This is a genomic window from Mesorhizobium sp. WSM4849 (assembly GCF_055811385.1).
This window is the reverse complement of record NZ_JBVVPW010000017.1, coordinates 54685-149047: the sequence shown is the minus strand read 5'-3', so window position 1 is coordinate 149047 and position 94363 is coordinate 54685. Positions and strand designations below refer to the sequence as shown.

The 94363-nt window shown below is 62.4% G+C and carries 91 protein-coding genes, 1 tRNA gene and 2 pseudogenes (1 of these 94 cut by a window edge); 54 read left to right on the top strand and 40 right to left on the bottom strand.

What is annotated here, in order from left to right; all coding sequences use genetic code 11:
- The first annotated feature begins 899 nt into the window (after positions 1 to 899).
- Positions 900 to 1193 (top strand): GYD domain-containing protein, encoded by a 294-nt coding sequence (locus tag AC0L3L_RS20640; protein ID WP_065012366.1) that lies wholly within the window; start codon positions 900 to 902, stop codon positions 1191 to 1193.
- A gap of 92 nt (positions 1194 to 1285) precedes the next feature.
- Positions 1286 to 1552 carry a VOC family protein gene (locus AC0L3L_RS20635; RefSeq protein ID WP_473638925.1) on the top strand — a complete coding sequence of 89 codons (267 nt, stop codon included), beginning with the start codon at positions 1286 to 1288 and terminating at the stop codon, positions 1550 to 1552.
- Here AC0L3L_RS20635 and AC0L3L_RS20630 read toward each other — a convergent pair.
- The 7 genes and pseudogenes from AC0L3L_RS20630 to AC0L3L_RS20600 all read right to left on the bottom strand — a co-directional run bounded on the left by AC0L3L_RS20630 (position 1533) and on the right by AC0L3L_RS20600 (position 7552).
- Positions 1533 to 1979, bottom strand: a complete 447-nt coding sequence (locus AC0L3L_RS20630) for a hypothetical protein (protein ID WP_473638924.1) — start codon at positions 1977 to 1979, stop codon at positions 1533 to 1535. The two genes, AC0L3L_RS20635 and AC0L3L_RS20630, sit on opposite strands and share 20 nt — an antisense overlap.
- A 73-nt stretch (positions 1980 to 2052) precedes the next feature.
- Positions 2053 to 2703, bottom strand: coding sequence for a DUF1579 family protein (locus tag AC0L3L_RS20625; RefSeq protein WP_473638923.1), 651 nt, complete (start codon positions 2701 to 2703; stop codon positions 2053 to 2055).
- A 108-nt stretch (positions 2704 to 2811) separates the two neighbouring features.
- A complete protein-coding gene (locus tag AC0L3L_RS20620; protein ID WP_473638922.1) occupies positions 2812 to 4524 on the bottom strand; it encodes an FAD-binding oxidoreductase in 1713 nt (570 codons plus the stop codon).
- Between the two features lie 230 nt (positions 4525 to 4754).
- On the bottom strand, positions 4755 to 5039 hold the full coding sequence (locus AC0L3L_RS20615) for a transposase (RefSeq protein WP_473527129.1): 285 nt from the start codon (positions 5037 to 5039) through the stop codon (positions 4755 to 4757).
- A 64-nt stretch (positions 5040 to 5103) separates the two neighbouring features.
- A pseudogene (locus AC0L3L_RS20610) lies at positions 5104 to 5256 on the bottom strand (IS6 family transposase); the annotation flags it as partial.
- Between the two features lie 181 nt (positions 5257 to 5437).
- Positions 5438 to 7192, bottom strand: coding sequence for an adenylate/guanylate cyclase domain-containing protein (locus tag AC0L3L_RS20605; RefSeq protein ID WP_473638921.1), 1755 nt, complete (start codon positions 7190 to 7192; stop codon positions 5438 to 5440).
- Positions 7193 to 7318: 126 nt separating this feature from the next.
- On the bottom strand, positions 7319 to 7552 hold the full coding sequence (locus AC0L3L_RS20600; protein ID WP_473638920.1) for a hypothetical protein: 234 nt from the start codon (positions 7550 to 7552) through the stop codon (positions 7319 to 7321).
- A gap of 319 nt (positions 7553 to 7871) precedes the next feature.
- On the opposite strand from AC0L3L_RS20600, the gene AC0L3L_RS20595 reads away from it, so the two are divergent.
- The 4 genes from AC0L3L_RS20595 (at position 7872) to AC0L3L_RS20580 (ending at position 16177) form a co-directional block, all read left to right on the top strand.
- Complete coding sequence (locus AC0L3L_RS20595) at positions 7872 to 11003, top strand: helicase-related protein (RefSeq protein WP_473638919.1); 3132 nt, start codon at positions 7872 to 7874, stop codon at positions 11001 to 11003.
- 19 nt (positions 11004 to 11022) lie between these two features.
- Entirely contained in the window at positions 11023 to 15126 is a 4104-nt protein-coding gene (locus AC0L3L_RS20590; protein ID WP_473638918.1) for a type ISP restriction/modification enzyme, read from the top strand.
- 193 nt (positions 15127 to 15319) lie between these two features.
- Positions 15320 to 15700, top strand: a complete 381-nt coding sequence (locus tag AC0L3L_RS20585; protein WP_473638917.1) for a hypothetical protein — start codon at positions 15320 to 15322, stop codon at positions 15698 to 15700.
- A 30-nt stretch (positions 15701 to 15730) separates the two neighbouring features.
- Positions 15731 to 16177, top strand: a complete 447-nt coding sequence (locus AC0L3L_RS20580; protein ID WP_473638916.1) for a hypothetical protein — start codon at positions 15731 to 15733, stop codon at positions 16175 to 16177.
- 494 nt (positions 16178 to 16671) lie between these two features.
- Here AC0L3L_RS20580 and AC0L3L_RS20575 read toward each other — a convergent pair whose 3' ends face one another.
- The 3 genes from AC0L3L_RS20575 to AC0L3L_RS20565 form a co-directional block, all read right to left on the bottom strand.
- Positions 16672 to 18192, bottom strand: a complete 1521-nt coding sequence (locus AC0L3L_RS20575) for an alpha/beta hydrolase (protein WP_473638915.1) — start codon at positions 18190 to 18192, stop codon at positions 16672 to 16674.
- Between the two features lie 1089 nt (positions 18193 to 19281).
- Positions 19282 to 19358 (bottom strand) — tRNA-Arg (locus tag AC0L3L_RS20570).
- Positions 19359 to 19743: 385 nt separating this feature from the next.
- Positions 19744 to 20628 carry a D-alanyl-D-alanine carboxypeptidase family protein gene (locus AC0L3L_RS20565; protein WP_473638914.1) on the bottom strand — a complete coding sequence of 295 codons (885 nt, stop codon included), beginning with the start codon at positions 20626 to 20628 and terminating at the stop codon, positions 19744 to 19746.
- Positions 20629 to 21197: 569 nt separating this feature from the next.
- Between AC0L3L_RS20565 and AC0L3L_RS20560 the strand changes: the two genes are divergently transcribed.
- Positions 21198 to 22304 carry a hypothetical protein gene (locus tag AC0L3L_RS20560; protein WP_473638913.1) on the top strand — a complete coding sequence of 369 codons (1107 nt, stop codon included), beginning with the start codon at positions 21198 to 21200 and terminating at the stop codon, positions 22302 to 22304.
- A gap of 356 nt (positions 22305 to 22660) precedes the next feature.
- Entirely contained in the window at positions 22661 to 23314 is a 654-nt protein-coding gene (locus AC0L3L_RS20555) for a nucleoside triphosphate hydrolase (RefSeq protein WP_473638912.1), read from the top strand.
- On the opposite strand, the gene AC0L3L_RS20550 is transcribed toward AC0L3L_RS20555, so the two are convergent.
- The 4 genes from AC0L3L_RS20550 to AC0L3L_RS20535 all read right to left on the bottom strand — a co-directional run bounded on the left by AC0L3L_RS20550 (position 23311) and on the right by AC0L3L_RS20535 (position 26066).
- Positions 23311 to 23688, bottom strand: a complete 378-nt coding sequence (locus tag AC0L3L_RS20550) for a hypothetical protein (RefSeq protein ID WP_473638911.1) — start codon at positions 23686 to 23688, stop codon at positions 23311 to 23313. The genes AC0L3L_RS20555 and AC0L3L_RS20550 overlap by 4 nt on opposite strands.
- 116 nt (positions 23689 to 23804) lie before the next feature.
- Complete coding sequence (locus AC0L3L_RS20545; RefSeq protein ID WP_473638910.1) at positions 23805 to 24509, bottom strand: glutathione S-transferase family protein; 705 nt, start codon at positions 24507 to 24509, stop codon at positions 23805 to 23807.
- Between the two features lie 89 nt (positions 24510 to 24598).
- The gene (locus AC0L3L_RS20540; protein WP_473638909.1) at positions 24599 to 25807 is read right to left on the bottom strand and encodes a beta-ketoacyl-[acyl-carrier-protein] synthase family protein; all 1209 of its coding nucleotides are present in this window, start codon (positions 25805 to 25807) and stop codon (positions 24599 to 24601) included.
- Between the two features lie 4 nt (positions 25808 to 25811).
- Positions 25812 to 26066, bottom strand: a complete 255-nt coding sequence (locus AC0L3L_RS20535) for an acyl carrier protein (protein ID WP_010912831.1) — start codon at positions 26064 to 26066, stop codon at positions 25812 to 25814.
- A 368-nt stretch (positions 26067 to 26434) separates the two neighbouring features.
- On the opposite strand from AC0L3L_RS20535, the gene AC0L3L_RS20530 reads away from it, so the two are divergent.
- The 4 genes from AC0L3L_RS20530 (at position 26435) to AC0L3L_RS20515 (ending at position 28302) form a co-directional block, all read left to right on the top strand.
- Entirely contained in the window at positions 26435 to 27277 is an 843-nt protein-coding gene (locus AC0L3L_RS20530; protein WP_473638908.1) for an urease accessory protein UreD, read from the top strand.
- A gap of 28 nt (positions 27278 to 27305) precedes the next feature.
- Positions 27306 to 27608: an urease subunit gamma gene (locus tag AC0L3L_RS20525; protein ID WP_023801505.1), complete on the top strand. Its 303-nt coding sequence runs from the start codon at positions 27306 to 27308 to the stop codon at positions 27606 to 27608.
- 10 nt (positions 27609 to 27618) lie between these two features.
- Positions 27619 to 27876: a DUF1272 domain-containing protein gene (locus AC0L3L_RS20520; RefSeq protein ID WP_473638907.1), complete on the top strand. Its 258-nt coding sequence runs from the start codon at positions 27619 to 27621 to the stop codon at positions 27874 to 27876.
- A 120-nt stretch (positions 27877 to 27996) separates the two neighbouring features.
- Entirely contained in the window at positions 27997 to 28302 is a 306-nt protein-coding gene (locus AC0L3L_RS20515; RefSeq protein WP_473489424.1) for an urease subunit beta, read from the top strand.
- A 26-nt stretch (positions 28303 to 28328) separates the two neighbouring features.
- Here AC0L3L_RS20515 and AC0L3L_RS20510 read toward each other — a convergent pair whose 3' ends face one another.
- Together AC0L3L_RS20510 and AC0L3L_RS20505 are read right to left on the bottom strand one after the other, a co-directional pair.
- The gene (locus AC0L3L_RS20510) at positions 28329 to 28823 is read right to left on the bottom strand and encodes a hypothetical protein (RefSeq protein WP_473638906.1); all 495 of its coding nucleotides are present in this window, start codon (positions 28821 to 28823) and stop codon (positions 28329 to 28331) included.
- Positions 28824 to 28949: 126 nt separating this feature from the next.
- Positions 28950 to 29342: a hypothetical protein gene (locus AC0L3L_RS20505; protein ID WP_473638905.1), complete on the bottom strand. Its 393-nt coding sequence runs from the start codon at positions 29340 to 29342 to the stop codon at positions 28950 to 28952.
- Positions 29343 to 29520: 178 nt separating this feature from the next.
- Here AC0L3L_RS20505 and ureC point away from each other — a divergent pair, with 178 nt between their 5' ends.
- The 8 genes from ureC to AC0L3L_RS20465 all read left to right on the top strand — a co-directional run bounded on the left by ureC (position 29521) and on the right by AC0L3L_RS20465 (position 35690).
- Positions 29521 to 31233, top strand: coding sequence for an urease subunit alpha (gene ureC / locus AC0L3L_RS20500; RefSeq protein ID WP_473638904.1), 1713 nt, complete (start codon positions 29521 to 29523; stop codon positions 31231 to 31233).
- A gap of 108 nt (positions 31234 to 31341) precedes the next feature.
- Positions 31342 to 31830: a DUF29 domain-containing protein gene (locus tag AC0L3L_RS20495; RefSeq protein WP_473638903.1), complete on the top strand. Its 489-nt coding sequence runs from the start codon at positions 31342 to 31344 to the stop codon at positions 31828 to 31830.
- A gap of 41 nt (positions 31831 to 31871) precedes the next feature.
- Positions 31872 to 32465, top strand: coding sequence for a hypothetical protein (locus AC0L3L_RS20490; protein WP_258121033.1), 594 nt, complete (start codon positions 31872 to 31874; stop codon positions 32463 to 32465).
- A 57-nt stretch (positions 32466 to 32522) separates the two neighbouring features.
- Positions 32523 to 33098, top strand: a complete 576-nt coding sequence (locus AC0L3L_RS20485) for an urease accessory protein UreE (protein ID WP_473638902.1) — start codon at positions 32523 to 32525, stop codon at positions 33096 to 33098.
- Complete coding sequence (locus AC0L3L_RS20480; RefSeq protein WP_473638901.1) at positions 33091 to 33762, top strand: urease accessory protein UreF; 672 nt, start codon at positions 33091 to 33093, stop codon at positions 33760 to 33762. The genes AC0L3L_RS20485 and AC0L3L_RS20480 overlap by 8 nt, the downstream gene beginning before the upstream one ends.
- Complete coding sequence (locus AC0L3L_RS20475; RefSeq protein ID WP_473638900.1) at positions 33759 to 34199, top strand: DUF3995 domain-containing protein; 441 nt, start codon at positions 33759 to 33761, stop codon at positions 34197 to 34199. The genes AC0L3L_RS20480 and AC0L3L_RS20475 overlap by 4 nt, the downstream gene beginning before the upstream one ends.
- Positions 34196 to 34837: an urease accessory protein UreG gene (gene ureG / locus AC0L3L_RS20470; RefSeq protein ID WP_473527023.1), complete on the top strand. Its 642-nt coding sequence runs from the start codon at positions 34196 to 34198 to the stop codon at positions 34835 to 34837. Before AC0L3L_RS20475 ends, ureG begins: the two co-directional genes overlap by 4 nt.
- Before the next feature lie 85 nt (positions 34838 to 34922).
- Positions 34923 to 35690, top strand: a complete 768-nt coding sequence (locus AC0L3L_RS20465; RefSeq protein WP_473638899.1) for a class II aldolase and adducin N-terminal domain-containing protein — start codon at positions 34923 to 34925, stop codon at positions 35688 to 35690.
- Between the two features lie 267 nt (positions 35691 to 35957).
- Here the strand turns inward: AC0L3L_RS20465 and AC0L3L_RS20460 are convergent, their stop codons facing one another.
- The gene (locus tag AC0L3L_RS20460) at positions 35958 to 36590 is read right to left on the bottom strand and encodes an HAD family hydrolase (RefSeq protein WP_473638898.1); all 633 of its coding nucleotides are present in this window, start codon (positions 36588 to 36590) and stop codon (positions 35958 to 35960) included.
- A 251-nt stretch (positions 36591 to 36841) separates the two neighbouring features.
- Between AC0L3L_RS20460 and AC0L3L_RS20455 the strand changes: the two genes are divergently transcribed.
- Positions 36842 to 37798, top strand: coding sequence for a sugar-binding transcriptional regulator (locus AC0L3L_RS20455; protein ID WP_473638897.1), 957 nt, complete (start codon positions 36842 to 36844; stop codon positions 37796 to 37798).
- Positions 37799 to 37819: 21 nt separating this feature from the next.
- Here the strand turns inward: AC0L3L_RS20455 and AC0L3L_RS20450 are convergent, their stop codons facing one another.
- Positions 37820 to 38005 carry a hypothetical protein gene (locus AC0L3L_RS20450; protein ID WP_473638896.1) on the bottom strand — a complete coding sequence of 62 codons (186 nt, stop codon included), beginning with the start codon at positions 38003 to 38005 and terminating at the stop codon, positions 37820 to 37822.
- 213 nt (positions 38006 to 38218) lie between these two features.
- Between AC0L3L_RS20450 and gcvA (AC0L3L_RS20445) the strand changes: the two genes are divergently transcribed.
- The 9 genes from gcvA (AC0L3L_RS20445) to AC0L3L_RS20405 all read left to right on the top strand — a co-directional run bounded on the left by gcvA (AC0L3L_RS20445) (position 38219) and on the right by AC0L3L_RS20405 (position 48219).
- The gene (gene gcvA / locus AC0L3L_RS20445; protein WP_123146124.1) at positions 38219 to 39127 is read left to right on the top strand and encodes a transcriptional regulator GcvA; all 909 of its coding nucleotides are present in this window, start codon (positions 38219 to 38221) and stop codon (positions 39125 to 39127) included.
- A gap of 189 nt (positions 39128 to 39316) precedes the next feature.
- On the top strand, positions 39317 to 40627 hold the full coding sequence (locus AC0L3L_RS20440; protein ID WP_473638895.1) for an ABC transporter substrate-binding protein: 1311 nt from the start codon (positions 39317 to 39319) through the stop codon (positions 40625 to 40627).
- 137 nt (positions 40628 to 40764) lie between these two features.
- Positions 40765 to 41637 (top strand): carbohydrate ABC transporter permease, encoded by an 873-nt coding sequence (locus tag AC0L3L_RS20435; RefSeq protein WP_123146126.1) that lies wholly within the window; start codon positions 40765 to 40767, stop codon positions 41635 to 41637.
- Between the two features lie 11 nt (positions 41638 to 41648).
- Positions 41649 to 42473: a carbohydrate ABC transporter permease gene (locus tag AC0L3L_RS20430; protein ID WP_473638894.1), complete on the top strand. Its 825-nt coding sequence runs from the start codon at positions 41649 to 41651 to the stop codon at positions 42471 to 42473.
- A gap of 50 nt (positions 42474 to 42523) precedes the next feature.
- On the top strand, positions 42524 to 43528 hold the full coding sequence (locus AC0L3L_RS20425) for an ABC transporter ATP-binding protein (protein WP_473638893.1): 1005 nt from the start codon (positions 42524 to 42526) through the stop codon (positions 43526 to 43528).
- A complete protein-coding gene (locus AC0L3L_RS20420; protein WP_473638892.1) occupies positions 43525 to 44295 on the top strand; it encodes an L-iditol 2-dehydrogenase in 771 nt (256 codons plus the stop codon). The genes AC0L3L_RS20425 and AC0L3L_RS20420 overlap by 4 nt, the downstream gene beginning before the upstream one ends.
- 178 nt (positions 44296 to 44473) lie before the next feature.
- Complete coding sequence (locus AC0L3L_RS20415) at positions 44474 to 45952, top strand: mannitol dehydrogenase family protein (protein WP_473638891.1); 1479 nt, start codon at positions 44474 to 44476, stop codon at positions 45950 to 45952.
- The gene (locus AC0L3L_RS20410; protein ID WP_473638890.1) at positions 45953 to 46636 is read left to right on the top strand and encodes an HAD-IA family hydrolase; all 684 of its coding nucleotides are present in this window, start codon (positions 45953 to 45955) and stop codon (positions 46634 to 46636) included.
- Positions 46633 to 48219 (top strand): FGGY-family carbohydrate kinase, encoded by a 1587-nt coding sequence (locus AC0L3L_RS20405; RefSeq protein ID WP_473638889.1) that lies wholly within the window; start codon positions 46633 to 46635, stop codon positions 48217 to 48219. Before AC0L3L_RS20410 ends, AC0L3L_RS20405 begins: the two co-directional genes overlap by 4 nt.
- Positions 48220 to 48250: 31 nt before the next feature.
- On the opposite strand, the gene AC0L3L_RS20400 is transcribed toward AC0L3L_RS20405, so the two are convergent.
- Positions 48251 to 48829 carry a histidine phosphatase family protein gene (locus tag AC0L3L_RS20400; RefSeq protein ID WP_473488394.1) on the bottom strand — a complete coding sequence of 193 codons (579 nt, stop codon included), beginning with the start codon at positions 48827 to 48829 and terminating at the stop codon, positions 48251 to 48253.
- Between the two features lie 302 nt (positions 48830 to 49131).
- On the opposite strand from AC0L3L_RS20400, the gene AC0L3L_RS20395 reads away from it, so the two are divergent.
- Positions 49132 to 50535, top strand: a complete 1404-nt coding sequence (locus AC0L3L_RS20395) for an MATE family efflux transporter (RefSeq protein WP_473527029.1) — start codon at positions 49132 to 49134, stop codon at positions 50533 to 50535.
- A 40-nt stretch (positions 50536 to 50575) separates the two neighbouring features.
- Here AC0L3L_RS20395 and AC0L3L_RS20390 read toward each other — a convergent pair whose 3' ends face one another.
- From AC0L3L_RS20390 to AC0L3L_RS20380, 3 genes and pseudogenes are all read right to left on the bottom strand, one after another.
- A complete protein-coding gene (locus AC0L3L_RS20390; RefSeq protein WP_473488456.1) occupies positions 50576 to 50941 on the bottom strand; it encodes a hypothetical protein in 366 nt (121 codons plus the stop codon).
- A gap of 192 nt (positions 50942 to 51133) precedes the next feature.
- Positions 51134 to 51271: pseudogene (locus tag AC0L3L_RS20385) on the bottom strand (amino acid ABC transporter permease); the annotation flags it as partial.
- Between the two features lie 602 nt (positions 51272 to 51873).
- Complete coding sequence (locus AC0L3L_RS20380; RefSeq protein ID WP_473638888.1) at positions 51874 to 52161, bottom strand: hypothetical protein; 288 nt, start codon at positions 52159 to 52161, stop codon at positions 51874 to 51876.
- A gap of 124 nt (positions 52162 to 52285) precedes the next feature.
- Here AC0L3L_RS20380 and AC0L3L_RS20375 point away from each other — a divergent pair, with 124 nt between their 5' ends.
- Complete coding sequence (locus AC0L3L_RS20375; protein WP_473527031.1) at positions 52286 to 53830, top strand: winged helix-turn-helix domain-containing protein; 1545 nt, start codon at positions 52286 to 52288, stop codon at positions 53828 to 53830.
- A gap of 159 nt (positions 53831 to 53989) precedes the next feature.
- Here the strand turns inward: AC0L3L_RS20375 and AC0L3L_RS20370 are convergent, their stop codons facing one another.
- From AC0L3L_RS20370 to speB, 4 genes are all read right to left on the bottom strand, one after another.
- Positions 53990 to 54637 (bottom strand): amino acid ABC transporter permease, encoded by a 648-nt coding sequence (locus AC0L3L_RS20370; RefSeq protein WP_473488396.1) that lies wholly within the window; start codon positions 54635 to 54637, stop codon positions 53990 to 53992.
- Positions 54634 to 55302: an amino acid ABC transporter permease gene (locus tag AC0L3L_RS20365; RefSeq protein WP_473638887.1), complete on the bottom strand. Its 669-nt coding sequence runs from the start codon at positions 55300 to 55302 to the stop codon at positions 54634 to 54636. The genes AC0L3L_RS20370 and AC0L3L_RS20365 overlap by 4 nt, the downstream gene beginning before the upstream one ends.
- A gap of 21 nt (positions 55303 to 55323) precedes the next feature.
- A complete protein-coding gene (locus tag AC0L3L_RS20360) occupies positions 55324 to 56127 on the bottom strand; it encodes a transporter substrate-binding domain-containing protein (protein ID WP_473638886.1) in 804 nt (267 codons plus the stop codon).
- 89 nt (positions 56128 to 56216) lie between these two features.
- A complete protein-coding gene (speB, locus tag AC0L3L_RS20355) occupies positions 56217 to 57278 on the bottom strand; it encodes an agmatinase (RefSeq protein WP_473638885.1) in 1062 nt (353 codons plus the stop codon).
- 235 nt (positions 57279 to 57513) lie between these two features.
- Between speB and gcvA (AC0L3L_RS20350) the strand changes: the two genes are divergently transcribed.
- From gcvA (AC0L3L_RS20350) to AC0L3L_RS20315, 8 genes are all read left to right on the top strand, one after another.
- Positions 57514 to 58488, top strand: coding sequence for a transcriptional regulator GcvA (gene gcvA / locus AC0L3L_RS20350; protein ID WP_473638884.1), 975 nt, complete (start codon positions 57514 to 57516; stop codon positions 58486 to 58488).
- A gap of 139 nt (positions 58489 to 58627) precedes the next feature.
- Complete coding sequence (pncB, locus tag AC0L3L_RS20345; RefSeq protein WP_473488399.1) at positions 58628 to 59932, top strand: nicotinate phosphoribosyltransferase; 1305 nt, start codon at positions 58628 to 58630, stop codon at positions 59930 to 59932.
- Positions 59933 to 60125: 193 nt separating this feature from the next.
- The gene (locus tag AC0L3L_RS20340; RefSeq protein WP_473638883.1) at positions 60126 to 61601 is read left to right on the top strand and encodes a hypothetical protein; all 1476 of its coding nucleotides are present in this window, start codon (positions 60126 to 60128) and stop codon (positions 61599 to 61601) included.
- Between the two features lie 169 nt (positions 61602 to 61770).
- Positions 61771 to 63075 (top strand): ABC transporter substrate-binding protein, encoded by a 1305-nt coding sequence (locus tag AC0L3L_RS20335; RefSeq protein ID WP_473638882.1) that lies wholly within the window; start codon positions 61771 to 61773, stop codon positions 63073 to 63075.
- A gap of 217 nt (positions 63076 to 63292) precedes the next feature.
- The gene (locus tag AC0L3L_RS20330) at positions 63293 to 64174 is read left to right on the top strand and encodes a branched-chain amino acid ABC transporter permease (protein ID WP_095491192.1); all 882 of its coding nucleotides are present in this window, start codon (positions 63293 to 63295) and stop codon (positions 64172 to 64174) included.
- Complete coding sequence (locus AC0L3L_RS20325) at positions 64171 to 65133, top strand: branched-chain amino acid ABC transporter permease (protein WP_473638881.1); 963 nt, start codon at positions 64171 to 64173, stop codon at positions 65131 to 65133. Before AC0L3L_RS20330 ends, AC0L3L_RS20325 begins: the two co-directional genes overlap by 4 nt.
- Entirely contained in the window at positions 65130 to 65855 is a 726-nt protein-coding gene (locus tag AC0L3L_RS20320; RefSeq protein WP_473638880.1) for an ABC transporter ATP-binding protein, read from the top strand. Before AC0L3L_RS20325 ends, AC0L3L_RS20320 begins: the two co-directional genes overlap by 4 nt.
- Complete coding sequence (locus tag AC0L3L_RS20315) at positions 65852 to 66571, top strand: ABC transporter ATP-binding protein (protein WP_473488404.1); 720 nt, start codon at positions 65852 to 65854, stop codon at positions 66569 to 66571. The genes AC0L3L_RS20320 and AC0L3L_RS20315 overlap by 4 nt, the downstream gene beginning before the upstream one ends.
- On the opposite strand, the gene AC0L3L_RS20310 is transcribed toward AC0L3L_RS20315, so the two are convergent.
- Both AC0L3L_RS20310 and pncA read right to left on the bottom strand, forming a co-directional pair.
- Positions 66572 to 68002, bottom strand: coding sequence for a sodium:proton antiporter (locus tag AC0L3L_RS20310; RefSeq protein WP_473638879.1), 1431 nt, complete (start codon positions 68000 to 68002; stop codon positions 66572 to 66574).
- Between the two features lie 41 nt (positions 68003 to 68043).
- Positions 68044 to 68643: a bifunctional nicotinamidase/pyrazinamidase gene (pncA, locus tag AC0L3L_RS20305; protein ID WP_473488406.1), complete on the bottom strand. Its 600-nt coding sequence runs from the start codon at positions 68641 to 68643 to the stop codon at positions 68044 to 68046.
- A 313-nt stretch (positions 68644 to 68956) separates the two neighbouring features.
- Between pncA and AC0L3L_RS20300 the strand changes: the two genes are divergently transcribed.
- Genes AC0L3L_RS20300 through AC0L3L_RS20275 form a run of 6 tightly spaced genes read left to right on the top strand, consistent with a single transcriptional unit; the run spans position 68957 to position 76087 of the window.
- Positions 68957 to 69820, top strand: a complete 864-nt coding sequence (locus AC0L3L_RS20300) for an FAD binding domain-containing protein (RefSeq protein ID WP_473527036.1) — start codon at positions 68957 to 68959, stop codon at positions 69818 to 69820.
- A gap of 38 nt (positions 69821 to 69858) precedes the next feature.
- Complete coding sequence (locus AC0L3L_RS20295) at positions 69859 to 72633, top strand: molybdopterin-dependent oxidoreductase (RefSeq protein WP_473638929.1); 2775 nt, start codon at positions 69859 to 69861, stop codon at positions 72631 to 72633.
- Entirely contained in the window at positions 72630 to 74171 is a 1542-nt protein-coding gene (locus AC0L3L_RS20290; RefSeq protein ID WP_473638878.1) for a 6-hydroxynicotinate reductase, read from the top strand. Before AC0L3L_RS20295 ends, AC0L3L_RS20290 begins: the two co-directional genes overlap by 4 nt.
- Positions 74171 to 75052: a UPF0280 family protein gene (locus AC0L3L_RS20285; RefSeq protein WP_473638877.1), complete on the top strand. Its 882-nt coding sequence runs from the start codon at positions 74171 to 74173 to the stop codon at positions 75050 to 75052. The genes AC0L3L_RS20290 and AC0L3L_RS20285 overlap by 1 nt, the downstream gene beginning before the upstream one ends.
- Positions 75045 to 75629: an amino acid synthesis family protein gene (locus AC0L3L_RS20280; protein WP_473638876.1), complete on the top strand. Its 585-nt coding sequence runs from the start codon at positions 75045 to 75047 to the stop codon at positions 75627 to 75629. Before AC0L3L_RS20285 ends, AC0L3L_RS20280 begins: the two co-directional genes overlap by 8 nt.
- Positions 75626 to 76087, top strand: a complete 462-nt coding sequence (locus tag AC0L3L_RS20275; RefSeq protein WP_095491183.1) for a MarR family winged helix-turn-helix transcriptional regulator — start codon at positions 75626 to 75628, stop codon at positions 76085 to 76087. Before AC0L3L_RS20280 ends, AC0L3L_RS20275 begins: the two co-directional genes overlap by 4 nt.
- Positions 76088 to 76180: 93 nt before the next feature.
- Here the strand turns inward: AC0L3L_RS20275 and AC0L3L_RS20270 are convergent, their stop codons facing one another.
- The 3 genes from AC0L3L_RS20270 to AC0L3L_RS20260 are packed head-to-tail and all read right to left on the bottom strand — an operon-like array spanning position 76181 to position 80057.
- Positions 76181 to 77149, bottom strand: a complete 969-nt coding sequence (locus AC0L3L_RS20270; protein ID WP_473527038.1) for a substrate-binding domain-containing protein — start codon at positions 77147 to 77149, stop codon at positions 76181 to 76183.
- Positions 77146 to 78474, bottom strand: a complete 1329-nt coding sequence (locus AC0L3L_RS20265) for an ABC transporter permease (protein ID WP_473638875.1) — start codon at positions 78472 to 78474, stop codon at positions 77146 to 77148. Before AC0L3L_RS20265 ends, AC0L3L_RS20270 begins: the two co-directional genes overlap by 4 nt.
- Positions 78471 to 80057 (bottom strand): sugar ABC transporter ATP-binding protein, encoded by a 1587-nt coding sequence (locus AC0L3L_RS20260; RefSeq protein WP_473638874.1) that lies wholly within the window; start codon positions 80055 to 80057, stop codon positions 78471 to 78473. Before AC0L3L_RS20260 ends, AC0L3L_RS20265 begins: the two co-directional genes overlap by 4 nt.
- Before the next feature lie 219 nt (positions 80058 to 80276).
- Between AC0L3L_RS20260 and AC0L3L_RS20255 the strand changes: the two genes are divergently transcribed.
- Positions 80277 to 81296: a LacI family DNA-binding transcriptional regulator gene (locus tag AC0L3L_RS20255; protein ID WP_473488413.1), complete on the top strand. Its 1020-nt coding sequence runs from the start codon at positions 80277 to 80279 to the stop codon at positions 81294 to 81296.
- Between the two features lie 89 nt (positions 81297 to 81385).
- Here the strand turns inward: AC0L3L_RS20255 and AC0L3L_RS20250 are convergent, their stop codons facing one another.
- From AC0L3L_RS20250 to AC0L3L_RS20235, 4 genes are all read right to left on the bottom strand, one after another.
- A complete protein-coding gene (locus tag AC0L3L_RS20250) occupies positions 81386 to 82387 on the bottom strand; it encodes an LLM class flavin-dependent oxidoreductase (RefSeq protein ID WP_473527042.1) in 1002 nt (333 codons plus the stop codon).
- Positions 82388 to 82393: 6 nt separating this feature from the next.
- On the bottom strand, positions 82394 to 83221 hold the full coding sequence (locus AC0L3L_RS20245) for an arylamine N-acetyltransferase family protein (RefSeq protein ID WP_473638873.1): 828 nt from the start codon (positions 83219 to 83221) through the stop codon (positions 82394 to 82396).
- A 38-nt stretch (positions 83222 to 83259) separates the two neighbouring features.
- Positions 83260 to 84456 (bottom strand): AI-2E family transporter, encoded by a 1197-nt coding sequence (locus tag AC0L3L_RS20240; RefSeq protein ID WP_473488416.1) that lies wholly within the window; start codon positions 84454 to 84456, stop codon positions 83260 to 83262.
- A gap of 222 nt (positions 84457 to 84678) precedes the next feature.
- Positions 84679 to 85740 (bottom strand): LLM class flavin-dependent oxidoreductase, encoded by a 1062-nt coding sequence (locus AC0L3L_RS20235; protein WP_473638928.1) that lies wholly within the window; start codon positions 85738 to 85740, stop codon positions 84679 to 84681.
- Positions 85741 to 85971: 231 nt separating this feature from the next.
- On the opposite strand from AC0L3L_RS20235, the gene AC0L3L_RS20230 reads away from it, so the two are divergent.
- Positions 85972 to 86400 carry a DUF6481 family protein gene (locus AC0L3L_RS20230; RefSeq protein WP_023801556.1) on the top strand — a complete coding sequence of 143 codons (429 nt, stop codon included), beginning with the start codon at positions 85972 to 85974 and terminating at the stop codon, positions 86398 to 86400.
- An 87-nt stretch (positions 86401 to 86487) separates the two neighbouring features.
- Here the strand turns inward: AC0L3L_RS20230 and sugE are convergent, their stop codons facing one another.
- Both sugE and AC0L3L_RS20220 read right to left on the bottom strand, forming a co-directional pair.
- Positions 86488 to 86802: a quaternary ammonium compound efflux SMR transporter SugE gene (gene sugE, locus AC0L3L_RS20225; protein WP_473638872.1), complete on the bottom strand. Its 315-nt coding sequence runs from the start codon at positions 86800 to 86802 to the stop codon at positions 86488 to 86490.
- A 215-nt stretch (positions 86803 to 87017) separates the two neighbouring features.
- A complete protein-coding gene (locus AC0L3L_RS20220; protein ID WP_023801558.1) occupies positions 87018 to 87143 on the bottom strand; it encodes a hypothetical protein in 126 nt (41 codons plus the stop codon).
- A gap of 212 nt (positions 87144 to 87355) precedes the next feature.
- On the opposite strand from AC0L3L_RS20220, the gene AC0L3L_RS20215 reads away from it, so the two are divergent.
- Positions 87356 to 88186: a transglutaminase-like domain-containing protein gene (locus AC0L3L_RS20215; RefSeq protein ID WP_473638871.1), complete on the top strand. Its 831-nt coding sequence runs from the start codon at positions 87356 to 87358 to the stop codon at positions 88184 to 88186.
- A 99-nt stretch (positions 88187 to 88285) separates the two neighbouring features.
- On the top strand, positions 88286 to 88690 hold the full coding sequence (locus AC0L3L_RS20210) for a GFA family protein (RefSeq protein ID WP_123147327.1): 405 nt from the start codon (positions 88286 to 88288) through the stop codon (positions 88688 to 88690).
- Between the two features lie 4 nt (positions 88691 to 88694).
- Here AC0L3L_RS20210 and AC0L3L_RS20205 read toward each other — a convergent pair whose 3' ends face one another.
- On the bottom strand, positions 88695 to 89954 hold the full coding sequence (locus tag AC0L3L_RS20205) for a DNA recombination protein RmuC (protein ID WP_123147328.1): 1260 nt from the start codon (positions 89952 to 89954) through the stop codon (positions 88695 to 88697).
- A gap of 105 nt (positions 89955 to 90059) precedes the next feature.
- Between AC0L3L_RS20205 and def the strand changes: the two genes are divergently transcribed.
- Genes def through truA form a run of 4 tightly spaced genes read left to right on the top strand, consistent with a single transcriptional unit; the run spans position 90060 to position 92829 of the window.
- Positions 90060 to 90605 carry a peptide deformylase gene (gene def, locus AC0L3L_RS20200; RefSeq protein ID WP_473638870.1) on the top strand — a complete coding sequence of 182 codons (546 nt, stop codon included), beginning with the start codon at positions 90060 to 90062 and terminating at the stop codon, positions 90603 to 90605.
- A gap of 9 nt (positions 90606 to 90614) precedes the next feature.
- Positions 90615 to 91550 carry a methionyl-tRNA formyltransferase gene (gene fmt, locus AC0L3L_RS20195; RefSeq protein ID WP_473638869.1) on the top strand — a complete coding sequence of 312 codons (936 nt, stop codon included), beginning with the start codon at positions 90615 to 90617 and terminating at the stop codon, positions 91548 to 91550.
- Complete coding sequence (locus AC0L3L_RS20190) at positions 91547 to 92056, top strand: GNAT family N-acetyltransferase (protein ID WP_473488422.1); 510 nt, start codon at positions 91547 to 91549, stop codon at positions 92054 to 92056. The genes fmt and AC0L3L_RS20190 overlap by 4 nt, the downstream gene beginning before the upstream one ends.
- Before the next feature lie 17 nt (positions 92057 to 92073).
- On the top strand, positions 92074 to 92829 hold the full coding sequence (gene truA, locus AC0L3L_RS20185; RefSeq protein ID WP_473638868.1) for a tRNA pseudouridine(38-40) synthase TruA: 756 nt from the start codon (positions 92074 to 92076) through the stop codon (positions 92827 to 92829).
- On the opposite strand, the gene AC0L3L_RS20180 is transcribed toward truA, so the two are convergent.
- Positions 92826 to 93419, bottom strand: coding sequence for a transporter (locus AC0L3L_RS20180; protein WP_123146160.1), 594 nt, complete (start codon positions 93417 to 93419; stop codon positions 92826 to 92828). The genes truA and AC0L3L_RS20180 overlap by 4 nt on opposite strands.
- Positions 93420 to 93421: 2 nt before the next feature.
- Positions 93422 to 94363, bottom strand: the 3' portion of a protein-coding gene (gene dapE, locus AC0L3L_RS20175) for a succinyl-diaminopimelate desuccinylase (RefSeq protein WP_473488424.1). It continues 258 nt past the right edge of the window; the window shows 942 of its 1200 coding nt (coding positions 259-1200); the start codon falls outside the window, past its right edge; it ends in the stop codon at positions 93422 to 93424.

Genomic DNA, 94363 nt, shown 5'->3' with positions numbered 1-94363 from the left:
CTGCATATGCGCAAAACGGATCCTGCGAACGAGATGGTCAGAGTAATATATCAGGGACCCGCAATCTTGGAATGGGCAAAGCTGCCGATTGGCACGGCACCGCACGTTTGACACCTGCCAGTCGCCGCCTTCGCGCGGCACCACTCGGCCGTCGGTCTTCAAAGTCTCGCTCTTGGCGTTGATTCGGCTGTGCGCCACCTTTCGGGTCCTTCGCCCAATACGGGATCAGACCCCACCGCGCCGACACAAACATGGTCGTACCGCGCACCAACTCATCGACAACGATCATCGGATATGTCAGCCGGGGTGCGCCGTTCTAGACCGGAAACTGGTTCGACAGCCGGTCGACCTTGTCCGGATCAGCGAAGGAAAACTTCGCCACCATCTCTGCGATAGAGCGCTTTACATGAACCCGTCCACACATCGGGCGAAGATTGTTGCCCGAAAATCGAGACTCGAGCTTCTGGACTCAGGACAGCGACAGACACCGCTATGACAATCGTTCTGGCTGGTGGCGAAAGCGTGCTGTAAGTCTTGTCCTCCAAGTGGCCGTCGATCTCAGCTACAGTCCCTCGACGGTCTTCCTACACTTGGGCCGGCTGCGAGGAGTTGGACGACGTCGCAGGGATGGCTTCGCCGAACTGCTGGACCACGGCTCGATCGAGATCACATTCGCATCACAATGGCGACGAGGCCATCCTCCAGGCCAAACGTGATCCTTCTTCAACGGCCTGCTAGGGCCTTCGCCCACTGCTCCCGAGCCAAGGCGTCATAAGGGAGCCATTCTTGCAATCGGCCTTAGCAATGGGACGCAGTTCGCGTGACGTGCTATGCTTTGAGGCGGGAGATACGGCGGTCGCCGAAGCGCCCGCACGCCTCCCTGTCTATGGGAGGATAATATGGCTTACTATGTGCTGCTCACCAACTTCACGGATCAGGGGGCAAAGACAGTCAAGGACACCGTAAAGCGTGCTGAAGCATTCAAGGAGATGGCGGCCAAAAGCGGGGTCAAAGTGCATTCGCTTTACTGGACGCTCGGTCAGCACGACGTGGTCGCGATTGCCGAAGCCGACGATGATATAGCCGCGACCGCGCTCAGCTTATCAATAGCTTCGCTCGGCAACGTCCGAACGCAGACCCTAAGGGCGTTCGACGCCAACGATATGGCAAAGGTCATTGCCAAGATGGGTTGAAAAAAGAAGCGACAATAAGGATCGCGCCGACCGTTGGCGCAGGCAAACGGCCGACGCGACCGCGCCGATCCACAGTTCCGGGGTTTGGGCACGTGACCTGTGGGCGCGGGCTTCGGAAGAGATGGTTCACGTGGTTTGTGACTCAGTGCTTCCGGGAGGCTTCCCTGGAATGTCTGAGCCGGCGGCGACCGTGTCCTGCAATTCTAATTACACCCGATGTCGGGGCGGCCTATGAACGGCTGACAGAGCGCGGCGTGGAGTTCACGCAACCGCCGTCGCCGGCACCTTGGGAGCCAGGCGCCACCTACGCCCTTTTCCGCGACAGCGAGAACAACCTAATCATGCTCGGATCGCATTGATCGGGCGAGTTGGAGGAGCACTCCAGGCAGCCATCCGCGAAAAATTTCGTCGGCGATTAATGCCAAAAGTGAGAATCTTCGTGCTCTCGGATTGAGTTTCATAGCGCCCACCATCGGTCAGAGCGCTCGGTATCCTCGACAAGCTGCTAGAAATTTCGCAGAAGCTATCGATCTCGCTTTCGCGGTTGTGGAAATGGGGTGAGACGCGCACGAGCCCGTTGCGCGCCTCGACGCGGACGCTGCGCATTCGAAGCAGCGCCGCCAGCGCCTCGGCATCCGATGACCTGAAGGAGATGATACCGGCGGCCTCACGCTGCGACGTCACGATGTCGGTGCCGATCCTGATCAGATTTCCGGCCAAGCGCGCACGCAGCATTGCGAGACGACGGAAGATGTTCTCCCAGCCGAGCGCCTCAAGGTCCAGCAATGAGGCTTCGAGAGCGCATCCAAGATGTGGCCCGTGATCACGCTCAGGCTAGCGACCGAAAATGCAGACGCCGCTATTTTCCAAGGCGGGTGTAGGCGGCACGTGTCGCCAGGACCTCGGACTTGCCGGGCGGTGTGAAATAGAGGTCGATGGTGTGGTGGTCGTTGTCGTCGATGCGTATTTCGGTGCGCATCGGAACCCGCTTGCCGACCGCCGCCTCGCCCGCAACTCCCTGATCGGTGAATTCGCCCTTCATGTCGATCGGCCGCTGATTGCCCGAGCCTCGTTCGCCGACATAGGTCATCATCGTCGAGTTGGTGGCGTCGATGGTGACCCATTCATAGCGGCGGTCCATGTTGCTGTAGCCGAGCCAGCCGCGGCGCCAGTAGGGCCCACCCTCGATCGTGCCTTCGGTGGTGTCCTCGATGTAGCGGCCGCCGGCCACCCATTCGCGTCGGCAGAAGACGTCGTCGGAAACTAGCGGCGCGTCGTTGGGACTGCGGCCGAGCGAGCCGTGGATTTCGAAATGCACACGCCACAGGCCGACAAGCGGCTCGAGGGCGGCGTGGCCCGGGCCGGGAAGGCCCCGCTTGAACCAATCAGGCATTTCCTGGGCCGCGGTCGCGGGGGCGGCCGATCCGCCACTCTCCTGCGCTGAGGCCGCAGCCAATGGGATGACGAAGAGAATGGCGGCGAGAAGCGTCCGGCTTAAAGGAATGCTCATGGTCTGCCTCCGACTGGTTGCGAGGACACTTGTCGCCCCACTGTTAAAGGCCGTCATTCTAGCGCGACTTGAGGTGTCCGCAGAGGTTCCTTGCCCCGATCGCCAATGTCAGGTCACTCTCGTGAAGCCGTCGGCGCTCCAGCGTTCACTGCCCACACCGTGATGCACGAAGAAGAGGCCGTCAGGGTCGTATTTGTCCTTCACGGCGAGGAGCCTTGCGTAGTTCGAGCCCCAAAAAGACTCCCGCCACGCCTCGTCGAAGAAATCGCTTTCCGACACATAGGAGCCGACGGCCGGCAGTTTGCGCGCCTCGGTCATTGCGTTGTCGATCGCGGCTGCATGCCGGCGGGCGGTCGGCACGTCGGGCTCGTGACCGGGAATGCCGGGATAGGCCGGCGGCCCTTCGGCGCCGCTGATGGCCAGCGCGAAGGCGTCGAGCACCGCCGGGTTCGTCGCCGTGTCGCGGGCCGCCTCAATTGCCTCCGCAGAGGCGCCTGCCAGGCCCTTGTTGAAGTGCAAGGAGATGCCCCAATGCCGGGTCGCCGCGAACAGGGCATCGGCAAGACGGCCCTGCTGGCCCGGTTGCAGGAGGGAGGACGGAAGCCAGGCGGACTGATAACCGTGCAGGACCTGTCCCGCTTCCCCCACGTTGCCTGCCCAGAATAGGTTGGCTTTTGGCGCGCCGGGGCGATCGTCGGCGATCACCAATCCGGGAAGTTGTGTGAGAATTGCGGGGTCCCAGAAATTTCGAGCCGGCACCGCCATGATCATCGGCTCCGAGTCGAGGCTGAAATCCTGCGGAGCGCCTTCCAGCCAGTCCAAGAACGGCCGCCAGACCGTCTCCGTCTTCTGCTGGTCGAGCCCTTGGAACACCATTGCGATATCGAGAACGTTGCCCGGCCGGAGGCGGATCTGCTCGCCCCAATGCGGATTGAACAGCGCCGCGCTGTAGAATTCCAGGATCTGGCCGATTAGCCGGCGGAAGGCGGCGTCCGATGCCGCCTTGATCGTCGCGAACACCGCGCCGAAGAACTGCGGCAGTTCGTGTGTGCGCAGCGTTAGCCGCGTTACGACGCCGAGGCTGCCGCCACCGCCGCCCTTGATCCCCCAGAATAGGTCAGGGTTCGTGTAGGCGTTGGCGATCCTCACTTCGCCATCGGCGGTAACGATCTCGGCCCCCAGCAGGCTCGCCGCGGCCATCCCGTAGGCCTTCGAGAAACTGCCGAAGCCGCCGCTCTGGATCAGGCCCGCAACGCCCACCGTCAGGCAGCCGCCACCCTGGACGTAGCGGCCCGCCTTCGTCGTGACGGCGTCGTAGACGTGACCCCAGATCGCGCCTGCCTCGACGGTGACGGCCGGCTGCGGCGGCTGTTGCCCGGCACATCCCGTGGCGACGAACGCATCATGCAAGGTGACGGCGTTCATTTTGCGTGTCCAGATCACCAGGGAATCCGGGGCACAGGAGGTGCCCTGATAGCTGTGCCCGCCGCCCTTCACGACGAGCCGCAAATTGTTCTCGCGGGCGAAATTTACCGCCGCCACGACATCGCCGGTCGTTCGGGCGGCCACCGCATAGGCGCTCGGCTGTGACGTCCAGCCATCGACCCAGCCGAGGGTCTGCGTTAGCCCAACCTCGTCGCCGAGGTAATAGGGATTCTTCAGTTCCTTGAAGACATCGGTGCAGCGGGGGCTCGACGGCGCTTCCATGCACGCGGCGAGCGGTGAGCGAACCTTTTCGAGTTGACCCCCGACCTCCTGGTTAAGCCGGTCCCAACTTGCCTGGGACGGCCATTCCGGGTGAGTCGGACGGACGCGCGACATAGAACGGTCTGCTGCCGCCGCCTGGATCGGGCTGAGCACCCACGACCACAGGCTGTGCAGGAAGGGGAGGGCTGCTGCGGTTGTCCGCAATAGACGTCTTCTGTTCATTTGACCCCGTCCTTAGCCCGAAGGCCCGTGTTCGATGGCCCGGAGGTAAGCTACCGCCGCCTCGGCACATCCGCAATGATCAGGTGTCTGGATTCCGCTTATCCCTCCGCTCCAGGGTCTCCTCAAGGTATCGCGCGGCTCCGGCTCAGTGGGCCCCGAAATAATCGCGAGCGAGGCTTGCATCGCGGCGCCGCGCTTATAGGCCTGGGCCCGTCATCGCGACCGATGATGCCTATCGGGATGAACTCCATCGCAGCGGATTTGTCGGCCCCTTTCGGCTGGGGCGCGACAGCTGGCAGGCGGCCCTGCCCGACCTCGGGACGCCAAATGAACAGCATGTTGGCGTTCATGTTGCGCCGGCGCGCCGCTTCGGCCACCGATGTGCCAGGCACCAGCGTCTCCGCCACGATCCGGGACTGGTTTTGTTGCAACGGCTGACTTGGGACGCAGGGAGAAGTGGTGCGCTGTTGGTCAGGCGGCGAGAATGGCGAACTGCTCGGCCAGGGATGGATTGGGATTGTAGGTGTACCTCGCCTGGTGCTTGCGCATCATGTGAACCATCTCGATACCGGACAGGATGATGCCGGCGGTGACGGTCGGCTTGAAGCCGAGCATCGGTCGAATTGAAAGACGGCTGACTGGATGCCGGCGTTGGCGACGAGAGCTCGCGGTTCTGTGCCGCATTGCCGGCGCATTCGAACGTGGCCTGTTCGAGGCGACAGGTGTGCGTTTCGAGAACGTCACCTGGACTCCGGGCCATGGTTCCGGCTGCTGCCACATCTGCCTGGTGGACCGGAATATCTGATCAGATCGCGATGCCGGCGTTGCGCAGCCCCTCCACCAGCCGACCGAGCTGACTGGGATTCCGATAGGGGAGTATCTGACCGAGGCGTTCAACGGAAAAGTTCGGATTGACCTGCTGCGTCTCCTGCCAGTAGCGGCGCGCTTCGTCATGGCGTCCGGTGAGGCCATAGAGGCAGGCGAGATAGAAGCGCGTCATGTCCGTCCGCGGCGCCAGCGCCAGCCGCCGCTTGAACGCGATCTCGGCTTCGTCGAAGCGGCCAAGCGCCAGGAGGGCCCTTCCCATTAGGTGCAGGGACATGTCGAACTGGGGATCGAGCCGATGGGCCCGGGTAAAAAGCGCAACCGCATCTTCATGCTGCCCCTGGAAATCCCTCACGCTGCCAAGTACGCTGAAGGCCTGTGCGGAATTGGGGTCGAGAGCGATGGCGCGCTCCGCTTCATGCTCCGCCTCGTCCAGGCGCCGCATCCAGGAAAGGCAGATCGCAAGCGCGATATGGCCTTGCGGCTCGGTGTCGTCGGTTTCGATCGCCTTATGCGCCAGTTCCCGCGCCTTGGTCAGATTGTCCTCGGTCGCGCCGTTCCACTGGTTGACGTAGTCGGCGAAGGTGACCATGGCGAGCCCCGAATAGCCGAGAGCCAGCCCCGGATCTATCGCCAGTGCGCGCTCTAGCATCTTGCGCGCTTCAACCGATGCCTCGGGACGAAATTGCAAGGCGGTCTGACGGGCGCGGACGATCAGATCGTAGACCTCCGGATCGACCTTGCCGTGCTTGCCGCGCCGCGCCTCCTCGCCGGTGGTAAGCTTCACCTCGAGCGCGCTGACGATGGTGCGGGTCACCTCGTCCTGAACCGCGAAGATGTCTTCGAGACCGCGATCGTAGCGCTCCGCCCAGAGATGGCCGCCCGTCGTTCCGTCGATCATCTGGGCGTTGATGCGGATGCGATTGGCGGCCCGACGCACGCTTCCCTCCAGCACGTAGCGGACGCCGAGCTCGCGGCTCACCTTGCGCACGTCCGGCGCCTGGCCCTTGTAGGCGAAGGAGGAATTCCTGGCGATGACGAACAGGCCCGAGACCTTCGAAAGGTCGGTGATGATGTCCTCGGTGATCCCGTCGGCAAAATAGCCCTGCTCGGGATCGCCCGACATGTTGTCGAACGGCAGCACCGCAATCGACGGCTTGCCGCGCGGCGGCTGCAATCCACCGACTGCATCGGCGGGCGTCGCTGTCTGCGGCGACCAGGTCCAGATGTGCAGCGCGCGCTCGATGTTCTTGACCTCGCGATTGCCGCCGTCGACGAAATCGATGCTCAGGCGGCCGCGTATATGCTCGTGGATGCCATCCGAAATCACCACGCCGCCCGGATCGGCGAGGCCCTCGATGCGAGTGGCCACGTTGACGCCGTCGCCATAAAGATCGCTGCCCTCGACCATTACATCGCCGAGATGGACACCAATGCGCAGCACGATGCGCCGTTCCGCGGGAACGTCGGCATTCGCCGCGGCCATGGCCTGCTGCACTTCGATCGCACATTCGACGGCGCCAATGGCACTGCCGAACTCGGCCAGTATCGCATCGCCGATCGTCTTAAAGACACGGCCCTGATGGCGGGCGACGAGCGGCTCCACCATATCGCTCCACCGGAGCTTCAGCTCCGTCAGCGTGCTTGCTTCATCCCACTCCATGAGCCGACTGTAGCCGACGACGTCAGCCGCCAGAATGGCGGCAAGCCGACGTTGAATGCGTTCGTTACTCATATGCCTAACATTCGCTGAGAACGTATCAGCAGATAGGTACGCATGGCCTTCAAGTCCACTCGGTTTGACAGATCCGAGACCAGAAACGGCAGCGTCGCCTTACTTAGGCTGGCGTCGTTGTGCGGATCAGATCGCCGGCACCCACTTCCAGAACACGCCCTCCATCCGTTCGGGGTAGTGCTTGAACTCGCATTCGAAGCGCCATCCGTAAGTCTTGGCGGCTGCCAGCGCTTCCTTGCTGACCGGGTTCATGCCCGTTCCCGGCGCGAACCAGTCCTCCAGCAAGTCGTCGGGTATATAGGCGCCGATCCTCAAAGGCAGCTTTTCGAGGACGACATCCATTTCCTCAGGTGCGGACAATGGGTTCTCTCCTTCAAATCTACCTACGGACAAGTCATTTGAGGTGGATTGGGTTCCAGAGCACAGCTGAGGTGGAAAGTGAGATGGGTGGGCAGGACTGGATTCGACGTCGCCCCTCGCCCATTCAGATTGATAGAATCAATGTGAGCTCGCAAACAATAGCCGCATGTATTTCTGGCAGGAAGCCGGTTTCACCACTAGGCCGTGGCGCTTCACAAATTGCAATTTGCAGCAGTACCTCGCCGAATGGGAGTTGACTGGAGCTCGCCGGTGAAGTCAGGTCGTCGCCTAGCGAAGCGCAGGGGGAGCGCGTCTCGGAATGCCTAAACGATCCAGCCACAAAGTTGGAAGCGAGCTGTTCATCGTCGACAATAGCGCCGAGGAGTGGCGGGCGCTCAGATACCTGCATGATTGGTGCCAAATATCGAAGGGCTTCGATATCGCCACCGGCTACTTCGAAATCGGTGCGCTGCTCGCGCTCGGCGGTGAGTGGAAGAAGGTCGACAAAATACGCATTTTGATGGGCGATCAGGTATCTCGGCGCACTAAGAGAGCATTCGAGGCAGCCCTTACCGATATCAAGGCCAAACTTGACCAGAGCGTGGAGCGCGAGAAAGTCAAAAATCACTTCCTGTCCGGTGTAGATGCGGTGGTCGAGGCGATCAGATCGGGGCAGATCGAGTGCCGCGTCTACCGCAAAGACAAGTTCCATGCGAAGGCCTATATCACGCACGGCAGACTTGAAGTCGTCGGCTCGTCCGCTCTAGTAGGCTCATCAAATCTCACCCTTCCCGGGCTAACGGAAAACATCGAGCTCAACGTTCAGATCACTGGCACGCCCGTGGCCGTGCTCCAGGAATGGTACGAGGAACGATGGGAAGAGGCGGAGGACGTGACGCCGGAAGTCCTGTCGGTTCTGGAACGTCACACCCGTTCATATTCGCCGTTTGAAATCTACACTCGCTCGCTTCAGCAGTATTTCCTCGGCCACGAGGAAACGGCCACGGAATGGGAAACGAACTCTTCGCGGATCTATCCCGCGCTCGCGAAGTATCAGAGGGATGGTTACGCCGCCCTAATGAAACGTGCGGAGAAGTTCGGCGGTGCCTTCCTCTGCGACGGCGTCGGTCTCGGCAAGACCTTTGTCGGACTCATGCTGATCGAACGCTTTGTTCGCCACGATCAGAAGAACGTTGTGCTTTTTGTGCCAAAGGGTGCCAAAGAGCCCGTATGGGAGCGGGAGCTTTCAAAACGGCTTCCCGACGTTTTCAAAGGCTTCAGTCGCCTCAAGATTTTCAGCCACACTGATTTGGCTCGCGACAGAATGGCCGAGGAGCTAGAGCAGGTGGCTGCTCAGGCGGATATCGTCATCATCGATGAGGCGCACCATTTCCGGAACACAGGCACCCGGGGTCTCGAGGGAGAAGGGCGGAAGTCGCGCTACTGGCGACTGTACGACATCGTCGCCAACAAGCAGCTCTATCTTCTGACGGCGACGCCTATCAACAACAGCCTTCTCGACTTCCAGCATATGGTCGAGCTCTTTTCACAACACCGAACGGACCATTTCAGGGAAGCGCCACTCGGCATCCACTCGCTCGCTGGCCATATTCGACAGTTGGAGAAGGAGATTGAGCGAGAGATCTATGGCAACGGAAGCGACGGCGAGCAGCGCGAATTGAATATAGCTGACGCTGGTCCGCGCCTACAGGCTGATCCGCTCTTCGACGCGTTGGTCGTGCAGCGAAGTCGGCGCTACGTGAAGGAAAGTATGTCGCGAGAGGGCGACGGTCATGTTCTATTTCCAGAACCTCGCAAACCCCAGGTTGCCGAATACTCGGTCAAGCAGACCTACGGGAAGCTGCTGGACATGGTGGCGACCGCCTTCCACAAACGCGCACCTCTCTTCGTACTCGGCATCTACAATCCTTATGCCTACTACAAGGGACACGACCCCGAAGTCATCCCGGCGATGGAACGAGGACGCCGGCAACAGGTAGTTGCGCTCATCCGAACGAGCTTTCTGAAGCGCTTCGAAAGTTCCGCCGAGGCTTTTCGGCAGTCCTGCTGGCGGTTGCTGCACAAGCTCCTTGCCTGGGTGGAGGTGCATGCCGACACCGACCACGAAAAAGCACTGGTTGAAAGGTGGAAGCGAAAGAACGGCAATCTGCTCGGATACAAGGCGCAGTTGGACATTCTCGAGGAGGACGTCGAGGAGGATATCATTTCGCCGGAGATGCTTGAAGCGGTCGAACAGCTCTCGCGGGACGAGTTCGCCGTGGACGAAATCATCCACGACACGCTCCAGGATCTCGAACAGTTGGCCGACTTCCTGAACGAGCTGGAAAAATTCAAGCCAGCCCAGGACAAGAAGCTGAATGAACTGATCAGGTTGCTCCGCACCGATCCGGTGATGAAGCAGCACAAAGTTCTCGTCTTTTCCGAATTTAGCGACACTGCCCGCTATCTGGCCGAACAGCTGCAGCTCGCGGGGATTGAGGGCGTCTCGGAGATCGACAGCGGAACCGCGGGCAATCGCACCAGCATCATCCAGCGTTTTTCCCCCTACTACAATGAGAGCTCCAGTCCAGCCTTGGCCAAGGAGGGCAAAGAGGAAATCCGTGTCCTCATCTCGACAGACGTTCTTTCGGAAGGTCTCAACCTCCAGGACGCCTCCCGCCTCATCAACTACGACCTTCACTGGAATCCAGTTCGACTGATGCAACGCATCGGCCGCGTGGACCGGCGCATGAACCCGAAGATTGAGAAGCGCATCATCGGAGACCATCCCGACCAGGAGAAGCTGAGGGGCACGATCGGCTACTGGAACTTCCTGCCGCCGGACGAGCTCGACGATCTTCTGCGGCTCTACAACCGGGTTTCCCACAAGACCTTGCGCATTTCCAAGACGCTCGGCATTGAGGGCGGGAAGCTTCTAAAGTCAGATGATGACTATGAGGATCTGCACAATTTCGACGAACAGCGCGAAGGGACCATCAGCGCCGACGAGGCCATGCATCTGGAGTGGCAGGACCTGCTGAGGGACTGTCCCGGGCTGGAGGAAATCGTCTCTGGATTTCCCGACGGCATCTTTTCAGGAAAAGCGCACTCGAAGCCGAACACAAGGGGGGTGTTCTTCTGTTTTGCCCGCCCGGCGCACGACCGTCAAGCGAGCGAGGTTTCGGGGGAGGACGTCTGGAATACCGACAGCGGCGATGTGAAGTGGTATCTCTACGATCTAGCTTCGGAGAAGATTGTGGAGGAAGCTTCCGACATCATCGGGCTTATCCGCTCCACGCCAGAGACTCGTCGCAAGACGGATATGGAGCGGCTCCACCTCAGCGACATTCGTACGCTCGTCGAGAAACACATAGCCAAGACCTATTTGCGCCGCGTTCAGGCGCCGGTCGGTGTCAGACCGGTCCTCAGGGCCTGGATGGAACTCAGCTAGACATATCGGGAGGGGAAACATGGGCCAAGTCACAGCGGCGGAGCTTGCTGGCGTCGGCAATTTTTCGAAGCTGGTTGATCTTCTGCGCGACAAACTCGAGTGGCCAATCGGCGATGACTACGGCTTCGATGATATCGTCTATGAGTATGACGCTGGCGATCTCGGCCTGAAGCAGGATGAGGTCGCCAAGATCCGAGAAATCCGCCAGCTCCGCCCATTGGTCACGGACCAGGCTTGGGGTATCTTTTTCATTTCGTTCGAGAACAAGAACATCTCGGTCACCGTGCTACGTCGCATGCTGCGGGGCTTGGTGGTTAGGAAGCGCGCGGGAGCCCAGACGCCGAATCGCCAGTCCTGGCAGCTCCATGACCTGATCTTCGTGACCAGTTTTGGCCGTTCTGGCGAGCGCGAGATCGCCTTCGCTCACTTCTCAGATGCCTCCGATACAGGCGATCTTCCTGTTCTGAACGTGCTAGGCTGGAACGGGCGCGATACTAGGCTGCACAACCAATATGTCGCCGAGATGCTTAGCAAGCGGCTGCATTGGCCGGACGACCCCGCTGACGTCAAGAGCTGGCGCGAAGACTGGGGAAGCGCCTTCGAGATCCGGCACGGCGAAGTCATCAGAACGGCGCGAGATTTAGCAATCCGCTTGGCGATCCTCGCCTCGAATATCCGTGCTCGGGCAAATCAATTGCTGGGGGCCGAGTCCGAGAGCGGTCCGATGCGCGGGTTGCTCGACGCCTTCCGCAAAAACCTCATCCAAGACTTGGACGAAGACGGCTTTGCCGACATGTTCGCCCAGACCATTTCATATGGTCTGCTGGCAGCAAAGATTTCGCGTCCGGGAGCCGATCTCGTCGCCGACAACCTCTCGGACATGGTGCCGAAGACGAACCCGTTCCTGCGCGAACTGTTCGCGTCCTTTCTTTCTCTAGGTGGGCGTGATGCGCGTCGGGGTCTGGATTTCGACGAACTCGGCGTTCGCGATGTGGTGGATGCCCTTAATTATGCCAACATGGACGCGGTTTTGAATGATTTCGGCAACCGCAATCCCAAGAAAGATCCGGTGATCCACTTCTATGAAGATTTCCTGAATGCTTACGACAAGGAGCAGAAGGTCGACGCCGGTATTTTCTACACACCGCCTGCCGTGGTGGGTTTCATTGTGCGCGGTGTGGACGAAATGCTGCGCACCGAGTTTGGTCTGCCGCTCGGACTCGCGGATACCACCACCTGGGAAGAGATGACGGCGCGGGATGAGCGGATAAAAATTCCAACCCATGTGAAGCCGGATCAACCTTTCGTCCAGATCCTCGACCCGGCGACTGGCACAGGCACCTTTCTCGTCGAGGTGATCGACCTCATTCACAAGCGGATGGAGGAGACCTGGCGAGAGGACCGAAAGTCGGAAGCGGAGATCAAGGAACTCTGGAATGCCTATGTGCCAAAACACCTACTGCCGCGACTGACCGCCTTCGAACTGAAGATGGCGCCTTACGCCATCGCTCACATGAAGGTTGGCTTGAAACTGGTCGAGACGGGATATCGTTTTGGCTCGGCCGAACGCCTGCACGTCCTGTTGACCAACTCCCTGCAGCCATCGCGCGAGCTTGATCTCGAAGAGCGCATGCGGCTGGAGGCGCTGGCACATGAGGCGCAACGTGCCAACGAGGCGAAGGACCGCACTCCGTTCACGGTCGTCATAGGCAATCCGCCCTACAAGGGCCACTCCGAGAATCCTAGCAAGATTAAAGGCAAGCTCACCTATGCGGGCGAGCTCATCCAGCGCTTCTTCAAGGTGCGCGGTGAGCCGCTCAACGAACGAAATCCGAAATGGCTCAACAATGACTATGTGAAGTTCCTAGCCTTTGCATTGAGCCAGATCGAGCAGACCGGCACTGGCGTTCTTGGCTACATCACGTCCAATTCTTGGCTCGATAGCGCGACCTTCCGCGGGGTCCGTACTGAAATCATCGATGCATTTCCTGTGCTTCGTATCGTCGACCTCCACGGCAACATTAACAAACGCGAGGTTGCGCCTGATGGGACGCGCGATGAGGGTGTTTTCGCCATCGAAGAAGGCACCAACGTCACCATTGCCGGCAAGATCGCGACAAAGTCGACAATTCAGCAAATTGACCTGCTCGGGCGCGTCGGCTCTGGAACCGATGAGGGGAAGTTAGCATGGCTAGAGGCACATGGCTTGCAAGCCGCAGTAAATCCGCTCCATCCTCTTCCTCCCATATTCAGATTGACGCCGATGGAAACCTCCAGAGGTGGTGCAAATCCAATCCTTACTGAGTTCTATTTACAACCATCGTTGCGCGATATGCTTCCGCTGAATAACGCAGGAATAGTGACAGCCAATGACGACCTTTGCGTTCAGTTCACTAGAACCGAGATGGAGACGGCTGGCGAGCAGTTCTTAGCAGTAGACTTGGACCCATTGTTGCTCGAACGTGATCGGCGAGGGGGTGCAAAAGATTGGAAGTTGGAGGCAAAGGCTAATCCCGTACGCGTGAGCCTCAGGAGGACGAAGGAGCCCCGTGACTGGCAAGTCGAGTGGGCGCAGGATGACCTCAAGGCACTATTGGATTGGCGCCATCATGTTCAGCCGGTCGCCTACCGGCCATTCGATGCGCGTTATACGATTTTCACTGGAAGTTCTCGCGGCTTTCAGTGCATGCCGCGACAAGAAATCATGTCTCAAATGCTCGATGGACGCAATCTAGCGCTTTCGACAGTGCGTCAGTTAGCTGCATTTCCGTGGGAGCATGTTCTTGCCTGTCAAAATATACAGGACGATTGCTTCATTTCGAACCGAACTAAGGAACGCGGCTATTTGTTCCCTCTTTGGCTAAAGCAAGCCGGCAGCGAGACGCACCGGCGGCCGAACGTGGAACGCAAGCAGGCAGTCGCCTTTGGCGATATCGTCGACCTGACTTATGAAGACGGAATACCGAAGGGCCAGCAGCAGAGTTTTGGCTCCGACTACCGAAAGGAAAAGGGCGAACAGGCGTCGCTTCTGGAACCCGCCTGGGATGGGCGCGGGGATCTGACTAGGACATTCGGGCCGCGCGACTTGTTCGATTGGATCTACGCCGTCCTGCATTCGCACGGCTACCGAATGCGCTATGCCGAGTTCCTGAAGTCCGATTTCCCGCGCATCCCGAGGCCGAAGGACCGCGCCACCTTCGCCGCAATCGTTCCGCTCGGCTCCGAACTCGTCGCGCTTCACCTGCTGAAATCCGACGAGGCGGCGGTGTTGCGGGACCCCGACATCCGCTTCGCCGGCCACGGCGAGGCGCGGGTGGAGCGGGGCTTTCCGGACTACGAGAACGGTAAAGTAATGATCAACGGCTCGCGCTGGTTCGAGGACGTGCCGCGCGATGCCTGGGAGTTCCATGTCGGCGGTTATCCGGTCTGCCAGAAATGGCTCAAAGACCGCGCCGCCACGGGCGGCACGAACCCGTCGCCTGGTCGTGTGCTGACCGACGAAGATATTCTGCACTACCGGCGCTTAATTGTCGCGCTAACTGAGACCCGGCGCCTGATGGGCGAGATCGACCGTGTTATCGAACAGCACGGCGGCTGGCCGGGAGCATTTCATCTTCCACCTCCGCCTCCGCCTACAATCGAGCAGATAATCCAAGCGGATGAGGGCCAGGACCTCGAATACAAGAGCACGCTACAGTTCGACCTCAAGGAAGGCGCGAAAAGCAAACTAGTGCGCAAGGCCACATTGAAAACGATTGTTGCGTTTCTCAACTCCGGGCCCGGTTTGCTGGCCATCGGCGTAAGCGACGACAAGAGAGTCGTTGGCCTTGAACAGGACTTTTCCACGATGACACCGGAAAAGCGCTCAAGGGAGTGGTTTCAGCAGACCCTCGTAAACCTGATGAATGAGCAGATCGGGAGTGAATTCGCACCATCGTATTCAATCCGTTTCGCCACGCACGAGGGCAAGCTCGCCTGCATTGTGGAGGTCAAGGAACGTGGACCCAAACCGGCGTACCTGAAAGACAATGAAGCTCGCGAGTTTTACGTGCGCACCAGCAATGTCACAAAGCAGCTGAAGGGTGAGGAAATTGCGAACTACATCAATACGCATTGGAGATAACAAACCGACAGCAGCGGCGTTGGCTGTCCCACACGTCGAGACAGCATGATGGATACGTTGCAGTTTGAGATCGCCTGCTTTCTTGCCGAGAAGGCGATGAGACGCACACGAGCCACCTATCAACAGGTCGGCGAGGCGATCGGCTGGAACCACCCTACGGGTCGCGGGGCTGGGCAACAATCTCGAAGTGATCTTGCACTACCTCCACGACCATGAGCTGCCGCCGTTAACGACAATCCTTGTGAAGAAAGGCGAGCGGCACCCTGCAGACGATGCGATGGCCTATATTCGCGGTGCACTGGGCGACATCGATATCGAGGCGGCGCAGCAGCAGGTGTTTGACTTCGACTGGTCGAGTGTGCCGGAACTGGCGCCAGACACAAACAAATTGCCGAATGGCCGCGACGCCTGGCTGACCTCATTCTGGGGATTTGACCCGGCCAACTGGGGTTGCATCGGATTTGCCGACGAAGGAAAGAGGTCTCGATACCTGAACCTGTCGAAACCTGGCGCCTTTGTCGCGATTTATGTGACCAAGGGCAAGGGGCCCGACAACATGCGCGGCAAGTGGTAGGTGTCCTCGAGGTCTCTCACGAAATTGGTCATGCGAAAGACCTCATCTCCGGCGATCGATGGGCTGAGAAAGAGAAAGAAAGACCCGGAGTCGCGAGGCAAATGGCTATACGCCGTCAAGGCAACCCGCGCGTGGCGGATCGTGCCCGAAGACTGGATGCGTGTGGAGGACCTCCTTCCATCGGCCTATGGCAGCGCCCACCCTGAATTCATCGGCTCGAGCGGTGTGCAGGTGACCCGTGAAGAAGCGGAACGGCTACTGCAGTTGGATGTCTATGAAGTCCCCGTCTATGGGCAGACGCAGCCAGTAGATCCCACGATCCAGACGCTCGATACGGCGCTTAGCCCAAGCCGCGCGGTGCCGAAGGGTTTTGCGTCTCGACATGCATGTACCCGCGCTCTTGCGCATCGTTCGCAACTCATTTTACTCCCTACCGACTCGGCCTCAACGCTCGGTCCGCAGCAGCAATCCCGCTAACTATCGGCTCATGAAGTGTCACCTCAAGGTTTAAGCCCGAGGCTACCTTGTCACAAATAGTCGATGTCAACCCAGATGTTACATCGGTCGGGGAGGAGGGTGTTACGTCACCTCAGGGCATACCCCGGCGTGCAACAATGGCAGCTATGCGCCGCTACGGTCGCGCGATTACATTTGCCGTCATCCAAAAGCCGTTTTAGCAACTCGGCCCAATCAGCCGACAGACTCGTGGCCGGGCGCTCGGTTATTGCGAGTGGCGAACCCATTCGGAAGTGACCGTTCGTCTGTCAGGCGGAAGTTACAGAAAGGCCACTCCATAAGCGCGATGAAACGGCGGACGTTTCAATGGTGCAGTAGAAGTTCGATGCCCCGGATGCGCCACGGCTCGAGGGATGCGACGAAATGCGGAGGGGCCCCTTGCCAAGATCGCGGTAGTTCACCACACTTCTTGCACTTACCATTTCTTTGCCCCTGACAACACGGACGGTGGTTCTCTAATCAATCAACTTCCAGTGGGCTGACGAACTCGCACTTGCTGGTTTTAGTGAAAACCTTTTTTCGGGGGCCGCAGAGTGCGTTATGATCTGGAAAATATCGTTCAAAATTGGCTTCGCCTCGGCTACGTAGCCGTGCCCCCATCCAAAGAGGTCCGTCTTTTCAACCTCGACGGTATCGATCTTGTCGAACAGAAATATTGGAGGTAGTAGGCCAACTCGCGCATAATCGTGAAGCCATCCTGATGCAGACAGCGCGACATCGCCGCCGCAAACGTAGGATGTGGTACGTCCGGAGTTAAGAATGATGTGCGGACCGACGTTCTTCATCACGTCTTGGTCTACGTCCGCTGCTGCCAGTATGATCTGATTGATGCCGCTTAATTTGTCCGGTTGCTGGTATCCGATGATTTCCAGGGCACCTGTTAAGCAGCGGCAGCCCATGCTGTGCGCGATGACGTTCACACCGACACCTCTCGCGTTTTTCAGGTAACTCAAAAGGTATTCGACCAACACATATTTGCTCGCTTCCACGGCTGCCTCATCGGCAGGGTACCCTTTCAGCGTCCCCTTCGAAGGCCAACTGAACAAGCTCACTCCGCGTTCAAGACCAAGATCGAACCCAATTTGGGCAGCCCAAAGCACGGCTGTTTCAAAATTGTTGTTGTAGCCATGGATTAGAATAGTCGGCGGGGAAGCGCCCTTTGACGTCGAGAAGTTGTCGCGCACGACCTGCCAGTGAAGCTCATCGTCGAGAAGAACAAGCTTCCTAATTTTCAGTCGGTCATCACCCTTGAGCAGCCGTTTCCAGAATGGCGAACCAATAGATCCTACCTTGTGCGCCTTGGGAACGAAGACTTCACAGGATCCGTAAGAGAGAGCGGTGTTGCGTTCGGAGCCGAACGAAATGTCGGCCCCCGTTCGAAGGAGATTTCGATTCGTTGCATAGAGTACCTGGTAGGTCGGCTCTTTGCTGTCACCAGGATTTTGCATCCCCAGGCGCGGCAGCGAGTAAGCCTCGCCCGCCCAGCCGTCGAGGTCGAAATCGTCAGTCTTGTCAGCGGAGGCGAGGACGCGCTGCCTCTGAGCTTGCGGTATTGAAAGCCGTTCGATGATCGCCCCAGCGAAATTAGCGCCTTCCAGTTGTGCATCTTCAAACCGTGCTCCGGCAAAATTTGCGTGGATAAAGTCGGCTCCCTGCGCTCTGACTCTCGAAAGGTCAGCGCGATTGAATTTTGCGCTGTTAAAGGTGGCTTCGGTTAAGTCAGCTCCAGAGAGGTCAGCGCCTTCAAACTTTGATCTCGAAAAATCAAGGCCAGTAAAATTGGCCTCTCTGAGGTTGGCGTTGGAAAAATTGAAGCGCCTAAAGAAATCTGATCGCGTCCTGCCATCATACCATTCGGGAATAGCCTCGCGAAAATTCAGCCCCGAAAGGTCGGGGTTGAATTTCACCAGCCGACGACGATCATTCCAAGCAGAATGGCCATCTTTAACCCACTCTACATGTTCTGCTTTTGCCACGTGTTTCCCCCCTTGATCTGCTACGCTTTCAGATGTGCTGCCTTCTAAATCAAGAAACTGATCGGCGAATAGATCCTTCCACGGAGTGAAGTTACACACTAGGTGACAAGCGCCACAAGTTTCCTCCGGTTTTTGAGAAAGTCCCTAGGTTGATGTTCGCCTAAGGCGGCCTAGTTTTCCAGAGTTTTTGGCGAACTAGTTGGGCGTAAAATTACCCGGCGAGAAGTGCGGTCGATGGCTGCTGTTGTCGTCCGTCCATGGGTTGATCCGGACCCGAGCCTCGGCCAGATACGAGAACAGCGTCTCGTTAATCCGAGACAACCGCATTCAACCCCTGAAAGGTCAGATGTCTTAGTGCTGCATCACATTAGATGACTCCTGGCACTTTCTGCCCCTTGGCTCTCCAACGAACGCTGCAGAACTGGCTATACAATCACGGCGCACAGATTGAGTAATGTCCGGTCCGGGGTGCGCCGTCGTGCTGGCGGCCGACATTGTGGCTATAGAGGAATGACCGCTTTTCTATGTTCGTTTGCTTCAAGCGGACAGACGGCACACAGCCCAAATCACGACATTTATGGATCGGCTTGATAAAGCGGCATCTGGCGCAACCACGACCTCTAGCGTGATCGCCGACGAAGTCCGCTTTCGGGATGCAGCAAAGCTGATCTCTATGGCCGAGATCAGGCGCTAAGCGGTCGCGGCACGAGGAACGAAGGTCACCAACGGGTCATTGAACGCTGGATAGCGAGTAAGGTCCGGTTTGAGAGGAAAATCGGCGCCGGAAGGCGGCATTGGGTCACCACTTTCCCTTGGCCTCCGTTCAGAGATGGTCTGCAAGGGGTAGGTCGGATCTTGGCGGGTACCAGGCGTCATGTGTGGATGCCCCGTGATGCAAGGAGGTTTTCGAACGTCGAGGGCATGTGATCGGTGCGGTTATGTGTCAGGCCACGCTGTTGCGGCGTATCCGGCGCAACTTTTTAAAGAATCCGATATCGCGAAAGCCTGCCAGCTTTTTCTTAGTATTTGGTTGCGAAGAGTCCCATGATCTGTGTCGTTGTCCAAACTTCTGTGTCGTCCGACATTTATTGGCGCACCCGACAGGATTCGAACCTGTGACCTCTGCCTTCGGAGGGCAGCGCTCTATCCAGCTGAGCTACGGGTGCTTTCAGGATCGACGATCCGGAAAACGAACCAGCCGGTAAACCGGCCAGCCACGGCTTCTTAGCGGAAGCCGGCGCGGGCTTCAACGGGCAAGTGGCAGGCGGCAAGGCTGCGAACTCGGAATAACGCATTTTTGGGATTGCTCATTCCACGGAGGCCCGCGATCTGGAGCCGGCCATGACCCTCGAAGGTACGAGAAGCAAGGCCAAAGGCCGGCAACCTGCGGTTTTGTCGGAGCTATGAGAATGGCGCCAAAGCCTGAAACGAAAAACCCGCCTCGGCGGGCGGGCGCAAATCAGCACTATGAATAAATTCCTAGCATAATTGCCGTCACCTGTCAAGTTGAAACCGCCGATCAAGAGCTCGCCCCCAACTCCCGAACCCCTCTCACTGCTCGGCATACAGCAGCCGCGTCGTCGTGTTCGACGTCGGCGACAGGTTGCGCTGGATCAGCGCCTCGACGTGGTCGTTGCGCTGGCGCGCGCTGTCGGCGCCCATCACCACGAGGATGAGCCGGCGGCCGTCGGCATCGTAGGAGGTGACGATGTTGAAGCCCGACGCTCTGATATAGCCGGTTTTGATGCCGTTGACGCCGCGGACGCGGCCGAGCATGTCGTTGTGGCCGCGCACCAGCCTGCCGCGGAACATGAAGTCGCTTTCGGAGAAATAGTGGAAATGCTGCGGGAAGCGGGCGCGCAGCGCCGTGCCGAGCACCGCCATGTCGCGCGCCGTCGTCAGCTGGCCGGCGTCCGGCAGGCCCGAAGCGTTGCGGAAGACGGTGCTGCGCATGCCGATCTGGCGCGCTTTGGCCGTCATCATCGCGGCAAACGCCTGTTCGCTGCCGCCGAGATATTCGGCGACGGCGACCGCCACGTCATTGGCCGATTTTACGGTGATCGCGCGGATCGCCGATTCGACATCGATCGTCTCGCCGCGCCTGAAGCGCAGCTTGGTCGGCGGCTGCCTGGCGGCGTTGTCCGAGACCGGGATCAGCGTCGTCTTGCTGATTCGGCCCTGATCCAGCGCCTCGAACAGCAGGTAGAGCGTCATCATCTTGGTCAGCGACGCCGGATAGCGCGGCGCCGTCGAATTGGCCTCGAACAGCGTCTTGCCGCTGCTGCCGTCGATGACGACAGCCGCATATTTCTGCGCCGGCGCCGGCACCGCCAGCATGGTCTCAGTCGGCGTCGTCGCGCAGCCGGCGACGAGCCCTAGCAGCGCCAGCGCCGCGACAAATCTTTGGATGAACGGAAAGAGGCGCGGTTTGGACACTGTTCTGGAGGGTAGCTGTTGCTGAAACGAATGGGAAACTAGCCTAACCCAATGGCGCCGTCTATTTCGTTAACACCGGTCTTCAGGGCAATCGCTTCAGGTTTGAATTCCCCCGCTCCTGGCGTTGGCGCCGCCCCTCACCTGCCTGTCGGCATCCTCTCCCCGTATAGTGACGGGGAGAGGGACGCTGTCATCGACGGTTTCGCCAACCACCAGCGTTCGCAAGAAGGGCGCCGGCATTGCGGCCAGCTTCTTTCTCTCCCGTTTACGGCAGGGCTATCGCTGGGCCGAGGCTTTCGCTTTACGATGGACCCCCACCCTAACCCTCCCCACAAGGGGGAGGGAACGCTGCCGCGCGCCTTTACTTTCCCTTTAGCGCGCCGGAAGGCAGGCAATTTGCCGAGGTCAGCGCCAACGGAAGTCTCCCTCCCCCTTGTGGGGAGGGGTTAGGGGTGGGGGTACATCGTAGAGCGAAAACCTCGGCTTTACCTGCGATAGTGCCCATCACCCAGCTTGCGCAACCGGCACCGAGCGGGTTTGCTGGCGCCGGCAGAATCAGCAGGTGCGCCATGGATACGCTCACGATCAAGGCAAAAGGCATTTCGGTAACTGTCGATCTCACCGTCGGCCATCTCGCCGAGATAGTGGTCGATATCGACGGGCGCCGGCTAAAACCGCTGCATCGCGCGCCGTGGATCGACGAGCCGCGCGAGACGCTGCCGCAGGACCTGCCCGAGGGCACCGTTCGCCTGTCCGGCGATTTTTTATGCGCGCCGTTTTCGCGAAGCGATGTCGAGGAAGCACCCTTGCATGGCTGGCCGGCCAACAGCCCCTGGGATGTCGTCGCCTCCGCGGCGGCTGCCGATGGCTGGCGCGCCGTTTTCAGGCTGCAGCACAAGGTCATGGGCGCGACGGTCGACAAGGTCCTCACCTTGCGCGGCGACCATCCGTTTCTCTATCAGGAACATGTCTTTTCCGGCGGGTCGGGCGCGATTTCCGTCGCCCATCATCCGATGACGGCGATGAAGGACGGCGGCAAGCTGGCCTTCTCGCCGAAGCGATTTGCGGCAACGCCGGACGACCCGCTCGAGCCCGACCCGGCCCGCGGCCGTTTCCGCTTCGCCTATCCCGCGCGTTCCGCCGACCTGACGCGTTTTCCGGCCGCCGATGGCGGCACGCTCGACCTGACCGACTACCGCATGGACCAGAGCCGGGAGGATTTCGTCACGCTGGTCGAGGCCGACCATGGCGGGCCGGGCTGGACCGCACTGGCGCGAAAAGCGGAAGCCGATCTCGTTGTGGTGCTGAAGAACCCGGCCGAGCTGCCGGTCACCATGCTGTGGATCAGCAATGGCGGTCGCGCCTACCCGCCGTGGAGCGGCCGCCATCGCGGCGTGCTCGGCATCGAGGACGGCCGCACCGCGCTCGGCCATGCTGCGTCGCTGGGTGACAACTGGCTGAAGCGGGAAGGGGTGGCGACCGCCTTTGCCCTTGGCGAAGGCCGCAATGTCTCGTTCCGCCACGTCATCGGCGCACTGCCCTTATCAGGCGGCGAGCCGCCGCGCGACATCGCCACCGCGCAGGGGCACATGCGTGTTGCGGCGGCTGACGGTTCGACGCGGGATGTCGCTTTCGACGGCGATTTCCTGAGGATTGGCAGGTCGGTTCCTGTCTGATTGGGTTGTGCGCAGGCATTCGCTCAGCGGGCGCTTGCGCTGCCCCTCACCTGCCTGCCGGCGTCCTCTCCCCGTATAGTGACGGGGAGAGGGGCGCTCTCATCGACGGTTTCGCCAATCACCAGCGTTGCAGGAAGGGCGCCAACATCGCGGCCAGCTCTTTCTCCCCGTCACTATACGGGGAGAAATGCCCGGCAGGGCAATGAGGGGCGGCGCCGACCTCGACAATTGGTCGGCCTTCAACAGCAAGCGATCATTACTGAAGCGACTATCCTGGACAACGTCAATCCCGCGTTTGAAATTCTCGCGAACTGTCGCCAAGATGCGATCGAAAACACCCAGCCAGAAAGGCTCCGATGTCCGAGATTGCTCACCTCGCCGCCACCATCTTCAAGCGCGCCGGCAAGGCGCAGCGTTTTGTCGTTGCCATCGCCGGTCCTCCGGGCGCCGGCAAGTCGACGCTGTCGGCCCGCCTGCATGAACTGCTGCCGGAAGGTGCGGCCGAAATCGTGCCCATGGATGGGTTCCATTACGACGATATCGTGCTCGAGCAGCGCGGCCTGCGCGCGCGCAAGGGCGCTCCGGAGACCTTTGACTTTGCCGGTTTCGAAACCTTGCTGAAGCGCATCCGCGCGGCCGAGCCCGACATCGCCATTCCGGTGTTCGACCGCAGCATGGAGCTGTCGCGCGCCGCCGCTTCGATCATCGCCGCCGACACCAAGTTCATCCTGGTCGAAGGCAATTATCTCTTGCTTGACGAAGAACCCTGGTCGCGGCTGGCGCCGCTGTTCGATTTCTCGATTTTCGTCGATGTGCCGCGCGCTGAGCTCGAGCGCCGGCTGTTGGAGCGATGGCATGAGCATGGCCGCTCCGACGAGGACGCCCGCGCCTGGATCGCCTACAACGACATGCCCAACATCGACCGCGTGCTTGCCCGCCGCCGCCCTGCCGATCTGGTGATCTCGCCGATCAATCCTGATTTGCAGGACAGCCCGCACCTGGAACCTTAGGACTTTCCGACCGTTATGGCAGATACGGCAATGATGCTGACATGAGGAAACTGTCCGATGGCAACTCCGATGGCAACCAAGGCAAGAAAGCCTGCGCCCGGCAAGGGTAGGGCAACTCGATCAAAGGCAATTGAATCCAAGGCAACTGAATCAAAGACCGGCGCTGGCCCGGCGGTCGCCGCCCGCTCGAAGGATGCGACTAAGCGCACCTTTGGCAAGGCGGCACCGAAGAAGGTGATGCCCGCCGCAGCCAAGGCACCGGCAAAACCGGCCAAACGCAGGAAATCGGCAAATGGCGGCTTGGCAGACAGCGCAATGCGCACCGTCAAGACGACGGCCAATGTTGCGGCCGGCGCGGTTGTCGCCGCGGCCAAGAGCGCTGCGTCCCTTGCCGCTTCCGTTATGGGCAAAGGCGGCCATGGCCAAGGCCGGCGCTAAAACGAAAGCCAAGGCGAAATAGGCCGAGTTTCTGCGGCTACGGTCGGTTTGATCAGCCGCGAGCGGGGATGGTGAGGCCCTTTTGCACCGCCGGCCGGGCAAGGCCGCGTTTCAGCCATGCCGCGACATTGCGAAAGTCGTCGAAGCCGACTAGCTCCCCTGCCTCGTAAAAACCGATCAAATTGCGCACCCAGCCCAGCATCGAGATATCGGCGATGGTGTAGTCGTCGTCCATGATCCAGCTGCGGCCTTTCAGCCTCGTCTCGAGTACACCGATCAGCCGCCGCGATTCGTCGCGATAGCGCGCCAGCGGCCGCTTGTCGGCGATCTCGCGTCCGGCGAATTTGTGGAAGAAGCCGACCTGGCCGAAGATCGGCCCGATCGAGGCCATCTGGAAGAACACCCACTGGATCGTTTCGTAACGCCGCACCGGGTCGGCCGGGACCAGCTTTCCGGTCTTGTCGGTGAGATAAAGCAGGATGGCGCCGGATTCGAACAGCCCGATCGGCTTGCCGCCCGGGCCGTCCGGATCGATCATCGCCGGGATCTTGCCGTTGGGGTTCAGCGACAGGAATTCCGGCGTCCAGCTCTCGTTCTTGCCGATGTTCACCGCATGCGCCTCGTATGGCAGGCCGAGTTCCTCGAGCGCGATCGACACCTTCACCCCGTTCGGGGTCGGGAACGAATAGAGCTGGATGCGGTCGGGATGGCTGGCCGGCCAGCGCGTGGCGATCGGAAAGGCGGACAGGTCGGTCATCGAAACTCCTGGGCGGGATTTTTCGCGCGCAAGCGCGCGGTCGTGGCGAGCGGCAACAAGTCTCGCCGTATCTGGGGAACCGGTTGCGGTCAGACCGCCTTGAACGCCAGCACCGCATTGGTGCCGCCGAAGGCGAAGCCGTTGCTGATCGCCGCGCGCACCTTGCGCTCGCGCGCCACATTCGGCGTGATGTCGAGATCGCAATCGGCGTCGGTTTCGCGAAAATTGGCCGTCGGCGGCACGATGCCTTCGCGGATCGCCATCACGCAGGCGATCAGCTCCAGCGCGCCCGACGCGCCGAGGCAGTGGGCGTGCATCGATTTGGTCGAGGAGATCGAAAGCCTGTGGGCATGATCGCCGAAGACGCGCTTGATCGCCGCCGTCTCGATCTGGTCGTTGGCCCTGGTGCCGGTGCCATGCGCATTGATATAGTCGATGTCTTCCGGGTTGAGCCTGGCATCGACGAGGCAGAAGCGCATCGCCGCCTCCGGCCCTTCGATGGTCGGCGCGACGATGTCGGAGGCATCGCCGGAAAGACCGGCGCCGGCAATTTCGGCGAGAATCGTGGCGCCGCGCGCCATGGCATGCTCGTAGGTTTCCAGCACAACCATGCCGGCGCCTTCACCGAGCACCAGGCCCTGGCGATCGGCCGAAAACGGCCGGCAGGTGTCGGGTGCCAGCACCCGCAGCGCCTCCCAGCCTTTCAGGATGCCCCAGACCAGCGGCGCATCGGTGCCGCCGGCGAGCATGACATCGGCACGGCCGAGCCTGATCTGGTCGACCGCCGAGGCAATGGCGTGGTTGGACGAGGAGCAGGCCGAGGTGACGCCGAAGACCGGCCCGCGCAGGCCGAGATTCATGCTGACATGGCCGGCCGCAGCGCCCGGCATCACTTTCGGCACGGTGAAGATGCCGGTGCGGTTCTTGCCCTCGAGCAGGATGGCGCGATAGCTCTCTTCGATCGCCTCCCAGCCGCAGACGCCGACGCCGACGATGGCGCCCATCCGGTAGGTGTTGGCTGCGTGCGGGTTCAGCCCGGCTTGTTGCGCGGCCTCCCGCGCGGCGATCGTCGCCAAAAGGCTGAAGCGGTCCATCGAGACGACCTGCTTGCGGTCGATGCCGTGATCGGGAAGCGTCCTGATTTCGCAGCCGACCCTGATTTTCAGGTCATGCAGCTCCGAATTGACGATCGGGCCGATGGCCGAGCGGCCGGCGCGCATCTCGCCCCAGATCGCGGGCGCATTGGTGCCGAGCCCGCATATGCCGCCGATGCCGGTAATGACGACGCGCTTGTGCATTCGGTCAGGCTTTTTTCGCGATCAGCGCGCGAACCGCCTCGACCATGTCGCCGACGTTCTTCAGGTTGCTCCAGGCATCGACCGTGTTCATCTCGATCTCGATGCCATACTGTTCCTCGAGGTCGAAGATGATCTCCGTCAGTTCCAGCGAATGAATGCCAAGTGAGGTCAGTTCGGTGCTGGTGGTGATTTCTTCGCCACCGGGCTCGGCATGAGCTTTGATCTTCTCGATGATGTCCGTTGCCAGCTGGTCAGCCATTCGGTTCCTTCCCCAACCCTTGTCGTTTCCCGGCGCCGACTGATCGACGCCTCTTTTTCCCCAGGCTCAAATCGTCATCATCGCCTTTTATCCCGACAGGCGCTGTGTGACCGTACCAAGACGGCTCCTCTATAGAAACCGAAACGTTGTCAAGCAACAAGCTATATGTCGACAAAGCCGCCCGGTGTGGTCTGGATTTGAGGTTCCTACGACTTGATGCCACCGGCGGATAGGAACCTCAAATCCAAACCACACCAGAGTCCCGTAAGTTGCTCATATGGCTTTGAATCCGAAATTCGTTCATTACGCTGCTCCAAAGTGATGCGAATTTCGGATTCAAACCATATGAGTGTGCTTAAGTTGGCGCCGTGGATATCATCGGACATAACCTGACCTTTGTGCCGCCGGCCCAGCGCGTCGCCGGAACGGCGCAGCTCGGCTGTGACAAAAATGGCGGCCGCACGCGTCTTCGGCGGCTTTATCAGGATGGTTCCGCCAAGATCCGCATGCCGGCCGTCTCGGCCGATCCGCTCGAAGCCGTCCTGATCAACACCGCCGGCGGGCTGACCGGCGGCGACCGCCTCGGCTGGGAGGTCGATGTCGGCGCCGGCGCCTCCGCCACCATAACCACCCAGGCCTGCGAGAAGGTCTACCGCGCTGCGTCCGATCGCGCCGAGGTGCGGGTGAAGCTGACAGTCGGCGCCGGTGGCCGCATCGCCTGGCTGCCGCAGGAAACCATCGTCTTTGATCGATCGGCCTTTGCCCGCAGGCTCGACCTGGAGATTGCCGCCGGTGCCGAGGCGCTGGTGCTCGAGGCGACCGTCTTCGGCCGGCTCGCCATGGGCGAACGCGCGGCGCATGCCGCTTTCCACGACCGCTGGCGCGTCAGCCAGGAAGGAGCGCTCGTTCATGCCGAGGATTTCCGCATCGGGCCCGGCATTGCGGCCATTCTCAGCCGTTCCGCCGTGGCCGGCGGCGCCATCGCCATGGCGACGGTGCTGATGATCTCGCCGCGGGTGGAGGCTTTGCTCGATCCCGCCCGCGACATCATCGGTGGCCAGGGCGACGCCAGCGTCTGGAGCGTGAAGAAATCTGGCAAGCTTCTTGCGAGGCTGTTTGCCGAGGACGGCTACCAGCTCCGCAAGCGGCTGGTTCCGCTTGTCGAATTGCTCAACGGACGGGCGGGTCTGCCCAAATTATGGTCACTCTGATTCCGATTACGCCATCCTAGGGAAACGCATGAACCTGACGCCAAGGGAAAAGGACAAGCTGCTCATCGCCATGGCGGCGATTGTGGCGCGCAAGCGGCTCGAGCGCGGCGTCAAGCTCAATCACCCGGAGGCGATCGCGCTGATCACCGACTTCGTCGTCGAGGGCGCCCGCGACGGCCGCCAGGTCGCCGAACTGATGGAGGCCGGCGCCCATGTCGTCACCCGCGCGCAGGTGATGGAAGGCATCGCCGAGATGATCCATGACGTTCAGGTCGAGGCGACGTTTCCCGACGGCACCAAGCTGGTGACCGTGCATGAACCGATACGGTGAGGAGAGGAAAATGCTTGAGCTGCGCCCCAACTGCGAATGCTGCGACAAGGACCTGCCGCCTGAGGCGACGGATGCGCTGATCTGCACCTTCGAGTGTACCTTCTGCGCCGAGTGCGTGGAACATGTGCTGGGCGGCGTTTGTCCAAACTGCGGCGGTGATTTCGCACCGCGCCCGATCCGGCCGGCAGCGATGCTGAACAAATATCCCGGCTCGACAAAGCGTGTCCTCAAGGCCGAAGGCTGCGGCCCGGCCCGCAAGGCCGCGTGACGGCACGATCCTGACAACGGAAGGCATATCGATGGTCCCCGCAACGATCAAACGCACGTCGCTCTCGGCGATCCTGCTTCTCGCCGCCGGCCTCCTCTTCGGCGTCTTGTGAGGCTGGCGATGATCCCGGGCGAAATCATCACGGCAGGCGGCGAGATCGAACTCAACAAGGGCCAGCCGACCGTCACCATGAAAGTGGCCAACAGCGGCGACCGGCCGATCCAGGTCGGCAGCCACTACCACTTCTTCGAGACCAATGAGGGGCTGAAATTCGATCGCGACATGGCGCGGGGCATGCGCCTCGACATCGCTGCCGGCACGGCGATGCGCTTCGAGCCCGGCCAGGAGCGCGACGTCACCTTGGTGCCGCTCGGCGGCAAGCGCGAGGTCTACGGGTTCCAGCAGAAAATCATGGGCGCGCTGTGAGATCCAACGCGTCGAGCAGTTTCGGCTCAGCTGGGCGGCTTGGCCGCCGCGTAGATGACGACCTTGCCAGGATCGTCGAATTCCACGGCGAGAACGTCTTCGGTCTGCACGCGTCGAGAGTCGATGGCGTTGAACAGCAATGCGTTCGCCTCGATCTCCTGGCGCAGTTCCGCAATGTCGTCCTGATGCTGTTCGACCTTGCTTTCTATCGCCGGCGGCAGACCGCCTTCCGTGCGCGCGGCGTCGGTGAGGAACACGATATCGACTTTGTCGAGCTTGGATGTCTTGCGCACCGTACCGATGTTTTCACGCGTCCGGTCGATCGCCGTGGCGACTTTGCCGGCTTCGACAGCCGTGTTGGTCTCTTCCTGGCCGACCTCCGAGCCGATGATCTTGTTGACGGTATCAGGGCCTTCCAGGCCCTGTGCATTCAGCGCGGCCTGGGGAATGCTCGCCGCGAGAAACGCAGTTGCGGCAATCATATGCAGCCATCTGGTGTCGGGGAAGGTGGTGATCGCCATCGCTCGCTCTCAGAGCCTCTTTCGAGACTCGCTTCTACGCCAAAAAGTCGAAACGTATTCCGCCCTGCGAAGGTTCCCTCCCCGATGCGGCAGGCCGACCTTGTGCCGGCCCGCCACAGCGCATCGTCAGCTCGCTTTCTTGGTGATCAAGGTCAGCGAGCCGTTGGCGTCCATGCTGGCGGCGATCACTTGCGCCGAGGTGAGTCCTTTGGCTTCGAGCGCGGATTTGACCTGCGGGGTCGAGTCAATCGAGCTGCGCAATTTCTGCAGGCCGTCCTCGCCGCGCTTGGCGATCACTTCGTTGACCTTCGTCTGCGTTTCCTTGGGCAGTTCCTCGATGTCGACGACGTTGACGGTCTGAATCGCCGGAACTTCCGGCTGAGCCGGCTGAGCGCCGGGCGCCGCGGGGGCGGGCGAAGCCGGCGGCTCGCCGGGTTGCGGCGCCGGCTGTTGCTGGGCGCTGGCAGCGGTCGCGAGCAGGAGGGTGGCGGCGGCTGCGAGACTTATCGTTTTGCGCATGGATATTCCTTTCCATCGATTGGCAGACGGTCGTTTTGGGGTGACCCGGCCACCTCAAACGTTAAATGGGATCGGAAGGTGTCGCTCAGCGGGTCATTGCGTGACCATAGGATGGCGACAATGTGGGGCCGGGCTTCGACCGGCTGTGTTTTGGACCGTGTTTCGGGAGCAATTGCTGATGGCTAGAATCACCCGCGCCGCCTATGCCCAGATGTACGGCCCGACCGTCGGCGACAAGGTGCGGCTGGCCGACACCGAACTGTTCATCGAGGTCGAAAAGGATTTCACCCTTCATGGCGAAGAGGTGAAATTCGGCGGCGGCAAGGTCATCCGCGATGGCATGGGCCAGAGTCAGGTGTCTCGCGCCCAAGGCGCGGTCGACACCGTCATCACCAATGCGCTGGTCGTCGATGCATCAGACGGCATCTTCAAGGCCGATATCGGCCTCAAGGACGGACGCATCGCCGCGATCGGCAAGGCCGGCAATCCGGACATGCAAAACGGTGTCACCATCATCATCGGCCCCGGCACCGAGATCATCGCCGGCGAAGGCAAGATCCTGACCGCCGGCGGCTTCGACGCGCATATCCATTTCATCTGCCCGCAGCAGATCGAAGAGGCGCTGATGTCAGGCATCACCACCATGCTCGGCGGCGGCACCGGACCGGCGCATGGCACGCTGGCGACGACCTGCACGCCTGGGCCGTGGCATCTGGCGCGCATGATCCAGTCCTTCGACGCCTTCCCGATGAACATCGGCCTGTCGGGCAAGGGCAACGCGTCCTTGCCGGCCGCGCTTGAAGAGATGGTGCTGGGCGGTGCCTGCTCGCTGAAGTTGCATGAGGACTGGGGCACGACACCAGCGGCAATCGACTGCTGCCTGTCGGTCGCCGACAACTACGACGTGCAGGTGATGATTCACACCGACACGCTGAACGAGTCCGGCTTTGTCGAAAACACGGTGGCGGCGATCAAGGGCCGCACCATCCACGCCTTCCACACCGAAGGCGCCGGCGGCGGCCATGCGCCCGACATCATCAAGGTTTGCGGCCTGCCCAACGTCATCCCGTCCTCGACCAATCCGACCCGGCCCTACACCGTCAACACGCTGGCCGAGCATCTCGACATGCTGATGGTCTGCCATCATCTGTCGCCGTCGATCCCCGAAGACATCGCCTTTGCCGAAAGCCGCATCCGCAAGGAGACCATCGCCGCCGAAGACATTTTGCACGACATTGGCGCCTTCTCGATCATCTCGTCCGACAGTCAGGCGATGGGCCGCGTCGGCGAGGTGGCGATCCGCACCTGGCAGACCGCTGACAAGATGAAGCGCCAGCGCGGATCGCTGCCGCAGGAGACCGGCGACAACGACAATTTCCGCGTCCGCCGCTACATCGCCAAATACACGATCAACCCGGCCATCGCGCATGGCCTGTCGAACGAAATCGGCTCGGTGGCGGTCGGCAAGCGCGCCGATCTGGTGCTGTGGAACCCGGCCTTCTTCGGCGTTAAGCCGGACATGGTGCTGATCGGCGGCATGATCGCCGCCGCCCCGATGGGCGATCCCAACGCCTCGATCCCGACGCCGCAGCCAATGCACTACCGGCCGATGTTCGGCGCCTATGGCAAGGCGATGACAAACTCGTCGGTGACCTTTGTCTCGAAAGCCGCGCTCGATGCCGGCCTGCGCGGCAGGCTCTCCGTCGACAAGCAGATGGTCGCCGTCGAGAACACCCGCGGCGGCATCGGCAAGCATTCGATGGTGCTCAACGACGCCACCCCGCATGTCGAGGTCGATCCCGAAACCTACGAGGTCCGCGCCGACGGCGAATTGCTCACCTGCGAACCGGCCACGGTGCTGCCGATGGCGCAACGGTATTTTCTGTTCTGATCCCTTACCATCGCCTTGGCGGCTGAGCGTCAAATATCGATGCCTCAGTTGTCCTAGGCTCTCACGTGCCGTTTTGCGATTGTCTCGAAATTGGGGCATGATGGGCTCATGAACAGGATTGATCGTCTCAGGGCCCTCACTCCCTACGAAGCGGACTACGTCCAGTGGTGCGCCGAGCAAGGCGCGTTGTTGCGCGAAGGTCGTTTCTCCGACCTCGATCGTGAGAATCTTGCCGAGGAGATCGAGAGTTTAGGGAGACGTGACAAAAGAGAAATTCGCAGTCGGATGGAGGTGCTGCTTGCACATCTCCTAAAATGGGAATTCCAACCGGGCCATCGAAGTCATAGTTGGCAGTCGTCAATTTCCGAACAGCGCATCTGGATCGGAAACATCATCAAGGACAGCCCGAGTCTTCGCCGATACCCGGCTCAGATTTTCGACCAGGCTTACGGGCATGCGGTGCTTGTCGCGGTTAGGGAAACGGGTCTCAGGAAATCTCACTTTCCAGGCGAACCTCCATTCACATCCAAGCAGGCGCTCGATGAACGATTTTGGCCGGGCAACCCACTTTCGATGGGCGATTTCCTGCGGGATTAGCTGGCTTCTTCTTTAGCGTGTTCCTTGCCAAGGGGTAGCTAATGAACCAGCAACTCCCTTACGCCCACGACATCTTCCCGCACATCCGCATCGTCATGGGCATGGTGATCGGCCTTGGCGTCACGCGGCTTTTGTCGGGGCTGGCCCGCATCGTCCAGCATCCGGGCCAATACCGGCTCTATCCGGTGCATCTGGCCTGGGTTGTGTCGGTGCTTTTGATGCTGGTGCATTTCTGGTGGTGGGAATTCGGCCTGTTCCAGATCGAGACCTGGACCTTCGGCAAGTACCTGTTCATCATCTTCTACGCGGTCACGCTGTTCATGCTCTGCGCGCTGCTGTTTCCGGACTCGATGCTGGACTACACCAGCTACGAGGATTTTTTCTATTCACGCCGCGCCTGGTTCTTCGGCTTGCTGGCGGCGACCTATCTGCTCGACGTGATCGATACGCTGCTGAAGGGGCCCGAGCATTTCGCCCGCTTCGGTGTTGAATATTTGTTCCGCACGCCGGTGTTCGTCGCATTATGCGTCATCGCGATGCTTGTCCGCGATCGCCGCTTCCACATCGCCTTTGTCGCCGCCGCCCTCATCTACCAGATATCGTTTATCCTGCGGCTCTTCGACACGATTGTTTGAGCACCATTGGGGCGGCGGACGCGATAGGCTACGCTTGTTGGGAAAGGCAGTTTTTACATGAAGCTCGACATCCGCACCGATTTCACCAAATTCCCGCGTGCCGTCTCGGTGCTCGCCGCCGGCGAAGCGGGAGCGGTCACGCCGTATGATCGTGCGGTGCTGGCCCATGACGAGCGGCATCTGCGCCGCCGCGCCATCGAAACGGCCCGTAGCGACAAGGTGCTGGTCGACCTGCCCGAGCCGGTTGCCTTGAACGATGGCGACCGGCTGGTGCTGGAGGATGGCCGCCACATCGAGATCATTGCGGCCGAGGAACCGCTCTACGATATCCGTGCCAGCGGCCCTGTCCATCTGGCCGAGCTTGCCTGGCATATCGGCAACCGCCACCTGGCTGCCGCCATCGAGGCTAACCGCATCCTCATCCTGCGCGATCATGTCATCAAGGCGATGCTGGAAGGGCTGGGTGCGACCGTGAGCGACGTTGCCGAGCCGTTCAAGCCGGTGCGCGGCGCCTATTCCGGGCACAGTCACGGTCATGCCCATGCCGAGGCGCATGCGCACAGCCACGCCGAGGCGCATTCCCACGCCCACGGGGAGTCGCATTCCCACAGCCACTCGCACGACCATGACTGACCAGCCTTCCAACATCGCTTTGTTGCGGCTGATGGCGTGGCTGTCGCCTGCCTTCCCGGTCGGCGGTTTTTCCTACAGCCATGGTCTCGAACAAGCCGTGCATGCCGGGCTGGTCGCCGACAGCGAAAGCCTCGCCGCATGGCTGGAGACGCTGGTCGAGATGGGCTCGGGCTGGAACGATGCCGTGCTGTTTGCCGAAAGCTGGCGGCGCGCCCGCCAAGCCGGCGATCTCGCCGAAATCGCCGCACTCGCCGAGGCATTGGCCGGCTCGCGCGAGCGCCATGCCGAGACCATGCTGCAGGGCGCCGCCTTCCTGAAGGCGGCATCGGCCTGGCCGTGTCAGGTGCTGGACCGTCTGCCGGCCGAGTGCGCCTATTGCGTCGCAGTCGGCGCAACTGCCGGTGGCAACGCCATCGCCCTGCAGGACGCGCTCTCCGCCTTCCTGCAGACCTTCTTCTCCAACCTCGTCCAGGCCGCGATCCGGCTCGGCGTCGTCGGCCAGAGCGGCGCCACCGCGCTGCTCGCCGGCTTCGAACCGCTGGCGCTCAACGTCGCCGCCCGTGCTGCCGGCTCGACGCTGGATGATCTCGGCGGCTGCGCGTTCGTCTCGGATGTCATGGCGATGAAGCACGAGACGCAATATTCGCGGCTGTTCCGTTCATGATCATTCTCGCCTTCGCGCTCTCGCTCGTCCTGCTGCTGATCACCGCGCTGCATGTCTATTGGGGTATTGGCGGGATCTGGCCGGGTAGGGACGCTGCCTCCTGTGCCCGCGCGGTGGTCGGCTTTCGCGGCGTCGACGAGATGCCGGCGCCCTTCGCCAGCTTCGCCGTCGCCGCCTGCCTCGGCCTGGCGACACTGTGGCCGATGGCGCTTGAAGGCGTGTTTGCCACGCTCTTTCCCAAGGTCGGGCTTGTCGCGACAGCGCTGCTCATCGCACTCGTCTTCCTGGGGCGCGGCATTGCCGGCTTCACGCCCTGGTGGCGCCGGCTGGCGCCCGAACAGCCTTTCGCGCGGCTTGATGTCAGCTACTATTCGCCGCTCTGCCTGGTTGTAGGGCTCGGCTTCGCCTTCCTTGCCATCACGGAGTTCCCTAGATGACACAAGCCAATGGTCCTCTTCGCATCGGCATCGGCGGCCCCGTCGGCTCCGGCAAGACGACGCTCACCGAAAAGCTCTGCAAGGCGCTGCGCGACGAGTTCTCCATCGCCGTCGTCACCAATGACATCTACACCAGGGAAGACGCCATAATGCTGGCCCGGCTTCAGGCGCTGCCCGAGGATCGCATCATCGGCGTCGAAACCGGCGGCTGCCCGCACACCGCCATCCGCGAGGACGCCTCGATCAATCTGCAGGCGATCGCCGAGATGACCAAGAAATTCCCGGATCTCGATATCGTCTTCATAGAATCGGGCGGCGACAATCTTGCCGCCACCTTTTCCCCCGACCTCGCCGATCTGACGCTCTACGTCATCTCGGTCTGCCAAGGCGAGGAAATCCCGCGCAAGGGTGGGCCGGCGATCACCCGGTCCGATTTCCTGGTCATCAACAAGAGCGATCTCGCCCCTTATGTGAACGTCAATCTCGACGTCATGGAGAGCGACGCCGCCCGCATGCGCGGCAAGCGGCCGTTCGGCTTCACCGATCTGTCGCGCGGCAAGGGTCTGCAGGAGGTGATCGATTTCATCGTCGAGCATGGCGGGCTAAGCGTCGACGCCGCCAGAAGCACTGCGGCGTGAGGCAAAGCGCTCGTCTGCACCAAACGAAACCGGTTGCGCGCATCTGCGGCGCGCGGCATCCTCGCTTCTTTCACGGAGGTTTTCGATGAGCATCGCCCGCCTGCAGAAGGAAATGCTGACTAACCTGCCCTTCTACGAGGAGCGCGTCGATCTGGCTTGCGCCTTCCGCTGGACGGCGCGGCTCAACATGCATGAAGCCGTGGCCAATCATTTCTCGCTGGCCGTCAACGATGACGGCTCGCAATTCCTGATGAATCCCAACCAGGTGCATTTCTCGCGCATCAAGGCGAGTGACCTGCTGCTGATCGACGCCAACGACCCCGATACGCTCTCCGGCCCGAATGCACCTGACCCGACGGCATGGGGCCTGCATGGCGCCATCCATCGCAACGTGCGTCATGCGCGCTGCGTCATGCATGTGCACTCGATCCACGCCACGGTGCTCGCTTCGCTCGCCGACTCGACGCTGCCGCCGATCGACCAGAACTCGGCGATCTTCTTCAACCGCCACATCGTCGACGGCCACTATGGCGGGCTCGCCTTCGAGGAAGAGGGCGAACGCTGCTCGCAGCTGCTCACCGATCCGAAGGTCAAGGTGATGGTCATGGGCAACCATGGCGTGCTGGTCATCGGCGATACCGTTGCCGACACCTTCAACCGCATGTTCTATTTCGAACGCGCCGCCGAGACCTACATCAAGGCGCTGTGGACCGGCCGCCCGCTGCGGGTCCTGTCGGATGAAATCGCCGAGAAGGCAGCAACGGAGCAGGAAGATTATCCCGGCCAGGCCGAGCGGCATCTTTCCGAATTGAAGGCGATCCTCGACGAGCAGGAGCCGGTCTACCGGAACTAAGAGCCCCCTTCTCCCCGTCACTATACGGGGAGAAGGTGCCGGCAGGCGGATGAGGGGCGGCGCAAGCGCCCGAAAAGTGTGGGACGAAGTCAAAACTCGGCCTGACTGTGATCTCTCGGAAAAGCGCCTTCCTTGTCAATCTCGGCGCCGCCCCTCATCGCCCTGCCGGGCACTTCTCCCCCTATATTGACGGGGAGAAGGACGCTATCATCGCCGGTTTCGCCAATCATCGGCGCGTCTAGGTTGCGGCCACTCCACTTGCCAAGCTTAAAGCCCCAGCTCAGCCCGCAATTCGTCGGCGCTGTTGATGTTTATCGCGCCGGGCGGCCCTTCCATGGGCACTTCCGGCCAGAAAACCGTCTTCATCCCCGCCGCCAGTCCCGCCGTGGCGCCGGTCACGCTGTCGTCGATGGCCACGGCATCGGCTGGATCGACACCGGCCAGCCATGCGGCGCGCAGAAAAGGCTCGGCATGCGGCTTGCCTTCGCGCACGTCGTTGCGGCTGATCGTCTTCATGCCGGGATAGAAAAGACCGACCATGCGCAGATTGGCGTCGACGACCAGCCGGTCGGAATTGGACACCACCGCTTGCGCCACGCCAAGCGCGCGCAGTTCGTCATAGATCTCGATCGCGCCGGGGCGCGGCTTCAGCGTCTCGGCCATCGGCAGGTAGTGGTCGTATTTGCGCACGATCCAGTCATCGAAGGGCAGGTCGAGGCCGAACTCGTCGCGCAGCATTTCGTAGACCGGCCATGCGGCAATGCCGAGCACCCGCTCATGCAGGTTGGTTGGCGCCGCGATGCCGACGCTGTGCAGCGCCGCAATCAGCGCCGCCTCGTGCAATGGCTCGCTGTCGACCAGCGTGCCGTCCATGTCCCAGAAAACCGCTTTCGGCGTCATGCGAGGCTCCTTTGTCCGAATTCCTTAAAGGGTTTGCGTCGGGAGATAAACCGCCGCGCCGACATTGCCGGACTTCATGAATTGCCGGACTTCAAAAACTGCTTGGCTACGATCATCCACTGGGAACACCACAGGCATGTCGAGTACCTACCTAAGCAATTGCTCTGGCGGTAGGCAATTGCGCACAAGTGCATTTCGCCGTAAAAGTAAGGCGCTCCCGCATCGACGCTCGGGGGCAGGGAGGCAGCAAGTTGAATTCCCGGCAGGACAGCGGCAGCAACAGGCTGGACGACGCGGCGCGCGCCGGCTGGCTCTATTATGTCGCCGGCAACACGCAGGACCAGATCGCCTCGAGCCTGGGCATTTCGCGGCAGACAGCGCAGCGGCTGGTGTCGCTGGCGGTGTCGGAGGGGCTGATCAAGGTGCGTGTCGACCACCCGATCGCCAATTGCCTCGACCTCGCGGCACGGCTGAAATCGCGCTTCGCGCTCGATCTGGTCGAGGTGGTGCCGAGCGATCCCGCTTCCTCCTCCATCATCGGCGTCGCCGTGGCGGCGGCTGCCGAGATCGAAAGACGGCTGCGGTCGCCAGAGCCGATCGTCATGGCGATCGGCACCGGCCGCACCCTGAAGGCGGCAATCGAGCAGCTGCCGCCGATGGAATGCCCGCAGCACAAGGTGGTGTCGCTGACCGGCAACATCTCGCCGGACGGTTCGGCCGCCTTCTACAACGTCATCTTCACCATGGCCGACAGGGTCAAGGCGCGGTCCTTCCCGATGCCGCTGCCGGTCATCGCCTCCTCGCCGCAGGAGCGCGAGATGCTGCTCCGCCAGCCGATGATCCAACCGACGCTGGCACTTGCCGCGGAAGCCGACGTCACCTTCGTCGGCATCGGCGATCTCGGCCCCAAGGCGCCGCTTTACGAGGACGGCTTCATTTCGGAGAGTGAATTGAAAGCGCTGCAAAAAGCCGGCGGCGTTGCCGAGATCGTCGGCTGGGTGTTCGATCGCGAAGGTCGGATGATCGAGGGCATCACCAATGACAGGGTGTCGTCGGCATCATTGCCGTCGCGTGAAAAGTCGCTGGTGATCGCGCTCGCCATGGGCGAGCGGAAACTGCCGGGCATCCTTGCGGCTGTCAACCGGCGGCTGGTCAACGGCCTCATCACCGACGAACGGACCGCCGCCGCCTTGCTGGCCACCAGCTGATTTGCGATAAGTCCAGCAAGGCTATTTGCGCCGGCCACAAGGATCGTTGCCGTCAAGAAAACCCATGTCGCGCTGTAGATGCGGCGGCAATTCCCTGATGTCGAGATAGGCCCGTTTCCTGGGTCCGTGCCGTGCCAATCCGCGCGCCAGCCGCAAAAACCAGCCTCGGCCTGGCGTCAGAAATAGCTTTTCCTGTACCGTGGTCATGATCGTCAGCCTTCGTTATGCCTGGCGCATGACCCGAAAATCGATATCGATTTTCGGAAAGGATCATGCGCAAAATCAAAAGTGCTACAGCGTCCTTTGCGCGTCCAAAAGGACGCGCGGCGCTGTAGACGAGAGTGATCGTCGACCTCAAATATCGGCTGGATCGGGCCTTGCTGCCAATCAAACGTCGATCACGGCCCATAAGGAGGGCTTATGCCTGAACTCAAGTCACGGCAGGTCTCCCAGCTCCCGCCGCTTCAGGCGATCCGGGTGTTCGAGGCGGTGGCGCGGCATCTTTCCTTCACCAAGGCCGCCGGCGAGCTCGGCATGACGCAGGCGGCGGCGAGCTATCAGATCAAGCTTCTGGAGGAGCGCGTCGGGGCGCCTTTGTTCCTGCGCCGGCCAAGGCAGATCGTGTTGACCGAGGCGGGGCAACGCATGGCGCCTGCGGTCAGCGAGGCATTCGCCCTGTTGGGTGGAGCCTATGCCGCGGCGCGCAGCGGCGCCGATGGGGTGCTCTGCGTCTCGACGCTGCTGACCTTTGCCTCGAACTGGCTGGCGCAGCATCTCGGCTCGTTCCAGGTCGCGCATCCATCGCTGGCCGTGCGTCTCGATACATCGAACCGCCTCGTCGATTTCGCCCGCGAGGACATCGACATCGCCATCCGTTCGGGCGGCGGAAACTGGCCGGGCGTGGAGGTGCACAAGCTTTTCAATGCGGACTTCACGCCGATGCTGAGCCCGAAACTCGCGGCGACCATCGGCGGGGTGAAGGAGCCTGCCGATCTGTTGCGCCTGCCGATCCTCGACCCTGGCGACATCTGGTGGCGGGACTGGTTTATCGCCGCCGGCCTGCCGGTCGAGGAACTGGCCAAGCGCCCCGGCTCCAGCATGGGTGCGCAGGCCTATGAGGCCAACGCCGCGATCGCCGGGCAGGGCGTGGCGATCGTGACGGCCGCTCTCTTCAAGGCCGAGCTTGCCGATGGCCGCCTGATCCAGCCTTTCGATCTGGTCGGCGACGACGGCCACGCCTATTGGCTGGTCTATCCCCAGGCGCGGCGCAACGTGCCGAAGATCCGCGCTTTTCGCGAATGGATCCTGGCCGAGATTGCCGGCCAATAGGTCGTTCCACGCGGATGCCGAGATCCATCGCAACCGTCTTCAAAATACCCCGAACGCGTCTGGAACCGGATGCCGCACGAGGCTGCGTGCTGCGCTGCAGCAACGAATCCGGCTTGACATAAATCACGCGAGGTGAGTAATTGCTCATAGCCAAGGCAAATGCTCAGCTTGGTCTATGGGAGGAATTTGATGAAACTTCGCACGCTCACCCTGGGTCTGTTGTCGGCCAGCACCCTCGCGTTCGCCGCGCATGCCGAATCCATCACCATCGCCACCGTCAACAATGGCGATATGGTCCGCATGCAGACGCTGACCGACGACTTCACCGCCAAGAACCCCGACATCCAGCTCCAGTGGGTCACGCTCGAGGAGAACGTGCTGCGCGAGCGCGTCACCACCGACATCGCCACCAAAGGCGGCCAGTACGACGTGATGACCATCGGCACCTACGAGGTTCCGATCTGGGCCAAGCAGAGCTGGCTGCTGCCGCTCGACAAGCTCGGCGACGACTATGACGTCAAGGACATCATCCCGGCCATCGCCAACGGCCTCTCGGTCGATGGCAAGCTTTATGCGGCACCGTTCTACGGCGAAAGCTCCTTCGTCATGTACCGCAAGGACCTGATGGAGAAGGCCGGGTTGACGATGCCCGACGCGCCGACCTGGGACTTCATCAAGCAGGCCGCCGAGAAGATGACCGATCGCGCCAGTGGCGTGAACGGCGTCTGCCTGCGCGGCAAGGCCGGCTGGGGCGAGAACATGGCTTTCCTGACCGCCATGTCGAACTCCTTCGGCGCACGCTGGTTCGATGAGAACTGGAAGCCGCAGTTCGATCAGCCCGAGTGGAAGAACACGCTGCAGTTCTATGTCGACCTGATGAAGGCCAATGGCCCCGAGGGCGCATCTTCGAACGGCTTCAATGAAAACCTGGCGCTGTTCCAGCAGGGCAAGTGCGGCATGTGGATCGACGCCACCGTCGCTGCCTCCTTCGTCTCAGACCCGAAGAGCTCAACTGTCGCCGACAAGGTCGGCTATGCGCTGGCGCCCGACAATGGCTTGGGCAAGCGCGGCAACTGGCTGTGGGCCTGGTCGCTGGCCATTCCCGCCGGCACGCAGAAGGCTGACGCGGCTCAGAAGTTCGTGTCCTGGGCAACCAGCAAGGACTATCTCGAGCTCGTCGCCTCGAAGGAAGGCTGGGCCAATGTTCCGCCCGGAACGCGCACCTCGCTCTACGCCAACCCCGAATACCAGAAGGCCGCCCCGTTCGCCAAGATGACGCTGGACTCGATCAATGCCGCCGATCCGACGCATCCGACCGTCAAGCCGGTGCCCTATGTCGGTGTCCAGTTCGTCGCCATCCCTGAGTTCCAGGGCCTTGGCACCACCGTCGGCCAGCTGTTTTCGGCCGCACTCGCCGGCCAGACGAGCGTCGACGACGCCTTGAAGCAGGCCCAGGACGCTGCCACCGCGACGATGACCGAGGGCGGTTATATCCAGTAGGCTCCTCCCGGTGCCGAAAGCCGGTTGCCCATCATGGCCGGCAGGGGCCGCCCGAATCCCAGTTCGGGCGGCCACCTTCAAGCTCTGAAAACTTGGTAAACTCTGAAAATTTGGCTGACCTTCGAAGGGTGACCGTCATGGCTACTCAGCAGACCCGTTCGCTTGCCCGCTTCATGATAGCGCCATCCGTGGTGCTGCTGTTCGTCTGGATGATCGTGCCGCTGGCATTCACCCTGTGGTTCTCCTTCCAGCAGTACAACCCGCTCAACCCGATCCGCGACGGGTTCGTCGGCTTCTCGAACTACGCGCTTTTTTATTCCAATCCGGCATTCCTGCAGTCGATCCTCAACACGCTTATCCTCGTGGCCAGCGTGCTTTTGATCACGGTGATCGGCGGCATCCTGCTGGCGCTGCTGATCGATCAGCCGATGTGGGGACAGGGCATCGTCCGCATTCTCGTCATCTCGCCGTTCTTCGTCATGCCGCCGGTGGCCGCGCTGGTCTGGAAGAACATGATCATGCATCCGCAATACGGCGTCTTTGCCGACATTGCGCGCTTCTTCGGCGGGCAGCCGATCGACTGGTTTGGCCAATATCCCATGCCGGCGATCATCATCATCGTCGCCTGGCAGTGGCTGCCGTTTGCGACACTGATCCTCTTGACGTCCCTGCAGTCGCTCGACGCCGAGCAGAAGGAAGCCGCCGAGATGGACGGGGCCGGCTTCATCAGCCGCTTCATCTATTTGACGCTGCCGCACATGTCGCGCGCCATCACCGTCGTCATCCTGATCCAGACGATCTTCCTTTTGTCGGTCTATGCCGAGATCCTCGTCACCACCAATGGCGGCCCGGGTTACGCCTCCACAAACTTGCCCTTCCTCGTCTACCAGAAGGCGCTGCTGGAGTTCAAAATCGGCCAGGCATCCGCCGGCGGTATCCTCGCCGTCATTCTCGCCAACATCGTCGCCTTCTTCGCCATGCGCGCGGTCGGCAAGAACTTGGACAAATAAGGGAGGAAACGATGGCACGTGCAGTCAGCACCCACCACAAGACGATCGCGACCGCGGCCGCCTGGATCGTCGCACTGCTGATCTTCTTCCCGATCCTCTATACGATCATCACGTCGTTCAAGTCGGAGCAGGAGGCCATCCAGGGCTTCAACCTGTTTCCGTCGGGAACCATGGAGAGCTATACCGCGGTCGAGGCGCAGCGCGGTTACTTCAAGTTCTTCCTCAACTCGGTGTTCCTGTCGGTCGGCTCGACCATCCTTGCCTTGCTCGTCGCCATACCGGCGGCCTGGTCGATGGCGTTCTCGCCGGGCAAGTGGACCAAGGACATCCTGATGTGGATGCTTTCCACCAAGATGATGCCGGCGGTTGCCGTGCTGTTCCCGATCTACCTGATCTTCCGCGACACAGGATTGCTCGACAGCCGCATCGGCCTGATGATCATGCTGATGCTGATCAACCTGCCGATCGTGGTGTGGATGCTCTACACCTATTTTCGCGAAATCCCGGGCGAGATCCTGGAAGCGGCGCGCATGGATGGCGCATCGCTCTGGAACGAGATCGTCTATGTGCTGACGCCGATGGCGGTGCCGGGCATCGCCTCGACGATGCTGCTCAACATCATCCTGGCATGGAACGAGGCGTTCTGGACGATCCGGCTGACCACCACCGAGGCCGCCCCGCTCACCGCCTTCATCAGTTCCTTCTCAAGCCCTCAAGGGTTGTTCTGGGCCAAGCTTTCGGCCGCCTCGACCCTGGCGATCGCGCCGATCCTGATCATGGGTTGGTTCAGCCAGAAGCAGCTGGTGCGCGGCCTGACATTTGGCGCCGTGAAGTAGCACCGCCGCAAGCGATGTACGACGGACAATAACCCCTCGGGGAGGAAATTATGGGAAACATCACGCTCAAGCACGTCTCGAAGTCGTTCGGGTCGACGGTGATCATTCCGGGCATCGACCTGGTCATCGAGAACGGCGAGTTCGTCGTCTTCGTCGGCCCGTCGGGCTGCGGCAAGTCCACGCTGCTGCGGCTGATCGCCGGGCTGGAGGACACTACCGCCGGCACCATCAACATCGACGGCCGCGACGTCACCGGCGAGGCGCCGGCCAAGCGCAAACTGGCCATGGTGTTCCAGTCCTATGCGCTCTACCCGCACATGACCGTGGCCAAGAACATCGCCTTCCCGCTGAAGATGGCGGGGGAGGATCAGGCGACTATCGATCGGAAGGTCAAGGACGCGGCGCGAATCCTGAACCTCACCAACTATCTCGATCGCCGCCCCGGCCAGCTCTCCGGCGGTCAGCGCCAGCGCGTCGCCATCGGCCGCGCCATCGTGCGGCAGCCATCGGCCTTCCTGTTCGACGAACCTTTGTCCAACCTCGACGCAGCACTACGCGGCACCATGCGGCTGGAGATAAGCGAGCTGCATCATCAGCTCAAGACGACGATGATCTACGTCACCCACGACCAGGTCGAGGCGATGACCATGGCCGACAAGATCGTCGTGCTCAATGCCGGCAACATCGAACAGGTCGGCTCACCGATGGAGCTCTACAAGACGCCGAAGAACCTGTTCGTCGCCGGCTTCATCGGTTCGCCCAGGATGAACCTGATCGAAGGCGCGCCGGCGGCCAAACATGGCGCCAAGACTGTCGGCATCCGTCCAGAGCATATGAACATCTCGAAGACTTCAGGCGAATGGAAAGCCACGGTCGGCGTCGCCGAGCATCTCGGCTCAGACACGTTTTTGCACGTTCAAGCCGACGGTGTCGGGCCGTTGACGGTGCGCGCCGACGGCGAACTGGCCGCCCATCACGGCGACACGATCTATCTGACGCCGGACGAGACCAAGCTGCACCGCTTCGGCGCCGACGGAAAGGCGATGATGCAATGAGGCTCGAGGGTAAATCGGCGCTGATCACCGGATCGGCGCGCGGCATCGGCAGGGCGTTCGCCGAAGCCTATGTCCGCGAGGGCGCCACGGTCGCCATCGGCGACATCAATCTCGAAGCCGCCGAAAGGACGGCTTCGGAGATCGGCGGCAACGCTTACGCCGTGAAGCTGGACGTCACCGACCTCGCTTCGATCGAGGCGGCGGTCAAGACGGTCGAGACAAGGACCGGCGGGCTGGACATTCTGATCAACAACGCCGCTCTGTTCGACCTGGCACCGATCGTCGAGATAACCAAGGCAAGCTACGACAGGCTGTTTTCCGTCAATGTCGCCGGCACGCTGTTCATGCTGCAGGCCGCCGCCCGCTCGATGATCGCGGCTGGCCAAGGCGGCAAGATCATCAACATGGCGAGCCAGGCCGGGCGCCGCGGCGAGGCTCTGGTTGCCGTCTATTGCGCCACCAAGGCCGCCGTCATCTCGCTCACCCAGTCGGCCGGGCTCGACCTGATCAAGCACCGCATCAACGTCAACGCCATCGCGCCGGGCGTCGTCGACGGCGAGCACTGGGACCATGTCGATGCCCTGTTCGCCAAGTACGAGAACCGGCCGAAGGGCGAGAAGAAGAGACTGGTCGGCGAAGCCGTGCCCTATGGCCGCATGGGCACGGCGCAAGACCTCACCGGCATGGCGGTGTTCCTGGCCAGCGACGACGCCGAATACATCGTCGCCCAGGCCTACAATGTCGATGGCGGCCAGTGGATGAGTTGAACTTTCCTTCTCCCCTTGTGGGAGAAGGTGCCGAGTGAAACGAGGCGGATGGCCAGCGGAGGACTTCGTCCAACACCCCTCAACCGTCTCGGCGCTGCGCGCCGATCCACCTTCTCCCACAAGGAGAGAAGGTAGCGCGGACGCCGGCGCCCCACCCTAAAGGAAGGCGTTTGTTGACATGACCGTAAAACTCTCATCGGCGGCACTGTCCCGCCTGCCGGAAAAAGTTGCTGGCCCGAAATATGATCGCGCCGCGCTCAGGGCCGGCATCGTGCATTTCGGCGTCGGCAATTTCCATCGTTCGCATCAGGCTGTCTATCTCGACGATCTGTTCAATGCCGGCGTCGGCCACGACTGGGCAATTGTCGGCGCCGGTGTCTTCGAGGGCGAAAAGGTCGGCCGCGGCAAGTTGCAGGAACAGGACTGGCTGACCACTGTGGTCGAGCAGGATTCTGGCCACATGAGCGCCCGCGTCACCGGAGTCATGATCGACTTCCTGATGCCGGGCGACGCGGCCGCGATCATCGAACGGCTTGCCGATCCGGCGATCAAGATCGTTTCGCTGACCATCACCGAGGGCGGCTATTTCATCGATCCGGCGTCGGGCGTGTTCAACCCGACCCATCCGGACATCGTCGCCGATGCGCAGCCGGGAGCAATGCCGAAGACCGTGTTCGGCATCATTCTTGCCGGGCTGTTGCGCCGCCGCGACGATGGCATTGTGCCCTTCACAATCATGTCCTGCGACAATATCCCCCATAACGGCCATGTCACCGCCGATGGCGTCATCGGGCTCGCCCGGCTGATCGACCAGGATCTGGCGAGCTGGGTGAGCGGGAACGTCGCCTTTCCCAACGGCATGGTCGACCGCATCACGCCGGCAACCACCGACCGTGAGCGCGGCATTCTGTCGAGCGAGTTCGGTCTCGACGACAATTGGCCGGTGTTCTGCGAGCCGTTCAGGCAGTGGGTGCTGGAGGACCATTTCACCGACGGAAGGCCGCCGCTGGAAAAGGTCGGCGTACAGTTCGTCAGCGATGTCGCGCCCTACGAGCTGATGAAGATCCGTATCCTCAATGGCGGCCATGCGACCATTGCCTATCCGGCCGGGCTGATGGACATCCATTTCGTCCACGAGGCGATGCAGGAGCCGCTGGTGCGCGGCTTTCTCGACAGGCTGGAGCATGACGAGATCATCCCGACCGTGCCGCCGGTGCCGGACACCGTGCTGGAGGATTATTACCAGCTCATCGAGCACCGCTTCTCCAATCCGAAGATTGGCGACACCATCCGCAGGCTTTGCCTCGACGGCTCCAACCGGCAGCCGAAATTCATCATCCCGACCATCGCCGACCGGCTGAAGGCCGGCAAGGGCGTCGCCGGCCTGGCGCTGGAATCGGCACTCTGGTGCCGCTACTGCTTCGGCACGACCGATAGCGGCGCCGTCATCGAACCCAACGATCCGAGCTGGGACCGGCTGCAGACGACCGCCAGGGCGGCAAAGGATGCGCCTGCCGCCTGGCTGGCCATGGAAGACATCTATGGCGATGTTGGCCGCTCGGCGCCGTTCGTCGGGGCCTTTGCCAATGCGCTTAAGGCGCTCTGGGCCGATGGCGCGCGTACGACGCTGACGCGCTATCTCGCCGGCAATCTCTGAATGGCGCCTGAACTGGTCATTTTCGACTGCGACGGCGTACTGGTTGATAGCGAGGGGCTGTCCGTTTCGGCATTGCTCGGCATGATCACGCTCGCCGGCGGCAGTGTCAGCGAGGATGCCGCCTATGAGCATTTCCTCGGCAAGAGCATGAAAAGCGTTCGCGAAATCCTCGCCCGCGACTTCGGACTTGATATCACCGACCAGCACCTGAGCGCGATGCGCGTCGAGCTGATGCGCAAATTTCGCGACGAGCTGAAGCCTATCCCCGGCATCGGGCAGGTTCTGCCAAAGCTCGCCATGCCATGCTGCGTCGCCTCCTCCGGCACGCTGGACCGCATCCGCTATGCGCTCGACGTCACCGGGCTGATCGGGCTGCTCGAGCCGCATCTGTTCAGCGCCGCCATGGTGGCGCGAGGCAAGCCGGCGCCGGACCTTTTTCTCCACGCAGCCGCCAGCATGGGGGCAATCCCGCAAAATTGTCTCGTCATCGAGGACAGCCCCGCCGGCGTCGCGGCGGCACGGGCGGCGGGCATGCGCGTCCTTGCCTTCACCGGCGGTTCGCATGCCGGCAACCCGGCACTGAAAGCGCGGCTTGCGTCGAGTGAACCGGACTTTATATTCGCTGACATGCTGCAACTGCCCGATCTGATTGCAGGCCTGGGAGCGAGAGTAAGAATATCTTGACGAACAGTTTCGTTTGCGCGGTCGATGTCGGCACCGGGAGCGCCCGTGCGGGCATTCTCGACACCGGAGGCACCTTGCTCGGCCGCGCCGAGCACCCGATCGTCATGAACCGGCCGAAGGCCGAGCACGCCGAACACGATTCGCAGGATATCTGGTCGGCGGTCTGCATTGCGGTGCGCGCCGCCCGCGAAAAGGCCGGCGCGGCAGCGCAGGACATTGTCGGCATCTCCTTCGACGCCACCTGCTCGCTGGTGGTGCGGGGCAAGGATGGTGGCCAGCTCAGCGTGTCGGTATCAGGCGATAGGCGCTGGGACACCATCGTCTGGCTCGATCACCGCGCCATTGCCGAGGCCGATGAATGCACCGAAAGCGGCCATGCTGTGCTCGACTATATTGGCGGCGTCATGTCGCCGGAAATGGAGACGCCGAAGCTGATGTGGCTGAAGCGCAACCTGCCCGGAACATGGAACGAAGCCGGCTATCTATTCGATCTCACCGACTTTCTCAGTTGGAAGGCGACCGGTTCGCTCGCCCGCTCGCAATGTACGCTGACCGCCAAATGGACCTATCTGGCGCATGAAGAGACCGGCTGGCGGCACGACTTCTTTCAAGCCGTCGGGCTCGGCGACCTTTTCGAGCATGGCAATCTGCCTGATAAGGCCAGCCCGGTCGGCGCCGATATCGGCCGTCTGAGCGCGGAAGCTGCGGCTGAGCTCGGCCTGACCGAAAAATGCCGGGTCGGCGCCGGCGTCATCGACGCCTATGCCGGCGCGCTCGGCGTGCTCGGCGGTTTTGCCGGCGACGAAACCAACATCGGCCGGCATCTGGCGTTGATCGCCGGCACCTCGAGCTGCGTCATGGCGATGTCGCCCGACCCGCAACCCTTTGCCGGCGTCTGGGGCCCGTATTATGGCGCGGCCCTACCCCGGCTTTGGCTGTCGGAAGGCGGCCAATCGGCCACCGGCGCGCTGCTCGATCATATCATCCGCTGGCATGGCGCCGGCGGGGAACCGGACGCCGCCATGCACGCCAGGATCGCCCGGCGCGTTGCCGAGTTGCGCGCCGTCGAGGGCGAGAACCTTGCGGCAAGGCTGCATGTGCTGCCGGATTTCCACGGCAACCGCTCGCCGCTCGCCGATCCGCATGCGGTCGGCGTCATAAGCGGGCTGACGCTGGAGTCCTCGTTCGACAGCCTGTGCAAGCTCTATTGGCGCACCGCCGTAAGCATCGCGCTCGGCGTGCGCCATGTGCTGGAAGCACTGAACGAGAACGGCTATCTGATCGACACGCTGCATGTCACCGGCGGTCACACCAAAAACCCGCTGCTGATGGAGCTTTATGCTGACGCCACCGGCTGTACGGTGGTCGAGCCGCTGGCCGACGAGGCGGTGCTGCTCGGCACCGGCATGATCGCGGCCACCGCCGCCGGGCATTTTCCTGATCTCAACGCCGCTTGCCTCGCCATGCAGCAGGGCGGCAGGAAGCGGGCGTCGAATCCGGCCGCCGCCAGCCGGTTTGATCGCGACTACCGCGTGTTTTTGGAGATGCACCGGCAGAGACAGGCGCTGGACGAAATCAGGTAGGCGCGGCGCGAACAACACTGCAATGCGTCTGCTATCTCTGGTTCCATCGCCGGATAATTGGTTCGCCAAGGTCGTGCTCGTAGCCGAGAACGCTTGTGCTGGCGGTATCCAGCACAAACAAGGCGCCATCTTGCGGCGGCAGGCCGAGCCAGCGCGCGGCCAGCACCCGCAGGAAGTGAGAGCTTGAAAACACTAGGACATTGCCGTGGACGTCACGCAACTCGCTGACGATCCGATCCGCCCTCGCGCCGACATCCTCTGCCGTCTCGCCGTCAGGGCAGCCGTCGCGAAACAGACGCCAGCCGGGGCGCTCGATGAGGATCTGCTTTGTGGTCAGTCCCTCGTAAGCGCCGTAATCCCATTCCGCCAGATCGGCCTTTTTCGCGCCGGCCGAACCGAAGCCGGCCAGCGTACAAGTCTTGAAGGCGCGCTGAGACGGGCTCGACCAGACAGCCTGGAACGAAAGGCCCTGTAACCGCTCAGCGACCCGCCCGGCGGCCTCCTCACCGGCAGGCGTCAGCGGTATGTCGGTCAGGCCGGTATGCTTCCCGGAGGCACTCCATTCCGTCTCGCCATGCCGAACCATATAGATTTCGGGAAACGCGCTCATCCGCATGCCTTTCGATGGAATCCGATATGATGCCCGCTCTTCAGATCGGCCAACGACGCAACCATAACGGCTTGCGCTCTCTCCAAACAGACGGGCCAAACAGGCGGGCCAGACAGGCGGAGTTGAGACCGTACGCCCTTGCTGGCTCAACTCTTACTCTGAGTCAGCCTCTTGCCATAGCTGCCCCTTTCGTAGACAAGCCGTGCTGTTAATGCGGAATCCGGACCGATCACGGCCATTTTCCGCGCTGAGACGCGGCTTCCGGCTTTTAGCCGATGCGCCGCAATCGGATAGGCGAAAAAATGTCTGCGATCGAAGCCGGTGCCCGCGCGCCGGAAAACCTTTGGCGTCAGGAAATCAGGGCGACGCTGGCGCTCGCCTGGCCGATGGTTCTCACCAATCTCGGCCAGACCGCGATGACCGCCACCGACGTCATGATGATGGGGCGGCTGGGTCCGGACACGCTGGCCAGTGGCGCGCTCGGCGCCAACCTCTATTTCATGCCTCTGATCTTCGGGCTCGGCCTGATGCTGGCGACCTCGCCGATGATCGCCACAGAACTCGGCCGCCGTCGCCATTCCGTGCGCGATCTGCGCCGCACTGTGCGGCAGGGCCTGTGGCTGGCGATCCTCATCTCAATCCCGATATGGATATTTCTCTGGTACGGCGAGGCCGTGTTGCTGGCCATGGGCCAGGAACCGGCGCTGGCCTATCAGGCCGGCATCTACCTCCGCTGGCTCGAATGGGCGGTGCTGCCCTTCTACGGCTATATCGTCCTGCGCTCGTTCATCTCGGCGCTGGAGCGGCCGGGTTGGGCGCTGGTCATCGTCTTCGTTGCCGTCGCCTGCAATGTTTTCTTTAACTGGGTGTTCATGTTCGGCAATCTCGGCGCCCCTTCGATGGGCATCGCCGGATCGGGCCTCTCCACCACGCTGTCCAGCACGCTGATGTTCGCCGGCATGGCGGCGGTGGTGATGCTTGAGCCGAAGTTTCGGCGCTACCAACTGTTCGGGCGCTTCTGGCGGGCCGACTGGCCGCGCTTCAAGGGCTTGCTGCGGCTCGGCTTGCCGATCGCCGGCCTCCTCGCTTTCGAGGTGACGATCTTCAACGCGGCAGCCCTTCTCATGGGCCTGATCGACGCGGCCTCGCTCGCCGCGCATGCCATCGCCATCCAGATCGCCTCGATCAGCTTCATGGTGCCGCTCGGCCTCAACCAGGCGGCTACGGTGCGCGTCGGGCTCGCCCATGGCGCCGGCAATCCGGAAGGTGTTTCCCGCGCCGGCTGGACCGCTTTTGTCATCGGCGTCTCGTTCATGGCGCTGATGGGGCTGGTGATGATCCTGTGGCCGCAGCTGCTGATCAGCGCCTTCATCGATCTTGGTGACCCGGCCAATGCCACAGTGATCGGGCTTGCAGTGTCGTTCCTGGCCTTTGCCGCGCTGTTTCAGATTTTCGACGGCGCACAGGCCGTGGCGGCCGGCATGCTGCGCGGCTTGCACGACACCAAGTTGCCGATGATCTATGCCGCGATCGGCTATTGGGGCATCGGCCTGCCGCTCGGCGTGCTGCTCGCCTTCTATTCCGGGCTCGACGGCGTCGGCATCTGGATCGGCCTGTCGTTGGGGCTGGCGGTGGTGGCGGCGCTGCTTCTGGCGCGCTGGCTGCGGCGGGATCGTATCGCGCCGCCGCTCTCCTTTGGGCATTGATGAAAGCGGCTTCCTCACGAGGAGGGCGGGGTCGTGAGGTCTATGGATATTTCGTCTGATTTGCACTCGCGGCCTGTGGGCTTAAGTCGCTTTGCAACTCCTTTGGCAGTGGAAGGCTTGAGCACCGCAAGTGCACCGCGCGAGCGAACAATTTTCGTTGCTTCTGCTGGTGCTCCTTGATGGCTGCTGCGAGCCCCAATCCGTACGGGCCAAGAAAGACGCCGGTTCCCCAGCCCGGCTGCTTTTTTTCGCGAGCGTCGTAGTCCGAAGCCTCCATGCGGGCTTGCTGGCATTCCGGCGACGCCCATTTCCGGTCTTGCTTCGAAAGCGACGCTCCATAGTCGACCGGAGAGGTCGCGCATCCAGCCGCTGTCGCGGCCAACGCGACGAATATTACAATTCTCATCCCCAAGCCCTTGATAAAGCATTGTGAGAGTACACAGAACTCTTCTTCCAACAAGGAGATAGCTCCGAAGAGGCAGCCGGAAACACGGTTATCGTCACCAATCGTTCTTCACAACGCGGAACCGGATAATCCCCAATGACTGCTTTTGACCCAAAAGATGGCATTCGAAACGCTAAGCGCAGAGGCAGCTTGCTAGTTTGTAGTCGCCCGTCGTTCAAGCGAGCGTGCATATTGCGTCAGCGGGAAGCACATGACGAAGAAGATCAAGGCGACCAACCCATAGACGGTGAACGGCTCGAAGGTCGCGTTGTTGATCGCGTTCGATGTCCTGCTGGCCAGGCCCCGAAAATCGTTTGATAATCAGCGTTTTCGGGGTTCTCTGAGACAACAACGACCGGGCGCATGGCTGGACCCATCGAGGGCGACTTGGCGTTTATACCCAGACTTAGACCAAGGTTTGTTAGAATCAGGTGATGCCGGCCTGCAAATAGCGGCTTTCTGCGCGACCAAGCCGATCTAGCGGGTGATAGGGAGGACACAGGAGTCACCAAGCTCATTCGACCCCCCCTTTCACCAGGGTTCCCGTCGAAGGCACTGGCGCTTGGGCATCCAAACGCCCTCTTTCTTTCGGACGCTTGCGCCCTGTCTTCCCACTGGGGAAGGTGATAGCGCATGCGGGCCTCGCGGGGTTGGAAGGTCGCGATCCGAAGTACTTCCATTAAGATATCTTTAAAGTCCGACACGGCTCATCTCTTTGTTGGAAAGATTAAGCCTCGGCTGGCCCAAACGAGTTTGCCGTCGAGGTCGAATAGCATGCGGTTATGCGTATGAAGCGGGCTGTTAAACGATGCCTTGAGCAGCCTTGGTGACGCGGCGTGGAATCCTCGTCTGCGGGGGTCCGGTCCCTCGAACCGTCACTGTTGAACTTCATTTCAGTGGTATATGTTGAGTGATACCCTGCATGAGTCCGGATCGACGAAGAGCGGAGTGTACGCGACTGTATCCTTCTCCGGCTCGCGGGTGACCGGGCCGAAACTGCGGGCCGGTCCAATGAACGCTAAGGTTCTCGCGAGTGTAGTGCTATCGACGCGGCTGGCGTAGGTTTCCTGTTCCGGATTGTTGGATCGAACGCCGAGATATGCTGGGTTTGCTACCGGCTGATCGGCGAGTGCCGAGGTGGCGAGAAGCGAGAACCCGACCAGTGCTGTCAGTGTCGACATGATTACTCTCCTAAAGCGGAAGCCATCTTCCGATGCCTGGAGAATGAAGAACCGGCCGATCGCAGGCGTGGGGAAAGCTACGAAAAATTCCGAAATTCGAAGGTAGATTGTGTAAATTCTAGCCATGGCTGGGGAAGCGCTAAGGTTCGGACCATTTGTATTTGATCGCCGCCGGAGGCTCCTCTTGGCGCGCGGGCTGCCGACACCGATGGGAGCACGCGCACTTGCACTCCTGGAGGTGCTGCTCGAAGCAGGCGGCGGTGTGGTGACCCGCGCGGAACTAATGGACGCGGCCTGGCCAGCGACAAGCATCGAGGAAAGCAACCTCACCGTTCAGATTGCCGCTCTCCGGAGGAGTCTGAGCGAAGCGAGCGACGGCATGGAGTGGATCAAGACCGTGCCGCGCGTCGGCTACCGGTTTGCAGGATCGATCCATGACGATGAAGATGGGATGGAGCCTCAACCGCAGGGCGATGCAGCACGACGATCCGCACAGGGCCATTTGTCGGTTGCCGTCCTCCCGTTCAGAAACCTCGGCAACGACCCTGAGCAGGTGCCTTTTTCCGAGGGCTTGTCGGAAGACCTGATTACCGACTTATCGAAAGTACCGGGCATGACCGTGATCGCGCGGCATTCATCCTTTGCCTATCGAGGAAAGCAAATCGACCTCCGCGCGATCGGAGCGGAGTTGGGCGTCGCATACATTGTCGAGGGAAGCGTCCGCCGCGCCGGGGGACGCGTGCGTATCAATGCCGAGCTCACTAAAGTGGCTGAGATAACGCAAGTTTGGGCTGATCGTTTCGACGGCGACCTCGATGATGTTTTCAAGCTTCAGGATGACGTAGTCGGACGAATCGTCGCCGCACTTGCAGGGGCGCTTCCTCGTGGGCGACTCTCAGTGGGGCCGCGTGCAACAAGCATCGACGCGTACGACCATTTTGTTCGTGGTCGAGCATTGGTCATGCAATCGACGAAGGGCAACGAAGCGGCTCGGCCGCTGCTCCGGGCGGCAATTGAAAAAGACCCCGGCTTTGCCGCGGCACATGCATGGCTTGCAATGAGCCACTGTGCGGCTTGGGCGATGTGGGGGGAGGATCTGGAGCGTCACCGTGCGACAGCTCTGAAGGCTGCCGATCGCGCGGGAGCCCTCGACACGGAAAATGCAGATGCCCGGATGATATTGGGCTACATCCATGCTTATGAGGGAGATCTTTCCCGTGGTGACATGGAGTTCGGCGAAGCCCTGCGTCTCAATCCCAATCATGCTGACGCATGGGCCTTGCAGGCGGATCTACGTGTCTTCCAAGGAAGGGCGAGTGAAGGGGTCGAAAGCGTCAAGAGGGCCTTCCGGCTCAACCCATATCCCCCGCGAGTCTATTTTTGGGTGCTGGGCTTCGCCAACTATGCCGCGCGCCGATATGGGGAAGCGATCGAGGCGATCGAGGCATTGAAGCACGAAGCAACGTATCGAACGGGCTCCCAGCGTGTTCTGGCGGCCAGCTTGGCGCAACTTGGTCGTCTCGATGAAGCGAAGGCGGAGGCTGCACTGTTTCTTTCCGACAACCCTAATTTTAAGGCTCGACGCTGGGCTGACATACATCCGTTTCAAAATCCCGCTGACCGGGAGCACTTTGTCGAAGGGTATATCAACGCCGGTCTCCCGAACTGAAGAAGCTTCCCAGGCCGCGCCGCTCAACGGCGCGTGCCACCCGTTGCGGACGTTCGAAGTTCAACTCGCGAACGACCTCCTTGGGTCAGAACCGGACGTTGGTGAACGGCAGTTCTGACCCAAAGGAGACATTCGAGCGCTGACCGCAGAGGCAGATCCCTAGTTTGTAGCCGTCGCGCGTTCAAGCCTGCGTGCATATTGCGTCAGCGGAAAGCACATGACGAAGAAGATCAAGGCGACCAGCCCATAGACGGTGAACGGCTCGAAGGTCGCGTTGTTGATCGCGTTGGATGTCCTGACCAGTTCCTCGAAACCGATGATTGAGGTCAGCGCGGTCGACTTGATCAGCTGCACCAGGAAACCGACGGTCGGGGCGCGGGTGATCGAAAACGCTTGCGGCAGGATGATCAGCCTCAGTTCCTGCAGATAGTGAAGGCCGAGACTGGCGCCGGCGTCCCACTGGCCGCGCGGCAGCGCATCGACACCGCTGCGCCAGATTTCGGCGAGATAGGCACTGGCGAAGAAGGTAAGGCCAAGTGCTGCGGCGGTCCAAGGTTCGATGCGCAAGCCCAGCATCGGCAGGCCGAAGAACATCAGGAAGAGCTGCATGAGCAGCGGCGTTCCCTGGAAAAGCGCGATGTAGCCCGACGCAAGCCGCCGCGCCCATTTATTCTTGGCGATCCTGAAGAACAGCACGAGCATGCCGACCACACCGCCGCCGACGAAGGCCGCCAGCGACAGAAGCACCGTCCAGCGCGCGGCGAGCAGAAGGTTGCGGACGATATCCCAAAAGGTAAATTCGATCATGACACGCCGGCTCCCAGAGCGTGGCGGCCGGCGCTGACCAGCAGCCGGCGCAGCCCCACGGAAAGAACGAGATAGACGATCGTCACCACGAAATAGGTCTCGAAAGCACGGAAGGTGCGCGCCTGCAGCATGTCGGCCTCGTAGGTCAGTTCGCGCACCGCGATCTGCGACACCACGGCCGACTCCAGCATCATGATGATGATCTGGCTGGTCAGCGCCGGATAGATCACCTTGAGTGCCTGCGGCAGCACGATCTTGACGAACACCTGGCGCAGCCTGAGCCCAAGCGCAAGGGCTGCTTCCGTCTGCCCGCGCGGCACGGCGTCGAGCCCGGCGCCGACGATCTCGATCGTGTAGGCCGCCATGTTGAGCGTCATTGCCAGCATGGCGGCCAGCAGCGGATCGAGCCTCACGCCGATGCTGGGCAACCCGAAGAAGATGAAGAACAACTGCACCAGGAACGGCGTGTTCCTGATAATTTCGACATAGACGCCGATTGCCCGCTTGAGCAGCAAGGGGCCGTTTCGCCGCCCTGCCGCGCCGAGGATGCTGAGGAACGTTCCCGCGAGCGTGGTCACGGCGATCAAAAGGATCGTCATGGCCGCCCCGCGCGCGATCGCACCTATCGCATCGGCAAGCCAGCCGAAGTCGAGGCTGTAGCCCATGATAGGTCCTTACCCCGGAGATCAATCCTTGAGGTTGTCGGGATTGAGCGGTGTTTTGAGCCAGGCTTTCGAGCTTTCGTCCAGCTTGCCGTCGGCCAGCATCTTGGCGACCGCGTCGTTGACCGCCTGCTTCAGGCGGTCCTCGTTCTTGTTGAGGCCGATATGTGAGGGCGAGGTGAGAAGCTGGAACTTCTGTTCAGGCTTCAGTGCCTCCTGGCGGGCGAGCACCTGGGCGCCGACATCGTTGCCGACGACCATCAGCTGGGTCTGACCCGAGATGAAGGCCTGGATGACGGAGTTGTAGTTGTCGAAACGGCGGATGTCGGCCGAGGCGGGTGCTGCCTCGGTCAGTGACGTATCTTCCAGCGTGCCGCGGTTGACGGCGATCGACTTGTCGGAGAGGTCGTCCTTGCCTTCGACCTTGAGCGCGGCCGGGCCGATGACGGCGATATAATAGGGTGCGTAGGCGGCGGCGAAATCGATCACCTGCTCACGCTCCTTGGAATAGCCGACGCTCATCAGGATATCGACGCGCTTGTCGGTAAGATACGGAATGCGGTTCTGGCCGGTCACGCTGACCAAATTGAGTTTGACCTTGAGCTGGTCGGCGATGAACTGCGCCACGTCGATGTCATAGCCCTTGATGCTCATGTCGGCACTGGCCGAGGAGAAGGGCGGAAAGTCGGAGAAAATGCCGACATTGATGGCGCCGGCCCTGGTGATGTCGTCGACCGCGTCGGCATTGGCGGCCTGGGTGGCAAGACCAAGGCCGGCGAGCATCAGCACGGCTGCGATGGATGATTTGAGCTTCATGAGAAGTGTCATTGTCGTTCCCCTGCTGGAAGCTTGTTTTGTTTGAATGCGGCCGCCGGCTCCAGCGCGGCGGTCGCCTTGGAACTTCATGGTCTGATGCGTCAGGCTCGCTTGCCTGAGATCGCCGGGCTGAACACCATCAGGCTGAGGATCTCGAACAGCACCTGCGCGCCGGCATGTGCGGTGTTGGTGGTCGCGTCATATTGCGGCGCCACCTCGACGACGTCGCCGCCGACGATGTTGAGGCCCTTCAGGCCGCGCAGAAGTTCAAGCACCTCCCGCGTCGTCAGCCCGCCGACTTCCGGCGTGCCGGTGCCGGGCGCGAAGGCCGGGTCGATGCTGTCGATGTCGAAAGACACATAAGTCGGGCCATCGCCGACGATCTTGCGCGCCTTCTCGATGATGGCTGACATGCCGAGGCCGGTCACCTCCTCGGCATGCACGACGGTCATCCCGGATTCATAGGTGAACTCCCACAGATACTCGGCCGAGCCGCGGATGCCGATCTGGATGGTGCGCGACGGGTCGAGCACGCCGTCCAGCACCGCGTTGCGAAACGGACCGCCATGGTGGAACTTGGTCATGTCGAACAGGCCGCTGGTGTCGCAGTGGGCGTCGATATGGATCATGCCGACCGGCGCTTTTTTGCCGACAGCCTTCAGGATCGGGTGGCTGATCGAATGATCGCCGCCGACCGATAGCGGGATGACGCCGGCATCGACGATCTGGTTGGTGCGGCGCTCGATGTCGTCATGACTGGTCTCCAGCCGGTAGCGGCTCTGGAACGGCACGTCGCCGATGTCGGCCACCTTCAGCTCATGCGTGGGTGCGCATTCCAGTACATGGTTGTAGGGGCCGATGCGCTCGATGGCGCGCAGCGCCCTTGGCCCGAAGCGGGCACCCGGCCGGTTGGTGACGCCGAGGTCCATCGGCACGCCGATCATCGCCACCTGCAGGTCGCCGAAATCAGGATTGTCGGCGGCAATTTCCCGGTAGGGCGCGGCGAGGAAGGTCGGGATGCCGGAATAGGGCGCCAGCCGTGTGCCGCTCTTGGAGAAGATCTTGTCGGCGACGCGCCGGAATTTCGGGTCGAACATCTCGCCGCCATGGCTCTCGCCATATTTGCGGCGCAACGCTTCGAGCTTGCCGCGATCATAACCCATGTCGGTCCTCCATGGCTGGTGCGGAGCGGCCATCAATGACGGTCGCCATCCTGCCGGCTGCCTGCGGATTTCACGTCTTGATGCTGTTCGACCCAAAGTGTCTTGCAGCTGCATTGAAAAATCAATTGATATTGTTAGGGTCTTTGCTGTGAGAAAATCTCACATTAATGTTGAGCACGATCTTATCCGAAAACCGGGTCCCCACTTTTCGGGATCGTGCTCCTTTGAGGCCCCGATGGCCAAGCGTCTACCTCCCCTGAATCCTTTGCGGGCCTTCGAGGCGACGGCGCGCCACGCCTCGCTGACCAAGGCCGCGGCTGAGCTCAACGTCACCCATGGCGCCATCAGCCACCAGATCAAGGCGCTCGAACAGTCGCTTGGCGTCAAGCTGTTCGAGCGCGCTGGTCAGCGGGTGAAGCTGACGCCGCACGGCGCCGAATTGCTGCCGGCGGTGTCGACCGCCTTCGACGGTATCGCCGCCGCCACGCAGCGCATGACGAGGCCGGCGAGCACCGGCGCCCTCTCGGTGTCCTGCGTGCCGGCGCTGCTGCTGTTGTGGATGATCCCGCGGCTCGGCAGCTTCACCTCGCAATATCCCGATATCAGGCTGACGCTGATCCCGTCCAACGACGCCAAGGACATCCGCGCGCCGCATATCGACGTCTGCGTGCACTATGGCGACGGCAGCTGGACCGATTGCTGGATGCGCAAATGGTCGGGTCTCGAACTGTTCCCGGTGGTCAGCCCGACGCTGATCAACAACCGTCCGATCCGCACCGTGCGCGATCTCGCCGACCACGTCTTCCTGCATGGCGACGACGGCCGTGAATGGCACACCTGGCTGGCGGCCGCCGATGCGCTGGATCTGGAGCGCGGCCGCCGCCACCATCTCGGCGATGCTCGCATGGCGACCGAGGCGGCGGTTCATGGCCACGGCGTGGCGCTTGGCGATACGGTGACCGCAAGCGGACTGCTCGCCAGGGGACTGCTTGTAGCGCCGTTCAGCCTGTCGGTGCCGGCGGTCGACGATTTCTACGTCGTCTGCCGCAACGAGATGAGGTCGGCGCCGATCGTGCAGCTGTTCATCGGCTGGCTGTTTGCCGAGAAAGAACAGGCCGACAGCCGCGCCGATGCGCCGGTGGCGGGCCGCATCGGCGCCCGCAGGAAGCGTCCGGCGCTGCGCGTGGTCGGCGCCAAGACTGTGTCCTGAGGCTGCAATTTGCCGAAGCTGCGTGCTTGCCGCAGGCTTTTCTTTTTGTCGGGCCAGCCCGCAAAGCGGGAGGCGTTTTCAAAAATTCAATGCTAAGAGGCATTCCGCAGGGAGCCAGCAGTGAAGGCGGCATCGAGACATGACTAAGACCGATATAGCGCGGCGCGTCTACAACCACACCTGGAAGCTCGACCCGATCGTCCGCAGCCTGCTTGACACCGATTTCTACAAGCTGCTGATGCTGCAGATGATCTGGGGCATGTATCCCGAGGTCGATGCCACCTTCTCACTGATCAACCGCACCACCTCGGTTCGCCTTGCCGAGGAGATCGACGAGGTGGAACTGCGTGATCAGCTCAACCATGCCCGCACCTTGCGCTTCTCGAAGAAAGAGATGATCTGGCTCGGCGGCAACACCTTCTATGGCCGCAAGCAGATTTTCGAACCGGAATTCCTTGCCTGGCTCGAAAATTTCCAGCTGCCCGAATACGAGCTTTCCAAGCGCGATGGCCAGTACGAATTGAGGTTCAGCGGCCCGTGGATGTACACGACGCTGTGGGAGATTCCGGCGCTGGCAATTATCAATGAACTTCGATCTCGCGCGGCCATGCGGGCGTTCGGGCCCTTCGCGCTCGACGTGCTCTATGCACGCGCCAAGGCCAAGATGTGGGCCAAGACCGAGCGGCTGAAAGCGCTGCCCGATATCCGCATTTCGGATTTCGGCACCCGCCGCCGCCATTCCTTCCTGTGGCAGCGCTGGTGCGTCGAAGCGCTCAAGGAAGGTATCGGCGAGGCTTTCACCGGTACGTCCAACGTGCTGCTCGCCATGGACAACGACCTCGAAGCGCTCGGCACCAACGCGCATGAACTGCCGATGGTGTTCGCCGCGCTCGCCAATTCGGAAAAGGAATTGAAACAGTCGCCCTACAAGGTGCTGCAGGACTGGCAGCGCTATTATGGCGGCAATTTGCTGATCGTGCTGCCGGACACCTTTGGCACCGCGGCGTTCCTGCGTGATGCGCCGGAGTGGATCGCCGACTGGACCGGTTTTCGCCCCGACAGCGCGCCACCGATCGAAGGCGGCGAAAAGATCCTTTCCTGGTGGCGCGAAAAGGGCAAGGACCCCAGGCAGAAGCTGCTCATCTTCTCCGACGGGCTCGAGGTCGAGACCATCGAGGAAACCTACCGCCATTTCCACGGCAAGGTGCGCATGTCCTTCGGCTGGGGCACCAACCTGACCAATGATTTCGAGGGCTGCGCGCCGACCAACACCAACCGGCTCGACGCCATCTCACTGGTCTGCAAGGTCACAGAGGCCAATGGCCGCCCGGCGGTAAAGCTCTCCGATAATCCAGCCAAGGCCACCGGTGACGAGAAAGAGATCGAGCGGTATCTGCGTTTATTTGGCGAGAAAGACCGCGTGGAGCAGCTGGTCAAGGTGTGAAGGCTGCGAATGGTTTCGCGTCGCCAAAAGGGAAATCTCGGATAGCGTGAGTTCCCGCCCACCCCCCTCTGTCCTGCCGGACATCTCCCCCGCAAGGGGGGAGATCGGCAGTTCGTTCGAACGGCGCCCTTCCTGCAACGTCGAAGATTGGCGAAAGCCGACATGCCAGCCAATCTCCCCCCTTGCGGGCGAGATGTCCGGCAGGACAGAGGGGGGTGCGAAGGATCACTGCGGGCGAGCATATTCTTTCTGGACGGGAGCTTTCATCTGTTCGGATTTCATCGCATCACCCACCCCCGCCTTCGCCCATGCCTCCGATCGCGGCCACGTCCTGCTTCTGCCCACCGGCTACTATGTCGCCGGCGGTGCGCTCGCGGTCGCCGCCAGTTTCCTTGTCCTGGGACTTCTGCCCTCAGACTTTCCTACCCGCTTCTGGCGGCGGCGTCTGCCGCTGTTCGCATTCGGCGACGGCGCACGGGCAACCGTCAGCCTGATATCCTTTGCCGGCTTCGCGATTCTCGTTGCGGCCGGCCTGTTCGGCAGCCGCGATCCGCTCTCCAACCCGCTGCCCCTAGCGATATGGACGCTGCTCTGGGTTGGGCTGGTCTTGCTGCAGGGGCTGCTCGGCAATCTCTGGTCGTGGCTGAACCCCTGGTACGGGCCTTGGCGTGTCATTTCCGGCCTGTTCGGCGCGCGCGAGACATGGCGCCCGCCCCCGTGGCTCGGCTGCTGGCCGGCCGTCGTGCTGTTCTTCACCTTCGCCTGGTTCGAACTGATCGACCCGGCGCCCGACGACCCGGCGCGGCTCGCCTGGGCTGCCGGCCTCTATTGGCTGCTGAGTTTTGCCGCCATGCTGGTGTTCGGCTACCGCGACTGGAGCCGGCGCGGCGAGTTCCTGACCGTCTTCCTCGCCATGATTGCGCGCTTCGCCCTCCTTGAGCGCAATGAAGGCAAGCGCAATGAAGGCGGGCGCAATGAAGGTGGCCGGCTCAGTCTGTGCTGGCCGGGCGCCAAGCTCAGCGATGCCGCGCCGCTGTCGCTCAGCGGCATTGCTTTCCTGCTGCTTGCGCTGTCGTCGGTCTCCTTCGACGGCCTGTCCAAAACCTTCTTCTGGTTCGGCCTGTTCGGCATCAATCCGCTGGAATTTCCGGGCCGCACGGCGGTGATCGGCATCGGCACCTTCGGGCTCGTGCTGACGTTCGTCCTGCTTGCGGCCGCGTTCATCCTTGCAATTGTCCTCGGCCAGCGTCTTGCCGGCAGCCCGCATTCCCTCGGTCAGGCTGCAGGGCTGCTGGTCTGGTCGATCGTGCCGATCGCGCTCGCCTATCATGTTGCGCACTATCTGACGGCGCTGCTCGTCGACGGCCAATACGCCATGGCTGCGCTTTCCGACCCGTTTGCGCTGGGCTGGAACCTGTTCGGCACCGCCGACATGCGGATCGAAGCCGGCGCGGCCGCCGGCGCCGGCTCGGCATGGTGGCTGTGGAATTTTCAGGCCGGCGTCATCATCGCCGGCCACGTGCTCGCCGTGCTCGTCGCGCATGGCCTCGCCTGGCGATTGCATCCGGTTCCCGCCCGCGCCGCGCTCAGCCAGTTTCCGCTCACCGTGCTGATGATCGCCTATACGGTCTTCGGCCTGTGGCTGCTTGCCACGCCGGCTGCCGGATGAGACAAAAAGCCCGCTTCGACGGCGTCGATTGATCCCTAGGGGAAAGCCCGCTTGCCACATCAGGGCTTTGATGATTTAGTTTGTACACATGCAATTTCGGCGCTCTTACCAAGAGTGGCCCGTCTCGCTACAGCCATTGGTCAAAACTCAAAAAACAAGGGGAACTGCCGTGACTGACAAGAATGGGTTTTTCGATCTCTCCAAGACCGGTCTCACCCGCCGCACGGCGCTCAAGGGGTTGGCCGCGGGCGCCGGTCTCGCCGTCGCGCCCGGGTTCGTGCGCTACAGCCAGGCGCAGAGCGCGGCGCCGATAAAGATCGGCTTCCAGTGCCACCGCACCGGCATTGGCGCCGCCTATGGCCGCTGGTACGACAGGACCACCGCCGCCGCGGTCAAGGCGATCAACGAAGCCGGCGGCATCAACGGCCGGCCCGTCGAGGTGATCATCGAGGATGACGGCACCGATCCCGGCCGCGGCGCCGAAGTGGTCGGCAAATTCGCCACCCAGCACAAGACCGACATCGTCTACGGCACGCTGTTTTCGCATGTCGTCATCGGCTCGGCGCCCGCCGCCGGCGAGGCCAAGATGCCCTATTTTGTCGTTAGCGAAGGCCACCACGTCGCCTCGACCAAGCTCAACCGCTACGTCTTCCAGCCCGGCATCACCGACGTGAAGAGCCAGATCCAGGCGATGGCGCCGTGGATCGCGGCGAATGCCGGCAAGAAGGTGACGCAGATATTCCCCGATTTCGCCTTCGGCTACGATCATCGCGACTACCTGCCGCCGGCGCTGAAGGCGCAGGGCGCCGAGGTCATCGCCCAGATCGCCATCCCGCCGACGGAATCGTCCTTCACCAAATACTTTCCGCAGATCCCGGCCGAAACCGAGGTGATCTACCACGTCATGGTCGGCCCGGCGGTGCTCACCTTCGTCAAGGAACTCGGCGAGTTCTACGGCTCCAACCGGCCGCAGCTGTTCGGCTTCATCGATTCGCTCGAAGCCACCGATATCAACAGCCCCGGCCTTGAATTCCTCGACGGCAGCCATTTCTGGGAGGGCTCGCCGCGCTATGCGCAGCCTGATGATTCCGCCGCGCAGAAGGCCTATCGCGCCGCCGTCGGCATCGACGACAATGGCGCTGCTGTCGGCGATCCGAAGGACGTCTCCACCGCCGCACACATGTTCGGCTGCTGGGAAACGCTCTATGTCGTCAAGAAGGCGATGGAGGATGCCGGCTACAAGGGTCCGGAAGACCGCGCCAAGCTGGTCGAGGCGACCGAGGCCTTGACCAAGTTCGCCGAAGGCCCCGAGCATCCGCAGGGGCCGAAGACCTTCAACGGCAAGATCCACCAGTGTTTTGGCATCCAGAACATCTCCAAGGTCGAAGGCGGCCGGCTGAACGTCGTCCACAAGACCAAGATCGAGGACGGCCTCTACGAGCCGGAAGGGGATTACACGACCCAGCCGCTGTGAGCTTGGTTCTTTAAGCACAGTGCGCTTCGCCCCACCCCCCTCTGTCCTGCCGGACATCTCCCCCTCAAGGGGGGAGATTGGCAATTCGTACGAAGGCGGCCACTCACTGTCTTTGGTGATTGGCGAAAGCAGTCATGACAGCCGATCTCCCCCCTTGAGGGGGAGATGGCCGGCAGGCCAGAGGGGGGTGCTTCGCGCATCCGCCGGTGCTTAACCGATGCACTTCGGACCTCATCTTCTCCTCGCCGCCCTCGAAGGCCTCGTCACCTCGGCGGTGCTGGCGCTGACGGCGCTTGGCCTGTCGCTGGTATTCGGCGTCATGCGTGTCGTCAATGTCGCCCATGGCGAGCTCTTCATGCTGGGTGCGGTGCTTGCCTGGGCGATCTCCACGGCGATATCGGGCCATCCGGCGCTCGGTTTTCTGGCGGCGCTGGTGCTGGCGCCGTTGATCGTCGGCCTGATCGCGCTGGTCGCCGAACGGCTGGTGCTGCGCCGGCTGAATTACAATCCGGAAGCCACCATCGTCGCAACCATCGGCATGCTCTACATCATCCAGCAACTGGCGCTGACCTTCTACGGTCCCGAGGCACGGCCGGTTGAGGCGCCCTTCAGCTACCGCATCCTTTTGCCGTGGTTCGGCTATTCCGGCTACAAGCTGTCGATCATCGCCGCGTCCGCGCTTCTGCTTGTCGCGACGTGGTTCGTGCTGACGCGTACGAAAATCGGCCTTGTCATGCGCGCCACGCAATACGACAGCGAGACGGCGCAGGCCTTCGGCATTCCGGTCGACCGCGTCTATGCCGGTGTCTTCGCGCTCGGCGCCATGCTGGCGGCGGTGGCCGCGGTGCTGATCGTGCCGATCAGCCAGGCGCATTATCTGATGGGGCAGGACCCGCTGCTGCTATCCTTCATCGTCGTCATAATCGGCGGGCTCGGCTCGCTGCGCGGCACCGTCGTCGCCGCCGTGCTCATCGGCCTGTCGGACGGCATCATCTCGGTGTTCTTCTCGCCGACGCTGGCCAAGATCATCGCCACGCTGCTGGTTGCGATGGTGCTGGTGTTCCGGCCGCAAGGTCTGTTCGGGACGGCATCGCGATGAAGGAGGCTTCACCGGCAAAAGCCTATGCGTTGCATCTGGGCGTCATCGCCGTGCTGTTCGCCCTAAGCTTCGTCCTGCCGGAATACCATCACGGCTTGCTCGCCCGCATCATGGTGCTGGCGGTCTTCGCCATGGGCTACAACATGCTGTTCGGTTATGTCGGGCTGCTCAGCCTCGGCCACGCCATGTTCTTTTCGGCCGGGCTCTATGGCGCCGGCCTTGCCGTCATCCATCTCGGCTGGAGCGTGCCGGCCGCCTTCGCCGCCGGGCTTGCCTGCGGTGCGCTTCTTGCGCTGGTGATCGGTCTGCTGGCGCTGCGCACTTCCGGCGTTGCCTTCATGATCGTCACCATGATGTTCGCGCAGGTGTTCTATCTCATAATCCTCTATCTCGCCTCCTGGACCGGCGGCGATCAGGGCCTGGTCGTGCCACAGTCGGCGCGTGTGCTTGTTTTGGGCAGCACGTCGCTCGGCCTCACCAATCCGACCGTGCGCTACATGAGCGCACTCGTCCTGTTCTCGATCGTGCTGCTGGTGACGCTCGCCGTCGTCCGCTCCAGGTATGGCCGTGTGCTGGTCGCCATCCGCGAAAACGAGGAGCGGACCAAAATGCTCGGCTACGACACGTTTTCCAACAAGCTCGCCGCGGTCGTCGTCTCCGGCACCATCTGCGCGGCTTCGGGCGCCGCCTATGCGCTGCTGTTCGGCTATGTCGGCTCGACTTTCGCCTCGGTGCAATATTCCATCCTGCCGCTGCTCTGGGTGCTGCTCGGTGGTGCTGCCACCACGCTCGGTCCGTTGATAGGCACGCTGTTCATGTACTATGTCGTCGACGTCACCAGCGGCTACACCTCGGCCTATCTGCTGATCGTCGGCATCGCCCTCATCCTGCTGGTGCTGTTCTTCCCCAGGGGCATCCTCGGCACCATCCGCCAGCGCTGGCTCGGATGGCTGCCATGATGCCGCTGCTGACGACCAAGGGCCTGTCCCGCAATTTCGGCGGCCTGCGCGCCGTCGACGGCGTCGACTTCGCCCTCATGCCGGGCGAGATTCGCGCCGTCATCGGCCCCAATGGCGCCGGCAAGACCACCTTCGTCAGTCTGGTCAGCGGCCGCATCCAGCCGTCGTCGGGCATGATCGTCTTCGACGGCGCCGACATTACCAACCTGCCGGCCTACGCCAGGGTCCGCCTCGGCATCGCCTACACCTTCCAGATCACCAGCGTCTTTGCCAATCTCACCGCCTACGACAACGTCGCGCTGCCGGTGCAGCGCACGCTGACCGATGGCCGCTCGAAAGGCGCCGTGCATGTCGGCGTCATGACGGCGCTTGAGCGCACCGGCCTTGCCGACCGCGCCCACATGCCGGCCGGGCAATTGTCCTATGGCCATCAGCGCCTGCTCGAAGTGGCGATGGGGTTGGCGCTAAAACCGCGCCTGCTGATCCTCGACGAGCCGACGCAGGGGCTGGCCGACAGCGAGATCGACAATTTCATCGGGCTGGTGCGCGAGATCGCCAAAAGCGCCACCGTGCTTCTAATCGAACACAACATGCCGGTGGTCATGCAGCTTGTCGACCGCATCACCGTCTTCAACGCCGGCAAGATCTTGGCCGAAGGCACGCCCGAGCAGGTCCGCGCCAATGGCGAGGTGCAGGACGCCTACCTGGGGACGACCCCATGACTCAACCACGGGCTGAAGCTCTGACCATCTCCGGGCTCGACTGCTTCTACGGCGAGGTCCAGGTGCTCTACGGCCTCGACCTCGTGCTGCACAAGGGCGAGGTGCTTTGCCTGTTCGGCCGCAACGGCGCCGGCAAGACGACGACGCTGAAGGCGATCATGGGCCTCGTTCCCTCACGCGCCGGCTCGATCAGGCTCGACGGCAAGGAGTTGACCGGCCTGCCGGCGCATGACGTGCCGAAGGCGGGCGTCGCCTATGTGCCGCAGGGCCGGCGGCTGTTCGCCGAGATGACGGTGGCGGAAAACATCGAGATCGGCCTGATGGCGCGCGGCAAGGGCAAGACGACGCGCGAAAACGTGCTCGACCTTTTCCCGCTGCTGCGCCAGCGGCTGAGACAACGCTCCGGCACGCTGTCAGGCGGCGAGCAGCAGATGCTGGCCATGGCGCGGGCCCTGTGCCTCGAGCCGCAGGTGCTTCTGCTCGACGAGCCGACCGAAGGGCTGATGCCGTCGATGATCGCCAGGATCCGCGAGACGGTGTCGAAGCTGCGCGACCTTGGTGTCTCGACGATCCTGGTCGAGCAGCGCGTCGATGCCGTGCTGTCCGTCGCCGACCGTGTCTCGTTCATCGAGAACGGCCGCAACCGCGAGACCGTCGATGTCGAGGAGCTCCGCGCCGATCCGTCGGCGGTCCGCCGCTATGTCGGCGTCGGCTGATCAGCCAAGGAACAGAAAACCCGCGATCTGGAATATCGGGATCAGCACCGCGCCCGACCACGCCATGTAGCCGAAGAAGCCCGGCATTTTCACGCCGCGATGCCTGGCAATGGCGTAGACCATGAAGTTCGGTGCATTGCCGATATAGGTGTTGGCGCCCATGAACACTGCGCCGGTCGAGATCGCCGCCAGCGTCGAGGCGAAGGTGGTCATTAGATGCTGCGGATCGCCGCCGGCGAGCTCGAAGAACACCAGATAGGTCGGCGCATTGTCGAGGAAGGACGACAGCGCTCCGGTCATCCAGAAATAGACAAGGTCGTTTGGCTCGCCCGTGGGCGAACTGACAAGCGAGACCAGCGGCGCCAGCGCGCCGTCGGCACCGGCCCTGAGAATGGCGATGACCGGCACGATGCAGATGAAGATGCCGGCGAACAGTTTCGCCACCTCGGCGATCGGCTCCCAGTGGAAGTTGTTCGCCTGCCTGTGACTCTTGCGCGAGACGCCGAGCGAAAGGAAGGCAAGCGCCAGGATGATCGCGTCGCGCACGAGGTTCTGCAATTCAAGGCTCACGCCCTGGACGGAGAAAGCCACGCCTGGCTTCCAGGTCGCGGAAAGCAGGATCGCGCCGATCACTCCGGCCAGCAGCGGGACGTTGGGCAGGCCTCGAATGCGCACCTTCGTGTCCGGTGTCGGATCTTTGATCTTCGGCGCACCAGCCTCGCGGTGATGCAGGATGATGTCCATGGCCAGGAAGACCGCGAGCACCAGGCCGCCGACGAACAGTGTCTCCTGATAGAGGTTGGTGGTGGTCCAGAAGAAATCGATGCCGCGCAGGAAGCCGACGAACAGCGGCGGGTCGCCGAGCGGCGTTAGCGAGCCGCCGATGTTGGACACCAGGAAAATGAAGAAGATGACGACATGGGCGTTGAACCGCCGGTTGTCGTTGGCGCGCAGGATCGGCCGGATCAGGATCATCGAGGCGCCGGTCGTGCCGATGACCGAGGCGAGCATCGCCCCGATCAGCAGCAGTCCGGCATTCACCAGCGGCGTGCCGTGAATGTTGCCGGCGACGAGGATGCCGCCCGAAATGGTGAACAGCGCAAACAGAAGAATGATGAACGACATATATTCGGTGAGCAGCGCATGCAGCACCGCCTCCGTGGCCGAAGGCATGCCGAATGCAACCGCCAGCGGCACGACCGCAAGGGCGGCCCAGAAGAAGGTGATCTTGCCGTAGTTATGCTCCCAGACATGGTGGAAGAGCAAAGGCCCAGTGGCGATCGACAGAAGCAGGCCAGCAAAGGGCAGCGCCCACCACAGCGACATTGTTTCGCCCGGCAACTCGTGGGCCTCGGCTGCGAGCGCTATTCCTGGAAACAGGGTTGCGACTGCCACCACAGCGCCCGCCGTCAAAGCCGCCGCAAACCGCATAAAGCCCCCTCTGGAAGTGTGTCGAATGCGATTGGTGATGTTCAAGCCAGCGTCACGCCGGCATCGCGCATTCGGTTCAGCATCGTCTCGACGGAGCCATTGAGATCGATGCCGCGGCAGGCGTCGAGCCGCACTGTTGTGTGAAAGCCGTGCTTGACCGCGTCGAGCGCCGAGAAGGCGACGCAATAATCGGTCGCCAGGCCGACCAGGGTCAACGTGTCGATGCCGCGCTCCTGGAGATAGCCGGCAAGGCCAGTCGGCGTCGCATGGTCGTTCTCGAAGAAAGCCGAATAACTGTCGATCTCCGGGCGGAAGCCCTTGCGGATCACCAGTTCGGCCTTGGTCCAGGCAAGGCCCGAATGGAAATCCGAACCCAGGCTGCCCTGGATGCAGTGGTCCGGCCACAGCGTCTGCTGGCCGTAAGGCATGCCAATCGTTTCGAACGGCTGCTTGCCGGGATGACTGGAGGCAAAGCTCGAATGGCCGGCGGGATGCCAGTCCTGCGTCAGCACGACATGCTCGGTCCGCCGGATCAGATCGTTGACCAGTGGCACGATCTCGTCGCCGCCGGTCACCGCCAGCGCGCCGCCTGGGCAGAAATCGTTCTGCAGGTCGATGATAACAAGCGCTTCGTCGGCCATGGAGCCTCCCTCTTGTTTGTCCCGGAGGCATGAAGTCTGCCGAAACGTGGAATCCGGTGTTCGAACCCACCGAAAAATGCCGCTGACGCAACGGATGCAGAAACTTGACCAGATGGCCGGCTGCGTCAACTCCAACGGCGTAACAAATGCGTGCCGTCGCGCCGATGCCGGCGCTGGCGCAAAACTCTGGCTTTGACAATTCCTGCCGGCTTGATATCATTTGCATACGAATGAATTTGACCGGTTCGGACGCCGGAAAGGCTCCGTCGGGAAGCCCCTTTCGAGGAGGCCCATTATTCTGGGAAGGCAAAGCGTGATCCGTTACGCGAAACCCACCACCATAGACGAGGCGCTCGCTTTGCTTGGCGAGGCTCCGTGGCGCATTCTTGCCGGCGGCACCGATTTCTATCCGACGCAAGGAGCCACGCCTTTCCGCGAAAATGTCCTCGACATCAACGGTCTCGCAATGCTGCGCGGTATCGCCGAAACCGAGGTCCATTGGGTTATCGGTGCGCGCACGACCTGGACCGATCTTGTCCGTCATCCGCTGCCGGCGGCTTTCGATGCGCTGAAGCAGGCGGCGCGAGAAGTCGGCTCCGTGCAGATCCAGAACGTCGCCTCCATCGCCGGCAATCTCTGCAATGCCTCTCCGGCCGCCGACGGCGTGCCGGCGCTGCTCGTCCTCGACGCCGAGGTCGAACTGCGCACGGTTGCGATGGTCCGCCATCTGCCGCTGGAAAAATTCATCCTGGGAAACCGCCGCACAGAACTGCAGCCGGGCGAAATGGTCACCGCCATCCGCGTGCCGAAAAACGCGGCCACCGGCACGTCGGCTTTCGTGAAGCTCGGCGCGCGTCGCTATCTCGTCATTTCGATAGCCATGGCGGCGGCCCGCTTGACCATTGAGGATGGCCTCGTCGGCAACGCTGCCGTCGCCGTCGGGTCCTGTTCGGTTGTCGCCAAGCGTCTCTCGGGCGTCGAAGCAGCCTTGCGCGGCCTCCCGGTTGACCACGCCCTCGCCACTGCGATCCAGTCTGCACCGATGGACGAGTTGTCGCCGATCGGCGATGTGCGCGGCAGCGCCGAATACCGGCTGGACGCCGCGCGCGAGATTGTCGCCCGCGCCGTTCTCGGTGCCGCGGGTCACGCGTTGAATGACAAGGCGGTGGCCGCATGAGCAAAGCGCAGCCTGGCATGACCAAAGCTCAGCCTGGCATGAGCATGGCTCAGCCTGGCATGAGCATGGAACGCGTCGACATCATCTTCGAGGTCAACGGCGCCGCCGTTTCTGTCTGCGTGCCGCCGGTTCGCCGTCTCTCTTCGGTGCTGCGCGACGAATTGCGCCTGACCGGCACCAAGATCGGCTGCGACGCCGGCGACTGCGGCGCCTGCACGGTGCTCGTCGACGGCGAACCCGTCTGCGCCTGCCTCATGTCAGCGGCTTCTGCCGCTGGTACCGTGGTGACGACGGTCGAGGGTCTCGCAAACGGCAGATTGTCGGCGCTGCAAGCCTCATTCCTCGATCATGGCGCGGCGCAGTGCGGCATCTGCACCCCCGGCCTGCTGGTCGCGGCAACCGCACTTCTGGACCGCAAACCCAATCCAACCGAGGCTGAAACCCAGGATGCGCTGGGCGGCGTCCTCTGCCGCTGCACGGGTTACCGGAAGATCGTTGCGGCCGTGATGGATGCGTCGCGCCATGCCGATGGCCTCGACCATCGCATGCCGCAGTCCGGCCACGCCGTCGGTTCCTCTCCGATCAGGCTCGACGGCCTGCCGAAAGTTACCGGCGGCGAAAAATTCGGCGGCGATTCCTTCCCGGCCGACGCGCTGGCGGTGCTGGTGGTTCGCTCGCCGCATTATCACGCCCGCTTCGCCTTCGGCGATCTCGACGCCTGGGTGAAAGTCCATCCCGGCATCGTCGGCGTCTTCACCGCTGCCGACATTCCGGGAAAGAACTGCTTCGGCGTCATTGCGCCTTTTGCCGACCAGCCGGCGCTGGCTGAAGGTTTTTCGCGCTTTCGTGGCGAGGCGGTGGCGCTGGTTGCCGGCGAGCGCGAGGCCATCCTCGATCTCGATCTTTCGGATTTTCCTGTTCGTTGGACCGAGATGCCGCACCTTCTGCAGCCTTGCGAGGCGCAGGCCGGCGGCGTGCAGCTGATCCACGAGAACCGGCCGACAAACCTGCTCACATCAGGCTTTGTCGAGCGCGGCGACCCGGAGGCCGCCCTTGCCGGCGCTGCCTTCATCGTTTCGGGCGCCATCGACACGTCCTATGTCGAGCACGCTTACATCGAGCCTGAGGCCGGCTATGCCTATATGGACGACGGTACGCTCGTCGTCGTCGCCTGCACGCAGGCGCCCTACATGGACCGCGACGACGTGGCCAAGGTGCTTGGCCTTGCCGTCGACAAGGTGCGGATCGTGCCGACCGCCACCGGCGGCGGTTTTGGCTCCAAGCTCGACGTTTCGTTGCAGCCGCTGATCGGTCTGGTCGCGATCAAGACCGGGCGGCCGGCGGCACTCGCTTATACCCGTCATGAATCGATGATCTCGACCACCAAGCGTCATCCCGCCGAGATGACGGCGACCATCGGCGCCGATGCCGATGGCCGCATCACCGGCATGGTCTTTGCCGGCGATTTCAACACCGGCGCCTATGCGAGCTGGGGACCGACCGTCGCCAACCGCGTACCGGTGCATGCCTCCGGTCCCTATGCGACGCCGAACTATCGCGCAGAGGGCCGCGCCATTCACACAAATGGCCCGATCTCCGGCGCCTTCCGCGGTTTCGGCGTGCCGCAGGCGACGATCATGCAGGAAACGCTCTACGACGAGCTGGCCGAAAAGCTTGGGCTGGATCGGCTCGATTTTCGCGTTAGGAACTGCCTTCGTAACGGCTCCGAAACGGTTACCGGCCAGAAGCTGGAAGCGGGCGTCGGCATTGCCGAGTGCCTTGAAGCGCTGCGGCCGCATTGGATGCGTGCGCTTGTCGATGCCGATACATTCAACAGTGCCAATGACAGCAGGAGACGCGGGGTCGGTGTCGCCTCCTGCTGGTATGGCTGTGGCAATACCTCGCTGCCCAATCCGTCGACCATCAGGGTCGGCATCTCCGCCTCTGGCGATGTCGTCCTGCATCAGGGCGCAGTCGATATCGGGCAAGGCTCGAACACGGTCATCACCCAGATCTGCGCCGACGCGCTTGGCTTGCCGCTGGAAAAATTCCGGCTGAAAAGCGCCGACACGGCGATCACGCCGGACGCCGGCAAGACGTCCGCCTCGCGCCAGACCTTCGTGACCGGCAAGGCCGCCGAAAAAGCCGGCCGCGCCTTGCGCGAGACTATGCTGCGCTTCGCCAATGTGTCGGAGAAAGCCGCGATCGCTCTCGATGGCACAAGCCTGGTCATCCGCGAGGGCGAAGCGACGCGGCATATCGATTTGTCCACGCTGAAGGCCGATGCCGATGGCTTCGTGTTCCGCGCCGAGGAAAGCTATGATCCGCCGACGCTGCCGCTCGACGCCAAGGGTCAGGGCAAGCCCTATGCCGTTTACGGCTACGGCGCGCAGATCGCCGAACTGGAGGTCGACCTCAAGCTCGGCACGGTGAAGCTGATCAAGATCACCGCAGCGCATGATGTCGGCAAGGCGATCAATCCGCTGCTCGCCGAGGGCCAGATCGAGGGCGGCATCGCGCAAGGCATCGGCATGGCGCTGATGGAGGAGTACATCCCCGGCCGCACCGAGAATTTGCACGATTACCTGATCCCGACGATAGGCGACGTGCCGCCGATCGAGACCATCCTGATCGAAGTTCCGGATCCGGAAGGACCCTTTGGCGCCAAGGGTCTGGGCGAACATGTGCTGATCCCGACGGCGCCGGCGATCCTCAATGCCATCCGCCATGCCACCGGCGTCCTGGTCACCAAAATTCCGGCGACGCCGAGCCGCATCCGCGCCGCGATTCGCGACAAGGAGGCACGCCGATGAGCGAGCTTGCCGAACGCTTCGAGACGCATGACCCCGGCGAGAAGCAAGTGGCGGAGAAGATCCGCTGCGATGCCTGCCCGGTCATGTGCTACATATCAGATGGCCGCACCGGCGCCTGTGATCGCTACGGCAACGTCGGCGGCAGGATCGTGCGGATGGATCCGCTGACCATCCTCGACCACGCGACCGAGGCCGGCGGCGCGGTCGTGCCGTTTGTCGCCGAGGGCGAAGAATGGGACGGCGAACTGGTCAACACCGGCCGCCGCTTCGTCACCGCGATCGGCGCCGGCACCACCTATCCCGACTACAAGCCGGCGCCTTTCATCGTCAGCCAGGAGGTCGAAGGCGTCGATCTCGTCACCGTCGTTACCGAGGGCATCTTCTCCTACTGCGGCGTCAAGGTGAAGATCGATACCGACCGTCATATCGGCCCCGAAACGGCGACGGTCCGCTCGGCGGGCGAGGCGATCGGCCATGTCACGACAGGCGAATACGGCTCGCAGATGCTGTCGCTGGGCGGCGTGCATCATCTGACCGGCGGCTCCAAGGCCGAAGGTCGCGCCACCTGCGATGCGCTGCTCAATCTATGCAACCGCAAGCCGGTCGAGCTCGCTATCGACGGCGGCGCTGTGGTCATCGTCGAAGCCGGCAAGCCGCCGGTCATCGACGGCAAGCTCGAACATCGAATGCGCGTCGGCTGCGGCTCTGCCACCATCGGCATGTTCGCCACCCAGTGGCGCGGCCTGGTCGACGAGGTGGTGGTGGTCGACGACCACATCACCGGCGTCGTCTCCGAGCATCAGGCGGGCAAGGTGCTCGGCTGGCAGGACACGGGGATAAAAATCGTCGGCCGCCGTTCGACGCCGGGCCGCTATTTCAAGGTGTCAGAGCCGGGCCTCGGCTGGGGCGGCACCAGCGTTTCCGATCCGCTGTCGATCCTTGGCGAATGGAATGCGAAGAAGGGCGCGCGTCCCGGCCTGTCGCTGCTTATGGTCTCGACCACCGGCGAGCAGTTCGCCTATTACGAGCTCGACGACGCGTTGAAGCCGGTGCAGAAACCATTCCCCGAGCGGCTGCAGAAATCCGTCGGCCTGATCGAGGAGAATTGCGAGCCGGCGCTATGCACCGTGCTGTTCGTCGGCGGTGCCGGCGGCTCGCTGCGCGCCGGGGTCACCGAGAATCCGGTCAATCTGACCCGCTCGGTGCAGGGCCTGACGACTTATGTGACGGTCGGCGGCGCGCCGGTCTATGTCTGGCCGGGCGGCGGCATCACGCTGATGGTCGATGTCACCCGCGTGCCGGAAGGCGCCTTCGGCTATGTGCCGACGCCGGCGCTGGTGGCGCCGATCGAGTTCACCCTGCGCCGCGACGATTATATCAGGCTCGGCGGCTACGAAGCCGAGATCCGCAGCGTTGACGACATTCTGGCCAAAGGTGGCGAGTATCTCAACCCGCGCCGCGGCACGGCTGCGCCGGCCCGCAATCCGTGGCCGCCGCTGGCGCAGTTGCGGCGTGCAGCCGGCAACGGGGTCGGGTGATGAACGGGCCGCAGGTACGTTGGCTTGAGGACGGCAGGCGGCTGCATCTCAATCATGGCCCGATCGACCTGATCATCGAGGCATTTGGCGATGCGGACGAATGCCGCGCCGCCTATGGCCAGGCGGTGGCGCGGTTTCAAACAATCCTGCAGGAGCTCGTCGACGAATTGCCAGAACTGCGCCGCCCGGCCTCGTCGCGACCACGTGCTTTCGCTGGCCCGACGGCGCGACGCATGGAGTCGGCGGTTGTTCCGCTGGCGAAACAATTCATCACGCCGATGGCCGCGGTCGCCGGTTCGGTAGCCGACGAAATGCTTGGTGCGGTGCTGGCTGGCCGCCGGCTCGATCGCGCCTACGTCAACAATGGCGGCGACAGCGCGATCCATCTCGGCAACGGCCGGTCCATGACCGTCGCCATTGCCGGGACGGGCCACGGACTGGCAGACCGGATCACGATCCGTGCCGAAGACGGGATCCGCGGCATCGCGACAAGCGGCTGGCGCGGCCGTTCCTTTTCGCTCGGCATCGCCGACGCTGTTACCGTACTGGCGCGGACCGGTGCTGAAGCCGATGCCGCCGCGACCCTGATCGCCAATGCCGTCGACCTGCCCGGGCATCCTGCCATCGAGCGTGTGCCGGCGCGCGATCTGGCGCCCGACAGCGACCTTGGCGATCGATTGGTCACCCAAGCCGTCGGCGCGCTTTCATCAGGCGAAATAGCCGCCGCGCTCGACAGTGGGATCGCTGTCGCCGAAGATTTTCGGCGACATGGCTTGATTGCCGCTTCAGCCTTGTTCCTTGCCGATCAGGCACGGATCGCCGGTCCCATGGCGCTCGTTGCGCCCAACGAGAAATCAAGGAAGGAAATTGCCCATGCCTGAGTTTGCGATCCGCAAGGTTGCGGTGCTGACCGAAGAGATATTTCACGAGGGCGGGCCGGTGGCGAAGGTGCCGCGCCGCCGCGCCGCGGCCATGGCGGTGGTGAAGAACCCGTTCGCCGGCCGTTACGTGGAAGACCTCCAGAGCGCCATGGACGACCTGAAGCCGCTCGGGCTGCTGCTCTCCGACAAGCTCATTGCCGCATTGGGCGGCGACGTGAAGCAGATCGACGGCTTCGGCAAGGGCGCCATCGTCGGCATAGCCGGCGAGCTGGAGCATGGCGCGCTGTGGCATGTGCCTGGCGGCTATGCCATGCGCGAGCGGCTCGGCGACGCCAAGGCGATCGTGCCATCGGCAAAGAAGGTCGGCGCGTTCGGCTCGCGGCTCGACGTGCCGCTCGGCCATATCAACGCCGCCTATGTGCGCAGTCATTTCGATGCCATTGAGCTCGGCATTAGCGACGGGCCTCGTCCCGACGAGATCCTGTTCTGCCTCGCCATGACCTGCGGCCCGCGCGTGCACGACCGCATGGGCGGACTCGCGGCAAAAGACATCAAGGCGTGGGACGGACTGCGGTGAGTGCCGAAGACATCAAGCTCAAGCTGGTCGAGGCAGAGGAGCCTGACGAAAACGATTACCGCTTGCAGGAGCAGGTCGGCTTCATCCTGCGCAAGGCGCACCAGCGCCATGTCTCGATCTTCGCCGCGCACATTGCCGACCTGACACCGCCGCAATTCGCCGCCCTGGCCAAATTGCACGATGTCGGCGAGACCTCGCAGAACCAGCTTGGCAGCCTGATCGCCATGGACGCCGCGACGGTGAAAGGTGTCATCGACCGGCTCAAGGCGCGCGGCCTGGTCGAGCTTTCCAAGCATGAGGTCGACAAACGGCGCCTGCTGGTCAATCTGACCGCTGAAGGCCGCAATGCCGTCGAGCGGCTGATCCCGATCGCCCGCGAGATCACCGAGGAAACGCTGGCGCCGCTTTCGGCCAAGGAGGCCGCGATTTTCATGAGGCTTTTGGCCAAGCTGGCGTGAGCGCGGCCTTGGTCAGCGCTGCCCCTCACCTGCCTGCCGGCATCCTCTCCCCCGTAGAACGGGGAGAGGGGCGCCGTCATCGACGACTTCGTCTCAGAGGCCGTTGTCCTTCAGGATCTGGGCGGCATTTTCCTTGGTGATCTTCTGCGTCGGCAGCGTGATGGTCTTTTCGACCTTCTCGCCGTTCAGAAACTTGATCGCCTGCCGCAGCCCTTCAGCACCCGGTGTCACATAGGTGAACGTCGCCGTCAGCTCACCATTGGCAACAAGCTGCACGCCTTCATTGGGCAGGCCGTCGATGCCGATGAACTTGATGTCCTTCTCGCGGCCGACATCCTTGGCGGCAAGATAGGCGCCGTAGGCCATCGGATCGTTGTGACCATAGACGAGGTCGATCTTCTCGTTGTTGCGCAGTGCCGTGGCCATGATGTTGTAGGCCTGGTCCTGTTTCCAGTCGCCCGACTGCTGGTCGAGCAAATATTTTATGCCCGGCTCCTTGTCAGTGAATTCATGGAAGCCGTCATGGCGGTCATGTGCCGGCTGAGTACCCATTCCGCCCCAGATCTCGACGACATTGCCGGCGGCCTTGCCCTTGCCGCCGAGCAATTCGACGGCGTATTCACCGGCAGCCCGGCCGATCAGCTTGTTGTCGCCGCCGACGAACTGCGTGTAGTCCTTGGTCTCGACGTTGCGGTCGAGCACGAAGACCGGGATCTTGGCGTCGATCGCCTGCTGCACGACGCCGGTCAACCCAGCGGATTCCTTCGGTGACACCAGCAGCGCGTCGACTTCCTGGCGGATCAGGTTTTCGACATCGGCGACCTGCTTTTCCGTCTTGTCCTCGCCGTCGGTGACGATCAGCTCGACTTCCGGATTTTTGGCGGCCTCAGCCAGAATGTCCTTGTTGAACTGGGCGCGCCAGGGCTCGATGGTCGTCACCTGCGAGAAGCCGATCTTCCACTTCTTGTCCTGCGCGTAGGCGTTGCCGCTGGCCAAAAGCGCGGTCGTGGTCAGCAGTGCCGCGGTGACAACGGCGAGCTTCAACAATTCACGTCGTTTCATTTCTTGTTTCCTCCAAGATTTAGAGACGGGGTCTCTTTTGACGGCCGCTTTGCTGCGGTCGTTTCCTTGCGCGCCTGCCCGCCCCAGAGAGGCGCAATTGCCAGGCGCAGATAGAAGAGAAGATCAACGGCATTGCGCTCCTGGACGAGCACGGTGCCGATGATGATCATCCCCTTCAGTACGAGCTGAAGGTTCGAATTGATGTTGTGCAATTGCAGGATATTCGAGAGCAGTCCGAAGATCAGCACGCCGCAGAATGTGCCGATGAGGCTGCCGCGTCCGCCCATCAGGCTGGTGCCGCCGATGACCACGGCGGCGATGGCATCGAGCTCCAGCCCGGCGCCGGCATCCGGCTTGCCTTGCCTGTATTGCGCGACATAGAGCACCGCCGCCACGCCGGCCAGCAGCCCGGACATGGCGTAGGTAGCGATCTTGACGCGGCCGGCGGCGATGCCGGACAGCCGTGCCGCCTCTTCGTTGCCGCCGATTGCATAGACGTAGCGGCCGAACGGGGTGAAGCGCAGCACCGCGCCGTAGATCAGGATCGCTCCGAGGAAGAACAGGCCCGGCATCGGAATCACGCCGAAGACCAGCGAGCGCAGCATTTCGAAATCGGCGGTGGCGTTCGACCCGGTGTAGACCGGCAGCACCGCATTGTTCTGGCCGGCGGTCAGCCGGGCGATGCCGAGCGCCGTCACCATCATCGCCAGCGTGACGATGAAAGGCTGCAGCCGCCCGGCAACGATGATGACGCCGTTGAGTGCGCCGAACAGCAGGCCGACGCAAGGCGCCACCAGCAACACGCCGACCACGCCGAATTTTGAGCCAACCTGCGGCAGCAGGTACCACAGCACGAGACTGCAGAGGATCACCCCGACGATGCCGGGTGTGACCAGCCCACGAACGCTATCCAGCCTGATGGCGTGGGTGGCCTGCGGGCCGGCACGGGATTTTTCGATGTTCAGGAAGATGAAGCGGGTGACCAGAATGCCGAGGCAAAGGGCGACTACGGCAACTGTCGGCACCCCCAGCACCACCGCCGGCGTGACGCCCGGAACCGTCAGCAGCATGGCGCAGACCACGGTGCAGATCGCCATCAGCGAGCCGACGGAAAGGTCGATGCCGCCGGTGATGATCACTGCCGTCATGCCGGTGGCGATCAGGCCGGTGGTCGACACCTGGCGCAGCACATCCAGCAGATTGCCGTAGGACAGGAAGATGTTGTTGCCCTTGGAGCTGATCGGCGAGCCCAGCACGCCGATCAGGAAGATGGCGATCAGGCCCCAATAGAGCTTCGTCCGGGACAGGATGTTCAAGATGCTCATGCGGCAGGCCTCGTCATGGTCCGGCGCGGCGCCGCGAGCCGCATGATGGCCTCCTCACTGGCTTGCGCGCGCGAGAGGATCCCCGTCTGGCGACCATCGGCCATGACCAGGATGCTATCGGAAAGATGCAGCAGCTCCGGCAATTCCGAGCTGATGACGGCGATGGCGAGGCCGTCTCGCGCCAGCTTGAAGATGAGATCGTAGATCTCCCGCTTGGCGCCGACATCGATGCCGCGTGTCGGCTCATCCAGCAACAGCACCCGCGGCCGCGTTGCCAGCCATTTGCCGATGACGACCTTCTGCTGGTTGCCGCCGGACAGTGTGCCGGCCGGCTGCTCGATGGTCCCGCAGCGAATGCCGAGCGCCTTGACCGCTTGCCGCGCCAGGCCTTGCTCGGCGGCCCGCGAGCGAAGGCCGAACCGCGCCAGCGCGCCGACCAGCGGCAGCGCGACATTGTCGGTAATCGAGGCCTGAAGATGCAGGCCTTGCGTCTTGCGGTCCTCGGTCACCAGAGCGATGCCGAGCCGGCGGGCGTCGCGCGGTGATCGGATTTCCACCGGCTCGCCATCGAGCCGGATTTCGCCGTCGGCACGTCCGCCGCTGGAGCCGAAGATGGTCTCCAGGATTTCGGTGCGTCCCGAGCCCAGCAGCCCGCCTATCCCCAGTATTTCCCCGGCGGCAAGATCGAAGGCGACGCCGTCGAGCGCGGTGCGCCAGCCGTGGCGGTCTGGTTTCGACAGCGACAGGCCGCTTACGGAGAGGACGACCTTGCCGCCGGGGCCACGCTCTTCCTGGGAAGAGGCAAGCAGGTTTCGCCCGACCATCGCCGAAATGATGGTGTTTTCGTCGAGCTTTGCCATCGCCTCGGTCAGCACATGGCGTCCATCGCGAAACACGGTGACCCGGCTGGCCAGCTGCATGACCTCGTCGATGCGGTGCGAGATGTAGACGATCGCTACGCCGCTTTCGGCGAGCTGGCGGATGATCCGGAACAGCCTTTGGCATTCGGCCGGCGAAAGCGCCGAAGTCGGCTCGTCCATGATCAGGATGCGCGCCGACATCGACAGTGCCTTGGCGATCTCGACCAGCTGCTGCTCGCCGACGCGCAAGCTGCCGACCCGCGCTTCCGGATTGAGCTCGATACCGAGCCTATGCAGCAGGGCGCCGGCGGCATGGCTGCTTGCCTTGCGGTCGACGATAAGTCCGGCGATCAGCTTCTCGCGCCCCAGGAAGATATTATCCGCAACGCTGAGCTCGGGGACGAGATTGAGCTCCTGGTGGATAATGGCGATGCCGGCATGCTCGGCGTCGCGGACCCCGGCGAAACGGACCGGATGGGCATCGACGTTCACCGTTCCGTCGTAATCCGTATAGATGCCGGAGAGGATTTTCATCAGCGTCGACTTGCCGGCGCCGTTTTCCCCCATCAGCGCATGGACCTCGCCGCGCCGCAGGTCGAAGCCGACATCGACAAGTGCGGCGATGCCGCCGAAGGTCTTGGAGATGTGCTCGGCGTTCAGAACGATGGCCGGGTCGGCGTCAGCCGCAACATCTCCGGACGTGCTGGAATTGCCAGGCTCCATGACAAGAACGGCCTCCCTTCCGTCGTCGTCGAATGTCCCAAACGCTAATCTAAACGTTTCGATCATGTCAAGCCGGTATCTGATGAGACGGGATTGATGCATTTCAATTCTTGCGCAAATCTGCGAGATTCCGTAGGTATTGCAGCCAGAGGGCGGTGAAACGTTTCGAAAATGATGGCGTCAAGGCGAAAAAAGCAGCGAAAGTCCACGGCCCCGACCATGCTGCACGTGGCTGAAGTGGCGCGTGTTTCGGTCGCCACCGTCTCGGCGCTGATCAACGGCACCGCGACCGTCAGTCCCGAGCTCAGCCAGCGCATCGAACAGGCGATCCGAGACATCGGCTACAAGCGCAACGCGATTGCCCGCAGCCTGAAGATGGGTACGACCCGCACCATCGGGCTTACCGTTCCCCACATCACCAATCCGTTCTTCACCGATGTCGTTTCGGTTATCCAGCAGGCATTCGACCGCGCCGGCTATGCGGTTATGCTGTGCTGCACGGACGAGGATCTGAACACGCAGGATGACCAGATCAGGCTGCTGCTCGACCGGATGGTCGACGGGCTGATCGTTGCGCGCGTTGGCGACGGCGCAATCCTGAAGAGAATTGTCGACGACGCCAACGTGCCGGTGGTGCTGCTCGACCGCGTTTGCGAAGGCGTCGATACCGACACCGTCGTTCTCGACAACCAGCGCGCGGTGTTCGACGCCATCAGCTATCTGATCGATCTCGGCCACCGGCGGATCGGCTACATCTCCGGCTCGTTCGACATCTCGCCCATGCATGAACGCATGACAGGGTATCGCGAGGCACTCCAGGCCGCCGGTCTGCCGGTTGAGAATGAGCTCGTCCGTTTCGGCAATTTCCATGAAGTCGACGGCTACAACGCGACGATGCAGCTGCTTTCGCTGCACGACCGCCCGAGCGCGATCTTCTCGGCCAACAACCCGATGGTGATCGGCACCATGAAGGCGATCCGCGATATCGGGCTGTCCTGCCCCGAGGATATTTCGGTCGCCTGCTTCGACGATTTTCCATGGTCGGACGTGTTCCAGCCGCAACTGACCACGGTCGCACAACCGGTCAAGGCGATCGGCGAGCAGGCGGCCAATCTGCTGCTCGACCGGCTCGCCGGAAACAGGGACGCGCCGCCGCGCAAGCTGGCGCTCAAGGGACGCCTGATGATCCGCAATTCATGCCGGCCACTGGGGGCGATCGCACAAAGCGTCAGCGCCTGATGCATGTCGCCCAAAAGCATGCCCTCGGGCTTGAACCGAGGGTGCGCAGCGGTTTTGGGATAACAACATGCGTCAAATAAGAAAGACCATCATGCCGCTTCCGACAGCGATTTGTGGATGTCGGCCAGGATCTCGAACGACCGCACCCGCGCTGCGTGGTCGAAAATCTGCGCGGTAACCATCAGCTCGTCGGCGCCGGTGCGCTGCACGAACGCCTCGATGCCTTGCCCGACCGTTTCCGGGGCGCCGACGACGGCGCAGGACAGCGCCTGGCCAAGCATGGTTTTGGTCATCGGGTCGAGGTCGCGCTCGTACCCTTCGACCGGCGGCGGCAGTCGGCCGGGCCGGCCGGTGCGCAGATTGACGAAGGCCTGCTGCAGCGAAGTGAACAACAGCCGCGCCTCGGCGTCGGAGGGCGCCGCGAACACGTTGAGACCGAGCATGACATAGGGCTTGTCGAGCTGTTTCGACGGCTGGAAGCGCGAGCGATAGATCTCCAGTGCGTGGTCGAGTTCGGCCGGTGCGAAATGCGAGGCGAAGGCGTAGGGCAGGCCGAGCATGGCTGCGAGCTGCGCGCCATAGAGGCTCGAGCCCAGAATCCAGATCGGCACCTGCTCGCCCTCGCCGGGCACGGCTCGGATACGCTGACCGTCTTCGGCCGGCTGGAAATAGCCCATCAGCTCGACGACATCCTGCGGAAAACTGTCGGCGCCGGCCTCGAGGTTGCGGCGCAGCGCGCGCGCCGTGCCCATGTCAGTGCCCGGCGCCCGGCCGAGGCCGAGGTCGATACGGCCGGGATGCAACGCCGCCAGCGTGCCGAACTGCTCGGCGATGACCAGCGGCGAATGGTTGGGCAGCATGATGCCGCCGGCGCCGACGCGTATCGTCTTGGTGCCGCCGGCGACATGGGCGATGACGACCGATGTGGCCGCACTTGCGATGCCCGGCATATTGTGATGCTCGGCCAGCCAGTAGCGCTTGTAGCCCAGCCGCTCGGCATGGCGAGCGAGATCGAGCGAATTGGCGAGCGATTGCGAAGCGTTGCTGCCTTCGACGATCGGCGACAGGTCGAGAACGGAAAGAGCGGTCATGGCGTCTTAGGCCTCCAGGATTTTCTTTTGTCGCGCCATGGCCTCGAAGGCTGCACGGTCGGGAATGGCGATTTCGAGCGGGCCTTCCAGCACGTCGGCGAGTTCGGCGGCTGTCGCTATCTCGATCTGCTCGGTACGGCCGCCGAGATGATGCGTCGACAGCCGGTTGTTGCGGAGCGCATAACGGCGGCCCGGCAAGGCTCGTGCCGCGATTACGGAGGAAAGGAAGTGCGAGGTTGGGTGGGTCGATAGGAAATGGTTGCTGACCGAATAGTCGACCTCATAGTTCTGCTGCATGTCGAAGCGGTAAATTGTCCGCCAATCGCCGCCGACATTGGCCTGCAGCCGAAAATGATCGCCTGTCGCAATCATGCGGAATGTCTCATGTGGGGTCTTTTGCTCGAGACCCGGTCGAAGCAGGAGCGGCGCTGTCAGCGTCAGTCCGCCGAAGCCGACATCGGCAATGTAGGTTCGGCCGTCGAGTTCGACGCGCAGCAACATATGGCTCCGTGCGGTTATGGCATCATCGGGCTGGCCCCAAAGAACGCGTGCGGCAAGGCCGCTGACGACGAAGCCAAGCGCCTTCAGCACATGCATGAAAATGAGATTGTGCTCGAAGCAATAGCCGCCGCGACCCCGAGCGACGATCTTTTCCTGCAGCGAGGCGAGATCGAGACGAACCGGATGGCCTAGAAACGGATCGAGATTTTCGAACGAGATTGCCTGCGGGTGTAAGAGATGGAGCGACTTCAGCGTTTCCAGCGAAGTGTCCCTCAAGCCGGTGTATCCGATGCGGGCGAAATAGGCGTCGATGTCGAAGGAGATGTCGGTCATGGAAGGGAGCCCGGCTTTGACCGGCTCGATATAGGCATTCAATCCGGGCGCCGCAAACGCCGCGCGCCGGTTTGCGCTGCAGCACTGTCCATCTCCTCGATGAGTTCTTCTTCAACCACCGCCGTATGCTGCGCCGCCAGGAAATTGCCGACGTGGCCGAGGCCGTCGAAATGATCGCAGAACACCTTGATGACGACCAGCAGCGGCACCGCCATCAGCGCGCCGACGAAACCCCACAGCCAGGACCAGAAGGCAATTGCAATGAGGATCGCCACGGCGTTGATCTCTAGGCGCCGGCCGACCACCGTCGGCGTCACGAATTGGCCTTCGACGGTATCGCACAACAGCACGAAGGCCGGCGCCAGCAGCGCGTAGGAGATGCTGTCGAAGCTGATCAGCGCGATGATCGTGACAAGCGTGATCGTAATCAGCGCCCCGATATAGGGCAGGAAATTAAGCAGAGCCGCTGCTGCGCCCCAGACCTGCGGGTTGGGCACGCCGAGGGCCCAGAGGCCGAGTCCGATGACCACGCCCAGGCATGTATTGATGACGGCGACGGTAAGCAGGTAGTGCGAGATTTCACGTTCGACATCATAGACGACGCGCAGTGCCCGCTTCTTTTCGCTGAGACTGGGGAAGGATTCGACGATCTTCTCATAGAACATCGTGCCGGAGGCGAGCAGGAAGAGCGACAGGACGAAGACGATGATGAGGCTGGTGCCCGCCGACAGCAAATTGCTGGCGGCTTGTGGGAGAAGGCCTGATTGCGCCATGGCTACCCGCTGGACGCCCGGCCCTTGGGAGGTCTGCGTCAGTCCCTCTATCTGCCGCGAAATCTCCATGATCCTTTCGAAAGGACGCCGCAGTTGCGCGAGACGTTCGGTCAGCTGCTGGCCAATCACCGAGGTGTTATTGATGAGGTCGATGACCGGGCCGCTGAGCAGATAGCCGGCCACGGCAAGGATGCTGACCGACAGCACCACCAGCAGTGTCGCCGATATCACATCGGGCATGCCGTGTTTGCGCAGGAAGCGGACGATCGGCGTCAACGTCAGCGCCAGCAGGAAGGCCAGGATGACCGGCATGAAGAAGGCACGGGCGAAGGAGAGCGCGTAGATCGCCATAAGGATGAAGATGCCAACGAGCAGCGAACGCATCAGATGCATGTCCGCACGCGCCTCGACGCGCGGATCCGGGCTCTCTGCGGCGCCCGAAGCGGCGGGTTCGGCTTTCATTCTGGCCCTCGGCGGCACACTGCGATTGGTGTACGCTGTTGGCGGAAACGTCTTTGCGGCTTCAAGGTTCCGTTAGAGCGACGTGCGTCCGCTTGGACGCACAAAGTACGCTCTAACACTTTTGAATCTACGCCTCGTGCTTTCCGAAAATCGATTCCGATTGCGGGCCGATGCGTTAGCCGGCGCTGACGATGACCTTAGCCCTACGATCTTGCCGGCGAATCAGGCGGCTGGCGCAGCCACGGCGGGAATGGCCTTCGCCGTTTCCTTGCGCACGATCGGCGCCACCTTGGTGCCGTAGAGTTCGATCGCCTTCATGACCGTGGCGTGTGCCATGGTGCCGATTGCCATTTGCAGCAGGAAGCGGTCGTTGCCAAATATCTTGTGCTGGGCAACGATCTTTTCGGCCACCTGTTCTGGATTGCCGACGAACAGCGCGCCGCTCGGGCCGCGCGACTGGTCGAAATGTGCTCTCGACGTCGGACCCCAGCCGCGCTCGCGGCCGATGCGGTTCATCACCTCGGCCTGCGGCCCATAAAAATCGTCAGCCGCCTGGTCGGTGGTCTCGGCGATGAACCCGTGGACATTGAGGCTGGTGGCGAGATCAGCCGGATCGTTGCCGGCCCGTTTGGCCGCCTCCCTGTAGATGTCGAACAGCGGCGCGAACCGCGCCGGCTCGCCGCCGATGATAGCCAGCGCCAGCGGCAGGCCGAGTGCGCCGGCCCGCGCGGCGGACTGCTGCGTGCCGCCAATCGCGATCCAGATCGGCAATCTGTCCTGGAACGGGCGGGGGTAGACGCCGCGATCGTTGATCGGAGCGCGCAGCCTGCCCGACCAGGTCACCTTGACGCTGTCGCGTACCGCAAGCAGCAGGTCGAGCTTTTCGGCAAAGAGCTCATCATAATCTTCGAGATTGTAGCCGAACAGCGGAAAGGATTCGATGAACGAGCCGCGCCCGGCCATGATCTCGGCCCGGCCGCCTGACAGAAGGTCGAGCGTCGCGAACTGCTGGAAGACACGAACCGGATCGTCAGAGGAAAGCACGGTGACCGCGCTGGTCAGCTTTATACGCCTGGTGCGTTCGGCCGCTGCGGCCAGGGCCACGACCGGCGCTGAAGCCGCATAATCGGGACGGTGATGCTCGCCCAGTCCAAACACGTCGAGGCCGACCTGGTCGGCCAGCTCGATCTCCTCGATCAGGTTGCGCAGCCGCTCATGCGCACCGATGGCACCGGGACCCGGCTCCGGGCTGACGTCGGCGAAGGTGTAGAGACCGAGTTCCATCATCTGTCATCCTGGCGTTTTGTTTTTCGCGCTACAGGTAGCGACCAGTCCGCCGCGCCGCCAGAGGGCCGGATGGTGAACAGTGCATGTCCGGTTCAGCCGAATTCAGCCGAAAAGGCGTCTCCCGGCTGCAACAGCTCAGAATTTCATGGCTGGCATACCGTTTTGGCGCTTGAACTCTGGGTTTTCACGCGTATGTAAGCCTCGCAAATTGACTCCAGGGAAGTGGACTTGGCTATCTATAGGGAAAAAGACGTTTTCGAGCGGCGCAATGCCGCGAACGAGGCAAAGAAGGCGCTTCTCGAGCGCTTCAAGGCAAAGCCGGCAGCAGACGATCCAGCGGTGCTGGCACGACAGGCCGAACGCAAGGCAATCCTCGAAGCTCGTGCGATACGCGAGGCCGAAAAGGCCAGGCTGAAGCAGGAAAAGCTGGCGCGCGAAGCTGCCGAAAAGGCCGAGCGCGAAGCTGCTGCCGAAGCAGCGCGTATTGCTGCGGAAGAAGCGGCGCAGGCGGAAGCGAAGATCCGGGAAGCCGAAGAGAACGAGCGCATCGCTCGTTTGCTTGCCGACGAGGCCGAGCGCAAGGCCAAGCGCGACGCGCGCTATGCGGCGCGCAAGCAGCGCACCGGCAGGACGCCTCCGGGCTTTTCAGCTCGCTAGCTCTCCTACAGCGCGATTTCACGAATCAAATTCAGGGCCGCCTTGCAGCGGCCCTGAAGGCGTTTGTGCTGCGGCCTTGCTGCAAAACTAGGCCGCGAGTTTCAATCCCATGATGCCGCAGACGATGAGTGCGATGCAGGCCAGCCTGATCGCGGTCGCAGGCTCGCCGAGCAGCCAGATGCCAAGCAGCGCCGTGCCGACGATGCCGATGCCGGTCCACACAGCATAGGCCGTGCCGACCGGCAGCATCTTCAGTGCCAGTCCGAGCAAGGCAAGACTGACGACCATCGAGACAACCGTCAGGACAGTCGGCAGCGGCTTCGAAAAGCCATCAGTGTATTTGAGGCCGATCGCCCAGCCGATCTCGAACAGGCCAGCGAAGAAGAGAAGAATCCACGACATCGGAACGCTCCATTGGATTGCGGGTCGTCCCGGTCTTTTCGGAAAGCGCGAAGTCGTCTTCGCTGCATTGATCGCGAAGTCGCCTTCGCTGCATTGATATGGAAATTTCGGGTGCCCAATCAACAGCAGCGCCGACGGCATTTCAGGACCAATCGCTGGATGTCGATTGGTCCTGAAATGCCGTCGGTCATGACCTTGCGCCGAAACGCCGAGGCTTACTTGTCCTTGAGTTTGGTCGCCTTGACGGGCGGCGCTTTCAGGGTCGGGGCAGCGGCGGGTTTCTTTGCGTCCTTCTTCGGCTTGCGGGCTTCTTTGCCCGCCTTCATCGCACCTTTAGCCATGATTCGTTTCCTCCGATTGTGGCAAGCGAAATGAACCAAGAGAAACGTCCGACCGCAAGAGGCATAATCTGGCGCGCCTGCGTCAGCCGGCGGCCGTCAACCGTTTCTAATTCGCTCGTAAACCGCGCTGGTCCGTGCGATGATCTTTTTTGCACTGCAGCACAGCCCGTGCCTTCGCCGGGTGATGATCCGGCAGGCCGGTCAGGACGACAATGCGAATCCATATCGGCTGCGAGATGAGCTTCGATTTTCCGCAGGAAACGCCGCTGATCGCGATGCTCAACGTCCACTATTCCCGCGCATCCGATCTCGATCGGCCGGATTTCCTGACCTCGAACCCGCCGGTACCGATCGAGAGCTACCGCGACAGTTTCGGCAATTGGTGCAACCGTCTTGTTGCCCCGCCCGGGCGCTTTACCTTCGGCACGGACGCGGTGATCCGCGATCCCGGAACCTTCGAGATCGGCGATCTGGTGGCGTGGCAGCACGAGGTGCGCGACCTGCCGTCGGAGACATTGCTGTTCCTGCTGCCCAGCCGCTATTGCGAGAGCGACGTGCTGGCGAGCGAGGCGTGGCGGCTGTTCGGCCACACACCGCTCGGCATTCCACGCGTGCAGGCGGTCTGCGATGTCGTCCACAACCACATTATCTTCAATTACGGCAATGCGCGGCCGACGCGCACCGCGGCAGAGGCCTATCGTGAGAAAAGCGGCGTCTGTCGCGACTTCGCCCATCTCGCCGTCGCCTTCTGTCGCGCCTTGAACATCCCGACGCGCTACTGCACCGGCTACATCAGCGACATCGGCCTGCCGAAACCGTGGTCGGACATGGATTTCGCCGCCTGGATGGAGGTCTATCTCGGCGGCCGCTGGCATGCCTTCGATCCGCGCAACAATGCGCCGCGCATCGGCCGTATCCTGATCGCCTCCGGCCGCGACGCAGCCGATGTGCCGCTGACCCATATTTTCGGGCCGGGCACGCTGGCCGGCTTCAAGGTCTGGACGGAAGAGGTCATCGAACAGGCGTCGGCGCAGCAGTCTTGAACCGCCGGATGCTTCGCGCGTTGTGAATGCCTGTGGAACTGCGGCGGCTGCGCCGTTAAGCTCGAACGCGTCGAGGCGCAGCCGAAGGGAGGAGCGAAGATGAAAATCGACGGCGGGTGCCATTGCGGCGCTATCACCTACGAAGCGGAGGTCGATCCGGAAAAGACCAGTATTTGCCACTGCATCGATTGTCAGCAGCTGACGGGCACGGCCTTCCGCGTGACCGTGCCGGCGCCGGAGGACCACTACCGGATCACCAAGGGCACGCCGAAGATCTACATCAAGATCGCATCGAGCGGCGCCAGGCGCGCCCAGGCCTTTTGCGGCGAGTGCGGTTCGCACCTCTATGCCACGTCGGTCGGCGACGGGCCGAAAGTCTACGGCATCAGAGTCGGCACGGCGCGGCAGCGCGAACAACTGATCCCGAGAAAACAGATATGGCACCGCTCGGCGCTGCACTGGCTGCCGGAGTTCGAAGGCATGACGACCGTCGAGGAGCAATAGCCTCTCAGTCGTCGCCTTCGACGACCCTTAGTCTCAGCTGACCGGTCTTGGAGTCGGCGACGCGCGCACCCGCTTCGGCCTTCGCGCTGGCCCCCGATCCGGCGTCGCCCTCCGTCGGCTGCGCGCCGAACTCCAGCGCCTCGATCTTCTGGCCGCGCTTGGTCACCTTCGACGTCGAGACGAGGATATCGTCGATATCCTTGGCCGACTGGCCGAAATGGCTCTGCAGCTTGCGCACCCGCTCGTCGAGGCGCGAGACATCCTCCATCAGCCGGATGACTTCGCCCTGGATCAGATGCGCCTGCTCGCGCATGCGGGCGTCCTTGAGGATCGCCTGGATGACCTGGATCGACAGCATCAGCAGCGACGGCGAGACGATGACGATTCGGGCACGGTGCGCCTTGTGAACAATCCCCTCGAAATTCTCGTGGATCTCCGCGAACACCGATTCCGACGGCACGAACATGAAGGCGGTGTCCTGCGTCTCGCCCTGGATCAGGTATTTTTCTGAAATATCGCGGACGTGCACCTCGATGTCGCGCCGAAACGCTTGGGCTGCGACCTTCTGCAAATCGACGCCTTCGGCGGCACGGATGGCGTTCCAGGCTTCCAGCGGAAACTTGGCGTCGATGGCAAGTGCGGGCGCGCCATTCGGCATCTTCACCAGGCAGTCGGGCCGGCTGCCGTTCGACAAGGTCGCCTGGAATTCGTAGGCACCGTGCGGCAGGCCGTCGGCGACGATCGCCTCCATGCGAGACTGGCCGAAGGCGCCGCGCGTCTGCTTGTTGGAGAGGATCGCCTGAAGCTGAACGACCTGGCCGGCGAGCGACTGGATGTTGCCCTGCGCCGTATCGATGACCGCCAGCCGCTCCTGCAGTCTGGCGAGGCTCTCATGCGTCGATTTCGTCTGCTCGGTCATGGTCTGGCCGAGACGGCCGGTCATCGCGTCGAGGCGTTGACCGATCGATTGTGTGAGTTCGGCCTGCCGCGCCCCGAACACTTCGGCGATGGCGCCGATGCGGCCCTGCATCTCGGCCTGGCTTTGCAAAATGCCGGCCATCCGCGCCTCCGCGTCACGGGCGTGGTCGGCGGCTTCGGCGGCAGCCACCGCACGCGCCTTGGCCGAGCGCCAGAGCGCGACGACGAGCGCCACGAACAGACCCAGAAACAGGATCGCGCCGAATGCCAGTGCGTGACCGAGCGTGATCGTGGTGGCGCCGAGCCGGGCGATTGGTTCGGACAGGATGGTGGTCAGGTCATTCATATTGGGCAGCATAGATGATTCGGCCTGACGGCACAGATCAAAACGTGAACGGCGCTGCAAATGCCCCGGTTGACGCTTTTCGTGCGAGGTCTTAGGTGAGACGCCATGTCGATCAAGCCGCTCATCATCCTTCCCGATCCCGTCCTGCGCCAGGTTTCGAAACCGGTCGAGCGCGTCGATGGGGCATTGCGCAAACTGGCCGACGATATGCTGGACACCATGTATGATGCGCCGGGCATCGGTCTGGCGGCGATCCAGGTCGGCGAGCCGCTGCGCATGCTGGTGATCGATCTCGCCAAGGAAGACGAGACGCCGGCGCCGCATGTCTTCATCAATCCCGAGATTCTTGAGAGCGCCGATCAGCGCTCTGTCTACGAGGAAGGTTGCCTGTCGATCCCGGATTACTATGCCGAGGTCGAGCGCCCCGCCGCTGTGCGGGTGAAATATCTCGATCGCGACGGCAAGCTGCAGGAGATCGAGGCCGAAGGGCTGATGGCGACCTGCCTGCAGCACGAGATCGACCATCTCAACGGTATTCTGTTCATCGACCACATCTCGAAACTGAAGCGCGACATGGTGGTGAAGAAATTCAAGAAGCTCTCGAGGGAGAAGACGCCGGGCAGCAAGGCGCCGGGTAAGTTGGTGGGATAGGGCTCAAAAATGCCCCTGCGCGTCATCTTCATGGGTACGCCCGAATTCTCCGTGCCGACGCTGCGGGCGATCGCAGATGCCGGGCATGAGATAGAAGCCGTCTACACCCAGCCACCGCGCGCCGCCGGTCGCCGTGGGCTGGAACTGACGCGGTCGCCGGTGCAGCGCGAGGCGGAGCGGCTGGGCCTCGAGGTGCGGACGCCGGTGTCGCTGAAGAGCGAAGGCGAGCAGCAGGCGTTCCGCGCCTTGCGGGCCGATGTCTCCGTCGTCGTCGCCTATGGATTGCTGTTGCCTAAACCGATTCTCGAGGCGCCGCGGCTCGGCTGCCTCAATGGTCACGCGTCGCTGTTGCCACGCTGGCGCGGCGCCGCCCCTATCCAGCGCGCCATCATGGCCGGCGATACCGAGACAGGCATGATGGTGATGCGGATGGAAGAGGGCCTGGACACCGGCCCGGTGGCGATGGTCGAAAAATGCGCCATCGGCCCCGATATGACGGCCGGCGAACTGCACGATCGGTTGATGCACGTTGGTGCCGCGCTGATGGCGGAAGCGCTGGCACGAATGGAACGGGATGCCCTGACATTTACCGCACAGGCGACGGAGGGGGTGACCTACGCCAAAAAGATCGATAAAGCGGAGACGCGCGTGGACTGGACGCGGCCTGCTGGCGAAGTCCACGATCATATTCGCGGCCTGTCGCCCTTTCCCGGCGCATGGTGCGAGACCGAAATTGGCGGCCGCTTGGAGCGGCTGAAACTGCTTCGCTCGACGCTTTCGGATGGCGCCGGCGAGCCGGGAGGAATTCTCGACGACCGGCTGACGGTCGCCTGCGGGTCAGGCGCGATCAGGCTGGTCGAAGTTCAACGTGCGGGCGGAAGGCCCATTGCCGCGCAGGAATTTCTGCGCGGGGCCAAGCTCGAAGAAGGAATGAAATTCTCATGAGCATGATGTCGATACGCGCGGCAACGCCGCGGGACCGCGAGGCGATCCGCCTCGTCGAGGAACACGCCTTCGGCCAGCAGGCGGAGGCCGGACTGGTCGACGCGCTGGTCAGCGGCGGCGATGCCATCGTCGAACTGGTGGCGGAAGAAGATGGACAGGTGGTCGGCCATATCCTGTTTTCGAGGCTTTTCGTGCAGAATGGCGGCAAGAGCTTTCCGGCGGTGGCGCTGGCGCCTCTGGCGGTCGAGCCGTCATTCCATGGCACTGGCATCGGCGGTGCGCTGGTCCGCGAGGCGCATATCCGGCTGAAGGACGCCGGCGAGGTGCTGGCGGTTGTGCTTGGCGATCCCGCTTATTATGGCCGCTTCGGCTACAGTCATGCGCGCGCCGAAAGGTTCGAAAGCGAGTACCAGGGCGAAGCCCTGCAGGCGCTGGCCTGGGGCGAGGCGCCTGAGACCGGCAAGCTGGTCTATGCTTCGGCTTTTAGCTCCGCGCTCGCCGCCTAACCTCATCCTGCTTAGGAATGCCGCGTTTTCGCCTCGACATCGAATATGACGGCAGCCTCTATGCCGGCTGGCAGCGCCAGGCAGACCAACCTTCGGTGCAGCAGGCGATCGAACAGGCGATCGAGAAATTCTGCGGCGAACGGGTCTCGCTGCGCGGCGCCGGCCGCACCGATGCCGGCGTCCATGCGACCGGTCAGGTGGCGCATGTCGATCTCGTCAAGGCATGGCCTGATGAGACGGTGCGCGATGCCGTCAATGCCCACCTGCAAACGGCCAAGGCGCGCATCGCCATCCTCAAGGCGGCCGTCGTGCCTGATAGCTTCGATGCGCGTTTCTCGGCGATCGGCCGCCACTATCTCTACCGCATCGTCAACCGGCGCGCGCCGGCGGCACTCGACAAGGGCAAGATCTGGTGGGTGCCGAAGCGGCTCGACGCCGAGGCCATGCACGAGGCGGCAAAGGTGCTGCTGGGGCGGCATGATTTCACCACGTTCCGCTCGACCCAATGTCAGGCCGACAACCCGGTGCGGACGCTCGATCGGCTGGATGTCAGTCGGCTGGGGGACGTGATCGAAGTGCGAGCCTCGGCGCGCTCGTTCCTGCACAATCAGGTGCGCTCGATGGTCGGTTCGCTGAAGCGCGTCGGCGAAGGCGGCTGGACAATTGCCGACCTGAAGGCGGCGCTCGGCGCGCGCGACCGTGCAGCCTGTGGCCAGGTGGCGCCGCCCGATGGCCTTTTTCTCGTTGGGGTAGATTATCCGAAAGTCGACTAATTCGGCGCACCGATGCCGAGCAGCGCCTGCAGGCCGAACAGAATGACCAGCGACGCCACGAACATGCCGGCGAAGACGGCGGTGCCGACAGCCGCGCCCCTGCCGATGGCGACGTTTGTCATCCGCCAGGTCAGGATCATCGACAACGCAAACAAAAGCAGCGACGCCAGTACGGCGAACTCGTTGGTGGACGGCAGGAAAAGCCTGATCAACGCCGCTGGCAGCATCAGCCAGGCGATGATCGCCGACGCCCAGTTGCTGGCGACGACATAGTGGACAAAGCGTCCGCCAATGCCGGCGCGCGGCGCGACCAGGGCAAGGCCAACGAGCGGCAACACCCAGGCGCCGATGTCGACCGTCGCCAGACGGATTAGCATGCTGAAGCGCCCCGCGAATGCATTCGGATCGCCGATCTCGTTGGCAAGGCCGACCCAGCCGACGATCAGCGCCGGTGCCGCGACGATGATGGCGAAGAAGGAATTCCAGAAACCGTCGGCCGAAAGGTCGAGCTGGCGCAGCCCGTCGGCCTTGCCGAGCATCAGTCGCCAGGCGCCGGTCAGCGAAGCATAGGTTTCATCCGACGAAAGCATGATTACGGTATGCCTCGCTCGAACCAGTCTTCGATGAAACGCTGATAGATCTGCGTCAGCGTCTCGAGGTCGGCAAGCGCGACGCGTTCATCGACCATGTGCATGGTCTTGCCGACCAGCCCGAACTCGACCACCGGACAATAGTCCTTGATGAAGCGCGCGTCGGAGGTGCCGCCGGAGGTGGAAAGCGCCGGCTTCCTGCCGATCACCGCCTTGACCGAACCGCTGAGCGCTTCGATCAGCCGGTCGTCTCGGGTGAGGAAGACGTGACTCGGCCGGTCGCGCCAGACGAGTTCGTAATCGACTGGGGTCGTCTTGCCGGCCCGGTATTTCTTGCGCTTCGCCGCCTTGTCGAGACGGTTGTGGATTTCCGCCTGGATGGTGTCGGCGGTCCATGTGTCGTTGAAGCGGATGTTGAAGGTGGCGGTCGCCTTTGCCGGAATGACATTGGTGGCTGGATTGCCGACATCGATCGAGGTCACCTCCAGATTGGTCGGCTGGAAGTCCTTGGTGCCTTTGTCGAAGACCGGATGCAGCAAGGCGTCGACCAGCGTCATCAGCCCGCGCACCGGGTTGTCGGCAAGCTGCGGATAGGCGGCGTGGCCCTGGCGGCCGCTGACGATGATGCTGCCGGACAAAGAGCCGCGCCGGCCGATCTTGATCATGTCGCCCAGCGCCTTGGGATTGGTCGGCTCGCCGACGATCGACGCATCCCATTTCTCGCCCTTGGCGGCCGCCCATTCGAGTAGCTTTGTCGTGCCGTTGATGGCCGGCCCTTCTTCGTCGCCGGTGATCAGCAGCGAGACCGAGCCTTTCAGACCGCCTTTCGAACCGAGATGGCGCGCCACCGCGGCGATAAAGCAGGCGATGCCGCCCTTCATGTCGACGGCACCGCGGCCGAACATCTCGCCTTTGGCGATCTCGGCGGCGAAAGGCAGATGCGT

Bases quoted from the DNA above. Each gene is read 5' to 3' on its own strand.
- AC0L3L_RS20640 (WP_065012366.1), top strand. From the start codon at position 900: ATGGCTTACTATGTGCTGCTCACCAACTTCACGGATCAGGGGGCAAAG.
- AC0L3L_RS20625 (WP_473638923.1), bottom strand. From the start codon at position 2,703: ATGAGCATTCCTTTAAGCCGGACGCTTCTCGCCGCCATTCTCTTCGTC.
- AC0L3L_RS20620 (WP_473638922.1), bottom strand. From the start codon at position 4,524: ATGTCGCGCGTCCGTCCGACTCACCCGGAATGGCCGTCCCAGGCAAGT.
- AC0L3L_RS20605 (WP_473638921.1), bottom strand. From the start codon at position 7,192: ATGAGTAACGAACGCATTCAACGTCGGCTTGCCGCCATTCTGGCGGCT.
- AC0L3L_RS20595 (WP_473638919.1), top strand. From the start codon at position 7,872: ATGCCTAAACGATCCAGCCACAAAGTTGGAAGCGAGCTGTTCATCGTC.
- AC0L3L_RS20590 (WP_473638918.1), top strand. From the start codon at position 11,023: ATGGGCCAAGTCACAGCGGCGGAGCTTGCTGGCGTCGGCAATTTTTCG.
- AC0L3L_RS20580 (WP_473638916.1), top strand. From the start codon at position 15,731: ATGCGAAAGACCTCATCTCCGGCGATCGATGGGCTGAGAAAGAGAAAG.
- AC0L3L_RS20560 (WP_473638913.1), top strand. From the start codon at position 21,198: ATGGATACGCTCACGATCAAGGCAAAAGGCATTTCGGTAACTGTCGAT.
- AC0L3L_RS20555 (WP_473638912.1), top strand. From the start codon at position 22,661: ATGTCCGAGATTGCTCACCTCGCCGCCACCATCTTCAAGCGCGCCGGC.
- AC0L3L_RS20545 (WP_473638910.1), bottom strand. From the start codon at position 24,509: ATGACCGACCTGTCCGCCTTTCCGATCGCCACGCGCTGGCCGGCCAGC.
- AC0L3L_RS20540 (WP_473638909.1), bottom strand. From the start codon at position 25,807: ATGCACAAGCGCGTCGTCATTACCGGCATCGGCGGCATATGCGGGCTC.
- AC0L3L_RS20535 (WP_010912831.1), bottom strand. From the start codon at position 26,066: ATGGCTGACCAGCTGGCAACGGACATCATCGAGAAGATCAAAGCTCAT.
- AC0L3L_RS20525 (WP_023801505.1), top strand. From the start codon at position 27,306: ATGAACCTGACGCCAAGGGAAAAGGACAAGCTGCTCATCGCCATGGCG.
- AC0L3L_RS20520 (WP_473638907.1), top strand. From the start codon at position 27,619: ATGCTTGAGCTGCGCCCCAACTGCGAATGCTGCGACAAGGACCTGCCG.
- AC0L3L_RS20515 (WP_473489424.1), top strand. From the start codon at position 27,997: ATGATCCCGGGCGAAATCATCACGGCAGGCGGCGAGATCGAACTCAAC.
- AC0L3L_RS20510 (WP_473638906.1), bottom strand. From the start codon at position 28,823: ATGGCGATCACCACCTTCCCCGACACCAGATGGCTGCATATGATTGCC.
- AC0L3L_RS20505 (WP_473638905.1), bottom strand. From the start codon at position 29,342: ATGCGCAAAACGATAAGTCTCGCAGCCGCCGCCACCCTCCTGCTCGCG.
- ureC (WP_473638904.1), top strand. From the start codon at position 29,521: ATGGCTAGAATCACCCGCGCCGCCTATGCCCAGATGTACGGCCCGACC.
- AC0L3L_RS20495 (WP_473638903.1), top strand. From the start codon at position 31,342: ATGAACAGGATTGATCGTCTCAGGGCCCTCACTCCCTACGAAGCGGAC.
- AC0L3L_RS20490 (WP_258121033.1), top strand. From the start codon at position 31,872: ATGAACCAGCAACTCCCTTACGCCCACGACATCTTCCCGCACATCCGC.
- AC0L3L_RS20485 (WP_473638902.1), top strand. From the start codon at position 32,523: ATGAAGCTCGACATCCGCACCGATTTCACCAAATTCCCGCGTGCCGTC.
- AC0L3L_RS20480 (WP_473638901.1), top strand. From the start codon at position 33,091: ATGACTGACCAGCCTTCCAACATCGCTTTGTTGCGGCTGATGGCGTGG.
- AC0L3L_RS20475 (WP_473638900.1), top strand. From the start codon at position 33,759: ATGATCATTCTCGCCTTCGCGCTCTCGCTCGTCCTGCTGCTGATCACC.
- ureG (WP_473527023.1), top strand. From the start codon at position 34,196: ATGACACAAGCCAATGGTCCTCTTCGCATCGGCATCGGCGGCCCCGTC.
- AC0L3L_RS20465 (WP_473638899.1), top strand. From the start codon at position 34,923: ATGAGCATCGCCCGCCTGCAGAAGGAAATGCTGACTAACCTGCCCTTC.
- AC0L3L_RS20460 (WP_473638898.1), bottom strand. From the start codon at position 36,590: ATGACGCCGAAAGCGGTTTTCTGGGACATGGACGGCACGCTGGTCGAC.
- AC0L3L_RS20450 (WP_473638896.1), bottom strand. From the start codon at position 38,005: ATGACCACGGTACAGGAAAAGCTATTTCTGACGCCAGGCCGAGGCTGG.
- gcvA (WP_123146124.1), top strand. From the start codon at position 38,219: ATGCCTGAACTCAAGTCACGGCAGGTCTCCCAGCTCCCGCCGCTTCAG.
- AC0L3L_RS20440 (WP_473638895.1), top strand. From the start codon at position 39,317: ATGAAACTTCGCACGCTCACCCTGGGTCTGTTGTCGGCCAGCACCCTC.
- AC0L3L_RS20435 (WP_123146126.1), top strand. From the start codon at position 40,765: ATGGCTACTCAGCAGACCCGTTCGCTTGCCCGCTTCATGATAGCGCCA.
- AC0L3L_RS20430 (WP_473638894.1), top strand. From the start codon at position 41,649: ATGGCACGTGCAGTCAGCACCCACCACAAGACGATCGCGACCGCGGCC.
- AC0L3L_RS20425 (WP_473638893.1), top strand. From the start codon at position 42,524: ATGGGAAACATCACGCTCAAGCACGTCTCGAAGTCGTTCGGGTCGACG.
- AC0L3L_RS20420 (WP_473638892.1), top strand. From the start codon at position 43,525: ATGAGGCTCGAGGGTAAATCGGCGCTGATCACCGGATCGGCGCGCGGC.
- AC0L3L_RS20415 (WP_473638891.1), top strand. From the start codon at position 44,474: ATGACCGTAAAACTCTCATCGGCGGCACTGTCCCGCCTGCCGGAAAAA.
- AC0L3L_RS20410 (WP_473638890.1), top strand. From the start codon at position 45,953: ATGGCGCCTGAACTGGTCATTTTCGACTGCGACGGCGTACTGGTTGAT.
- AC0L3L_RS20400 (WP_473488394.1), bottom strand. From the start codon at position 48,829: ATGAGCGCGTTTCCCGAAATCTATATGGTTCGGCATGGCGAGACGGAA.
- AC0L3L_RS20395 (WP_473527029.1), top strand. From the start codon at position 49,132: ATGTCTGCGATCGAAGCCGGTGCCCGCGCGCCGGAAAACCTTTGGCGT.
- AC0L3L_RS20390 (WP_473488456.1), bottom strand. From the start codon at position 50,941: ATGAGAATTGTAATATTCGTCGCGTTGGCCGCGACAGCGGCTGGATGC.
- AC0L3L_RS20380 (WP_473638888.1), bottom strand. From the start codon at position 52,161: ATGTCGACACTGACAGCACTGGTCGGGTTCTCGCTTCTCGCCACCTCG.
- AC0L3L_RS20375 (WP_473527031.1), top strand. From the start codon at position 52,286: ATGGCTGGGGAAGCGCTAAGGTTCGGACCATTTGTATTTGATCGCCGC.
- AC0L3L_RS20370 (WP_473488396.1), bottom strand. From the start codon at position 54,637: ATGATCGAATTTACCTTTTGGGATATCGTCCGCAACCTTCTGCTCGCC.
- AC0L3L_RS20365 (WP_473638887.1), bottom strand. From the start codon at position 55,302: ATGGGCTACAGCCTCGACTTCGGCTGGCTTGCCGATGCGATAGGTGCG.
- AC0L3L_RS20360 (WP_473638886.1), bottom strand. From the start codon at position 56,127: ATGACACTTCTCATGAAGCTCAAATCATCCATCGCAGCCGTGCTGATG.
- speB (WP_473638885.1), bottom strand. From the start codon at position 57,278: ATGGGTTATGATCGCGGCAAGCTCGAAGCGTTGCGCCGCAAATATGGC.
- gcvA (WP_473638884.1), top strand. From the start codon at position 57,514: ATGGCCAAGCGTCTACCTCCCCTGAATCCTTTGCGGGCCTTCGAGGCG.
- pncB (WP_473488399.1), top strand. From the start codon at position 58,628: ATGACTAAGACCGATATAGCGCGGCGCGTCTACAACCACACCTGGAAG.
- AC0L3L_RS20340 (WP_473638883.1), top strand. From the start codon at position 60,126: ATGTCCGGCAGGACAGAGGGGGGTGCGAAGGATCACTGCGGGCGAGCA.
- AC0L3L_RS20330 (WP_095491192.1), top strand. From the start codon at position 63,293: ATGCACTTCGGACCTCATCTTCTCCTCGCCGCCCTCGAAGGCCTCGTC.
- AC0L3L_RS20325 (WP_473638881.1), top strand. From the start codon at position 64,171: ATGAAGGAGGCTTCACCGGCAAAAGCCTATGCGTTGCATCTGGGCGTC.
- AC0L3L_RS20320 (WP_473638880.1), top strand. From the start codon at position 65,130: ATGATGCCGCTGCTGACGACCAAGGGCCTGTCCCGCAATTTCGGCGGC.
- AC0L3L_RS20315 (WP_473488404.1), top strand. From the start codon at position 65,852: ATGACTCAACCACGGGCTGAAGCTCTGACCATCTCCGGGCTCGACTGC.
- AC0L3L_RS20310 (WP_473638879.1), bottom strand. From the start codon at position 68,002: ATGCGGTTTGCGGCGGCTTTGACGGCGGGCGCTGTGGTGGCAGTCGCA.
- pncA (WP_473488406.1), bottom strand. From the start codon at position 68,643: ATGGCCGACGAAGCGCTTGTTATCATCGACCTGCAGAACGATTTCTGC.
- AC0L3L_RS20295 (WP_473638929.1), top strand. From the start codon at position 69,859: ATGAGCATGGCTCAGCCTGGCATGAGCATGGAACGCGTCGACATCATC.
- AC0L3L_RS20290 (WP_473638878.1), top strand. From the start codon at position 72,630: ATGAGCGAGCTTGCCGAACGCTTCGAGACGCATGACCCCGGCGAGAAG.
- AC0L3L_RS20285 (WP_473638877.1), top strand. From the start codon at position 74,171: ATGAACGGGCCGCAGGTACGTTGGCTTGAGGACGGCAGGCGGCTGCAT.
- AC0L3L_RS20280 (WP_473638876.1), top strand. From the start codon at position 75,045: ATGCCTGAGTTTGCGATCCGCAAGGTTGCGGTGCTGACCGAAGAGATA.
- AC0L3L_RS20270 (WP_473527038.1), bottom strand. From the start codon at position 77,149: ATGAAACGACGTGAATTGTTGAAGCTCGCCGTTGTCACCGCGGCACTG.
- AC0L3L_RS20265 (WP_473638875.1), bottom strand. From the start codon at position 78,474: ATGAGCATCTTGAACATCCTGTCCCGGACGAAGCTCTATTGGGGCCTG.
- AC0L3L_RS20260 (WP_473638874.1), bottom strand. From the start codon at position 80,057: ATGGAGCCTGGCAATTCCAGCACGTCCGGAGATGTTGCGGCTGACGCC.
- AC0L3L_RS20255 (WP_473488413.1), top strand. From the start codon at position 80,277: ATGCTGCACGTGGCTGAAGTGGCGCGTGTTTCGGTCGCCACCGTCTCG.
- AC0L3L_RS20250 (WP_473527042.1), bottom strand. From the start codon at position 82,387: ATGACCGCTCTTTCCGTTCTCGACCTGTCGCCGATCGTCGAAGGCAGC.
- AC0L3L_RS20245 (WP_473638873.1), bottom strand. From the start codon at position 83,221: ATGACCGACATCTCCTTCGACATCGACGCCTATTTCGCCCGCATCGGA.
- AC0L3L_RS20240 (WP_473488416.1), bottom strand. From the start codon at position 84,456: ATGAAAGCCGAACCCGCCGCTTCGGGCGCCGCAGAGAGCCCGGATCCG.
- AC0L3L_RS20235 (WP_473638928.1), bottom strand. From the start codon at position 85,740: ATGGAACTCGGTCTCTACACCTTCGCCGACGTCAGCCCGGAGCCGGGT.
- sugE (WP_473638872.1), bottom strand. From the start codon at position 86,802: ATGTCGTGGATTCTTCTCTTCTTCGCTGGCCTGTTCGAGATCGGCTGG.
- AC0L3L_RS20220 (WP_023801558.1), bottom strand. From the start codon at position 87,143: ATGGCTAAAGGTGCGATGAAGGCGGGCAAAGAAGCCCGCAAGCCGAAG.
- AC0L3L_RS20215 (WP_473638871.1), top strand. From the start codon at position 87,356: ATGCGAATCCATATCGGCTGCGAGATGAGCTTCGATTTTCCGCAGGAA.
- AC0L3L_RS20210 (WP_123147327.1), top strand. From the start codon at position 88,286: ATGAAAATCGACGGCGGGTGCCATTGCGGCGCTATCACCTACGAAGCG.
- AC0L3L_RS20205 (WP_123147328.1), bottom strand. From the start codon at position 89,954: ATGAATGACCTGACCACCATCCTGTCCGAACCAATCGCCCGGCTCGGC.
- def (WP_473638870.1), top strand. From the start codon at position 90,060: ATGTCGATCAAGCCGCTCATCATCCTTCCCGATCCCGTCCTGCGCCAG.
- fmt (WP_473638869.1), top strand. From the start codon at position 90,615: ATGCCCCTGCGCGTCATCTTCATGGGTACGCCCGAATTCTCCGTGCCG.
- AC0L3L_RS20190 (WP_473488422.1), top strand. From the start codon at position 91,547: ATGAGCATGATGTCGATACGCGCGGCAACGCCGCGGGACCGCGAGGCG.
- truA (WP_473638868.1), top strand. From the start codon at position 92,074: ATGCCGCGTTTTCGCCTCGACATCGAATATGACGGCAGCCTCTATGCC.
- AC0L3L_RS20180 (WP_123146160.1), bottom strand. From the start codon at position 93,419: ATGCTTTCGTCGGATGAAACCTATGCTTCGCTGACCGGCGCCTGGCGA.